The organism is Thalassobacillus sp. CUG 92003 (genome assembly GCF_013618635.1).
GTDB lineage: Bacteria > Bacillota > Bacilli > Bacillales > Halobacillaceae > CUG-92003.
In genome coordinates, this window is the sequence record NZ_JABLSJ010000005.1 from 1 (window position 1) to 115,343 (window position 115,343).

Consider the following 115,343-nt stretch of genomic DNA (forward strand, 5'->3'; position numbering starts at 1 on the left):
TGAGGAAGCTCACCCCATGCCCACGGAAAGCGATCCGTTTTCCCAGCCAGCATCCGCATACACAAAAGTCTCGAAACGGAGTTTCCACAATAATGGGGCTTTAGTTGAATTAGCCCAATATATAAAAAATAAAAAAGCACACCGGTAAGGTGCGCTTATTGAAACATTGTTGTATTCATTTCTTTTATGGCAGCCTTCTCTAATCGACTGACTTGTGCTTGTGAAATCCCAATTTCTTCTGCTACTTCCATTTGAGTTTTTCCTTGAAAAAATCGCTTCGTTAAGATAAGTTTTTCCCGATCGTTTAAACGTTTCATGCCTTCTCGAAGCGACAACTCGTCCAACCAAATCGAATCTTTTTCTCGTTCATCTTTCAACTGATCCACGACAAAAATAGGGTCGCCGCCATCGTTATATATCGGTTCGAATAAAGAGACAGGATCTTGGATCGCGTCCATAGCAAAAACGACGTCTTCATGAGGAACTCCCATTTTATCAGCTATCTCTTGAGGCGCAGGGTCTTTTGATGTTTCGCCAATGATTTTCTCACGCATCTGCAATGCTTTGTATGCCGTATCCCGCAAGGAGCGTGACACTCTGATCGGGTTATTATCCCGTAAATACCGCCGTATTTCCCCTATGATCATCGGGACAGCATAAGTAGAGAACTTTACATTCTGACTAAGATCAAAATTATCGATTGACTTCATTAATCCGATACAACCTACCTGGAAGAGATCATCGCCATACTCCCCCCGGTTGTTGAACCTCTGAATGACACTAAGGACAAGGCGCAGGTTTCCATTAATTAATTCTTCCCTGGCCTCTATTTCACCATCCTGCATACGCTTAAACAACAATCTCATTTCTTTGTTCTTCAGTACAGGGAGTTTGGAAGTATCTACTCCACAGATTTCAACTTTGTGTCTTGTCATTGATCGACCCTCCCAGGAAACTATTACAAACTTCAGTATCTCCTTGGGAAGGAAAAATATGCATAAAGTTGAAAGTGGATTTAAACCATTTTATCGAATTCTTTTTGTAAACGTCTGATTATTTTCTTTTCCAGTCGTGATATATACGACTGAGAAATACCAAGCATATCGGCAACATCTTTCTGGGTTTTCTCATTTTTACCGATTAAACCAAAGCGCAGCTCCATAATCTGTTTTTCCCGGTCATTCAACTGCTCAAGAGCTGCTTTCAATAATTTTTTATCAATTTGCTGCTCAATTCCTCTGGTAGTCAGATCTTCCTCAGTACCTAAAATATCGGATAATAGCAGCTCATTACCATCCCAATCTACATTGAGCGGCTCGTCAAAAGATACTTCCGTTTTTAACTTATTGCTTTTTCTTAAATGCATCAATATTTCATTTTCAATACACCGGGAAGCGTAAGTCGCTAATTTAATTTTTTTCTCTGGGTCAAACGTGTTAACCGCCTTAATTAAACCGATCGTCCCGATACTGATCAGATCTTCAATATTCAACCCTGTATTCTCGAATTTTCGTGCGATATACACGACCAAACGGAGGTTCCTCTCAATCAGCACAGCGCGTGCCGCAGGATCACCTTTTGGCAGCTTTTCTAACAGTTCTTTTTCTTCGTCTCGGGATAGCGGGGGAGGCAATGCTTCACTACCTCCAATATAATAAATTTCCTTCGGCTTAATGCCCAGCTTCAATAAAACGCGATAAAGCCACAGTTTCCCTTTGAATTTCCAGCTTACCATCTGTCCATCCCCTTTCAAGATTTACGCAACTTTGCCTTTTACCATCAGATGGGGGTGAAGTAACACATCATAGGCGCCATCTGTTGTGAGATCAGAAAATTGAATGCCGATTAGCGGATGACGATGTGTGATGCAACCCTGTCCATTGTCCACTACCAGGCCATCTAGCTGAATCACGATCATCAATCGGCTCGGTGAACCTGCTCCCTGATAAGGAATCAACCTCACCTTCTCCTGGAGATCGTTCGGGAGTTTCTCTAAGTCATAATCCTGGCTGAAATCCTGAAGCTCAGTCCATTCTTTTTCTGTTAAAAACGATAAAAATACGGATGGCCCTGCCAAGAAAATCATCCCCCTTGAAACGGGATCAATCAGGTGGTTACCACTATCTACAAATCCTTTAACGTGTATCGTTTGTTGCTTCCACTGCAATTCTGTGGAGTAAATCTGATCATGCTTTAATTTCAAGTATACGGCATGTTCCATCCGCCATTTGGTAGCCCACCAAGAAAGAGGAAAACCTAGTAGTACTAACCCCCAACTGACGGGGTCGCCATAACCACCTGAAAACGTCACGAGATGCCCATGGCTTACGGAAATCGATGAATTGATAAAAAAATGAAGACCTAACAACGTCCCGCCAATAGCAAAAGTTACAAAATAAAATGTTATGAGCTTCATAAGAAATGATGTCAACGAACGGTAGGAAAAGGCGATCAAAATGATGACCACGGACACCATCAATTTACCGGGAAGCGTGTGCACAAAACTATCAGGAGCGTAAATAGCGAGTGGAACCATTAATGAAGCAAAAAATGCAGCTGATATGGTGCGCCATCCTGAAGAATGCGTTTTAGTGAGTAAAGATGTTAAGTGCAGGATCATCCCATCCATCAGAAGATTCAAGCACCAGACAGCGTCAATATATACCATAGCACCGCCTGACCTTTCCTCTACTATTTCATTATGCTCAGTATAAGCTTGTACAGCTGAAAAGTCTGTCAGATTATGAAAGGAGAGCATTCTATTTTTGTTCTCTTCTGTCTAATAAAATGGCAAAAAAAACCGTGCCAGCTTCAAGCTGGCACGGTTGTCATATCGAATTAACGACGGCGGTTCCGGTTACGAAGGAAGGTCGGAATATCCAACGTATCCTCATCTTGAGAACCTTTTTGCTGTTGCGGCTGACTCGACGGCATTTCGCGCCGAGGCTGTTCTTCACGTTCACGAGCAGGTCGCTCTTGTTGAGAACTACCGCCTGTCTGACCCGCGATAGGGCGTTGCTGCGGCTGATTATCCGCAATTTGGGATTCATCAAACCCAGTCGCAATCACGGTTACAACGATTTCATCTTTCAAGTTTTCGTTGATTACAGAACCGAAGATGACATTCACTTCTTGATCAGCAGCGGACGTAACAATATCTGCTGCCTCCTGCACTTCGTATAGACTTAAGTTGGCGCCTCCGGTGATGTTCATGAGGACACCATGAGCTCCGTCTATAGACGTTTCTAATAATGGAGATGAAATAGCCTTTTTAGCTGCTTCCATCGCACGGCTTTCGCCTGTTGCAATTCCGATTCCCATCAAGGCTGACCCTTTGTCCACCATAATCGTCTTCACGTCAGCAAAGTCGACGTTAATCAGTCCAGGCACAGCAATTAAATCGGAAATACCTTGTACACCTTGACGCAATACGTTGTCTGCTTCGCGGAATGCTTCAAGCATCGGTGTGTTTTTATCAACGATTTCAAGCAAGCGGTCGTTCGGAATGACGATCAATGTATCGACGCTGCTCTTCAATCCATCGATGCCGCCGGTCGCTTGTGTAAAACGCTTCCGTCCTTCAAACGTGAAAGGTCGCGTCACAACACCAACCGTCAATGCACCGACTTCTTTGGCCGTTTGTGCAATAACCGGCGCAGCACCCGTGCCGGTGCCGCCCCCCATCCCTGCAGTCACAAATACCATATCGGCTCCTTGCAGCGCCTCTTCTAGCTGTTCTTTGCTTTCTTCGGCAGCTTTCCGTCCGACTTCCGGGTTAGCACCTGCGCCTAAGCCGCGTGTCAATTTGCCGCCGATTTGCATTTTAACTTCAGCTTTTGATAAATTAAGCGCTTGGGCATCAGTGTTGACAGCAATAAACTCGACCCCCTGAACACCATGCTCAATCATGCGGTTAACGGCATTACTGCCACCCCCGCCAACACCAATGACTTTTATTGTCGCTAGTTGATCCATACTCGTATCAAAATCTAACATCTCACGTTCCTCCTATTTTCACAGATTACAAGATTTATTATCTCAGCTTCCGTTTTCGCTACAGAAGACCCCTTTAATTAATCGAAAAAATACTTTAATAGATTGGATAGACCTGATTCTTTCTTCTTCTCGGGTTGTTGTTCATCTTCATCATTCGTTGGCTGTTTTTGGACGCGTTTCTGCTTTTTAGGTAAAGGATCTGCAATTTCACCCGATACTGAAGGCAGTATCTCTTTTCCTTGTATTTTCGCATTATGATGGGAGAATTGCAAGATGCCGACACCGCTTGTGTATTGCGGTTCCCTGACCCCGATGTAGTCCGGAATGGCCAGCCTTACATTGGCGTGTAAAACATCTTGAGCAAGTTCAAGCACACCGGGCATATTCATGGCACCACCGGTCAAAACAAAACCACCCGGTAAATCTTTAATACCCATGCGTTGAATTTCCTGAGCAGCAAATACAAGGATTTCTTCTAACCTAGCCTCAATCATATCAGAGATTTGCAATTGATTGAATGTTTGTTTTTGATTACTTCCAATAATGGTAACATCAAATAGCTCCTGATCATTCGCATCGTCAAAAAAAGCATGTCCGTGCTGAATTTTGATTTCCTCAGCCTCTTGTGTCGATGTTCTCAGCCCGATGGATAAATCCTTTGTTATATTGTCACCGCCCAGGGGTGTCATAGACGTTCCTTTTAAATGCCCGTCAGAAAACACAGATACTGTGGTGGAGCCTCCACCCACATCCACGAGCGCAACTCCAAGGTTTTTCTCATCCTCAGATAACGCGATGGTACCGGCAGAGAGAGGCTGAAGGCAAACATCCAACACTTCCAACCCAGCTCGTTCGACACATTTCAATGTGTTATGTAACACGGTCTTCGCACATGTGATAATAGTCCCTTCCATTTCGAGACGCACACCGATCATGCCGCGCGGATCATTTATTTCATCCTGACCATCCACTACAAATTCACGTGGGATGACATCAATGATCTCCCTTTCCGGCGGGATGGAAACAACTTGTGCAGCATCGATAACACGCGTAATATCTTCATCGCCGATTTCTCGACTTTCACTCGAAACAGCCACCACCCCATGACAGGGCTGTAATTGAATATGGTTTCCGTTAACACCGACCATTACCCGGTCGATTTTCATATCAACCATTCTTTCAGCTTGCTCCACTGCTGTCTTAATCGATTGCACGGTCTGATCGATATCTACAATGGCACCTTTTTTCATGCCTCTCGACTTAGCCGTTCCAACCCCAATAATATTTAATGATTCATTAAAGATTTCACCAATAATAACTTTAATTTTACTAGTACCAATATCCAGGCTTACAAATATTTCATTCTGGTTCACGAGCGTCGCACCTCCTATAAATAAAGGCCTCTGAATAGTTCAAATCATATCGAACATATAGGCAAAATACAATTGATAGTTAACAAAAGTAATCGGATTGATAAATTTTATAATCCGAAAGTATGAGATGGTTCTCAATACAGATGGTTCTTAAGTTGAATTCCACAGTGCCTGACGTTTTCCCTTTTAATTACGGTTATTTTTTTCTAATTTCTTGTTAATCAACCTTTGATCGATCAAATGCCTGCGTATACTCGCAATATTTTGGAAAAGCCTTACCCCGAAAGCGAATATGGCAGCCAAATATAGATCGACTCCTAATTGCACACCTAGAAATGCCAGAGCAGCAGCTAAGGTGATATTAAAAAAGAAACCCGTTAAAAAAATGATCTCATCAAATTTATTCTCTAAATAGGCACGAACTCCGCCAAACAAGGTGTCAAATGCAGCTAAAACTGCGATGGACAAGTAGCTGGCGTATTCCTCAGGCACACGGATATCTGTCAAAAATCCGAGAGATATCCCGATAATAAGAAATAGAATGGGCAACCACATGGCCTCTCACCTAACCCCCTAATTATTTGCTTGCAAAATTCCTAAACGTAAAGGGTCTTCATATTCAGGCAACGTTAATTCCTTTCTCTGGTTCGTCTTAATATCCATGTTCTCAATCGCATACAATTCCTTGGATTGACTGGTCTGAATATAATCAGCTAACTTATTCGGGTTGTCTGATAAGACCTTGATAGATAGAGGCAGAGACGGTAAAGGCCGATTATTTACATAAGTGCTGCCATTAACAAGTCTAATAGCTGTTAAATTGGTGATGCGTTCATTCCCTACAGCTATTTCTGTCGCACCGAACGTATTCAGGTCATTGATCAATCGAGTCAATAACTCGGGCGATAAGGACGGATATTCTTCAACTTCCGGCCCTTCAGTAAATATGACTTCCACAGAAAGTTCAACTCCGCTTCCTGTGGCCTCAGTTAGCCCAACATCTTGTTCCAATTTCTGAATCGATTCTTTTAAAGCACCGATATTCTCCTGATTTGACTTTTCATTGTAATTATCAATAACAGAATCTGCTTCAGAGATTTGAGTCAGCAACTCCTGCTGCCTATCCTGCTGTTCCTGTAACGCTTCTCTTATCTCCCACTGATCCCGTGTCTCCCTGACTTCAGGCTCCCCTGCCATCGACTGAAATTGAATGGCGACCATAAAGCCCACGATTAAAAAGACGAGAGATATAAACCATTTTGTCGACGCGCTCATCCGATCACCCTTCAGTTGCTAATCTCGGTTCCATTGTAATCGCTCGCTGTTTTTGCATGGTTACTTCAACGTTGTCATTGACAAGCTTCTCTACCACGCCATTGGTAAGATTCAAGCTGGATTCAAGGACGTCCGGTTCTCCTATTGCCTTGATCACAAATGGAGCTGGATGCTGAACGCCATCGACCGATATAACCGGACCTATACATGAAATGTAGCTATCACTGAAATAACGTTGTCCATTTATTGAGACGGCCTTGGCACCTGAACTTAGTAATTCATTAATTACTTTTTGGACATGTGCTTCATGTACAATGTAGTTGTTTGCGTTTTCTTCATCCGGAATATACTCAGCATCATGAAGGGTGACCTCGACTCCGGGGCCTTCAACAGGAAGTTCACCTGTCAACATTTGCAATTTCTTTTTTCTATCGACAAGATCAGCGACAACGTCCTCAGAGTTGGCTAAGTCATTCTCGATTTGTTGAATTTGTTCACGTTTTTGATTTAATTCATCTCGTAACTGTTTGTTTCGTTCCTCAATACTGAGGAGCTGCTGTTGGTAGTAATACTCTTTTTCCCATTGGCTCTCATTCAGCGTGACCACTTCCGGGTCAGATTTAGTCTGCTGATAGCTGAATGAAACTAAGAAGCCCGATACGAGTAAAACCAGAGCCAAAATAATAGACCTACCCTTGACTCTCATCATTATTCTCCTCTGAAGATTCCGTATTTTGATAAGGTTCTAAATAAGCTCCTACATCAAGATGGATAATGCCCTTATCCTCAGTATCAAGTTGAGCTACGATGGAAGGGTAAGCCTTCATTTTCTCCGCAAAGTCCCTTATGGATCCTTGCACTTCATACCCATCATTCATATACAACTTGATTTGATAAGGGTTATCTTCAGTCGGATCCCAATGGATTTCAGAGATTAATTGTGTAACACTTCTTGGCAAATCCTGCAATTCTTCAGTCATCTGATCGAGGTACGTTTGCTTAGAAAAACCTGCAATCAGGGGAGCATCCCCACTCGGTGAAGATAGTTTTTCAGACGTCAGACTTGTCCCATTATCAAGTATAGGATGAAAAGCACCATCTGATTTCACATACCCTACCCTGTGCCTTTCTTCAACATTGACCTCAATGGTTGAGGGAAGGCTGCGTGCAACATCGGCCTTAGCAATCTGGGGGTGTCCCTCAACTTTTTCAGCTACATCATCCAGGTCAACCTGCCAGATATTGGTCGCGTTCGTGATGCCTGTTTCACCTTTCAGCTCGTCTGCTTCCGTATGAACATTACCTGATATGTTCACTTGACCGACATGGCTTAAGGGGGATTGAAGATAGACCACAACCACCACTAGCAAGAAGAGCACACTTAAATAAAAGACCAGTCGTCTATTTGATTTTTTTCGTCTAGCCTGCTTAAGTTTCGGTATGCGTTCCTCTATGGAAACAATTTTTTCATCGTCCATATACGACTGCGCCCCCACATCTGTAAAATATCAGGTAGAGAATAGTGGTTTTGATCTCCAAACCAACTATGATTCTGATATAAATTATATCATACTCCCAGCCTGCTGACGTGAGGTTGTTTAACTCGTTTAAGATATTATGTTTTCCAAAAAACACGCTCTCCGTTTACTAAACGTGAGGCACTCAACGAGAATACCCAAAACCTGCATAAGATAAACAATTTTTCAACTATAGTTTATCATGTTTGGCCATTTTTGTGAGCAAATGTGATAAAAAGGAACAATTTTCAACAAACACACACTTAGAGACTTGGGAGGGCCGTTATAGCTCCACCATGTTGTTTTGAACACACAAAAAAACGCACTCCATTAAAGGAGTACGGTAGATGAAACCCACTTGTGACGGTCTTCCTATATTTTATCTTACCGTGTGGCGGCTGATATTCAACAATATACCCAATGAAGCTAATGTGAGGGTCAGGGAAGAACCCCCGTAACTGATTAGTGGAAGTGTAATGCCCGTAACAGGGATGAGACCCGTTACGACACTGACATTAATCATGACTTGGATCGTTATCATCCCCACTATACCTAGTGCCAGCAACGTCCCATATAAATCGGGCGCGTGTATAGCGGTTCGTATGCCTCTCCAACATAATAAAAAGAATAATATGAGGACGCAGGCGCCTCCGATGAACCCTAGTTCTTCAGCGAGTACGGCAAAAATAAAGTCTGTTTGCGGTTCCGGCAAGTAAAAGAACTTTTGCATGCTTTCACCTAAGCCCATCCCCAAAAGGCCGCCTGGCCCAATCGCATAGAGGGATTGGATAATTTGAAAGCCACTGCCTAACGGGTCTTCCCATGGGTTAAGAAAAGCGGTAATACGTTTAATCCGATAAGGGGCGGAAATGATGAGTGCCGCAAAACCTAGTAATCCTGCCAACCCGATCCAGCTGAAATGCAGCAGACGGGCACCAGCTACAAGGACCATGGTCATGGAGGTCCCAACCAGTACAACGCCTGTCCCTAAGTCAGGCTGAAGCATGATGATGATAAAGGGTACGAACACAATGGTCAGAACAGGTAAGAACCCTTTTTGAAAAGATTGTATATTTTTTTGGTAGAGCGATAAATATCGAGCTAAAAACAAGATCAGGCCTAGCTTCATGAACTCAGAGGGTTGAATACTGAACACACCTACGCCTATCCAACTTCTAGCGCCCCCTCTTACCATCCCGACACCAGGAACAAGGACGAGAACCAAAAAAATCGCACACACGATTACGATCCATTTGGCATGTTTTTGCCACACATGGTATGAGACATTCGTAAACACATACATACCAATCAATCCAAACACCGCAAAAAGTATTTGGCGTTTTGCGTAATACAATGGATCGTCGAACTTATATTCGGACCAGATACTTGAGGAACTATAGACCATTACGACGCCAAGAATCAATATCATCAATATGGTTCCCACCATAATCCAATCTGGGTGCCGAGCTTTCTCTGTCATTAAAAAAGCCCCTCCTCCGTTATCCACAGAAATAAGGGCTTTTGCTGTGTCCAGCCCTCATTATAGGCTATGCACAGCTTGGACAAACATGTCTCCTCTTTGTTCGAATGTTCGATATTGATCCCAACTTGCGCAGGCTGGTGATAACAAAATCACATCTTTTTCACGTGAATGTTGATAGGCTACCGGCACAGCTTTAGATACATCGTCGGCAAACAAAATCCGGGGAACACCAGCCTTTTTACCAGCTTCAGCAAGTTTTTCGGCGGTTTGTCCGAAAAGGACCATAGCCTTAACATTATTAAGATAAGGGACAAGTTCGTCGAACGTATTGCCTCGGTCCAATCCGCCTGCCAATAAAATGATCGGTTGATTAAAAGACGTCAATGCTTTGGACGTAGCTAAAATATTGGTCGCCTTTGAATCATTGTAAAACATCCGATCATCTTTCTGCTTAATCAATTGCAAGCGGTGGTCAACTCCACTGAAGGAAGACAGAACGTGCTTGATTGCTTTGTTACTTGCTCCTTCTAACTTTGCCGTGACCACAGCAGCTATTATATTCTCCAAGTTATGTGCACCGACTAACGCGATGCCTTCACGGGAAACGACAGGCTCATCTTTAACATACACATATTCTTCGTCCAACCAACCACCATCAACACGATCGGTTGTCGAAAAAGGTACGAGAGTGGCTTCAGCTTCTTGAACTAAATCCACGACGACCGGTTGATCGGCGTTATAAACCAAATAATCCTTTTTTGTTTGGTTAGAGAAAATGGCGGCTTTCGCTTTCTGGTAATTTTCCAATGTTTTATGGTAATCCAAATGGGCTTCATATACATTCAATAATACGGAAATACGGGGCCTAAACGAACTTATTCCTAGCAGTTGGAAGGACGACATCTCGATGATCATCGTCGTATCCTGGGTGGTACTGCGCGCAACTTCGCAGGATACCTTGCCTATATTCCCGGCAATTTCCGCTAAGGCTCCGCTTGCTTGTAGCATCTCGTGGATTAATGTCGTCGTTGTTGTTTTTCCATTCGATCCTGTAATGGCTACAATCGAACCTTCATGTATAAGTCCTGCAAGTTCGACTTCAGTAATCACCGGGATGCCTTTATTCATCGCTTCTTGTACCATTTCATTGTCATAAGGGATACCCGGGTTTTTTACGACTAACCCCATATGTTCGAGAGCAGAAATGGGATGAGATCCTAATATGAATTCTGCTCCCTTTTGACGCAGATCAGCTACATTCTGGTCATTCTCTTCTGCCTGCAGGTCATTAATGACGACTGAAACACCACTATCTAACAACAAGTGAGCAGCTGCTGTACCACTTTTAGCCAAACCTAGTACGAGCACATTTTGGTATGGGAAATGCAGCAAATGTTTCATGTTAACAACACCTCTATACAAAGCCCCAGCACAGCGAATAATAGGCCTGCTGTCCAGAAAGTGGTAACCACGCGCCATTCGGACCAGCCTTTCAATTCATAATGATGATGAAGAGGACTCATTCTAAATACGCGCTTTCCGGTTGTTTTATACGATATGACTTGAATAATGACTGACAATGTTTCTATGACAAACATGCCACCAATAATAACGAGAAGAATTTCGAGCTTCGTCAATATAGCTATAATGGCGATACCGCCCCCCAGGGCGAGCGAACCCGTATCTCCCATAAACACTTTGGCTGGGTGGGCATTAAATACAAGAAAGCCTAACAAAGCACCGACGACAGCTATAGCGAATATGGCCACTTCCATCACTTCTGCATTTTGCCACGCGAGTATGCCATAAGCGCCAAATGCAATGGCAGCTGTTCCTGCTAACAACCCATCAAGTCCGTCTGTGAGGTTCACTGCATTAGAGCCACCTACCAGCATAAGGAGAATGAGCAAACCATACCCCCGGCCTAGATCGATTCCTACATTCGTTGCGGGCAACTCGATGACCGTAGAAAATTGATGCCGGTCTAATACAAGATAGACAACAAGTGCAATTAGAATTTGACCAAGCATTTTTTGTTTTGATGTCAGACCCAGATTACGTTTCAAGGCCACTTTGATGAAATCATCCAAGAACCCTAGCACCCCATAACTGATGAGCACAAACAACACTAAAAATATTTCAACCCCAGGCTCTGTTGGATTGAAAAACATGACGACGATCAACGTTGAAAGTGTAATGGATACGATGACCATCAACCCGCCCATCGTGGGCGTCCCTGATTTCTTCTGATGAGATTTAGGACCTTCCTCTCGAATACTCTGGCCAAATTTCAACCTTCTTAAAAACGGGATCATGACAGGTGAAATGAGGACGGTCATAAAAAATGCCAGAGCCATTGTTATTAAGAGTATATAATCGTTCATGAAAGCTTCCTCCTTGTGTTACAAACCGTCCTGTAATGTTATTTATTCGACCAGTCCTTCGATGATCTCCTCAAGCTTCATACCGCGTGAAGCCTTGACTAAAATAACCGTATCGTTATCAAGATATCGCTCCAGGTTTTGGGTTAGTACTTCTTTATCGTCAAAATGACGCGTCATGATTTTTCGATTTAAGGCTGTAAGCTCATCCGTGATTTCCTTAGCGTCTTCTCCTATGGTAAATACAGCCTCAAACTCTTCACCAATTGAAGCGGCCACAGAACGATGCAAAGGTTTTGAATGGCTTCCAAGTTCATACATATCCCCGAGCACAAGCACCATTTTCTTTTTCTCCTGGCGTTCAGCCAAAGAAGCGATCACGGCTTTCATAGACGTAGGGGATGCATTATAAGCATCGTTGATAATGAGCGATCCATTTTTACCGGAAATACGTTCAAAACGCATCCCCGTAATTTCGATATTTTTGAGCCCCTGCTCAATTAAGTCAGGACTCATCTTCATAGCTTTCGCCAATGTTATAACAAAACTGGCGTTTTTAATATTATGATTTCCGGAAAGCGGGATGAAATACCCTTTATCACCTATTTTAAAATGACTGCCCTGATTTAAAGGGGAGCGTTCAGTAATGACCACATCCGACTCTGGTGTCGTACCGCAACGTATCGTATGAACATTTTGACCGGTCTCATGAAGCAAAGCTTCATCACCGTCCACGATTAAAGTGCCATCCCGGGACATGCCTTCACGTATTTCCAATTTAGCTTGCGCAATCCCTTCGCGTGAACCTAAATTTTCAATATGTGACTCTCCGATATTCGTAATGATACCGTAATCAGGTTCAGCAATTTTTGACAAGGTGCCGATTTCACCAGCATTATTCATACCCATTTCCAATACAGCTACCTCGGTGTCCTCCGGCATAGCTAATAAGGTTAACGGCAGTCCAATATGGTTATTATAGTTTCCGGCCGTTTTATGCACAACAAACGCTTCACTCAATACCGAAGCGGTCATATCTTTCGTTGTTGTTTTCCCATTGGAACCTGTAATCCCGACAACCACAGGCGCAACTTTTGATTTATAAAAATGAGCTGTTTGTTGAAGAGCTTGCACGGTGTCCTCAACAAAAAAAACGGGAAAATCGTTAGGGATTGCGTAAGGCAAGTGTTTATCCTTTTGCCATAATACTGCAACAGCTCCGTTTTGAATCGCCTCTCCAAGATAATCATGCGCATCAAATTGTTCGCCTACAATGGGAACAAATAAACTATTGCGCAACGTTATTCTAGAATCTGTCATAACAGCTGAGAGATGAATGGCATCATCAACTGCACCTCTGGATGTTGGAAATAACGCAGAAAGTTCTTGAACGAGCAGATTCATGGTTTATAACCCCTTCATTTGCTTTATTATTTTTCTTGCCACTTCCCGGTCGTCGAATTCAGTGCGGACTCCGTTTATTTCCTGGTACGTTTCATGACCCTTGCCCGCAATCAACACCATGTCGCCTGCTTTGGAATTTTTCAGGGCAAATTCAATCGCTTTTTCACGATCTGTGATACGGTGATAAGGCTCATTCAAGTTTTCGACCATATCATTGATAATGCTCTCCGGATCTTCAGAGCGCGGGTTATCAGAGGTGAAAATAGCTTCGTCACCTGTGTTGATGGCCACCTCTGCCATGAGGGAGCGTTTCGTTCGGTCTCTATCGCCACCACATCCCACCACTACTCTAACCGAACCGTCACAAAATTCCTTCAGAGTCTTCACAACATTATGAAGGGAATCAGGCGTATGGGAATAATCAATGATGACACCAAAATCCTGACCTTCTTCTACAGGTTCAAAACGTCCTCTGACCCCTTGCGATGTTTCAAGCGCTTTTTTAATATCCAAGAGCGGCACGTCGGACACAAGGGCTGCAGCAGCTGCAGCGAGCATATTATAAACGCTGAATTTTCCAATTAATGGACTGCGCACCATAACTGTTTCGGTTGAAGTGACCAACTCGAAGACGGATCCCTTTTCATGTAAATGAATCCGTTGAGCCCTTACATCAGCCTCTGACTCAATACCATACGTGAGTACGGGCTGGGCTGTTGAACGAATCAACGTCTTTGCATAAGGTGAATCGAGATTTATGATCGCCCTTTTCGGGAGCTTAGGATCATAGGTGTTGCCGAGCTGAGAAAATAACAATGATTTCGCTCGAAAATACTCCTCCATACTCTCATGGTAATCCAAATGATCCTGACTCAAGTTCGTAAACACAGCTATATTAAAGTCACAACCATATACGCGCCCTTGAGTCAATGCATGGGAGGACACTTCCATGATCGCAGTCTGAATGCCCTCTTTTACCATCGTATGGAAACTTTGCTGCAAGAATAACGAATCAGGTGTGGTATTCTTCACCGGGTAAACGTCATCCCCAATTTTCATGTGAATCGTACCGATCAGAGCCGTTTTCTGGTTATAGCGCCTGAAAATCTCATCCAGTAAATATGTAACGGAGGTTTTGCCATTGGTTCCGGTAACACCAATCAGGTTCAGATTTTTCGTCGGCTGCTGATAATAAGCATCTGAAATCAAAGCCATAGCCCGAACGGTATCAGGCACTATGACAACAGGTACATCAATATGCATTGCCTCTTCAGCTACAATGACAGCGGCCCCATTATCACGGGCTTGCATAACAAAATCATGACCATCGAATCGATCGCCACGAATACAAATGAAAAGGTTACCGGGTTGAACAGTTCTGGAGTCCATCGACACTCCGGTAACCTTAATTCCATCCAGTTCTCCAATCACTTTTGCTGTAGGAAAACGTGTGAGTAGTTCTTTGAAAGTCATTTAACTCATCCTAACTATGAACACATTCCTGTACATTATAGCAAAAGTTTGGATAATCTGCGTAGGATAGAAAAAATTTTAATAATTCATTTAATTACCTAAGTGTATCCTGACTGTCGCGCCAGTTTCCACTTTCACTCCCGCCTTTGGTGTCTGCTCTATAATTTCCGTCCCTTCCCCGTTCACTTCCACTTTTAAATCCACCATATACGTTTGCAGTTCTTTTTTTGATAAACCGACGAGATCAGGCACCTCGACAAGCGGTTCTTCCGGCCATGCATACTCTTTTTCAAGACCGTCTTTTCTAGGTTTCACCCCCAGGGCGGGGAGACTGTCCTCCATAATCGCACCTACAATAGGAGAAGCAACAACACCCCCGAATTGAACTGTTCCTTTCGGGTTATCTATCGCTACGTAAACGACAAGCTCCGGGTCGTCCGCCGGGGCAAAGCCCATGAAAGATACAATATAGTTATTGTCCATATACTGCCCATCAGGACCGACCTTTTGAGCGGTTCCTGTTTTTCCTCCGACACGGTAACCTTCTACATAGGCCCCTTTACCTGTCCCTTGTGCGACTACGCTTTCCAGTGCATGTCTTACTTCTTTCGAGGTCTCTTCAGAAATTACGCGATCTTTTAATTCTGGTTTGTTTTCTTCAATCACGTCTCCTGTCACAGGATCAAGCCAAGCATCCAAAATATACGGTTGATATAAATAACCGCCATTGATAGCAGCTGCTACCGCCATGACTTGCTGAATCGGGGTCACAGACACGCCTTGGCCGAATGATGTGGTCGCCTGTTCCACAGGCCCGATTTGTTCAGGTTTAAACATGATGCCCGTGCCTTCTCCTTCCAAATCTATTCCTGTTTTACTACCAAAACCAAAGTCGTCTATGTAAGAAAACAGCTTTTCTTTACCTAATCGTTGCCCTAATTGAACAAATCCCGGGTTGCACGAATTTTGGACGACTTCCAAATAAGATTGACTGCCATGGCCGCCACCTTTCCAACAATGAAGTTTTGCACCATCAACTTTAATGGAGCCGGAATCATGAAAATGGTCATCATTAAGGTCAACCAAGTCTTCTTCCAGTGCTGAAGCAAGTGTAATGATCTTAAAGGTTGAGCCTGGTTCATATGTACTCCATACCGGAAGATTTCGGTTATATACATCCGCAGCGACCTCTTGATATTGAGCAGGATGAAAATCCGGGCGAGATGACATACCGACAACTCTACCGGTGTCGGGCTCAACAGCAATGGCTATAGCAGAATCAGGGTTATATTTTTCAGCTGCGATATCAAGTTCACGTTCGATAATCGTTTGCACACGATGGTCGATGGTAAGTCGTAAATCATCTCCATCTTCCGGAGGTTGATAAACATCTGCGATATCGGGCATCCGTTTCCCCTTCGCGTCTGCAAAAAATGAGAGTTCGCCTTGCTTACCGCTCAACCTCTCATCATAGAATGCCTCTAAGCCCATCAACCCCTGGTTATCAATGCCTGTGAAACCGAGTACATGGGACAAATATTCTCCATTGGGGTAATGACGCTTCGAATCCTTTGCTACATAGACACCATCCATCCCTAATGATTGAATGGACTGGGCTTGTGCTTCTGTAATCTTGCGGCCCTCAGGGTGGATGCGTTCGATTGAAATTTGTTTTGTTACATGCTCGAGCGCCTTGTCCTCGGACATATTCAATATGTCGGCCAAAGCCTTGGCAGTTTGTTCAGGATTCGATACCTGTCTCGGCACGACCATCACAGTTGGTGCTGACTGGTTACCGACTAACACATCACCCGTCACATCCAAAATTGAACCTCGTTCAGGTTCAAACGTGATGTCACGGCTCCAAGAACTTTCTGCTTTTGAAATTAATTCATCGGCCAGCACAAATTGCACGTAGCCCAGCCTCGTAATGATGACAGCAAAAAGAAGCATAGAAATAAGAAAGACAGCGACTAATCGTTTTCTTACCGTTACAAGTGATACACGCTTCATAACTCAGACTCCTTTAGCGTAGAGTTGGCTTGTACCACTATATGTTGGTAAAAAAATGATTAGAACACTGTCTATTTGAACCCCGGGTCATTCAGGTGATTGTTCGGATGCTTCACCTGATTGACCTGATGCGTCATTTTGGTTTTCTGATCCTTGAGAGGATTGGTTTTCATCACTGCTTTGTGAACTGTTCGGCTCGTTGAACTCGACGACCAGATAGTCTTCTTTCTTTAAATTGGCTCCTGGTACGACATTCTGCTTAAACGCATAGCCGTTCCCCATTGTCTCAACCTTCAAATCCAATAAATCGCCAAGCTTATAAATATCCCGCTTAGACCAGCCACTGACATCTGGCATGGTTGGTTGATCGGTTACGATAAACACCCGGTCGTGGGGCAGGATTTCTTCACCAGGCTTAGGGTAGACATCCGTTACGTCGCCCCCATCACCTATGGTCGTCACATGCTCGAACGTGTCGTTCAGCTGTTGTTTTGCACTGTTGAGATCCTCGCTCGTGACATCTGGCATGGTAACAGTCGACACATCGGGCTCGGCTTTTTCTTCTTGCGGTTTGATATTCAAATAGTGAAGGCTGTTTTCCATAACTGTTTTCACTATATAAGAGACCGGCGCCGCGCCTGTTTCCGTATTTTCCAATTCAGGTTGTTTGACCGAAACATACATGAGCAGCTCAGGATCTTCTTTAGGTGCCATTCCCATAAACGAAAATCTATAATTCTCTCTCCCGGACATATAACCGCCTGAGTCAGAGTCAGGAAGCTGTGATGTCCCTGTTTTTCCAGCCAGAGCATAGTCGTTCAGCTTGTACATCGTACCTGTGGCATCCTCCGCAGTAACGACTTTACCCATGAGCTCTCGCATTTTCTTGGCCGTGTCTTCAGATATCGGACTCGATATCTTTTCAGGCTTATTTTCAGAAATCATTTCCCCATTCTCACTTGACGTGACCTTCGATAGCACATACGGCTTCATCATATCACCGTCGTTGGCGATTGAAGTCGCCGCGGTCATGAGCTGAATTGGGGTGACAGTCGTCCCTTGACCAAAGGATGTGGTCATCTTTTCACTGAGGTAGTTGTACAAAATATTGCCTGAGGCTTCATTTGGTAAATCGATGCCTGTTTTCTTACCAAAGTTAAAATCATTCAAATAGCCACGGAACGTCTCAGTTCCAAGCTTTTCGTTAACAAGTTTCATAGCAGCTACGTTAGACGAATATTGGAAACCAGTGTCAAAATCAATTTGCCCCCAGCCTTCAGGTTTATGATCGTAAATTGGCCTTAGGTTATCGTCATACTTATAACTTCCCGATTCAAACAACTCATCTCCATTATACACCCCTTCTTCTATGGCAGAGGCCCAGGTGAACATTTTCATCGTTGATCCTGGTTCAAAGGTATTTGATACAACATTGTTATACCAGTTTTCAATATCCCCTATGTTGTTAGGGTTGTAGCTGGGCCGGTTGCTCATGGCTAGAACTTCGCCCGTGTCAGGATTCATCACCCCTGCTGTTATGCTCTCAGGATTGTACTCCTCATTCACTTGCGTCATGGCGTCCTCTAAAAATGTTTGAATTTTTTGATCGATGGTCAAATGGACATTTTCTCCATCATCAGGCTTTTGAATGGTTTCTTCAGGATTGAGCAGTTTAGAGCCATACTTATCACGTTGATAAGAGATTTGCCCTTTTGTTTCTTTCAAATGCTTTTCCATTTGTTGTTCAACCCCCGAAACACCTTCGATCTTTCCGCCGTTGTTGCGGGCAAACCCTAATAGATGGGAAGCAAATGTGCCATTGGGATAATACCGTTTGGCTTCTTGGGAAAATGTGATACCAGGTAATTCTTTTGCTTTAATGTCCTTCATGACATCTTGAGAGAGATTCCTCCCCGTTGAGCCGAATTCGACTTGGAATTGACCATTTTCTTTCCCTGATTTCATTTTCTGCTCAAGTTCCCCGGCAGTTGTATCTAATATAGAGGCCAGTTCTTCTGCAGTTTGATCAATATCCTTCACGTGATTCGGTTCATCAGGATCTCTGGAGTATTCAGGATCGACAATGGCCTGCATACGATAGGTGGGGCGATCATAAGCAAGAACCATTCCATTCTTATCATAGATTTTCCCGCGCGTTGCATCAATCTCATATGAACTCGTTCGAGCTTTGTCAGCCCATTCGTTGAGATCAACCCCTTGCACTTCTCCTGTTGTTTGCAGGTAAAGAAAGCGTCCAGTTATAAAAAGAAAAATCAGCGCGAATATGACGGTCAGCCATATGGCGCTGCGGCTTGTGTTTCGACTTTTCATAGGGAAATCACCAATCCTATTTAATTTCCAATCGCGTTGGCCTGCTTCACCTGAGCATTTTGTATTTTCAATCCATTTTCTTTGGCAATGCGCAGTATACGATCAGGGTTGGATAATTCTTTTTCTTCATATTGCAACGTTTCATTCTGAGCCTGTTGCGCTTCAATTTTCTGCTCGAGCTTTTGCACATCACGATTCAACGTGTCCGTAGCTGATGTAAATTGGACCATAAGTACTGAAGCTGCAATGACGATCGAGGTGCTCACAGCATAGAGTAATTTCTCACCAGGTGTAATCCACCTCTTCTTGTGTACCTTGACCTTGACTTTCTGTTCATCTTGCTGCGTTGAATGCTGATTAGTCTGTGAAATATCTTTTACTTTTTCTATGCTCATGTTTGCTTCCACCCTTCCGTAAATTGAAATTCTTCAGACCATGGTTTGGTTTTTTCAACAATTCTAAGTTTGGCAGAGCGTGCTCTCCGGTTACTTGCTAATTCGTCTTCGTTTGGAAGAATTGGTTTGCGCGTCATCAATTGAAACGGAGGCTGTTTTTCTTCCGGAATCATCGGAATATTTTTAGGTAACGGCGGCGTGGTGCTCCACCGTTTAAATGTCTGTTTGCACAGCCTGTCTTCTAATGAGTGAAACGTTATGACAGCTATTCTTCCACCTAGATCAACAATTCGTGCCGCTTGGTGCAGCGTCTCGTTAAATGCACTTAATTCATCGTTGACCGCGATTCGAATAGCTTGAAACACGCGTTTAGCAGGGTGGCCCCCTTTACGTCTGGCGGGAGCTGGAATAGCTTCTTTAATCAGATCAACGAGTTCCCCTGTTTCAGTAATGGTGTGTGAATCTCTAGCACTTTCAATCTTGCGGGCAATTTGTTTTGAAAATTTTTCTTCACCATATTTGTAAAATATTTGCACAAGACGTTCGTACGGCCATTCGTTGACAACGTTCCATGCTGTTTGCTCCTCTTTTTGATTCATTCGCATGTCTAAAGGGGCGTTATGCTGATAACTAAAACCGCGTTCCTTCACGTCCAACTGGGGGCTGGAAACCCCTAAATCGTAAAGAATACCATCAACCGACTCGATTCCCAGTTCTGCTACTTTTTCCTCTAACTCGCGAAAATTGGCATGAACAAAAATGATGCGGTCCTGATAAGGTTCCAAACGTTCTTTTGCAGCAGCAATGGCCATCTCATCCTGATCAAAAGCGATAAGTCTCCCTTGCTCACTCAAACACTTTACAATCTCACTGGCGTGGCCCCCGCCACCTAGGGTGCAATCTATATATGTACCATCAGGTTTAATATCCAATCCTTCAATTGTTTCTTGTTTCAAGACACTAAAATGTTCAAACATCAGCTCACCCGCTTTTTCTAAATATCAAAATCAAGCATATTTTCCGCTATCTCAGCAAAGGATTCCTCAGATTCCTCGAAATAGGTCTCCCATTCTTCCTTAGCCCAGAACTCGATTCGTCCAGAAACGCCAATTACAACGCACTCCTTATCCAATGCCGCGTATTTGCGAAGGGGACTGGGAATGTTGATTCTTCCTTGCTTATCAACTTCACATTCAACAGCTCCGGAGAAAAAGAAGCGAGTAAAGGCACGGGCATCTTTCTTAGTGAGGGGGAGTTTTTTCAACTTTTCTTCTAAAATTTTCCATTCGTTCATAGGGTAGGCAAACAAGCATTGATCTAATCCACGTGTCAATACGAAGTTATCCCCCAGCCCTTCACGGAACTTAGAGGGGACAATTATGCGGCCTTTGCTATCAATGTTGTGTTGAAATTCGCCCATGAACATAGAGTCTTTCCCCACTTTCTAAATCCACCTTACCACATTCCCCCACTTTTCACCACTGTATTTTTAAGTATTCGCTCCACCATAAAAAAATCCTGCCCGAGAGGACAGGATTTAAAAATTTATTTTTTCTTTTAGCACGATTAAATCTCATCTGAAAAATGAGGGGCTCCCATCGCTGGCGTCGAACTCCACATAGTTGAACATGACCTTGTTGAACTATGCCATTCAGTGCTGTTATGTTCGCAGCCATCTCAGGTGGAGGAAAGTGGGTGGTTACACATATATGACATGATGCCCTGGTATCGAGAGATCGTGACGTTGAATGTTAGAAAATAGGTTTAAACCGTAAGCATTGATCCAGGGAAGCACATTCCACTTACGTTCTTGCCTCCCCTTTCCAGGGTGGAGAAGCAGCTCCAAATAATCAAAGTTTTCAATATCAGCGGCATATTGTTCGTCAATACGTCGTTCCATCCTCTGCCGCAAATACGCAATGTCCTGATAGATGTAAGCTAAGTTCTTATCAGCCACCTGACCTAAATCATCGCCCATCTCACGTGCTTGATAACGAAGTGGTTCGTGAATACGGTCAATCTCTTGTTTAGCCTGATTTATCATCTGTTCAATTGGAGGGGATGACTGGGAAGAAAGCCAACTCATTTTATGACGGCCCACCCCAAATTCGATTGCATCCTCTATTTGGATGTGGTATTCATCCAATAAACGTTCGGCCTTCCGGTCAATTAACGTAAATGATTGTCTTAGTACAACCGGCGGCATCTTCCGGTCAATCGCGTTAAAAGCAGGCTTTAACACGGACCAATAACTGATCTCTCCGGGTCCTCCGACAAATGCAAGCGTCGGAAATAAACACTCCTGCATCAAAGGCCGTGTGACCACGTTGTTACTAAGCTTTGTCGGGTCATGATAAGCAATTTCAAGCATTTGTTCAAACGTCATCGTGACCTCATCTTGTTTCCCTTTGACACGGTCCTCTTCTTGCTTCAAAAGCACCCTTTCCCCTTCCATATGGTAGAACAAATGAAGATCAGAAGGACGACATTCCAAAGAGACAGGGTAGCCCGCCTGCTGATTCGCTTGCACAGCACGGTGGACCCCGTAACCGATTTCATCGGACTGTCTGATCAGCTCAGAGAAATATTCCGTTTCAAGCTCACGTATAGAGGGGTGATGCGAATCCATCAACACAATGCCTTCATGATGAAACATGCGAAAGACAAGGCGAGCAAAAAAATCCGCAAATCCTTTTGAGTGGTCGATATCATGTGACAATTGGCGGTATAAATCCTTTGTGTATTCCGTTTCATTCAATGTTCCGAACATACGAGCAAGCCACTGCTTTGTTTCATTTTGGTCCAGATTCAAATCAGATACAGCTACCCGTTCGTTCACTTTTTGAGCCGTTTGCAGTTTTCTCATCTGCTTTTGCTCTGGAATAAACACATGGTTGATTTCAGCGAAATCGTGATCCTCCCCGGCTATCCAAAAAACCGGGATAACCGGCTTGTTCAATTTCTCTTCCTGTCGTTTTGCTAATTGAAGAATGGAAATGATTTTATGGACGGTATACAAGGGGCCCGTTAACAAACCGGCTTGCTGCCCGCCAATTACCACTGTACTTTCTTCATGCTTTAATCGTTCTATGTTTTCAGTTGTGGAACGAGGCGCGCCCCAGTTTTGATTCAATTCAAGCAACGTATCAGCTAACTTTTCTCGTTGGAAGGAACGCTGCATGAGTTCATGATGTCGAGCATGATACGTATTTTGATCAAATGGGTTATAGTTGAATTTTTCTTCAATGGTGGCAAAATGTTCCTGATAATCTCTCACCAGTGGATCATCAGGTTTTATATCTATGGAATCGATTCGCATCTGAACTTCTCCTTTACCGCTCTATGTTAAGTGAAATGAGTCTTTATGTATTGTAACGAAAACAATCCAAATGTTCACCCATTCTGTTTCACTCCAACATGCGTGATGCAATTGCATAAACGACCGATACCATATATAGCATGCCGAATACAAGGAAGTTCAAACGCCAAAATCCTCGTAGAGCTCTTCTTAACAACAATTCTTCATGCCTGTTGTACTGCGTAATGATGGTGATGGCTAATAACAAGAGTAGAGCAAGGAATATGAAACCGATAAAAGAACGGTCAAACTGAACGATCAAAATAGCATCGAATGCCAAAATAAATACAAAGGTCATAATGTTAGCTGTCTGGTGGATGGCTTTCCACTTGTGACGATAGAGTTTTCGCAGAATAAATAGAATGACCAGCATGATCGGAATCGGCAAAGTAACGAGGGCTGCATACAAATAAGATATAACATCACTCATGCTTTACCCCCCTTTTCAATTTGTAGAGCGTGAATAGCGTGATGAACAAAACGGTTCAACTCATTGGATTGACCGCTTCCTGTCTGCTCAATAAGATAGCCCGTAATAGCATCAATCTCAGTCGGTCTGGCACGCATTACATCCATCAGCATGGAAGAAGTATTACCTGCTGTCTTCCGTACAATATTTTGAATCAACGCCCACTGAGTGTCTGCATCCATATGTAAAATCGCGCACGCCTCCAAGCAAAGCTGACGAGCCATGTTATTGATATACGGATTACTGATCACCTCGCCATTTTTCACATTAAAAAGGGCTGTAAGAGGGTTGATAACCGCATTTACAATCAACTTCTCTTTCAACACCTCATCCTTCCGACCCGAGGCATAAATAGGGAAATCTGGGTTACTAAGCGATGTCACTAACGTAATTTCAAACTGCTTCTCTTCTTCATAAGCAATTTTAATATTGCCTTGGCCTGTATGATGCACAGTAACATTGTTTTTCCTTATGGCACCGTGGTTGACTACCCCCGTTAAACTAGCTCCTTTAATCATCGTAAGTTGCCTGAGATGCCCCAGCCCATTTTGAAGAAAAACCAGGGGAGCAGTCATTTGTAGACGTGATAGGGTAGCGATGACTTCTGGAATGTCCGGTTGTTTTACACATACGAATATGACATCTTGATCAGCTTTTATATTGTTCAACTGCTCGCTCTTAACTCGAGTTGCCGATTCCTCTGAGTTCAGCCTTACCCCATGGCACATCAGGTCTTCCTGCTGTTCAAGTCGACGTACGAAAACCGTGACCTCATGTGACACGCCCAAGTACGCTGCCATTAACAGGCCCGTCGCTCCTCCACCTATAATCCCTATTTTCATCGAATCCCTCATTCCTCAATCATTACACTGATATTGTAGCAAAAAAAATGGAAAATAGGGCGATTGTTTTCATTATGAAAATGTTTATATTATAATAAAACCAGATAAGATTCTGAAGGGGGAATGGATTGTGGTCGAAACAATGAAAGTCCAACGCTTATTAGTCAATTATAAAACATTGGAGGAATTCAAGCGGTTTAAAGAATACGGCAACCAGGAACTATCGATGCTTGAAGACTTGCAAAATAATATCGTTGAAAATGACAGCGAGTCACCCTTTTTTGGCATTTACTATGGAAACGCTTTAATCGCGCGCATGAGCCTTTATAGAGTGAGAGCCAGATACGATCAATATTTTGAACCACCGCAGGATTATCATGAATTATGGAAGCTTGAAGTCTTGCCCGATTTTCGTAATCAAGGCTATGGAGAAGCTCTCGTTAATTTTGCTAAACAATTTAATTTACCTATTAAAACAAATCCTCGTATAAAATCCCATGGTTTTTGGGAAAAAATGGGCTTTCAAAAGGCGCAGTATGATATGAGCCGTGATTTAGGTGAAAATCCATTGATCTGGCTGCCTGAAGGCGTCGATGAACAACATTCAGAAGCTTAAACATCAAAAACGTTGCTTTCCCATAAAGGGAGCAACGTTTCTTTATTATCGGTTAAGCGTTGTCTTTCGTTGGTCGACCCAGGTCATCAACTTTCGGACTTCTTCCCATGCAGCTTTCATTTGTTTAACTTGGTCTTCAAGTTGAGCTTTTTCTTCTTGGAGATTTTTTATATGGTTCTCCATCTTTTCAAGATCTTTCTCCTCTTCCTGGCTTGTTTTCATCCGTTCTAATAAGAATATCGCATCATCGAGTGAAAACGCCCCATGTAACCCTGATGAAAGCGACTCGACTAATTCTCCTCGTGAAGCGTTACTATTCTTACGGTCTTTTTTAGCCTGTGCAATCGCATCCTGATAGTCTTTACGTACTGTAGCGTTCCACCTGAACCCACAAGCTGCAGGTGTGCGGGAAAGCTTATCTGCTACTTCTTTGAACCCTTCCAGCTGGGTTTTTCCTTGTCTGATATGACGCAATATAGTTTCAGCAAGTAATAAATCTTCATCCTCTTTCCAAGCATCTTGTCTCAGCGTCTCCATAAGATCCCTCCTCTATGGTTTGCTCTATATTTATGCAAACAATGAGGTTGATAGAATATCAATTAGTGATCTTTTCGAGATGAAACGAATCGTTCAACTGCTTGCTTATGTTCTTTACTCTCCCAGAGATTAGCACAAGCTCTCACGTCTTCATCCATTTGAGCTGACAGAGGAAGAATCGAAAGTTTTCGTAAATACTGGCGTTTTAATACCTTCAATTGTTCCAATGATTTTGATGTGAATGGGGCTGCCAACCCTTCAATATGATGAAGCTCCTCTGAAGCCAGAATTCTATGGAGCCACCCGATCCGTAACGTTTTGTCAGCCTGATACATGTCAGCCTCCGCTAACCATAGGAATGCATCATCCGCAGCGATCTTTTCATATAACAAGGCGCCCCCGCCCCATCCAGGCGTAATGCCCAATTGACCTTGAACAAACCCATACGAAGAAGAACGAACACCGAAACGGAAATCACAAGCTGTAGCTAACTCACACCCTCCTCCTCTCGCCTGGCCATTCAAGACGGCAATAGTAGGAACCGGGAAGGAAGCAATTTTATACAATACTTCTTTCATTTGATACAAAAGACCAAACGCTTCATCGCTTGATAAATCCCCATGCAAATCAGATAAGTCTCCGCCTGTAGAAAAGGCCTGGGTTCCTGCACCAGTGATGATGAGACACTTTATATTATTTAACATATTCGCTTCATCAATCGCCAAGTGAAGGTCTTGGGTCATCTTGGTGGAGATAGCATTCATTTTCTCAGGGCGGTTCAATTTTATTACAGCATAGTGTTCATGAACACTTAACATTATTTGAGATTGCGTCATATTATCTATCCTTTTTTATAGGGTCTCTAAAGATTCAGTTACGATTTCATCAAGCCATCGTTAATAGGTGCACTCATCTTTACGATATTAGAGTAGTTTCGTCATGAATCCAGCTCAAACCAGCTCATATGCCTCTGATGAGACGCCATTTCTTTCACATAAGGGACGTTCCAGATCTTCCTCAGCAATTGTACTGCTTTATATGATAGATCACCATCAACGTATAACCTGTTATACGATTTCACATACCTAAAAAAAGAAGCCTGAACGGATCAGACTTCTTGTTGGAATGCTTACTGCTCAACAACTTGCTTTCCATTATATTGTCCACAAGATTTGCAAACATGGTGCGGTTTTGCGTACTCACCGCAATTCTGACATTCCACCATATTCGGGACGTGAAGCTTTTTGTGGGTGCGACGTTGGTTCTTTACTTTCTTCGACGTTCTGCGCTTTGGTACTGCCATGTTTTACACCTCCTTTTTAGATTACGAGCGAAAATCTCTATCTGGATTTTCCTATTCGTTGTCTTCTTCATTTAATAATGATTGCAATTTAGCCATTCGAGGATCAATTTGGTCATCTTCAGGTTCTTCATCCATCACTTGCCAGCCTTCTCCTTCATCAGGAGTTTGCTCGTAAGCCTGCTCATCACCTGAGAACACCCGAATTGGAACCTCCAATAGTACATTCTCCTTGATATATGGCTTTAAGTCAAGGACTTCGCCGTCTACCGGATGAACTTCTGAATCATCTTCAGCCGTGTAATAAGGAGACGTCGAAAAGACATCAACAACATCCATACTGAATGGGTAGGTAACATCTACTAACGTCCGCGCACAAGGCAGAATCATCGTCCCAGTAATGGAATAATGAAATGTGATTTCTTCACCGTGCATGGTCGCTTGCCCGTTAATATGCACAGGCTCGATTCGTCGGATGTCATTATTCATGTCTTCTAATTCCTGAACATCCACATCATCTTCAAATTCATAAGGCTCCTGTCCAGCTTGGATGAGCCTTTGCAAAGGAAATTTCATCAGTATCACCTCATGGCAACAAAAAATATTGTAAAAGGAAATCACGCATTTGTCAATGTTTTTTCTTTACACCTTTCTGCTTAGCATTAGTCACTATATTTAAATTAATTTAACACAAAATGGGTTGTCTATGCCAATTATTGGCTCATCATGATAGTATAGACGCAGAGGACTTTTGACGAGGTGGTATAATCATGAAAGCATGCGGATTAATCGTGGAGTACAACCCATTCCATAATGGTCATCTATATCATATGGAGAAATCCCGAGAAAAAACGAAATCTGATGTAGTGGTTGCTGTTATGAGCGGCCAATTTCTTCAACGAGGTGAACCGGCTATCGTTGATAAATGGACCAGAACGAAACTGGCCCTCGAACATCATGCTGACCTTATCGTTGAACTACCCTACGCTTATGCCGTGCAGCATAGTGATTACTTCAGCAAGGGGGCCGTGCTTACCCTCAATGCTCTAGGGGTCGATACCATTTGTTTCGGCAGCGAATCAGGTAATATCGCACCTTTTTTGGAAGGATATACGACATATGAAACAAACAAGCACATTTTCAATGACAACTTAAAGAACTATTTGAGCGAAGGGTTGTCCTTTCCTGAAGCTGCTCGACATGCGTATGAAACAATTGGACTGACTTCAGGGGAACTCGACTTATCCCAACCCAACAACATACTGGGATTCAGTTACGTCAAACAAATGCTGAATTATGCCCCTTCCATCCAACCGGCTACCATCCAACGGTTGAATAGCCAGTACCATGACCAGGAAATCACAGGTAGCATTGCGAGTGCTACGAGTATACGTCACGAACTGTTCGAGCAAGGCGACATCACCGAGCAGGCTGCCCGTTCTTTCCCTGCTAATACGAAACATGCCCTTTACCATTATCATCGTAAACATGGTGTCTGGCATCAATGGGAGAATTATTTTGCTCTCCTTCAATATCGGATCCTGACGAGCACACTTAACGAACTGCAAGCTGTCCACGGAGTCGAAGAAGGGCTGGAATATCGTTTGATGAAAATGGCCAAATCAGCTCGCAGCTTTGATGAATTCATTGAAAACCTTAAAACGAAACGTTATACGCGCACGCGCCTGCAGCGTATATTCGTCCATATTCTCACCAATACATTGAAGAGAGATATCGAACCAAGATTAGCTTCAAATGAAATAGGTTATGTCCGCGTGCTTGGCATGTCGAAAACCGGACAGGCTTACTTGAACAAGCAGAAAAAACAAATGGACGTTCCCTTAATTACTCAGCTGCAACAATTGGACCATACGTTGTTATCACTTGAAGAACGCGCCTCACTGGCTTACTACAGTGTGCTTAGTAACGGGAATCGGATCTCCGCAATGAAACAAGAACTGCAACCGCCAATAAGAATGAAACCATAGATCCACTATAAAGGGAGCTGCATCGCAATGCAGCTCCCTTACTTCATGACTTCGGTTCTAAATTATTCAAATACTCAAGGGCTTCATCAAAGGTGTCCACCGGTACAATTTTCATATCTGTATCCAAGTCTTCAGCAGCTTGTTTGGCCGTTTGATAATTCGAATTGTCCGCACCATTTTCATTTGGAGCAAAAAAGATGTCCACGCCTGTATTATGGGCCGCTACTACTTTTTTGTCGATTCCCCCGATCCGGCCGACTTCTCCTTCATAGGAAATCTCACCTGTACCGGCTATGTGATACCCTTTCGTAATGTCTTCTTCTGTTAATTGATCGTACATTTCTAAAGAGAACATTAAACCTGCGCTTGGTCCGCCAATTTCTCCGCTTTTTACATTAACTTGCGGGCTGACTTCAACCGAACGATCTGTAACGAGCGTGATGCCGATCCCTACTTTGTCTGGTTGATCCGGAAAAGCTGCCAGTTCAACTTCTCGAGTTAGATTCTCGTCATTTCGCCTGATGGTCAGCTCTACAGAACGGCCTTCCTCCATATCGGACACATAGTCGATTAAATCCTGTGATTCTGAAATTTCCTGATCATCGACTTTAACGATTCGGTCCCCTGCTTGTAAATGTTGAGCTGCCGGCATACCATCTAATACATTCATAACAAAAACGCCATTATATTCAATGTTAATGTCTTTCTTAGCTTTTTTATACGCTACAACTTTAGCCGCTTCTTGGGAAGACTCCATCAACTGAAGTTGAGCGCTATGATATTCCTCTTCTGTTACGTCCTCCGGTCGAACTTGATCGATAGGATATAGTTGATGATAAGGTCTGATTTTAGCGAGTGCCCAGCCAATTGGTGTAGCCTGCCCGCCCCTGATGGTCACTAAATGCATGTCTCCTTCACTCTCGTAACCATCTTGGATCTCTATGATAGGGTTCAATCCTTCCGCGCTACCTGGCTTGTATATGTAATAGGGAAGCTGATAGGCTCCTAAAAAAGCAGCTATGAGTATGGTAATGATGCCTGTGATGACGATTCGTTTGTTAAACTTCATGTTAGGACCCCTTCCAATCAACCATTTGCTTCTTAATGTCATTTATTGCTGATTCTGCCGCTTTTTCACCCGCTTCTACAATATTTTGAATATGGGTAAAAGCCCGGGAGCTGTAAGTAGCAACATCCGGTTGGATCTTGATATCTGCTGTGACCCCCATATAACTGATCAATTCATCTTGCATGATATCGATACTTTGAATAATGACATCATAGATTGAATTAATATTCGGATCTGCTTCGAAATGAGCGCAATCCACTGCTATCACTAAATCGGCCCCCATATCTTTTGCAATAGAAACAGGAACACGATCGATAACCCCGCCATCGATATACAGTCGGTTGTCAATGCGTTCAGGTACAAAAATCCCTGGTATCGCAATGCTAGCCCGAATCGCTGAACTTGCCTCACCTGTTGTAAACACTTTTTTATCACCGGCATACAGATCTGTTGCGATAATGGCAGTCGGTATATCAAAATCTTCTATATGCTTATTGAATGTAAATACACGGATATATTCTTTAATGCGTTTGCCTTGAATAAACCCCATTTTGGGAACCGTAAAATCAAGGTAGTATTTCCGTTTGAATGTCGTGGCTAACTTGTATAAGTCCTCCACTTTTTGCCCTGCAGCGTAAAACGAACCGACTAAAGCCCCCATACTGCTGCCGGCTATCATATCAATGGGAATATTATTTTCTTGCAATACTTTCAACACTCCTAGATGAGCGAACCCTCTAGCCCCTCCGGATCCAAGTGCAAGACCAATTTTTGGACGTGACAAAGCAATCTCTCCTTACGTGAGACAGTTAACTTTATTTTTATGGCATAAACAGAATGGTTATGCGCGTATATTGCTAAAAAGGCTTGTCTCCAAATTGTAAAACTGGATCCTATCTTGGAGTCGGTTGAAACATATCCCCATTTTACTATTTATATATGGAGAAGTACAGAAAACAAATACCAGCCAAAAGATAAGAAGAAACGTCGCGAACCATTCGTAGTAGGGAAGGATCACGGAGTGGGGGGAGGTTGTTATGAGTCCCTATATCAAAACGGTATTATTGTCTTCATTCGCGTTATCAATCGCTGTATTTTTAATCATGCAACCTAGCGTAGCACTTAGCGCCAGTACGGATGGACTCGATTTGTGGTGGAAGGTCGTCTTCCCGTCATTACTTCCTTTTTTCATTACAGCTGAACTCATGGTGAGTTTTGGTGTAGTGAAATGGATAGGCACTCTGTTTGAACCGTTCATGCGTCCTTTATTCCGTGTTCCAGGAACTGCAGGGTTTGTCTGGACCATGGGAATGGCCAGCGGGTTTCCTGTGGGGGCCAAGCTCACCGTGACGCTTCGTAATCAAGGCGTCTTGACAAAAACCGAAGCTGAACGGCTCGTTTGCTTCAGTAATGCCTCAAACCCTTTATTTATTTTTGGCGTTATTGCTGTCGGATTCTTCCACGACGAATCCCTCGGCTTATTATTAGCGGCCTCTCACTATGGGGGGAACCTTCTCGTAGCGTTTCTCATGAGGTTTTACCGTTATAACGATCCTCACGTTAGAACAATCCGCCATAAAGGAGCAATTTTAAAAGAAGCGTTTAAGAATATGCATGCCTCTCGAATTGAAGATCGTCGTCCCTTAGGAAAAATTCTCGGTGATGCGGTAACGACATCTGTACAAACCTTACTCATGATAGGTGGTTTCATCATTCTATTTTCGGTCATTAACCGTATGCTCGAATCCAGCGGCTTCTACCTTATCATCATCAAAAGCTTTGAAACAACTTTTAGTCATGTTTCAATCAATGAGAACCTCTTTCTCGGGTTATTTTCAGGTATTCTCGAAATTACGACAGGATCACAGATGGTTTCAGAAACTGAGGCGCTCCTCATCGTCAAACTTGTAGTTGTCGCTTTTGTTTTAGGGTTTAATGGTTTTTCGATCCAAGCGCAAGTCGCCAGTATTCTGGCTAATTCAGACATTAGTTATTTCCCTTACTTCATTTCAAGGATTTTACACGGGACATTCGCAGCAGTGCTCATTGCTTTACTTTATCACCCTTTATACGGCTCGCATAAACCTAGTACACTCCCTGCTATTCACGCAATATCTCAAGACAGCAGCGTGTTTTTTGCTAATCTAGGTGATTTCCTCGGAGCATGGGGACCAGGTATGACTATCACGTTCCTGTTTATATCATGCATGGTCCGTTACAAACGCATGATTCATCCTTCCAACCGTTAATCTCCAATCCTTGAGCGTATTAGGCGAATGGAACAATGGCTATCAAAAGATAAAAAATAGGGCTGGCGAGTCTATGCTCGCCAGCCCTATATCGTAGTTAGCTCGTATAAAAAACACCATTAAGCGAACTTTCTCTTTAAAGCTTCTTCTACAGGAGCGGGGACCAGATCTGAAACAGGTGCATGGTACTTGGCCACTTCTTTTACAATGCTGGAGCTTAAAAAAGAATACTGGTTGTTTGTCATCATAAATAATGTTTCTACCTCTTGATTAAGCTTTCGATTCATTGAAGTGATCTGCATTTCGTATTCGAAATCACTCACTGCCCGCAGCCCTCTTATGATAGCCTTAGCATTTTTCTCTTTTGCATAATCCATCAGAAGACCGGAGGATACATCTACGGAAACATTCGGCAAATCCTTTGTTGATTCCTCAATTAATTGAAACCGTTCTTCTACAGAAAATAAGGTGGATTTATTACGGTTATTAAATACCGCCACAATGACATGGTCAAACACCTCGGCCCCTCGTTGAATAATATCAAGGTGGCCATTTGTCAATGGGTCGAAGCTGCCGGGACAGACTGCCAGGCGACTCATCATGATTCACCTTCCTTATACATAGCAATTCCGATATTCGTGCCATAAATCTCTGACTTGAATTGACTCAAGATGCCTACTCTTTCAGGTAAATGTTCGCCCGCATCATGTTCACACACGATGACTCCTCCTGGGTTGAGCAAATCGTTCTCCAAGATAGCTTGGAGCAAATCTTCATAGGACACTTTACGATACGGAGGGTCTAAAAATATGTAATCAAATGCCAACTCGCGTTTACCTGCGGCTTTAATGGCACGAAAGGCGTCGGTACGGAATACTTCTGAACAATTTTCTAAAGATAGGGCGTTAAGATTGTAATGAATGGTTTGGACAGCTTTCGGATGAGCATCTACAAACACACACTTAGTGGCGCCGCGGCTTAATGCTTCGATGCCAAGGCCGCCACTGCCGGCAAACAAATCCAACACCTGCTCTCCTTCAAAATAGGGACCCAGTACTTGGAATAATGCTTCTTTTGCTTTATCGGTTGTTGGCCGAGTCCCGTTGCCAGGCACCGGTTTTAACTGCCGTCCTTTGTGATTTCCTGCAATAACCCTCACATTTGGCACCTCGCTTTCATTCTTCTTCATTATCCTATCACATATACTCAGATGCTAACAATTTAATACAATTACATACGATGGCAGCTGTATAAAATGGCTGGATGCTGACCATAATAGAGCATGAAGCAGGAGATTACCTGTTTCTGAAAACGGAGAAGGCTTACTTCCCCATAAGCGCTTCCTCCGGTTTCTCCTCTCCCTTTGCTTTTTTGTTTTTGTTCATTGCAAAAACAAAAAGGAAGGGCTGCCCTTACCGGGCAGCCCTATTTTTATGTCCAGAAAATTATTGCTACCTATCTAATACGAATGTGTGATGATTCATGTACCACATCTAGATGTAACAATTCCTTCACAAATGCTTCCTTCATATACAATTCTGATGAAACAGTCTCAATAATCACTTTTCCGGTTTTAATCTCCTCTTGATTCTTTACATAAGCTTTTCTCCCCGTGAAAAGACGCAGGTCTTGTTCATTAGTTGATACCACAAAAGCATCACGGTTGTTCAATGCAATGAGTTCAAATCCTGCTGCTTGTGCCAACCCAGCTACTGGATAAAGCCGTTCACCCTCTTTTTCAATGACCCTCCACTCTAGAGGGCCGTCATTGTGCCAAAACACGGCTTTTGGTTCTGTGAAAAACAAGGGGACTGCTTGTCGCTTTGATGCATTCAGTTCAAAAAATGAAGTCGGTTTTCCATAGACCTCACTAAGTAAACGATCCATCTCTGCGGCTAAATGATCTGAGGAAGAGCCTTCAAGCAGTTCTTGTTGCATCCAATCTAACTGACTCTCACTGAACCTCTCCCTTACCATCGCTAAAAGATCCGAATTCTGGTCAACCTTTTGATCAAGGGGGGCAAATAATTGCACGATAAAATCGATTACCCATTCATCCTGCTTACCTCCCCATTTTGTATTTAGATTTCGTTCCAGTAATTTATTTTCTATCGACTGAGGCTGTAAATTTGGAACGCGAAAAAACGATTGCCCGTCCGTTCTATTTAATTGATTCCCAACAAATATAACCGCGGGGTCGTAGGATTCAGCCAAGTGGTAAAGTTCTTGTTCAATATCTGTGGACAACTGCTGCTTCTTAGGGTAAAACACCTGTAAACCGTCGCTCTCCCAATGAGCGAGATCCTCTTTCTCCAGTCTAAGGATGGGAGAGCGGCTCAGGTTTTCCTTCTCCCAACTGTAATAATCGACCAAATCTTCATTGAGATGAACAGACTCGGTTCCAGGTGCTACCCAGCTACCTTTTGTCGACGTATAATCACGGAGGGAGATCGCAGCATCGGGAAAGACCTCCTTATTATTGTGAGTAAGCATTGTTTCCCAGTTGTTGAGGCGTCCTCCTTCTGGTTTAACCAGTTCATACTGAATCGTGAAGGACTGTTGTCTGTTATTCCATACCTTGGTAGTGTGATCTGATTCATTTAGAAGACACGATTGATTTTTTTGATAGTTACACGTAAAATCTGTCGCGCTCTCTGGGATTTCTACCTCGTATATATCATGTTGCAAGTGCTGATAATGTAACGTGACATTCGCTTTGTCTTCAGTGATGTCCAGGCTAACTTCCACACTCACCGGCGCACCGTCAGACTTATTACTTTGTATAACTCCGTGCGAAATACTCCACTGATACAGGAGCAAAAGCAGAGATAATCCCGCCATGAATATTAGAACAACAAAGGCTTTTCGCATTCCTCAGTCGCACTCCTTTTTGACTATACGATACACCCAGTTTAACAAAGACCTTTTCAAAGAAGCGAATAAATTGTCGAAAATACTTAAAATTCACAGAATGGCTCATCCGTGCTACAGTAATACATGAAATCAATTGGCGAAAGGATTTTATTATGATTCAGAAATTCATTGAACTAGGCGAAGGGTATGCGGATATTTATGAGTTGATTGAACTGGGCAAGCATATGCCTGAACGTGTTAAATACATCATGGCATTCCACACCGTTAAAAATGATCGCCACGTGACCTCACTGGCCTTGATTTTACATCCAGCTGGCGAGGACAAGTTCCAGCCCATTTACATGTGCACAGAAGGTGTTCCCAACCCAAACGAACAGCCAAATAAACGCTATGATTTATTCCAGGAGATGGCAAACGCGTTAAAACAAGACATAATAGAAATCGGTATCAAGTCCTCCGACCAATTCGCTGAAAAGGAATTATTTTTTCAGCATTTAATCGGCATTCTTCGCATGAATCGCTACATTCCACCATTGTCCTGATCAAAAACAAGCAACGGCCTGAAATGCTGTTGCTTGTTTTACATTTTTTATGACATTTTATTTTCAACTGAGCAGGAATTATTTGAATTCATCGAGAAATGGAAAAGGATAGCGATTTTTCTTTATGATCTGATAACCTCTGTTATGACACGAATACCACCCAGGGATTTAACAGAACTTTCTTTACACGTGACGTTTTCACCCGAATTATAAGTATGGAGGAGAGAACACCGATGACAAAACCTAAATGGGCTCAATCAAATAAGAAAATATTTCAAATTATAGTTGGCGTCATTATTATCATAGCCTTAGGGGCGGGTGTCCAAATCTATACCGCAGACAGTGAAAAACCACTAAGTTACGATGAGGAATTACAGCAAATTACCGACATGAGTGAAGTTCCCGACTTCGATCTTCCACCCAGCTGGACGTCTGTTGATCAAAAAGAGGAGATTGATCAATTTTTCTACGACCGGGTTAAGGGACTGAAGCGGGCTAAACAGAATGGAATGGTCATAAGTCCAAACCAAGCTTTTGAGGTAAAAGATGAAGACGCCACATTTTTTGTTCATGATATGTGGTACACGCCAAGAGGTGTTCATTACATATACAGTGTCGATTTAGCTATTTTTGACGAAGAAAGAAGTTTAAGAAACCTCCCCCCTCTAGTGGCCAATATAAATATAAAAGATGATGGTGACGAAATTAAAACGCAGGATTTATACGCTCACAATATGTATTCCCCTCGAGAAGGGCGCATTGTTTATCAGGGAAGAATGTATAACATTACGACGAGTTCCCCGATCAGGAAACCAAGTGAACAATTTTCACCAGACAGCAACCCGATGGACCAATTTTACAGACAAATGGATAAAGAGTTGGAAACAACCTTCAGTTTAAGGCTTGAAGGGACAAGCCATAATCTTACAAACGAAGGCGACACAACGACTGAAAGTGCTCCCTTACACTATACCTATTCCCCCGAAAAAGACAAAGTCCATACGGTTGATGTCAACCAAACCATCGAGGATGACGACGTGAAGATCAAACTTAAATCAATTGATATTGGCACAGTTGAAAATAAAATAAGCTTTGAATTGGCAAAGGGATCCGATTCGCTCAATGCTCATATGGATACCATGATCAAGAGCGACAAAGGAGAAGAACGACGCGTCAATATGCTCAACAAAGATGACAAACAAACCAATGTCTATTACGCCAATTTCGAACCTTTTAATGAAATGCCGCGGCAATTGGAAATTCAATTGAAGACAGTGGCTGTCATAAGTGATGAGTCCCTATCATTTGAACTAGCGGCAGACGATATTAAAGAACAAAGTGAGGAAGAGATGGTTTATGAAAATCAAACCAGCGAACTGCTAACCTCATGGCACAACACAGATGTAAATTTACAATTTCTTAGATATGAAGAGTACGGCAACCTTGATGTTCAATTAGAATTTCGCAAAAAAGGCAACCCGGAAAAGTGGCTTGTTGGGACGACGGGAACTGCAAACGGCCCGGATCCCTCCAACCCGTTATACGTGGAAGCGGTGAATGAAAAGAAGGAAACATTCCAAAGCTTAAATTATAATGGGTATAGTGAAGGGTTTAACTTTAATTTCGGCCATGAAGTCGTCAAAAACTCAGAAAACATTACATTTAAAATTAATAATCTCATGTTCAGGCACAAGGTGAACGAAACGGTTACGGTATCAACTTCCAACTAAAAGGACGAGACTGGGACATAAGTAAAAGAGAAGTTTTAAAAAACGAACATTAAAAATGGATATGAATTCAATGATGTTCATGAGCGTAGTCAAAACACGTAGACTCCTATGGGAACAGCGCGAGCCGAAGATCCCGCAGGAAAGCGTTCTTTGCTTTCCGAGGAAGCTGAGGCCGTGCCCATGGAAAGCGAAGTGTTTTGACGGAGCGGTCATTAAACACCTCTCAATACAGAAATTCCGAACGTTTCACTGAAATCGTTCGGAATTTCTGTATTTCATTTAGTTTTGTCCCAACCTCGTCTGTTTCGTCAGATTCCCATTTTATAATCATATTGTTTCGCTTTATCTGGCTTTGCATTCTCAAAATCTGTCGTAATGAAAGGCTTCTGTGAAGGTTCAACACGGGACACAAACGAAAAGCCTTCCAACTGTTCCATAACTTCGCTATGTTCAGATTGATCAACATATAACAGCGCATATTTAAGTTTCTTTGAAGCGTATATGAGATGCCCCTGTTTTTTGATTTGCCGTAAATTTTTCATGTGTTGGAAATATACAATAATACCTTGACGCTTAACCCTCATAGGATGTCTGCCTCACTTTTCTCATTTTTATTCAGTCTAGCAAATTGAAGCGTAACCGACAACTATGACCATTTCAATACATTAACATCACGCTCATAATCAGTTATGATAAAAGTTGGTAACCCATCCCTGCTAAGGAGGAATCAACATGACCGATTTAGAGCAAGCATGGAACATCTTCACTCAGATGCTCCAAACTTCACCTCTACTTGACTCATTTCAAATAAAATCGATCACCGGCTTACCCTTTGTTTATTTAACCACCAAACCTGATGTCGGAAAAGCTGATGTTGATGAACAACTTAAAAAAGCCGCAGCACGATCCATGCGCGGAAAACGCCTGACCCTTGCGATGCAATTTGTCCGCAAAAATCAGACGTCCTATATTTATCGTATTCGTTTCCTCGTACCTCAGCGCAAAATGTTTTGCTGTGGGAATTTATGTGATGACTGTATTCGCTTTACACCTTGATCTGAACGAAGTGACTACGAACAGCCGCAGCTTCCTCCACTGCCACAACCGCCAGCTCCGCCGCCACCTGTACCTGTGTCCATCAAGGCGGCCCCACTCCGGGGAACCTTTATTTCGGTGCTCACACTATGAGCGACGTGATGGCTGATGTCGTCCAATAACTTCTGCACCTCGCGTTCAGCTTTTTTAAATTGGGCCACTTTTTCATTCATATCCATTTCACGCTTCTCGGAACGGACCCTCTTCATAATGTCATTGTAATCAGGATGATATCGCCCAAATCGTTGGACATCTTCATATTGATCTTTTGTATCATTGAACCTGCGGATCAGTTTCTGTGCCTCTTCATCCTCTTCCATTTCTCGCTTAGCTATGCGATAATCCTGCATGACATCTGAACCCATGACCATTTGGCCGATGCCTTCAGAGTTATCTATTAAGTCTACGATTTCCATCGTTGCTAACATAAATCCACCTCCACCACTATCATACCAAAATTAAGGAGATATTAAAATTAGCCACGCGTATTTATCTGACCAGACTAATAATATGGATAGGACGGTGGTTGCACGAACCGTTGTCTGGCTTTTTTCTGCTGCATGTCATTTATAATATTTTGAAAGTTATTAAGCGCTCCATTTATATCTTCAACATGCTTGGAAACATTTTTCCAGTCAATATCTTGAAGCAGCTTCGTGAATTGTTTCATCCATTCACTATTTTTTTGGGAAGAGGCATCCTTCGTCTTTTCTTTAGAATCCCCTTTGAATTCGTCCCAAAAGGAATCGTCTTCACCTAGCAGTAACCACTTTTCATAATAGGTTTGCAACGATTGATGCTGCTTTCTTATATGAGCTTTCAGCTTAGGGTGCTTCATCACAAACTGCTTGAATTCCATAACCGTAGGATGCAGCTGTTTCTCCGCCATACACATACACCTCTCTTGTTAACTACTCATTAGCCTATGAAGAATATGTGTGAAAGGTTCAGGGTATCGTCAAAAAATTCTGGGTGTAATAATCACGATGAACCCCTACACCAAGATGCGTGTACGCTCCGTCCAATAAAGCTTCACGGTGGCCCTCACTGTTCAACCACCCATTGACGGCCGCTGCAGCATCAATGTATTGGGCTGCAATGTTCTCTCCTGCTCTGACATAGTGTACATCTCCTTTTTCAAGGCGTTCTTTTAATCCATCGCCATTTTGGGAATGATGAGAGAAATAATTTTCACTTTTCATGTCTTTGCTGTGAGCATAAGCGACATTTGCAGCCAACTTACTCCATTCTAGTTTTGATTTACTATGACGTTCTCTTATTTTATTTGTGATCGTCATAATTTGCTGTTCATTGCCTGCTTGCACAGTCTTCCATTCTTCTTCCGACATAAACGGCGGCTCATGCAATTCACCACGGTAGGTGACACGATAAGGTTGAAGTATCAGCAGCACTTCAGGGCTCATGACTCTGATAGAGGAGAGCTTTCGTGTGACGGTATCAAAATAAAGTTGAGCATATGTCTCATCATCCAGTTTCACTAGGGGTCTTTGAGCAAGATCGACTTCAGTTAATTCAAATGTATAAGTTCCTTCTGTCTCAAGCGTTAATGTCTCAGAAAATGGAGCGACATCACTAACTTCATCGTAAGGTTGTCCAATGGAATAATCAGACATATGATTGATATCCCCCGTTCCCACCCAGGTAACGACCTTCCCTTCAGCAATGCCAAACTGAAGGTAGGTAGTGGGCTGCTCATAAACCCACCACGTATAACCATACGCGCTCTTATCTTTTCTATCAGGTTCTCCCATCGTATCCATCAGCTCACGCGACGTTTTTCCCATCCATCCTTCTTGAGAAGCAGGTTCTTCCTTCTCTTTCGTTTCCGGTTCATCAGTTTCAGCTTCAATTGTTTCGTCTTCACTATCAGGCTCAAGCTTGTCTACTCCCTGCTCACTTGGCATGTGTACAGAACTGAACGAAAGGTTCTGCACCCCTATCCAACCAGCGACAGACACTAATAGAATCAAAGTGAAAATCACTAACTTTTTCATGTTTTTTCTCCCTTTGTTTTACGATCTACTTTTATTATAAAGCCTCCCCATTGAAATTATGAATGAAGGCAACCTGAAAACTTGATTATTTGTATGTTTGATATGTGAGAAGGGTCTCTTTTTTCTGACTATCCTAACTATAATTGTATAACGCATCATATGATCACCTTATTCACAGCCAATAATTTAAAAGGCAGGGCTTTAATGAACCAAAGCCTCTGCCTTATTATCTTTAATGTAATTCAGGACGCTCTGAGATGTCCTGTAATGCGACACCTGCTGCATGATCGGAAAGTTTTTCAATTGATAAGTCACCAAGAGAGAGAATGCCGATCAGTTTTTCTTTTTCTACCACAGGCAGTCGTCTGATTTGGTGCTCAGCCATGACATCACTTGCTTCCTGTAGTGAAGACTCTTGAGATATATGATATAGTTTGTCACTCATCACTTCTTGAATAGAAGTCGTCTCAGGTTTTTTCGCAGCATATCCGCGAATGGCGAGATCACGATCTGTGACCATACCGAATAACTTATGGTTCTCATCACAAACCGGAATAGCCCCTACATTCCGTTCTTTCATCAATTTAGCCGCATCAAATAATGAATCTTCTTTTTGACAACAAGCTACATCCTTGGTCATAATTTCCTTAACCGTTTTCATAGCTAAATCCTCCTTTGATAATAAACATCACGCTTTAGTGTGCCCAGTCTTACATATTTATTACATGCACACAGAGACAAGTTATAGTATAATGAATGAGCATAATGGTAGTCATTAATATTATTCTCGACCCATGTTTTCAGGGCAAAAGAATTGCATCCTGGCAATATTCATACTAATATAGTTTTAAAGACCAACATGCGAGGTGGAAGAAATGAAGTTAGAAAATACTGGAATTGAGGGCTTGGTACTCGAATATAGCCCATTGACCCATCTGATGGAAAAGAACGGATTTATGCTTGGCGGATCTTGGGATTATGAACGGGTTACATATGATTATAAAATCAACTCTCCTGAGAAGAATATCACCTATTATTTGCGGATCCAAGGTTATGCGATCGAAGGGGATGTTGATCGTAAAACGGCTGTCATTGAATTACTGCCGCCTTTGATTGGCAAACATTATTACCCTCACGGAGTCGAATATGGAGAGCAAGAAGAGTTTTCAAGCAGTATCCTAGATAAAGCTTACAATTTACTTTCGAATTTAAAGGAAGAAATATCACATTATCATCAATCATAATATGATTGATTGTGGTAGCAGCTGCCTATACTTAAAATAGAGGCAGCTGTTTTTTTCCAATTTAAAATAGGTTTTACTAGGAAAGGAGATACAAAAACAAATTGTTCCGTTACCTTACGAAACGTCAATGGGTATTAATATTACTGGGTATTTTATTAGTCGTAGCAGGTTATTATATCTTACCAGTCTCAGTTCCTTTGATTGTAGCATTTGTCACCGCTTTATTTTTGAATCCTTCCGTCCGATGGTTTCAATTTCGTTTTCGTATCAATCGTAAAATGGCCGTCACGATTGTTTTTCTGCTGTTTCTTATTTTTATTTCCATCATTGGCAGTTATGCTGTCACACGTGCTGTAAGTCAAATTGTCCAAATCGCAGATAACGTGCCTACATATGTGAACCAAGTGAATGGCATAATTGCAGATTGGGAAGAAAGCATGGACCGGTACGCGCAGAACCTTCCAGAAGAAGTCGTCAATAATTTAACAGAAGGCATTAAACGTAATGTAAGAGCCATGACTGATTCGATTACGGCCAACTTCCAATTGGACCGGATGGCCTCGGCTGCGGCAAAGATTCCCGAATATCTCGTGAGTATCCTTGTATATTTAATTGCGTTATTTTTATTTATGTTAGAATTACCACGGTTGAAAGAGAAAGCATACCAACATTTCACAGAGGATACGGCCGAAAAAGTTAAATTTATGAACGCGCGTTTATCCTATGTCGTATTCGGCTTTTTAAAAGCTCAATTCTTTGTCAGTCTGATTATACTATTCGTGAGCTTTATTGGCTTGATATGGATTGCACCTGAAGTTGCGATATTGATGTCAATTATCATTTGGCTCATCGATTTTATTCCTATTATCGGTTCAATTATTATTCTTGGCCCCTGGGCACTGTTCGATTTATTATCCGGGAACATTGTGAGCGGAACAAAACTTGCTATTTTAGCTTTTGTCCTGCTGGCTATCAGAAGGACTGTCGAACCCAAAGTCATGGGACGGCACATCGGCTTGTCCCCGTTAGCAACTCTAATTGCTATGTATTTAGGGTTACAACTTATCGGCGTAATCGGTTTTATTTTAGGTCCTCTTCTGTTAATTGCATTTAATTCTGCCAAGGAAGCAGGCATTATCAAATTGAATTACAAAATATAAAACAGCACTGGGACAAAACACAAAACTTCCGAACGATTTCCACAAAATCGTTCGGAAGTTTTATGTTTTAAGGAAGTTGCAATGACCGCACCGTCAAAACATTCCGCTTTCCTGTGAAATCTTCGGCTCACGCTGTACCCACATGTGTCTCCATGGTTTGGACGCTCATGATCATCATAGATCTTTAATGTTTCTCATGTTCGCTTCTTGACATTGACACCTATCAATTAATTTATGTCCTTGCCTCTCTAATTTGTCGCTTATAGATAAAAATGTCCTGATCTGCGTCGTGAAAGCTGAACTGATTATGTTCCAAAACCCTTTGAGACGGAATATTATCCCGATCACACTCTGCCCTTACTTCCGTGACGTTGTTTAATTCAAACGCCCATTGACAGAGGGCGGAAACAGCTTCTGTAGCATATCCCTTCCCCCTCTCTTCCGGTACGATAGAGTAACCAATTTCAAGTGCACCCTCCTCTGATGGCGCCCCCTTGAACCCAGCATCCCCAATGACATACGAATGATTCCGGTCAAATATGGCCCACGGTCCAAACCCAAGATGGGACTTGTTATGGTGCAACTCTTCTAAATAAAGCGGCATCAAAGCTTTTAATCCCGAATGAGGCCATTCATTCGTCCGCTGCAAATCGAGCTGTTTAAAAAATTCTAACGGATGGTTGATGATGAGCCGACCCATCCATTCTTCAAATGGTCGTAACAACAAATGGGATGTTTTTAATAGCAATGCTTCAATTCCTTTCATGATTTCTTGTGGCACTATTCATTCTAAAGGAAACGACAGTTTATAATAACCTTCTGCTCTATAATTTTAGAAATTGAGCTTTTCACATTCCAGCCACTAAATTGAATAACTACTTTAATATAACGATATGTTATACTATCTCTCTACCCTTCAGAACTAAAAAAACGTATTTCACCACAGAAATACGTTTCAAGCCTTCCACGTCATGTACCTAGAATCGCTTTTAACATGCTCGTGGTCGTGCCTCCGTCATAAATGATGTATAAGAGTAAATAAACAGCAACACCAGTAATGGCGGTAAAAAACCAGATAATGCTTGTAACGGGACCGATTTTTCTATGTTTTCCAATATTACGCTTAAACGCTAACGTTAATGATATGATACCGAATACAGCTCCAACCGTTGCAAGGAAAATGTGAAAAAGTAAGAAAATCGTGTAATAAATCTTAATTTCATCCGGTCCGCCAAAACTCGTATTACCTATGAAAATTGTGCGGCTGATATAGATAATAAAGAAGGTTAGCGCACTGATCGATGCACCGACCATTACTTTTTTATGTGCCGCCGGACGTGCCAAACTTATAAGTATCCACCCTACAGCAACCAATAGGGCGCTTAAGACTATGAAAAATGTGCTGAGTGTTGGTAATAAGGGCATTCGTCTCTCTCCTCTTCATCTTTCCCTTTTGCTTTAAAATACAGAGAAAGCTTTCCTGTTTACCGATCCAGGAAAGCTTTCCACTGGAAGTTACGTTTCATTTGAGGCACTCGAAGGCATCGGGTCCACAACATCTCCTTCTTGCTGAAACCATTCAAAGAAAATGCGTGCAATGATAGCTCCAAAAATGACCTCTTGGGTGATTTTCATAACGATACCGCCGAGTTGCTGATCTTCAACCAGAGGTATAGGAGTAAAGAACTGAGGTCCACTCAGGCTATTGGACAAACCATTCAATACATCAGCAGGCACACATAAGCTGAGTGCTTGAATCCAAGCCCCCGATTGGCTGTAAGTCTCATATATCGGAGCGCCAGCAAAGATTATTAAGCCACACGCCGGTGTAATCAATACACCGTTGGCAAATATATAACCTATTTTCAAAATGGGACTCATCGTCTGCATACTTTTCAAGGGGGTAAAGACTGGCCACCACATACAAAAGGCCGTGAACAGGATGACTGTAGTGATGACGGCATGAGCAATTTCGTCCGATTTAGCAAAATCGAAGATGGCAGGCATATGGTATATCGAGAACAACCCATTAAACAGTAGAATAGCGATTAACGGTTTTGTCAGTAATCGCAACAAAGGAGCAATACCATTTAAGCTAAAAAGCTTTTGCCACATCCAAACGGGTAACCCTCGAATCACTAATAAAGGGAATAATAAAAAATACAAAGCCATTTGTGACATGTGAGCCGTAAACATAATGTGTGACAACAAATCGACCGGTGAACCTTTTATAACGTATAAAAGCAACATACTTGAGTAAAACATAGTCTGTTGTTTCGGTGTTGGGGCTGGTTCATTCGTAAACCGATAGCGTCCAGGGCCCGTGAGATAGTAATAAGCTGCTGATAAGAGAACAATGAACAGCAAGTAGTATGGACTCCATAAAGCCCGGAAACCAAACATATATAATTCAAGCCACATAAAAGGATCCACTCCATTAGTAAGTATGTTCTTCATCCATTCTATCTAATTTTAAACAAAATATCGAGTTGTTCCAATCCCTAGAGCCCACAATTCAAAATATCGACATAATTTGTTCACAATGACATTGGCCAACAGAACCACTAAAAAAGAAGAGGCCGGCAATAAAGCGCGACCTCTTCCTTAAAGTTTACCACCAAATAATGGTCGTGAAGGTGATGATGGTGAGTATACCTATGGAAATGCCACCAAACATCATGACTGACACCATCGAATGACCTTTATTTTTCATGTGCATGAAATAGTAAAGTTGGAAAAGCACCTGAACAATAGCTAGAATGATCAAAATCGGGATTACAAAAAATGACGTTACTTCTGCTAAAACAAGTCCGAATGCTACCAGGGTAAACATGATCATTAAGGCAAACGTGATGACTTGTTGTTTCATTTCTTCTTTACTGTGTTTTTTCTTGAAATCTACCGGCTTATTAGCGGAATTGGTGTTATTGGCCATACGTTAACCCACCTTTCCCATAAGATATACAACAGTAAAGATGAACACCCAAACAACGTCAATAAAGTGCCAGTATAAGCTTGCAACGTAAAATTTAGGTGCATTGTATAAATTTAAACCACGCTTAGCATTTCGCAACATCAAAGACGTAATCCAAAGGAGTCCAAACAATACGTGACCTCCGTGGAATCCAACTAATGTATAAAAGGCTGAACCCATGGCAGATGATTGAAAGGTGAATTCATATTCGTGAATATAGTGAGTGAATTCATATATTTCAAACCCGAGGAAACCTAAACCTAAGAATACGGTAATGGCGAGCCACGTCTGCATTTTTTTAAAGTCATTGTTCTTCATATGGTACATCGCGTATACACTTGTGAGCGAGCTTGTCAGAAGCAGCATGGTCATAATAAACACAAGCTCAAGACCAAACATCTCGCTTCTTGTAGGGTCTTGGGCATTCGATTCATTTAACGCGAGGTAGGTCCCGAACAAGCTTGCGAACAACACTGTTTCTCCACCAAGAAAGAACCAAAAACCTAAAAACTTATTTTGACCCTCATGGGTGGCTTTTTCCGGTTCATGCGGCATTTCTTTTGGATTTAACACGTCATCATGACTCATGGTTGCCACCACCTTCCTCTAGTTCTTCTTTATGGACATGGTAGCCCAAATCATCTTTTAATGAACGGGTCAACATACTTCCTAAGGTAATCCCCATCCCGATAAAGACTAAGGCCAGCCAACCTTTATGATCAACCTGATAAATAAAGCCAAACCCGGCTATAAACAAGCCTAGCGACATAAGAAACGGAAGGAATGAACCGTTCGGCATGTGAATGTCTCCAAGAGGTTCTGCCGGCGTCATACCTGTTTTACCGTCCTGCTTCTCAATCCATAAAGGATCAAGTCCTCTTACTAGCGGTGTTTGCTTGAAATTATAGAAAGGGGGCGGCGAAGGTATGGACCACTCGAGTGTTCTTCCATCCCACGGATCTCCACTGACCTTCTTCTCTTTCATGGCTGTATAGATAACGTTATAAACAAAAATGAGTGTGCCGATGGCCATTAGGAAAGCACCAACCGTACTAATTAAGTTCCCTAAATCAAGGCCTTGTCCTTCTTGATAGGTCCAATAACGACGCGGCATCCCCATTAATCCAAGAAAATGTTGAATGAAGAAAGTTAAATGAAATCCGATGAAAAACGGCCAGAAAGCCAGTTTTCCTAACTTTTCATTCAATACTTTACCGAACATCTTCGGCCACCAGTAGTGGAGTGCTGCAAAGAATCCGAATACAACACCGCCTACAATGACATAGTGGAAGTGCGCAACTACAAAGTAAGTATCATGGTATTGATAGTCAGCGGCAGCTGCTGCAAGCATAACCCCAGTCATACCACCAATGGTGAACGTAGGAATAAATGCAATTGACCAAAGCATAGCTGATGTCATGCGGATTTTTCCGCCCCACATCGTAAAGAGCCAGTTGAAAATTTTGATGCCTGTCGGTACTGCAATAGCCATTGTTGAAACAGCAAAAATGGAATTGGCTACTGGTCCAAGACCTGTGGTGAACATGTGGTGGGCCCATACCATAAAGCCAAGGAAGCCAATTAATACTGTCGCAAATACCATTGCAGAATACCCGAATAATCGTTTCGTGGAAAAAGTGGAGAAAATATCACTGAAAGCTCCAAACACCGGAAGAATTAAGATATACACTTCCGGGTGGCCAAATATCCAGAATAAATGCTCCCAAATGATAGCGTTTCCTCCTAAACCGACGTCAAAAAACGCCGATCCGAACATGCGGTCAAACATTAATAGAAACAGACCAACCGTCAATGCCGGGAAAGCAAATAAGATAAGGTTACTTGTGACAAAGGAAGCCCAGGTGAAAAGCGGCATCCGCATATAACTCATACCTGGAGCTCTCATATTAACGATGGTGACCAGAAAATTGATACCACCTATCAGGGTCCCTGCACCAGAGATTTGTAAACCTATTACATAATAATCGACACCGTGGCCCGGGGATGTGGCTGAAAGTGGAGCATAAGCTGTCCACCCAGCATCCGGTGCGCCTCCCAGAAACCACGAGCAGTTAAGTATTAGACCTCCAGCTAAAAAGAGCCAAAATCCAAGTGAGTTCAAAAATGGAAAGGCTACGTCCCGCGCCCCAATTTGCAGCGGAACGACAGCATTCATTAAAGCAAATATCAACGGCATTGCAGCCAGGAAAATCATTGTTGTTCCATGCATGGTGATCATTTCGTTATATAAACCCGCACTGATGAAATCGCTGTTGGGTTGCATCAGTTGAATGCGGATAAGCATGGCTTCAAGTCCGCCGATCAAGAAAAATATACCACCGGAAACCAAGTAGAGTTGAGCTATCTTTTTATGGTCAACAGTGGTTAAATAATCCCATATCGCAGCGCCTAACCCACGCTTCTGCGCTAAAGCTGTACTCACGCTTTTACCCCCTTATTCATATCAGTTCTGTTCTGCTGATTCTGGTGTCACATCGGTATGATCCAACTGTAACAAATACTCAGCTATTTTTTCTGCTTCATCTTCATTTACTAAATTGGAAGGCATCTGATTTCCTGGTTTTATTTCATCAGGATGAACAATCCAATCCACTAAATTTTCTTTAGTCGGATCAAGGATCCCTGCAATTTTTGAACGATTGGCGAAATTCGTCATATTTGGTCCGACTCCTGCTGGAGCAGAACCGATCGCATGGCAACTCATGCAATTGTTATTAAATAATTCCTGACCTTCTCTGGCAACGTCGCTTTCAGGTTGAGCCTCAGGGTCGACGTTTTTCATATCCTCAACCCACTGATCGAACTCTTCCTGGCTGACAGCGATAACGCGAAAATCCATCAAGGAGTGCGATGGGCCGCATAATTCAGCACACTGACCTAAGTATTCGCCTTCTTCATAGGCTTCTAAAGACATCGTGTTCTGGTTATCCCCTGGGTTGGTGTCCATCTTACCTGCAATTGAAGGCACCCAGAAGGAATGGATGACATCCGTGGATTTCATCGTTAAATGAACACGTTTGTCTTTCGGGATATAAAGATCCTGGCTTGTCGATATCTCTTGTCCCTTATAGTTGAAATGCCACCAGTACTGATTCCCGGTAACCTCAATGTTTATGGCACCTTCTTCTTCAGAACCCGAGTTATCAGCTAAATCAAACGTAGCTTGCACCGTCGGTACAGCTAAAACGAGTAAAAGAATTATTGGAATGACCGTCCAAATAATCTCCAGGGCTTTATTGCCCTCTGTTTGTTTAGGTATGTAATCTTCCTGGCCTTTTTTCTGCCTGTAACGGATGATAACAAATGTATAGATGGCCATGACAATTACGAAGACAAACAGCATGATAGCGATACTGATGAGCATAAGATCAAACAGTAATTCTGATCCATAACCTTCTGGTTTCAGGGCGCTGATATTATCAACGCCGCACCCAGAAAGGATTAAGGAAAGAGCACCAAATAAAAACAGCATTCGGAATTTTCCCATCCAACCTTTCATGTGTGATACCTCTCTTTCTATTTGTTCTTTCTTTCATATATTTAGAACCAGTTTCTTCAAAGCAGAAGATGCTGATTACATCAATGTTGGAAATGATAACGGCAACGTCACCACTACCATGGTCACAAACATAACAGTCAAGTAGTTAAGCGAATAAACAAACATCCATGTTGCCCACTTGATATCATCCTTCATAAAGAAGCCAGCTATACCAAGAGCAAGCCATCCTATCGACAACAAGCCTGCCACAATCAAAAAGACTGTACCCAGCGATGCTAAATAGATGGGCAATGGCAATAAACAAGCCACATAAATGACAATTTGACGTTTCGTAATGTCGAAACCGTGGACGACTGGCAGCATAGGTACACCTGCCGCCTTGTATTCATCCTTTTTTTTCATGGCTAAAGCCAGGAAATGAGGTGTCTGCCAAATGAACATAATTAAAAACAGAATGAAGGCTTCTAACTGTAAGGCAGGTGCTACTGCAGCCCACCCAATTAAAGGCGGTACAGCACCGGAAAAACTTCCGATAACGGTGTTAATGGTATATTTACGCTTAGACCACATGGTATAAAGAAACACATAGACAAACCAACCGAATGCACCCAATAATGCAGCCTGTGGCGTTGTGAATAACAATGTGATAAATCCTGAAGCTGAGACCACTATCCCCATAATTAAAATGTGAGATAACGCTATACTTCCAGTGACTGTAGGTCTATTTTGAGTACGGCTCATAATATGGTCAATGTCACGATCGTACCAATTATTCAAGATACAGCCTCCGGCTATAATCAAAGCAGTTCCCAACATTGTCAATATGAAAACTGGCCAAACATCAACAAAATTCACGGCAGAAAAGTGAACTGCCAGCCAAAATCCTGCAAAAGCTGTCATTAAATTGGAATTAATAATACCTACTTTAATCAAACTCTTTATATCAGCAAAAAGTGATGAATGGTTCACATGGGAATGATTTATTGCTTGTGAAGAAGCAGATTCGACTGTTCTAGGGTTATCCATCGTAATATCTTCCTCCTTCTCCCCCGTTCATTACCAGTTACCTGGAAAATGTTCTGCCTTAAGAGGGGGCGTTGGTTTCCCTTTAACGCGATGGAAAAACCGTTAAGACATCAACGTTATTGTATCATGTTATTTCTTTTCTATCTATTTAAACAATAGAATTTTATTGAAATGTGACAACTTTATGAAACATATTCACGATGCATAACAAAGAATGTCGAATCCAACTCGTAATTATAAGAATATAGTATTCGCTGTTTATAGAAGTTCCACCAATTTTGAGAACCCCTATATAGTTCTAGCAAACAATTTTCACCATTGCAAGGCTTTTTTACATACTCGAACTAGACAACAACAGCGACCTCCCACTTACAGAAGGCAATATGCTCATTGTTAGCTTAAACCTTATCACTTATACAGAACATCGCCGACGCAATGTATAGAAAGAAAACAACAGGAAAAGGGTAACTTGACCAGAGGTTCAAGTCACCCTTTGTTCGGCAGCCCTTGTCCATTACAAAGCAGAGCTTTTCGCTTATTCAAATTCCAATAATAAATCTCCCACAAAAATCGCATCATTATTCTTCACATAAATATCTTTGATTTGGCCGTCAAACGGAGCTTGAACGGTTGTTTCCATTTTCATTGCTTCCGTAATCATAATATGATCACCTTTGTTCACTTTTTCGCCTTTTTCTGCGATCACGTTAACGACAGTACCCGGCATACTGGCTGCAATATGCTTGTCGTTTGATTTGTCCGCCTTAGGACGTTCTTCTGTAATAGCTTTGATGCTTTGGTCTTTAATGACAACTTCCCGTGGTTGACCGTTCAATTCAAAATATACGGTCCTCATCCCATTCGGTTGAGCTTCTCCAATCGATATCAATTTAACAATTAACGTCTTCCCTTGTTCGATTTCCACTTCAATCTCTTCACCCAGTCTCATGCCGTAAAAAAAGGTAGGGGTATCAAGCACTGACATGTCCCCATATTGATCAAAGAACTTATTGTAGTCCATAAACACCTTTGGGTATAACGCATAGCTGATCAAATCAAAGCTTGTGACCTGTCTTCCGAGAGAGTGGAACAATTTTTCTTTCAAAGCTGTAAAGTCAATCGGATCGAGTAGCTCTCCCGGTCTGGTTTCAATCGGCTCTCTTCCTTTGAGAACAATCTGTTGTAATTGTGATGGGAAACCTTGATACGGTTGTCCTAAATAACCTTGGAAGAATTCCACGACACTATCCGGAAATGCAAGCGAATCGCCTTTATCATATACATCATCGACTGTTAAATCATTTTGAACCATAAATAGCGCCATGTCTCCTACCACTTTTGAAGAAGGGGTAACCTTGACTACATCACCAAACATATCATTCACCCGGCGATACATCAGCTTAACGTCATCCCATCTATCTTCCAGACCAACTGCTCTAGCTTGCTGTTGTAAATTACTGTACTGTCCTCCCGGCATTTCATGGTGATACACTTCAGTATGAGGGGCCATCATGCCGCTCTCGAAATCACTATAATATTTGCGGATATCCTCCCAATAATGTCCCAGTTGTTCATAGGCCGTAATATCAAGATCAGGCTTCCGGTCACTCCCTTCTAGAGCGTAATAGAGCGTGTTCGCACTCGGTTGCGATGTAAGCCCGGCCATCGAGCCCGTTGCTACATCGACAGCATCCACTCCAGCTTCTACAGCGCGGGCGTAAGTATAGATACCATTGCCGCTCGTATCATGTGTATGAAGATGGATCGGGATATCAATTGTATCTTTTAACGTGGAAATTAATTGATAGGCAGCTTCAGGCTTCAATAAACCAGCCATATCTTTGATCCCAAGGATATGGGCGCCTGCTTCCTGCAATTCATTGGCTACTTTTTTATAATATTCCAAATCATATTTCGGCCGTGAAGCATCCAAAATATCGCCCGTATAACAAACAGAAGCTTCCGCAACTTTATTGTTTTCCCGGACAGCGTTTATAGTCAATTTCATGCCTTCCACCCAGTTCAAACTGTCAAATATACGGAAGACATCAATGCCTGCATTAGCACTCTTTTCCACAAATTCACGGATCAGGTTATCGGGATAATTTTTGTATCCGACAGCATTTGAAGCTCGAAGGAGCATTTGAAATAGCACGTTCGGCATTTTTTCTCTTAAATTCAACAAACGCTGCCAGGGGTCTTCTTGAAGAAAACGATACGACACATCATACGTCGCCCCGCCCCACATCTCTACTGAAAATAAATGGGGTAAAAGACGAGCAGTCGGTTCGGCGATATTTTCCAGATCCTTGCTTCGAACCCTTGTGGCCAGCAGGGATTGATGAGCATCACGGAACGTCGTATCTGTCAACAAGACTTCATTTTGGGATTTCAACCATTCTGCTAACCCTTCTGGCCCTCGCTCGTCCAGCACCTGTTTAGAACCCGGCTTTATTGAGTCCCCGTATTTTACCTCAGGCATTCTAGGCTTATAGAACGCGGGCTTCTTCTTATTGCCAATGCCTTCGAACCCGTTAACGGTTCGTTCGGCGATATAAGTGAGCATTTTTGTTCCACGATCTTTCCTTTTTGGAAAGACGAATAATTCCGGCGAACCATCGATGAACGTAGTGTTATACTCACCTGAAAGGAATTTCTTATGCTGAATAACATTCTCCAGGAAAGGAATGTTCGTTTTGATTCCTCTAATCCGGAATTCTTTCAAATTCCGGACCATCTTGTGAGCGGCTTGTTCAAAGCTCAAAGCCCACGTAGATACTTTAACTAATAACGAGTCATAGTAAGGCGAAATGACGGCCCCTTGAAACCCGTTCCCGGCATCTAAGCGGACACCGAATCCACCGCCTGAACGGTATGCCATGATTTTCCCGGTATCAGGCATGAAGTTATTTAAAGGATCTTCGGTGGTCACGCGCGACTGAATCGCATAACCGTGTGTATGTATATGGTCTTGCAGCGGAATACCGATTTGTGATTCATGTAAATTATATCCTTCCGCCACTAGGATTTGAGTTTGAACAATATCAAACCCTGTAATCATCTCGGTAATCGTGTGTTCCACTTGGACCCTTGGATTTACTTCAATAAAATAAAATTCTTCTCCCGTTACAAGGAATTCGACGGTTCCAGCGTTTACGTATGACACATTGTTCATAAGCTGCACCGCCGCATCACACATTTCCTCACGCAGTTTAACGGACAAAGCAACACTCGGTGCAATTTCGACTACCTTTTGATGCCTTCTTTGGACGGAACAATCTCGCTCATATAAATGGACAATGTTGCCATCAAAATCTCCCATGACTTGAACTTCAATATGTTTAGGTTCTTCAATCAGTTTCTCAACATAAACGTCCTCGCTGCCAAAAGCCGCCTTAGCTTCGGACCGCGCCCGTTCATAACCTTCATCAACATTTTCTTTACTGCGGACAATTCTCATGCCTCGACCGCCACCGCCCATAGCTGCTTTGATCATCAGCGGATAGCCGTGTTGGTCCCCGAACGAGCGTACTTCCTCCACCCCCGAAACAGGTCCATCAGTTCCTGGAATAACAGGGATGTTCGCCTGTACAGCTTGATCACGAGCCTTTACCTTATCCCCGAACATATCCAGGTGGCTGCTTGTCGGACCGATAAACACAATCCCTTCTTCTTCACAACGCTTGGCAAAGTGAATATTTTCGGAAAGAAAGCCATAACCTGGATGAATAGCATCTACTTCAACGCTTTTAGCAATTTCAATGATCCCTTCAATGTCTAAATAAGCATCAATGGGTTTTTTCCCTTCACCAACAAGGTAGGCTTCATCCGCCTTATAACGGTGGAATGAACCATTGTCTTCCTGGGAATAAATTGCTACTGTGCGTATATTGAGTTCAGTGCAGGCACGAAATACTCTAATGGCTATTTCCCCACGATTAGCGACTAGAACTTTACCGATTTGATTTAATTCTGCCATACTCTCTCTCCTTCTCTATTTCTCTGTACTTGATTAAACGAGTGAGAAGAGGGCTGTTTTTCCCGCGTCTTCTGCTCCTCTTTCACATGGACACTTCTAGCAATGTTATTAAGAATTCCCATGGAGGTCATCAATATAATTAACGACGAACCCCCATAACTGACAAAAGGCAAAGTGACTCCGGTAATTGGGAGCATCCCGCTCATAGCCCCCAAATTGATAAACGATTGGATCGCGATCATACTTGAAATACCAAGGGCGAGTAATGACCCGAAGGCATTATCACATTGTTTTGATATAAATAAACCGCGGAGAACAATCGTCGAAAGCAATCCAATGACAATCGCCACACCTAAAAAACCCAGCTCTTCAGCTATTACGGCCATAATAAAATCAGTATGCGGTTCAGGAAGATACCCTAATTTTTGCACACTATGACCTAACCCTTCGCCGGTCAACCCCCCAGTACCTATTGCAACATAGGATTGAATCAGGTGATAACCGCTATCATCCGGGGCGTTAAAGGGCTGGAACGCACCCGAGAAACGTGACAACCGCTCATCGGTCACCAATTGTGTAGCTGATAGTACGAGGACGGATACCGTAATCGAAACAAGTACGATAATATGACGCAGTCGAATTCCTGAACTGGTCACCACCATGCTTGCAATAAACCCTATAATCGCAGCTGTCCCGATATCTGGTTGTAAAACGATCATTCCTAATATAAGACTTGTCAAAATTAAAGGTGGGACGACAGCTTGCGAAAAGTTCTCGATATATTTCTGTTTTCGGGCATAGACCGACGCTAAGTATATGATCAGCCCCAACTTCACAAACTCTGCAGGTTGAAAGTTCATAAATCCGAGGTCATACCATGACTGGGCATTGTTGACTTCTATACCAAACACAAACAGACCAGCTAATGAAAGGAGCATCAAGAGTACAATCAATTTCGTCAGCCTTTGTAAATGGCGATAGGGAATAATCGCAAACAAAACCATAGAAAAAAGGCCAAGTCCTCCCCATAAAAACTGCTTATGGAGAAAATGGTCACTGGGAAGGTCCAGAGCCACAGGGGCATAAACCATACTCGCGCTATAAATCATAACAGTTCCGAAAGCAAGTAATGCTAGCGGCGTGAAGAATAGGGTAAAATCAAATGTTTTTATTTTTTGTAACATAGCGGTCCATCCTTTTATGTATTGTTCGCTTCGTGCTTGTTTTTTTCCTGCAATATGACATAAAAAAAGATTGTGTCATATTCATGTTCAATTATATCATTCGGATGAGCCTTGTGATTTAATAGTACAAAAAAACTCAAATTACAACACTTGCTGTCGCAATTTGAGCTTGTTTTATGTTTACGATTTTTGTGCTGCTTCATGCAACACATTAAGCTGCTGTTCAAGATTGTCCAATAAGCGCTTCCCCTCATCTTCTGTGATAAGGTCAAGGCGAACTGCAAAATGTATTTCCCGAGACAATCCGAACATTTGTGTATCTAGCACCTCTTCGTACAAAGGGCATTGCGGCATCGTCAGGTTCTCCATTTGAACCTTTATTAATTTCAGGATTTTATCTGCGTCAGCCTTTAGAAGGGCGTAGGCTTTTTCGCGATGATCCACAGCCAAGTCAGACAACATTAATAAATCCCCTCCATTTACAGACTTTCTTTCTACAATATTATCGTTTAGTAAGAAAAAATGCAACAAATGAATGGGTTTTTTTACTTTAAAATATTGATAAATCATACCGGTTAGACATCATTTCTAGCAACTTCAATCCCACTACGCTGTTCCCTTTTTCGTCAAGAGCGGGCCCATATACAGCGATGCCCCCAAACTTATTCAAAGACCCCACGACCGCTCCGGATACGCCGCTCTTGGCGGGTATTCCGACTTTGATTGCAAAAGCTCCGGATGCGTCATACATACCGCACGTCACCATGAATGTCTTACATATTCGTGCGAAATGTTTAGAAATGATTTGTCTGTTCGAATCAAGATCACGGCCTTCATTTGCAAACAGCGCTCCGATCCTGGCCAATTGTTTAACATTGACTTCAATCGCACACTGCTTCGTGTAAGCATCAAGGGTTTCTTCCACACTTCCATCCACGACTTGATGCTGCTTCATATAGTAAAGGAGAGCGCGGTTTAAGAAGGCGGTTTCAAATTCTGAAGAAGCCACCTCTTCACTGTGACGGATGCTATGATCATCCGTCATCTCATGAATGAAACTCAATAATCTTCCTACTTTCTCATCGGGTGTGACCCCGTGAATCATATTTGTCACAGCTAATGCTCCGGCATTGATCATTGGATTAAGCGGCTTAGAAGGATTATGTTGTTCCAAGCGATAGATCGAATGGAAGGGATCCCCACTTGGTTCCATCCCGACGCGCTCAAATACATAATCTTCCCCGTTGTCCATTAAAGCCAAAGCGAGTGCGATAACCTTCGAAATGCTTTGCAACGTGAAACAATCCTCATCACGACCCTCACTGACAGTGGTACCGTCATGATAGTGTATGGCGACCGCCAAATCTTCAGGATGTTTCTTTGCCAAAGCAGGAATATAGTCAGCAACGTGACCGTCGTGTGCAAAGGGGCGAACAATTTCCAGCCATTCCGTTAAAACTTCTTTGGAGATCTTATCTGACATTTTCAACTGCCTCCTAATGAAATCGCCTGTGTTTTCTGCTATTCTAAAAAGGTGATATACCTAAAATTAAAGGTGGTTGATAACATGATTATCCAAATAGAAGGGAACGTAAAATATCCGATCACGCTTGATCCTACGGTATGGATCTTTGATGATAGAAAGCGCTCCTTCCAGGAAGTGTTCGAGCCTGAATTAGCTGAAGCAGAAGCTGAACAGGAAGATGAAGTAACCAAGCGATCTAAACGATGGAATCGCGAGGTCTATCAACAGAAGCTGAATCCTCCTGTTAATAAAAGTATTTCCCGTTTTGAAAAAGAAAAAATCCTAAAAGGGACATTCCTCATGCCTTTATCTCCCTTCATTCAGACGAGTGAACCTGACAGAAATGCTCAAACAGCAACGCTAATTACTGAAAATGGGGAGTACGAGCTTCCTGCTGATGACTTGAAACAGGCGCTCCTCCTTTTTTCTGAAGAAGGAAAACCTTTGAAGGATAAAGGACCCGTCCACCTTTATTTTGAAGACGGATCCAATCGAGAGAGCCCGATTAAAGGCATCACGAAAATCATCTTTTCTTGAATTCGGCTGCTCACAATTCCGCCAACCTAAACGGTTGGCTTTTTTCTTGTATAGTTTGTGCCAAATCGCTCACCCTAATAAAAAAAGCAGGTGAACGATTCAATGAAACCTATCTTAATCAGTTTAATGGTGACAGGGATTGTCTTGATAAGCGGCTGTCAAACAAACGATGAGGAAAACTTATTAGAGGACCGCAAGGATGATGGATACGTCTACGTAGATGACAGCACCCCTGAAAACCAGACTAAAGATATCAATTCCCAAGAAGCTGCAAGACATTTAGCTAAATTAGCCTCCGGAGTCAAAGGCGTTCATGACGCAACAGCAGTCGTATTAGGCGGTTTCGTGGTAGTGGGGATAGATGTTGATAAAGATGTTGACCGAGGCAAAGTAGGGGTCACTAAATACTCTGTTGCTGAAGCTTTAAAACATGATCCATATGGAAAACAAGCCGTCGTCGTTGCTGATGCAGATGGCACAGAACGCATAAAAAGAGTACGCGAAAAAGCATCAGAGGGCCACCCTATACAAGCATTGACCGACGAACTAAGCGATATAGTAGGTAGATACATGCCTGAAGGACCGGCACCGGAAAATCAAGCAGACACCCCTGATTCCAATAAAGGGGAAATGTCAGATAAAGAAAAGAATGAATTGGAAGAAATCGAAAAGAAACAATCCAAAGAAGATTAAAAAAACAGCTAAATCCTGTTCAGGATTTAGCTGTTTGGTTTTCCCGGTTACTTCGTTCGAGTATTTCACGTTCTTTCTCTGTCAGTTCATTATAATATTGCACGCCAAACTGAGAACCTTCATATACCATCTTTGAATTTTCATGCTGATCTAACTCCGGTTTGCCTGCTTCTTCTATGGGCATATCCTCATGATCAGGCTGTGTCCAGTTATCCTGTAAACGTTTCGCCTTCTCTTTAAGCTGATTTCGACGTTCTTCATCTTTAAGGACATAAGCGACTGTACCACCAGCTACAGCGCCTACTGCTGAAAATATCCAACGCTTTCTCACACAATCACCCTTTCTATTTCTTCTACATTACCCTACCCCTTCGTTTAAAGTTTCAAACACCAATTTTACGTGCAACATACTCCATAAGCCTGGGGTTACTGCTTGTTCGACCCAAATATGATATAATTTAAACAAATCAGATAGAATAAATGAGGTGACTGACTTATGAGAGTGAAGTGCGTACTTTGTGATGAAGTCAATCAAATTGATAGCTATTGTTTGCAAGCGAAGCGCCTGCGAAATCGCCGCATTCACACGTATATGTGCCAAAGCTGCCATGACAGAATTGAGAAAAAAACCCATGAACGTTTAAATACAGGCAATTTTCGTTTCAATCGCGAGCGTAAAAGAGAGCATCACTTGTTATAACATTAAACTATATTCAACAAGCGGGTCGAACTTATGTAAAGAGTTCGACCCGCTTGTTATTTTACTCACTATTCATAATTGGGGTAATGCTCCGGATTCTCCTTCATCTGGTTCACGAAGAGCTCCACCGTTTCCCGCGGAAACCGGTACGAGTTGTGATGACCATTAATGACGCACGTCACTTCATAATAGTCTGGCTGGTGTAACACATTGAGCTCGTCCACATGATGATCTTCAATTAAAACCTGGTGGAATAAAGAGGCTGTGTCCGCAGCCGAACGATCCGTCGGGCGATGATCGGAAACGATCTTAATCGTCAGCCAATTGTAGATTGCATCTTGAAGCGTTCCCATGCCTTTCCCCCCTCTCTTATTTACGTTCTTCTTTCCCTTCCCCCTCTTTCTTTATATAGTCTATACCTGTAAATACCAAGAATGACAGATGAAACAAATAAACTCTCGGCAATTGGAAGGTTCAACCCTAATATCAGCGTTAAAATAAATGTCCCGATAATGAGGACACCATATACTACCGCTGCTTTCAATGGAGGCAGCTTTCTGGAAAAACCAAGCTTATATGTAATAATCGCGAGAATGACGATTGTGATATAGAGAAGGAAAAATCCTCGAAAAAGCATGCCTACCTCACTTTCATCATTCAAGTTGACCTCATCCCCCAACCCTTGAAAAAATAAATCAGCTACTGGCCATAAGTCACTTGGTACAGTCACGATGTTACCTTCGTTCATGATGATCCCCCTTGTCACGCGTTCATTTATTCTTATATCATACTAGACAATAACATGATGAGCCAATATGTATCCTCATCAGTCATCATTTCAAAGTATACCGATATCAGCTATACTGAACAAGAGAATGAAACAGAGGTGAACGCTATGGAAAAATTTCAATGGAACAAAGTCATTCTTGCAACTCTTGCTATTATCTGTTTTATCTCAGTAGGATTTGCATTAGGTGAGGATAAACGATGGCTCGCTCTATTTTTCTTATTACTTGGTTTTGCAACGATGGGCTATGGCTTCAGTTTAAAAAGAAAAAATAAATAATACATTCAAGTCCAAACTTTTTGCAGCTAATCGTTTTATTTCGTGAATAGGCGCCTTTCCATCTGGCTGAACTGCACAAGTGGAGGGCGCTTTTTTACATGCTGTTATTGGCGCTTTGATAAAGAATCGCTCCCTCTAAAACGACGACGGACAAAAAATGGCTGCCGGAATTTACCCGACAGCCTGTATAAGAGGTACATCCACATTTAATCATTTGAAATGGATATACGTATCGATAATTTCCTGATGAATAGCACTTTGGCTTGTTAAAACTGTGTTTTTCTCCAACATGTTCAAAGGCTTACCGTCCCCGGTGGTCGTCTTGCCGCCTACCTCATCTACAAGAATAATACCCGCTGCAATATCCCAAGGCATTAAACTCATCGTTAAATAACCATCGACCATCCCTTCAGCTACGTACGCAAATTCAAGAGCAGCTGAACCATATGAACGTGTGCCCCTCACCTTTTGAACTAACTGCTGCATCGCTTCATGGTGAATAAGACGATTTGGCGTGGCCCAGAACGCATTCATGGCTAGAATGGATTTCTCTAGATCGCCTCCACTTTTTAGAGCAGGAAGGCGGGTGCCATTCTTATAAGCCCCTTGCGTTTTCATCCCTACATACAAATCATCTTCCATAACATTATAAATTAAGCCAAGCTCTCCTATGCCATCTTCATAGATTCCAATCGAAATCGTGAAATTGCACTTTTGATGAACGAAATTCATCGTCCCATCAATCGGGTCCACGAACCATAGAACTCCTGCTAAAGACGCAATTTCATCACCAAAACCCTCTTCACCAAACACGTAGTGATCAGGATAGCGGCTTCTGATCTTTTCAGTAAAGAATTGCTCTGTCTGCTCATCCAAATCGGTGACCAGATCCTTTGCATCCGATTTTGTCGTGACTTGCCTCGGTTGATCGATTGATTCGCGAATGTGTGCTCCCGCTTCTAGAATCCATTGTTTAGCTTGCGCTAGCATCTGTTCTCTCTCTTGATTATTCATAAAACGTACCCCTTCTTTACGAGTTCATCCTTTATAGTATCAAAAATTCGTTGTTAACGCTTGCCAAGAAGATGAAAAACGAGCAACAATCGCAGTTGCCCGCTTTCTTAAGACCATTCCAATAATTGCTCACGAAGTTCTGATAATCTCTGTTTACTTGCCTCAATCGCTTCCTGATCTTCTGCTTTTATTGCATCAAATAACGTAACGAGTTCATAATCGATTTCAAGTTTCAATACCGGGAGCTTTTCTTCAGCTTCTCTCCGTTTTAAAGCCTCCATGACATGTTTCACGCCCTTCTCCCCTTTCACACTTTGTATATTTATATGTGAGTGCTGCTGTTAACGTTTGTTATTTTGTTACCTTTTATATAACCTTTCTCCCCTTGATTCAAACCCTGCAGAACAGAATATTTAGCTTGATAAATGAGATATGATACACTTTTGTAAAAGTCTTTGTTAACCGTTTGTTGTTTGAAATTTTTCCATTGGGCTGCGGAGAAAGACACGCATTTCCTCCCCGTATGGAGACGCTTAAGAAACTGAAACGACGCGATTTAACAGAACCTTGTAAAAAGTGAGGAGTTAGATGTCATGACCCGATTCGAAGGCTTCAACCAACAAGATTTTAATGTGTTCAACCTAGAGGGATTAGAGGAGCGGATGGAAGCCATCCAAAATCAGATTCAACCAAAATTCCAGGCTATAGGGGAAACACTGTCCTCAGACCTTTCCGCAATGGCTAATAATGAATTGTATGTTCATATTGCCAAACATGCTCGCCGCTCTGTCAATCCTCCTGATGATACGTGGTTAGCAATCGCCCATGATAAGCGCGGCTACAAAAAACACCCACATTTCCAGGTGGGTCTGTTTGATGACCATGTATTCTTATGGCTTGCTTTCATATATGAAATGCCGAACAAAAGTGAGGTGGCTAAAGCATTTCTTGCTGATAAAGACACCATCACAGCCGATATGCCTGATGATTTTGTCGTTTCTCTTGACCATACTACCAAAGCTGCCACAAACATTAAGGATGCTGATTTAGAATCATCCCTTCTGCGGTTTCGCGATGTTAAAAAAGGCGAGTTTTTATTGGGGCGCCAGATCCCCTCAGATGATCCCGTTTTAAAAGATGGTGAGGCATTCCTGCAATACGCTAAAGAAACTTTTGAATACCTATTCCCATGGTATCGTAAAGCATTTTTATAAGGTTCTGTTAAAGTTTGTTGTTGATATTTGATATGGATATTTATCTCGAAACGGAGTCTTTCGCGAAAGACTCCGTTTCGAGATAACTGGTGTTCGTTGCCGTATTAAGCGTCAGGGGTGGTTGGGAAGCTACTCGCTTTCCTGTGGGGATGGCGGCAAGCCTTCTCGGACTTCGTCCTGTGGGGTCTTGCCTACTTCCTTCTCCGCTAATTAATTGGGTATTTGCCTTCTGGATAGAATCCCTGCCGTATTTTACCTATCCAGCTGCGGCGTCTAGCGGCTAGTGAGACTTCCCTCGCTTCTGTACGATAAGTCAACATCGAATCACGTCGTTCTTCGTGTTTCCTTTATCTCCTCCAGCTCAGTCCAGTCCATACGCCGCTGATCAAGACGCCTCCGCTTTCAGGTGGGAGTCTCGCAGCTTCCCAACCACCCCATTCGATATATAAAAGAAACGAACCCCTACCCCAGAAAGATTGTCTTCCACGATTTCTGTTTTATAAACGTAAAGCGCTTTATAGCAAGCTTTCATACTCAGAGTGGATGCCGTGGATGTTTATATTCCTGCGCGTTCCTTGCGTATAAAAAGCTGCTTATTGCGAAAGTGATTTCGAGAAACATATAAGGCAAGGGTCGTTGGGGAAGGGTGAGACTCCCGCGGGAGAAGGAGCTAGGCGAGACCCCGCAAGGCTTGCCTGAGGAGGCTCGCCAGTTCCCCCGTAGGAAAGCTAATCCTTCCCCAACGGCCCTAAACCCAAACAAACATCTCGAAACTAAGCTTCCACAATAGTGGGGCTTTAGTTGAATTAGCCCAATATATATAAAATGAAGAACTCCCATGAAATTGGAAGTTCTTTTGTTAGTAATATCAACACTAAACTTTACAGAGCCTTTTATAAAAATAACCTGTAATAAAAGAATGAATCGCTGTATATTCATCCCTTCCATTTAACAGGACCTACAAGAAAAAAAAACCCAGAGCCCTCGCAGGCAACTGGGATTTTTTCATATATACATAATTGGCTCTTAAAGTTTTATTTTTTGGCCATCTTCGGATGCTCTGGCCTTTTTGACCGCATGATAGCACGAGTATCCGGATTCTTTCTCAAATTGACCGCACAATGTTTTTTCTTCACTTTTAGAAGGGACGATTTGCTTGAACCTTGAGTAAGCAAGCAACAGCTCTTCCCTATTTACAGAACTCTCATAAGCTTGTTCAACTAAAGAATAAAAGTTGATGACGTCGATAATCTCCTGCTTATTCCAGTACACTTCGTCGATCGGATACGTGTAATTCATCTTATCACCCCTTTTTACTGCTGCCACTTTTTAGTTATGTCTGACGCTTCTTGATCGATACGCGCAAACAATTCACTCACAGACGGCACATCATTTATTCGGCCAGTAATTTGTCCAGCCCATCCGAAACCTGCTTCCGGATGGCCATCATAAATATATTTTTTATTTGCGCTTCCACTAATATACGTTTTTAATCCTTCATATCCCGGAGCATCTTTCTCAAGGGCTATGATTTGTTCAGTCCAGTTATTTGTCAGTGCCCGGGCAGGTGCCTGCAAAGAACGCTTTATGACAGTTGTGGCCTTTTCATCTGCGTCTAACAATGCTTGTTTATAGGTTTGATGGGCGTGAACACATTCCTTCGTTGCAATGAACCTCGTCCCCATCTCAACGCCCTCTGCCCCGAGAGCAAGAGCTGCCATCAACCCGCGGCCATCTCCCACGCCTCCAGAAGCTATGACAGGTATATCAACCGCATCAACTACTTGCGGTGTGAGCACAAAAGTCCCTACATCATCTCGCCCGATATGACCTCCGCCTTCTTGGCCTACCACCATGACCGCATCAGCACCTAGTTCTTCAGCCTTTTCAGCCTGCCTTCTTGCTGCCACCAGTACTAACGTTTTTATACCCGTGCCTCGGACACTATCAAGCACAGGCTTTGGATTGCCACCGGTCACTGATATGACGGGGACCTTTTCTTTAACGGCAATCTCCACCATATGGTCGAACTTCCTGCCGTGTTGCCCAATGGCGAAATTGACCCCGAATGGCCGATCGGTTAATTGTCTGACCTGCTTTATTTCAGTTTCAAGCTGGTCAGGACCATCCATGCTCATCGCAGTGATTTGGCCAAGTCCGCCTGCATTTGAAACAGCTGAGGCGAGTTCTGAATAAGCTAAATAGGCAAGACCGCCTTGAATGATCGGATATGTAATATTCAATAATTCTGTTACACGTGTGTTGAAATGCATACACTTCAGCTCCCTCATCATTATTTGTATTTATTTTACCATGAATCCTGCTGATCATAATAACTAGCCAGTTATTCTCCCGTTTGCTATAATTCAAATGCTTAAGATACTGAATAGAATGAGGTGTTAAATTTGGATCAACATCGTACGCCGCTGTTTACAGGGGTGCTGGAACATACCTCAAAGCAACCGCTCCAATTTCATATTCCCGGGCATAAACAAGGCAAGGGAATGGACGAAGAATTCAAGACATTTATCGGGGAGAGCGCACTTTCGATTGATTTAATAAATATAGAACCCTTAGATGATCTTCACAACCCCCGAGGAATCTTGAAAGAAGCACAGGAGTTAGCAGCTGATGCCTTTGGGGCTGATTTCACATTCTTCTCTGTGCAAGGAACAAGCGGGGCGATTATGACTATGGTTCTTAGTGTTTGCTGCCCGGGGGATAAGATAGTTGTTCCCCGCAATGTTCATAAGTCTGTAACCTCAGCTATCATCTTTGCGGGGGCCACCCCCATTTTCATTCATCCTGAGCTTGATCATCAACATGGTATCTCCCATGGCATTACGCCAGAAGCAGTTGCAAACGCCTGTGAAGCTCACCCTGATGCAAAAGCTGTACTCGTCATCAACCCAACCTATTTCGGCATCGCAGCAGATTTAAAACAAATCGTAACCATTGCCCATCAATATGCGATTCCTGTCCTTGTTGATGAAGCTCACGGCGTTCATATCCATTTTCACGAAGATTTACCTCTTTCAGCTATGCAAGCGGGAGCAGACATGGCAGCAACAAGCGTCCATAAACTTGGGGGTTCTCTTACCCAAAGCTCAGTCTTAAATTTAAACGAAGGACTCGTTAACCGAGAGCGCGTGCAATCCGTTATTTCGATGATTACGACCACGTCTACCTCATACTTGCTTCTTTCTTCATTGGACACAGCAAGACGGCAGTTAGCCCTTGAAGGAAGAGCGCAAATCGGACACACCATTCATATGGCCGACCATGCTCGCAAGGAGATCAACCGTATCCCTCGCCTATTTTGCGCAGGCAGCGAAATATTGAGTAACGGAGCTACGTTCGATTGGGACCCAACCAAATTAATCATCTCAGTCAAAGAACTTGGCATTTCCGGACACGATGCAGAACTCTGGTTAAGACACCATCATCGTATTGAAGTAGAACTATCCGATTTATATAATATCCTGTGTTTGATCACGCCGGCCGACAGAGAATCAGACGTCAAACGCTTGATTCACGCCTTAAAAGAAATGGAGGAGAAGCACTCTCCGGAAACGTGTGTATACAACATGGCTGTCGAGGTGCCTGAGATTCCTGTCTTAGCGCTCACCCCACGGGATGCTTTTTATGCTGATACGGAAATTGTCGGTTATCACCAAGCCATCGGAAGAATAAGCGCCGAGTTCATCATGATATACCCACCAGGCATCCCCGTTTTTTTACCGGGCGAAATTATTACTCAGGAGAATCTTGATTATATCGATAAAAACTTAGCTGCCGGTCTCCCTGTTCAAGGTCCAGAGGATGAATCGTTACAAACCTTACGTGTCATCAAAGAACACCGGGCTTTTCAATAAGATCAACCCCCAGTAAACCAAAAAGGTCTGACCCGATTTCCTGGAACACTCGCAGGAATCCGGGTCAGACCTTTATTTGAATTCACCTTACTATTTATTTTTTTCGGAATCGCAAGTCGGGCATTTACTGTAAAGAGTCGACACTTTTTCATTTTCGTAATGTTCAATTACTCTTTGGCAATCCTGGCATACAATGGTCCCCATACTTTTCCAACTCCCTTGTAATTAATGTAATCGCTTTCGATATACCTTTATTTTAATGTGTCACATTAGAAAAATCAACCCCAATTAGTATGACACAATCAAAAATATGTTATTTTAGATGTATGCGAGACTTCTTATATCATTCTTAATAACAAGTCTATGCTTTCCATTGACGAATATAATCCTGATAAGGAGGTGGCACGGCCGTGGAGAAACAAGCTGTATTATATGTTAATAAGAGTAAAATAGAAGATTCTCTTGAGGTGACACTTCAACGTTTGCTGCAGGACTATGAGTCAGTTAAAAAGAAAACCGGGGACCAACTAGGATGGGCTTTTGAACATCGAGCATTCCCTTATACGATTGAACGTATATCGCATGACGATCACGAAGGACTGCTCTTACAAGGGAAAAATAAAGATTACCATCAGATCGAGCTCGTTACATCAACTCCTTCCACTCAGCAACCGCTTGTCTACATTAATTTGCATGAGAAGGCCACGCACGGAGATTTATCAAAGGCAATCGAATTAGCAAAATTTATTGCCGAAAGAATCTGTTCGAAACTCCAATTATTTAATGGCAGAGTGATGACGTATCAACCCGTTAAAAAATGAAAGAGGTTGGAACAAAACGAAACAAAACACAAAAATCCCGAACGATTTCAGCGAAACGTTCGGAATTTTTGTGTTTTGTGTTTAGGGAGGTGTTCCATGACCGCTCTGTCAAAACACGCCGCTTTCCACGGGCACGGCCTATGCTTCCTCGAAAAGCAACGGACGCTTTTCTGAGGAATCTTCGGCTCGCGCTGTTCCCATAGTCTACGTGTTTTGTACGCTCATGAACATCACCTCTGATTCACTTATGTCTTCATCTCTTTTATTCTTCAGATTGGCCTGGAACACGGATTGTATCTGGATCAATCAAGCCATACCCTTTTTCTTTAAGGCCTTTGATAATATCGTCTAAGGCGTTGGCTGTCCACTCACGATCATGCATGAGCAAATTGGCGCCATTATTAAGCAATGAGGTATTCACCATAATATCCGCAAGATCGGATGCGTTGGTATATTTTTCGTTCCAATCGTATCCATAGGTCCAATTCATTACCAACATTCCCTCTTCCTTGGCCAATTGCTTAGAGTAATCAGTGTTCTGCCCAAACGGCGCCCGGAAGAAATCAGGTCGCTCGCCGATGATTTTTTCTATCTTGTCATTAAGACCCACTATTTCCTCGCTTTGTTCTTTTTTAGATAAATCAGGTAATGAAGCATGAGTGTTCGTGTGATTTCCTATGGGAAAGCCCATGTCATGAATCTGTTTTAACTTTTTCTTATCTTCATCACTGTCGATGAAATGACCATTGACAAAAAATATGGCAGGTGCTTTTTGTTTTTTTAATATTTTCGCCATTTCTACCGCATACTGATCGGGTGCATCATCAATTGTCAGCAACACTACCTTGCTTTCCGCATCGTTAATTGGTTCAAAATTCCAAGCGTCTGTCAGTTTATACATCGGTGAGTCAGGTTTTTGGTCTGCTTCATCATCTTCTGATTCTGATGCTTCCTCTGACTCTTCTTCTTCTTTTTCTTTTTCTTGTGTTTCGTCTTCTTTACCTGACTCTGTCTCTTCGTTGGTTATTTCTTGAGACGCTTCTTCTTGTTCAGGTTCTTCTGTGTTATTGTTGCCTGAAGTTTCCTGTTGTCCGCAAGCAGCCAGCAAAAGAAGCGTCGTCACCAATACAATCAATCGTTTCATTACATTGCCCCCATTTGTTATGTATTTCCATTCATCATTATAGTAACTTTTTCGACGGATTTCACTATTAATTTGATTTGATTTATACTATAATGTGAAATCGTGACTTAACGACTAGGAGTGAACAGGTTTCTTATGCTGAATTCTCTTAAGCACTTCAAATTTTTTGGTGGTCGCACACTAAAAACGGGTGTATCCGTATTTATTACGGCTCTTATTTGCGGGTATTTTAATTTACCTGTTATATTTGCAGTCATAACAGCTATTGTGACGATTGAACATACAGCTGCTGACTCAATTAAAAAAGCCTTTGTTCGTTTTCCTGCCTCAGTTATTGGTGCTCTGTTGGCCACCTTTTGCTATGGAATGTTCGGGAAAGGGGCATTGACGTTTGCGTTAGCCGCCACTCTAACGATTGCGATTTGTCACAAATTAAAGCTGGATGATGGAATCTTAGTTGCTACAATAACCGCTATTGCTATGATTCCCGATTTTCAAGATCACTATGTTGTTTCATTCTTTTCTCGTTTGGGTACTACATCTATTGGAATCATAATTTCGACAATAGTCAACTTTTTCCTGTTGCCTCCTGACTATTCAGACCAGATTTACAAAAATATTAATGAATTGTATAATCAGGCCGCTGATTTATTAGACCAGATCATTGCAGAAGTAAGTAATCCATCAAAAATCAGCAAAAGGGGAATTCAGCGTTACTACCGTCAATTAACTGCAAAATTAGAAAAAACATACCAGCTTTCTCAATTTCAGCGGGAAGAATGGAAGTACCACAAACATACGAAAGACGAGATGAAAGCATTCCAATTTGCCCAGAAAAAATTAGAAGCTTTTCAGCAAATTATTTACCACTTAGGAAATATGCAGTATGTTGACGTACAAAAAGGGGATTTTAAAGAACATGAAGTCATTTTACTGAAAGAAATACAAAGTTCATTTCAAATGGTTTTAAAAGACCCAACCCACTCCATATCTGAGAACCAATTTGCCAAAATCCAGGAATTAGACGAACTATTTTGGAAGTGGAAGGAAGAACATGTGGAAGAAACGACAAAATATCGTCACCACCTCCCTTCACAAACCATTTTATTGTATGAGCTGCTTTGTATGCACGATGTTCTTGAAGAGCTAGAACGAATGTCCAAATCAAGATACCAAACAGTATATCAGTGCTACATTCAATAAAAGCCCAGTTTATATGCCGCACTATTGCTGCTAACATGTGATTAATTATACAGAAAGGATGATGATAGTGAAGCAAGTAACTAAGGTATTTTATATATCAGTAGTCGTAGCATTTCTATTCATAATTTGGGGTGTCATTCCAGAAGATACCTTACCTACTTGGAACTTAAGCAATGTGACGGGTCAAGTTCAATCGTTTCTAACTGAAAAATTTGGCTGGTTCTATCTCTTATCAGCTACTGGATTTTTAGGATTCGCCATTTTCCTTGTTTTTTCCAAATACGGGAACATTAAATTAGGTAAACCGGATGATGAACCGGAATACCCATACATTACGTGGTTTGCCATGCTATTTAGTGCAGGTATGGGTATCGGGCTCGTTTTCTGGGGAACCGCGGAACCCATTCAACACTTCCATTCCCCGCCATTTGGTGACTCCACAACTGATGAAGCGGCGAAAGTAGCAATGCGGTACAGTTTTTTCCATTGGGGCTTACACCCTTGGGCCATTTACGCTGTTATCGCTTTGGCACTGGCCTATTTCAAATTCCGTAAAAATGCACCAGGTGTGGTAAGTGCTGCCTTGACGCCTCTGATTGGTGAAGAACGTGTGAAGGGGCCAATTGGAACAGGAATTGATTTCATTGCAGTCTTCGCTACAATTTTTGGTGTTGCTACTTCCTTAGGACTGGGCGCCTTACAAATTTCAGGCGGCCTCGCATTTATTGTTCCTGGGCTTGACGATTCCTTCCTTCTTCAATTAAGTATCATTGGAATTGTGACTGTATTATTTATGATTTCAGCCATGACAGGCTTGAATAAAGGGATCAAATATCTGAGTAATACAAATATCGTGCTGGCAATAGGCTTGATGTTGTTCTTGCTCTTTGCTGGTCCGACAAATTTCATTATGGACTTGTTCACAACTACATTCGGTTCTTATGTTGGTAACTTACCTGACATGAGTTTCCGTTTAACGCCGTTCTCTGACGATAGTTCCTGGGTACAAGGTTGGACTATTTTCTACTGGGCCTGGTGGATTTCCTGGGCGCCATTTGTCGGAACATTTATTGCCCGTGTTTCTAAGGGCCGTACTATCCGCGAATTCATTTTGGGCGTATTGCTCGTCCCTACCATTTTCGGAGGTCTTTGGTTCTCGGTATTCGGTGGAACAGCCATCAGTCTAGAATATTTTGATGGTGTCGATATATTCAGCGATGTCAATAATATCGGTGAAGAAGTAGCGCTATTTTCGATGCTGCAGCATGTACCATTAGGGATTATCATGTCCATTATCGGCTTGACACTGATCAGTACCTTCTTTATCACGTCTGCTGACTCCGCAACCTTTGTGCTTGGTATGCAAACAACAGGCGGCAGTCTTAACCCAAGAAATCAGGTTAAATTTGTTTGGGGGATTATTCAGGCGGGTACTGCATCCGTACTCCTATGGCAAGGTGGTTTAGGAGCGTTACAAACCGCGGCGATCATATCAGCCTTTCCATTTACGTTTATCATGATTGCCATGTGTTTCTCGCTTTATAAAGCCTTCAAAGACGAGTCAAAAACCATCAATTTAAAAAAGAAACGCAATTAACAGACTAAATTTCGGTTGAAAAATATGAATCATAGTCTGCTTCACAAGAGACCAAATCGCATATGCGACTTGGTCTCTTTTTTAATGTTTTTTACGAATAGCTTTCTTCTCTATATTACAAATTGAATAAAAGATAACAACTATATTAACCAACACTACACTCTTTTTGCATTGTATTAACAGTTATTTAACATCGGCCATCAGCGCTGATGTCTCTGTTAGACTTTGGGTAACGAAAACGTCGGAAAGGATGAACAGGTGATGACCAGAGCCCTTATTCCGGTATTAATCTTGTCATTAATCTTACCGGGTTGTTTAGCAGAGCAAAAAGAAGTTGATGTCATCAGTTTTCATCCCTCGGGTTATGAGGTTAAAGTTTATACGCCAAAAGAAAACAAAAAGGAAGGTAAAGAGTACTTAAATGCGTTGGTAGAATGGAAAAACAAATCTAATCAATCAGACCCAGTTAAATTGATCCAAAAGACGTCATATACGAACAATCTCCCCAAGACCGTGCAAGATTACCCAGCAATGCTCATTCAAAAAAATGGCGAAACCATAGAGCTGATTTCAGGTAAAACAACCCGACATGACATATTAGAACAAATCCAACACCATATGGAGCAATCCTAATCCCTCGATCGCAAACAAAGCTATGCAATGACTGGACTGAGCTGGAGGAGATAAAGGAAACACGAAGAACAGCGGGATTTGATGTTGACTTAATAGATCATTTTCGTAATTAAAATAATGCCATTTATAGTTATCAAATTAGAGCTAATATAAAAAGCACCGTAATATAAGCTTCATATTACGGTGCTTTTTATTATTTTATGATAGTCGCTTCTCTTCTTACTTGGTAATGTGAATAGGCGTACCCATTGCGACCTCTGCAGCTTCCATCGTGATCTCTCCTAGAGTCGGATGAGCATGGATGGTTAAAGCAAGATCTTCTGCCGTCATGCCTGTTTCAATCGCTAATCCTAACTCGGCAATCATATCACTTGCATTAGGGCCCGCTATCTGAGCTCCAATGACAAGCCCATCATCTTTTCGAGTGATCAATTTCATGAAACCGTCGCTGTCATTTAGCGATAAAGCTCGGCCGTTAGCTCCGAACGGGAACTTAGAAGCGTTGACTTCATAACCTGCATCTTTTGCACCCTGTTCAGAGTAACCAACAGAGGCCAACTCAGGATCAGAAAAGACGACCTCAGGGATGCCGAGATAATCGATGACTGATTTCTCCCCTGCAATGACCTCTGCTGCCACTTTTCCTTCATAGGACGCTTTATGCGCAAGAGGAGGACCAGGGATAATGTCACCGATCGCATAAAGGGAATCAACATTTGTTTTGCATTGCTCGTCTACTTGAATGACACCTTTATCATCCATCTCAACACCGAGTTCTTCTAAACCTATTTCATCGGTGTTCGCACGGCGTCCCACTGTAACTAGCACGTAATCAGCTTCAATGGTTTTCTCTTCACCTTTCACTTCATACGTGACGGTCACGCCGTCTTTCGTTTCTTCAACACCTTGCGCCATCGCATTGGTAATGACTTCTACACCATGTTTCTTCAAGCGGCGCTTCACCAGGGTGGTCATCTGTTTTTCAAAGCTGCCAAGAATATCTTTTGTACCTTCCAAAATCGTTACTTCCGTATCAAAATTAGCATAAGCTTGCCCTAACTCGGTACCGATATAACCGCCACCGATGACAACCATCTTCTTAGGAACCTCTTCTAAGGCAAGAGCTCCTGTGGAATCAATTACGCGATCAGAGTATTTGAAATTAGGCAATTCGATCGGCCGGGAGCCAGTAGCTATAATACAATTATTGAACGTGTAAGTCTGAGAATTTTTATCATCCATAATCCGTACAGTGTTCTTATCGACGAAATAAACTTCGCCTTTGACAATATCGACACTATTACCCTTGAGAAGTCCTTCGACACCGCCAGTCAATTTTTCAACGACAGATCCTTTCCATTTTTGCACCTTGGAAAAGTCAACGGTGGTATTCTCAGAGGTGATGCCCATATCTTCGGCACCTTTAGCGTGTTCAAATCGGTGGCCTGCTTGAATAAGGGCTTTAGAAGGAACACAGCCGACATTCAAGCATACACCGCCTAAATTGCCTTTATCTACAATCGTTACATTTTGTCCGGTTTGTGCGGCACGGATTGCGGCTACGTAGCCGCCTGGCCCGGCACCAACTACTAACGTATCAAGTTCAATTGGAAAATCTCCTACTACCATACTTTACGCCTCCATCATAATTAGTTGTGGATCGTTCAGTAAACGCTTGATGTTATTCATAGCATGCTGAGCGGTGGCACCGTCAATTATTCGATGATCAAAGCTTAGCGAAATAGCTAGTACAGGTGCTACAACCACTTCCCCATCTTGTACTACTGGTTTTTCACCAATGCGACCAATACCGAGGATAGCAACTTCCGGTTGATTGATCACCGGTGTGAACCATTGACCGCCGGCAGAACCGATGTTTGTAATCGTTGTGGATCCGCCTTTCATCTCATCAGAAGAGAGCTTTCCGTCTCTTGCTTTCACAGCCAGTTCATTAATTTCACTGGAAATCGTAAAGATTGATTTGCGGTCCGCTTCTTTTACTACGGGTACAAGCAGTCCTTTGTCGGTGTCAGCCGCAATACCAATATTATAATAATGTTTCTGGATGATTTCATCCTTTTCATTGTCCACAGCTGTATTCAACACTGGATATTTTTTCAGTGTAGATACGAGTGCTTTAACGACATATGGCAAATAAGTCAGTTTAATATCTTGTTCAGCTGCAACGCCTTTGAATTTCTTGCGATGGGCGACAAGCTCCGTAACGTCCACTTCATCCATAAGTGTTACGTGAGGAGAGGTTTGCTTGGAGTTCACCATCGCTTTAGCAATTGCTTTGCGGATGCCGCTCATTTTCTCACGTGTTTCAGGGAACAGTTCGCCAGAAGCAGGCTGCTTCGCTTCTGATGTTTCTTCTGCGGCAGATGTTGCTTCTTCACTTGATTCAGCATCAGTCGCTGGAGCCTGACCACCTTCTAGATACTGGTCCACGTCTTCTTTTTGAATACGACCATTTTTTCCAGATCCAGTAACTTTTCGAATATCCACCTCGTGATCTCGAGCATACTTCCGTACGGATGGCATAGCGATGACGCGTTTGTCTTCATCTACATCCTGATCAGCCGATTCTTCCTGAGGTGCAGTGTCCTCTTTCGACTCTGCGGGTTGTTTTTCTTCTTTATCCTCTGATTTCGTTTCTTCTTCTTTCGCAGCAGATTCTTCACTGGAACTTTCTTCGGATCCACCTTCATCTTCATAACCTTCAGCGTCGATCGAAATGATAACGTCACCAACGATCGCAGTCTCACCTTCATCCACATGAACTTCTTTAATTGTACCCTCGACGGGGGAAGGGATTTCTACCACTGCTTTATCGTTTTGAACCTCGCACATGACGTCGTCTTCTTTGATCTCTTCGCCGGCTTTGACGAACCATTTTGCAATTTCGCCTTCATGGATACCTTCACCGATATCCGGCAGCTTAAATTCGTAGGCCACGGGTATTACCTCCTATTATAAGTAAGTTCATTTAGAAGTTGATGACATTGTTCACTTTTTCGACAATGTCATTATGGTTCGGCAACCATACTTCTTCTGCTTGGGAAAATGGATAAACTGTATCAGGTGCTGTGACACGAAGCACGGGTGCTTCAAGATGAAGGATAGCTTTTTCTTGAATTTCAGCTACGACACTGCTGGCAATTCCTGCTACCTTCTGTGCCTCTTGAATCATGACGGCACGGTTGGTCTTTTTAACGGATTCTACGATTATATCGTAGTCTACAGGACTAATCGTACGTAGATCGATCACTTCAGCACTAATGCCGTTTTCTTCTAATTCTTCAGCTGCCTTAAGGGCCGAGTGGACCATCGCGCCATATGCAATCAAGGTCACGTCATTGCCTTCTCGTTTTACATCAGCTTTGTCCAACTCCACGGTATAGTCCTCTTCAGGAACTTCCCCTTTAAATGAACGATATAACTTCATGTGTTCCATAAACAATACAGGATCGTTATTTCGGATTGACTGAATCAACAATCCTTTTGCGTCATATGGAGTGGAAGGAATGACCACTCTGATGCCCGGTTGGGCGGTCATAAGGCCTTCTAAACTATCAGCATGAAGTTCAGGTGTGTGTACGCCGCCACCAAACGGTGTACGGATGGTAATCGGCATTTGCTGAGTTCCGCCTGAACGATAACGAAGCCGCGACATTTGCCCGTTCACAGCATCCATAGCTTCATAAATGAACCCGATAAACTGAATTTCCGGGACGGGGCGGAATCCTTGCAGGGCAAGGCCGATGGAAAGGCCGCCAATCCCCGACTCAGCTAAAGGTGTGTCGAATACTCGGTCTTCACCATACTCATCCTGCAAGCCTTCAGTCGCACGGAACACTCCGCCATTTTGACCGACGTCTTCGCCGAAGATCAGCACATTTTCATCATTTTTTAATTCCGTACGCATTGCATCCGTGATGGCTTGAATCATTGTCATTTGTGCCATGATTTACTTCGACTCCTTCTCTTCGTATTCTTCCATTTGCTCCTTCAAATTAGATGGAAGTTCTTCGTGCATAATTGAAATTAAATCTGTCACTTTCTGTTTCGGTGTGTTGTCTGCTTCTTTGATCGCAGCCTTAATTTCTTCTTTCGCCTTTTCTACGACTTCGTTTTCTTCATCTTCTGACCATAAGTCTTTATTTTCAAGATATTTTCGGAAACGAACAATTGGATCTTTCTTCTCCCATTCGTCATCCATTTCATCTGTACGATAACGCGTTGGATCATCACCAGCCATCGTGTGCGGACCGTAACGGTACGTCATCGTTTCAATTAAAGTCGGGCCTTCTCCATTAATGGCACGATTTCTAGCCTCTTGAGTAGCAGCATAAACGGCAAGCACGTCCATGCCATCAACCTGAATGCCTTCGATGCCTGCTGCTACTGCTTTTTGGGCGATTGTTTCCGCTGCAGACTGTTTGTCAACAGGTACTGAAATAGCGAATTGGTTGTTTTGTACAACGAAGACAGTTTGAGCTGCATACGCTCCGGCAAAGTTGAGACCTTCATAAAAATCACCCTGGGAGGCACCGCCATCCCCTGTATAAGTAATTGCGATCGCTTCTTTCCCTCGTTTTTTCAACCCTAGTCCTACTCCAGCTGCTTGCGTGATTTGAGCTCCAATGATGATTTGCGGACTAAGGGCATTTACACCTTCAGGCATTTGATTTCCTTTATAATGACCTTTTGAAAATAAGAAAGCTTGATAAAGCGGAAGACCATGCCATATGAGTTGTGGAACATCACGATAAGCAGGGAGAATGAAATCCTCCTGAGCTAATGCATAGTGACTTCCTAATTGCGAAGCTTCCTGTCCTGCCGTAGGCGCGTAGAATCCCAGTCGACCTTGGCGATTTAATGCAATGGAACGTTGATCCAGTATACGCGTATAGACCATCCGTCTCATAATTTCTTTCAAATCTTCATCTGAAAGATCAGGCATAGCGTTCTCATTCACGATTTCGCCTTCTTCGTTCATAATTTGGAACGTTTGAAACTGTTCTTCAATTTGTTCTAAAGTGCGTTTCAAAATGGTTCACCTCTTCCTTTCTGTTTAAAGAAATATTCGCTTACATTAGCTTCCCCAAAAGTCGATAAAATCAGTACGAGATTCTCTTATTCGTTTTACCCTTTTGATTATAAGCTTAATCATGTGCAACCTGTTAAACTGTTACAGTCAGGACACACTTATCATTGATACAATTTTAACCGTGATTAAAGTTTAGCTTATGACAACCTAATACGTCAAACAGTTTGTCCTACTAATTGTAACGTTGGTAATATCACAAACAGAGTGAAACGTACTACTGACACAGCCCGTTCTTCAACATGTATTCCCAGCTGTAACAGTGCCTAAATAAATTCTGTACCATTACATTACAAAATGACCCTACACAATTCCTGTTAATTCAACAATTAATACCTTTCTACATCGAAACTCTATTACAATAAAGCTCACTATAAAATCAGACACGCCCGGGTGCTAGCACCCGGGCGTGTCTGATTGCGATTTATACTTTAATACATGATACTCAACATACTGTTAATGACTTTTGTCTCAAAGTCAGTTATTCTTGACTGTCTTCGCTGTTTTCACTGTTACCTTCATTTGATTTTTCTTCATTATTTTCAGCTTTGGAACTTTGCTTATCTGATTCGTCATAGCTTACATCAAGATTTGATGCTTTGTAAAATTCTTTCTTCAATTCATTATATTCTTGCGTATATTGGTTAAACTCTTTGTTTGCTTCTATGACTTGCTGATAACTTTGATTAATGTCTTCGATTTGTGCTTGAAGATCTTCCTCTTTTAAATCCTCATTCTGGAGCATTTCATATAGTTCTGCATCTAAATCCAATGCCTCTGAATAAGCCGAGTGGAGATTCTGGTACGCATCATACCGGTTTTGCATAGCCTCGTATAACTCGTTTGCTTTATCTTTTGCTTCAGCATTCTCGTCATCAATATCTTCAATGAGAGGTTCGATCTTATCAAATTCTTCTTTAGCAGCATCGATGCTTTCTTTCTCCAGTTCCAGCTTTTCTTTACGTTCCTCTACAATAGCTGCAGCTTCCTGGGATAAAGATTTGATCTTTTCGAACTCATCCATGCTTAGATCAATAATTTGATTATACAGTTCTTTCTCTTCCTTTTCTAAATTGACTAATGGCTGCTGTTGTTCCCTGAACTTATCTTCAAGCGAAACAGCTTCTTCTAAATGATCATAGATTTCTTCCTGAGCAGATGGCCCCATACACCCTGACATCATGACAAGCACCACGGACACAGCCATTAATAGCTTACTTAAACGCACGCCAATTTTCCCCCTTATAACTTCTTGATGCCTATTTTTATTCAAATCATCATAATTTCAATAGTATAATAAATAAAATTAAAAGAAAAGGACAATTTTTGATAAGAATTTCCATCGGACCACAGTTTTCATACTCTAAAACAGTTGAATATGTTAAACTAATCACCGGATAATGAGGTAGGCAGAAAGGATGTTTTTGATGATAACCATGGATGATATTGTACGTGAAGGTCATCCCGCCTTGAGAAAAACGACTGACGAGGTGTCCATCCCCCCTCAACAAGAGGATAAACAAATTCTTGAAGAGATGCTCGAATATTTGCGAAACAGCCAGGACGATGAAATTTGCGATCGTTATGGTTTAAGACCGGGTGTTGGGTTGGCCGCACCGCAAATAAACGTGCTAAAACGGATGCTAGCCGTTCATTTCACCGATCAAAACGATCGATTGTATAGTTACGGCCTGTTCAACCCGAAAATCATCAGTCACTCAGTGGAAAGATCGTATTTAACAAGCGGGGAAGGCTGTTTATCAGTGGACCGTGAAGTTCCAGGGTATGTGCCTCGCCATCGGAGGATAACGATCAAAGCCATTGATTTAGAAGGACAGGAAGTCAAACTACGGTTAAAGGATTTTGCCGCTATTGTCTTTCAACACGAGATTGATCACTTGAACGGTGTGATGTTTTACGATCACATTAACCAGGATAATCCCTTTAAAGAGCCTGAGAACGCTAAACCGATTGATCGATAGTGAAACAATTGGAGGCATCGCAGGTTACCCTTTTTAGGACCTCGTCAACTCGGAAAGGTTTAAAGCCCTTCGCAACCGGCTAAGGCGCTTTAAACCTGCTCTATTACACTCCAATCATTTTAACAGGCCAATATCGTAGATTGCTTTCACCAGTCCCCCCTCGTTAACATCCGCTGTTACATGGTCGGCAATTGCTTTAATTTCCGGCATGGCATTCCCCATGGCTATTCCCGTGCCAACCTGTTCAATCATTTCCCGATCATTCAAGCCGTCCCCGAAACCGTATGTTTGTTCAGTTGACATGCCAGCTGCTTCAATCATCTTATCGATGCCCTCCGCTTTTGAACCTCCACGTGGCAAAACATCAACCGAAAACTGGTGCCAGCGGATAAAGTCAAAGGCATGATGAGTTTGGCGATAGGAATCGATTTCATCCCCCTCACAAAACAACAATGCTTGATAGATTTTTTCCTGCTCGAAGAAAGCCGCTTCAACTTCTGGATAATCAATATGTAAGCTGGACAGGCTTTCGCTGATATGGTCACTTGTAGATACGGATGCTTTCATGTGCTCATGGCTCATAAACACCATGGGGTGATCGTTGATTTTTGCTTCCTGATACATTTGAGCTAAATGTGGGGTTGATAGTGGATTCTCGTAAACCACTTTCCCTTCAAACACCACGTATTGCCCATTAAAACTGACGAAAGATTCAATTCCTAATGCTTGTCTTATTTCTTCAAACATAAAAGGTGCCCTGCCCGTTGCAATCGCGCAATAAACCCCTGAATCTTGCAACTGTTGGATCGCTTCAATTGTCTGTTGAGGTAATTTTTTTTGATGATCTAAAAGGGTACCGTCTATATCAAAAAATGCAATTTTTTGTGTCAATGTATGCCTCCTTGTGTAACTGCTACTTTCATTTTAGTAGATGTTGATAACTTAAATATCATAACACATTTGAGCAGGTCCGCGGTTATTTCCCACCTGCAAAATGTAAGTCCCTCCACTATTTTCAAGAATTGTGTTAGTTCGAGGAGGGAGATGGATATACTAGTAGTGTAGCAATGTGTGACGGACGGTTTGGAAATTTCACTAACGGTAAATATAATTTTGTAAACCTAATTGTTTCATTATTTTTAAAAGAGTATTATACTAAAGATAACAGGGATTGAGTCGGTATAACGTTTTTGTTGCTTTTTTTCCAAATTGAAAGGAGATGTGCTCAATGTTGAAGCGTCTCAGGAAAAAGCTCAGAAAACGTTGGAAAGATATTATGAAGCGCAAAACATACGCCTGATAAGTTCCGGATGCGGCGTTTCTTCACTATTGTACGACAGTCATTCATTACATCTGATCAATAAACATGCTAAGATATTTTTAGGACAAAAATGTGGAAATTATATGTAGTAAGGAGAGATAGAGATATGATTTATAAAGTGTTGTACCAGGAACTCCCAAATGAAGTTCCGGTACGTGAACGTACGAAATCAATGTACGTCGAGGCAGAAAGCGAACGAAGTGTACGGGAAAAGTTAGCAAATTCAGGTATTAATATTGAATTTATTCAGGTGTTGGATGAGGACCACCTGAATTATGAACAACAATCAGAAGATTTCAAAGTGGAGAACGTATAACCCATGAAATTTGTTAAAAATGACCAATCAGCCGTATTTGCGCTGGGCGGGTTAGGTGAAATCGGTAAAAACACGTATGGAGTCCAATTCCAGGATGAGATCATCTTAATTGATGCCGGCATTAAATTTCCGGAAGATGAACTGCTCGGCATCGATTACGTTATCCCGGATTACACTTATCTCGTCCAGAATCAGGACAAAATTAAGGGTTTATTCATAACCCACGGTCACGAGGATCATATCGGCGGCATTCCTTATCTGCTGCGCGAATTAAATGTCCCGATTTACGCCGGAAAGTTTGCTACGGCTTTGATTACGAACAAATTGGATGAGCATGGATTGTTGCGTAATGCTAAAATTCATACCATTCAGGAAGATGAAGTAATTAAATTCCGCAAAACTTCCGTAAGCTTTTTCCGTACCTCACACAGTATTCCAGATTCGTTTGGAGTTGTAGTAAAAACACCACCAGGCAACATTGTGCATACTGGTGACTTTAAATTTGATTTTACCCCTGTTGGCGAACCAGCTGATTTAGCTAAAATGGCTGAAATCGGTAAAGAAGGTGTCTTAGCATTATTATCAGATAGTACAAATAGTGAAGTACCCGGTTTTACAAAATCGGAACGTGTCGTAGAGCAAAGCATCCAGGATATTTTCTATCGCGTAAAAGGACGATTAATTTTTGCTACATTCGCTTCTAATATCTATCGTCTCCAACAAGTTGTTGAGACTTCGGTCCAACACAACCGTAAAGTCGCTGTCTTTGGACGTAGTATGGAGAATTCCATTAAAATCGGTCAAGAGCTCGGTTATATCAGAGCTCCAAAAGAAACATTCATTGGAGCCCATCAAATCAATCAATTTCCAGCTCACGAAGTAACCATATTATGCACAGGTTCTCAAGGTGAACCAATGGCCGCTTTATCCAGAATTGCGAATGGAACGCACCGTCAAATTCAAATCATCCCGGATGACACGGTTGTATTTTCCTCTTCACCAATCCCTGGTAATACAATCAGTGTATCTCGAACCATCAATATGCTTTACCGCGCCGGAGCGAATGTCATTCACGGACCGCTCAATGACATTCACACATCTGGCCATGGCAGCCAAGAAGAAATGAAGCTGATGCTTCGTTTGATTAAACCTAAATACTTCATGCCGATTCATGGTGAGTACCGCATGTTGAAAGAACATGCTAATTTAGGTCATGAATGTGCTGTAGATCCAAATAACAGCTTTGTTATGGATATAGGCGATGTATTAGCACTTGGAAAAGATGAAGCTTCTATCGCAGGCAAAATTCCATCAGGTTCTGTGTACGTTGATGGCAGCGGTATAGGTGACATTGGAAACATCGTGCTGCGTGACCGTCGCATTCTTTCTGAGGAAGGTCTCGTCATTGTCGTCGTGAGCATTAATATGAAAGAGTTCAAAATTGCATCAGGTCCCGACATCATTTCCAGAGGCTTTGTTTATATGAGAGAATCAGAGGATTTGATCAAAGAAGCTCAGAAATTGGTCAGTACGCACGTTGAGAAAGTCATGGAACGCCGTACAACCCAATGGTCGGAAATTAAGAACGAAATTACCGATACAATTGCACCTTTCCTATTCGAGAAAACGAAACGCCGTCCCATGATATTACCGATCATTATGGAAATTTAAAGAACAAAGGCTTATGCGCCCCGGCTGCTCCGACACGCATAAGCAAAACACCAGGAGGAAGGTGGTCTTTTCCTTCCGCAGGGCGGGTTGCTTATGTCGCGAGGAGAGCCGGACATGGCCTATGAGGTAAGTGTTATCCATAGGGCCCAAATTTTATAGTTTCCTAAGCAATAAAAAAGCGAGGTTCGCTCCTGATGGGCGAACCTCGCTTTTTTTTATGTGCTCGATAATAGTCCAGGGTTGAATTTTCAAATGAGCCCTGGACTCTTGCTTAATCTTCTTCTACAACAAGATTTTTCTCGAAGCGAGATATATCTTTATCCGCTCCAATCACAATTAACACATCGCTCTGCTCAATCTCTTCTGTTGCCAGCGGGGAGACAATAACGTCCCGGTCACGTTTAATGGCCACCACGTTACAACCGTAGTGAGCGCGGATATCCAAATCGACCAGGGTCTTTCCTCCCATTTTACTACCTGCTTTCACTTCAACAACACTATGGTCATCTGAAAGTTCAATGTAATCAAGAATATTATTGGAGATGATATTATGGGCGATTCGTTTCCCCATATCGCGTTCAGGATGGACGACGTGGTCAGCTCCGATTTTATTCAACACTTTCTCATGATAATCATTTTGAGCTTTAACGGTTATTGTCTTTATTCCTAGTTCTTTAAGCATCAGTGCAGTCAAAATACTTGCCTGGATGTTATCCCCGATCGCGACAATGACATGATCGATATTGCGCACACCTAATTCTTTTAATACGTTCTCATCAGTTGAGTCCGCTATAACAGCATGAGCGGCAATTTCTTTATATTCATTCACTTTGTCTTCGTCAAGATCAATCGCAAGGACCTCCATCCCTTCCTTACTTAATTCTCGACAGATGCTTCCTCCAAAACGACCTAAACCGATGACAGCAAATTCTTTTTTCATTATTTTCCCTCACTAACAAATACGACATTATATCGATAGTTTACCATAAAGTAGCATCAGACACGATTTATTTCTGATTCTGCTGGCTGCTGCCCCTACACGGCTTACATTCGCTTCACTACTTTTTCCCCTTCACGTAATCAGCATCAAATAAAAACATCCTCATTAATAAGAAGAGTGATGGCACGAGCAAACAGAAACCCGCTATAAACGCAATGATTAACGCTATAGCCATTGGCTCGCTGGTCAAACCATCTGAAATGGTAATATAAGGCTTCAGTATATACGGCAAATGCGAAGCCCCATACCCAAAGAAGGCAAAGAAAAATTGAAACATCACAGAGATAAAAGCCCATCCGTAATATTTTCCATAGTACACAAGAAACAACGCGATCATAAAGAAACCGACAGACAAACCAAATACCCACCATAACTCAATCATGTTCTGGAAATGTTCCCGGTTGTGCTGACTCATGGCTATGAAAGTCGTCAAACTTGCTATGATCGTAGGCGAACTCCAAAAAAGGGCGTATTTTTTTATCAACTGAAGGGCAGGCTCATCGTCCGCCCTGGCAGCGTAATAGGTCAGGAATGTCGCACTGATATACAAGACGGAAACAACAGCTAGAACCACCACACTCCACGAGTATGGACTTGTGAGCAGCTCACCATAGAGTAAATGAACGCCGTTGCCCGTTTCCTCAATGAAGCCTCCTTCAGATATCGTCATGGCTGTTGATAAAGAAGCTGGTATGAGCAGACCTGTGCCCCCATAAAGAAACATGTAAAGCATACTATGCTTCGATCCATAGTTTTCGAACGCATAAAAGGAACCTCTGATGGCGATCAGCACGATAGCAATGCTTCCCGGGATCAATAATGTCTGGCCATAATAGTAAGCAGTATCAGGGAAAAACCCGATTAAACCCACAAAGAAAAAGACAAAAAATACATTCGTCACTTCCCAAACAGGTGAAAGATAGCGTGAGATCAACTGATTAATAATATGATCCTGCTTTGTCAGTTTTGCATAATAGGCAAAGAAGCCTGCGCCGAAATCAATGGATGCCACAATAAGATATCCGTACAAAAACAACCAGAGGACAGTGATGCCAATGTATTCAAAACTCATGTTCGACCACCATCCTTCCCGGTAATTTCAGGATAACGTTGTTCGAGTTCAACTTCAGCAGGGTTTCCTTTGAATATTTTTTTGATCACAAGAATACATCCTGTAGCCAACACTGCGTATAAAGTCAAAAATAGGAGGAGCATCCAACCGACGTGGGGAGAGGTCGTCGCCCCTTCTGCGACTTTCATGTAACCTCGCAGAATCCAAGGCTGCCGGCCCACTTCTGCGAAGATCCAGCCAAATTCGATTGCCAGCATAGCGAATGGCCCATTGAGCACAAGCAGCCATAGCAATAATTTATTATTTTCATTCCATTTCTTCATACTCATGAATATCAGATAAAGTAACGATACACCTAAGGCATAAAAACCTAAGGTCACCATCAAATCAAACATGTAATGAATCCATAATGGAGGTGACTCATCTTCAGGTATTTGATCCAAACCGGTAACCTCAGCATTGAAATCCCCGTGAGCAAGAAAACTCAAGGCTTTCGGAATTCTCAAGGCGTTCTCTACTTCTCCTTCATCATTTAACGTGCCGAACACGATCAAATCAGCACCGCGCTCAGTTTCAAAGTGCCATTCTCCAGCTGCTAATTTTTCCGGCTGGTGTTCAGCCAAAAATTTTGCAGATAAGTCGCCGGCAACGGCTGTAAGGATAGCGAAAATAAATACGGATACTGCTGTTAATTTCATTGCTTTCTTTTGATAAGGTGTAATCGCCTTTTTGAGCATATAAAATGCAGTAATGGCAGCCAGTATTGCTGCAGACGCTAAATACGAAGAAGCCACCACATGGAATACTTTTGTCGGGGTCGCAGGATTGAACATCGCTGCTAGAGGCTCAATGGCTGTTATGGTCCTCCCCTCCAACTCAAATCCTTGAGGCGTATTCATAAACGAGTTGACAGTCGTAATAAAGAAGGCTGACATCGTTGATCCGATCACAACAGGAATCGACAACAACCAGTGATAAATTGGATTTTTAAAACGATCCCACGTATAAAGGTAAGCACCAAGAAAAATAGCTTCAAAAAAGAAAGCGAATGTTTCTAAAAATAATGGTAAACTGATCACATTGCCGGCAATTTGCATAAAGCTTGGCCACAATAAGGATAGTTGCAACCCTATTGCCGTTCCGGTTACCACACCTACTGCCACCGTAATGACAAACCCGCGCGTCCATCTTCGAGCCAACAAGGTATAATGTGGGTCTTTCTTTTTTATTCCCATGAATTCAGCAAGTGAAATCATCACCGGTACGCCTACACCAATCGTGGCAAATATGATATGGAACGCCAAGGTCAAAGCCGTTAACATTCTGCTTAAAATGACACTGTCTAGCTCCACGTGAGCACCCCCCTTTTTTTCTATATTAAGCTGCCCGATCCATTGTCTAGTATAAAGCATAAGAAGGTAATTTATTTATGAGTCGATGAAGATATTGTGACATCTTTCACATTGTTAAGCTTAGTTTAATCATAGTATACAAGGAAAATGTTGTCTAAGCATCTGATAACGTTATATCAAAAATAGTGCTGTAACTTCAAACCACTAATAGAACGCCTGAACGTTTACACTCTAATTCTTTGAGATTGATCGGGACGATCACAAAAATAAGCAGCCCAAGTTATGGACTGCTTAAACCTGCTCGTTTGCACTGTGACCTTACATAGCATCCAGCATTTGAAACTGAGCCTTCACTAATTCGAAATATTCACCTTGCTGTGCCATTAATTCATCATGCGAGCCCTGCTCTAGAATGTTGCCATTTTCGAGCACAAATATATTGTCAGATTCACGGATAGTGGATAGGCGATGCGCTATGATAATGGCTGTGCGCCCCTTCAATAAACGTTTAAGTGCAGACTGAATTTCCACTTCCGTTTCAGTATCAATACTGGCTGTGGCTTCATCCAGAATGAGTATCTTGGGATCGGCTAACAATGCCCGAGCAAAAGATAATAACTGACGTTCGCCTGCCGATAAGATATTTCCACGTTCCTCGACTTCCGTATGATAGCCACTGTGGAGGCGTTGAATAAACCCATCGGCTCCCACTACTTTAGCTGCTTCAATGACTTCCTCATCGCTCGCCTCAGGGTTGCCAAATTTTATATTCTCTAGAATTGTGCCTGAGAAGATGAATGTATCCTGAAGGACCACACTGATTTGTTGGCGGATGCTGTCAATTTTGACATCACGCAAATCTGTTTCATCTACCTTCACTGACCCTTTGGTTGGATCATAAAACCTGCTGATTAAGTTAGCGATCGTCGACTTACCAGATCCTGTATGCCCTACAAGGGCAACTGTCTGACCTGGTTTCATTACTAAGGAGATATCATGAAGAGCCACACGATCATCATCATAAGAAAACTGCACGTGATCAAATTCGATGCGACCTTTGATATCGTCGAGTTCAACAGCATCGTCTTTCTCAACAACGTTTGGACGTTCATCTAAGAATTCAAAGATTCGTTCTGACGCTGCCATTGCCATAAGCAGCTGATTATACATTTGACCTAATCGGGATATCGGCTCCCAGAACATGCCTAAGTAAAACGCAAAGGAGACGAATGTCCCGATTTCGATGCCGCCATTTTCTGGCCCTTGGATAATGAGTATAGCACCGTATGAAATCAAAATAGCCGTACCGATGGCATTGCTCATTTCAACAAACGGGCGGAACATTGCACTTTTTCGCGTGGCATTACGCCACGAGCTGAAATTGTCTGTGTTCACTCCGTCAAAATACTCCGTGTTCTCTCGTTCTTGCGAAAAAGATTGGGTGATCCGAATACCTTGGATGCTTTCATTCAAATGGGAGTTGAGTCTCGATTGTTGAATCCGAACATACTGCCAGGAGCGGCGAATATTACGCCTCAAACGCGTCGATATATAAAACATGATCGGCAAGATAATCATAATCGCCAAAGCCAGCTTTGGACTAAAGGCAAATAAAATGACCATTATACCCGAAAGTAAAACGACATCCATTAATAAATTAATGATTCCATTCGTAAATAGTTCCTGTAGTGAATTGATGTCATTCATGATTCTGACTAAAATTGAACCGGCCGATTTGGAATCAAAGAATCGGTGTGATAAGCGCTGTACGTGCGAAAACAAATGTTTCCTCAAATCAAAAATGACATTTTGCCCGAGGATATTGATATATTTTATGCGAAACAAATTCCCGATATAGCTTAGCACGTACAAAATCGAAATACCTACTACCAGTTGCACGAGCATCGGAACATCCTGGTTCTCAATCGCGATGTCAATTCCCACTTTTCCGATTAAAATGGGAACAATTAATCGGACCAACGTGGATACGAGCATTGCAATAATGGCAATCGGTAACAGTTTTTTAGTGTAGGGTTTTAAATATTGCAGCATTCGCATCATCTGCGACCAATTGAAAGGTTTTTCAATCGCTTGGTCCTGTGTATAGTGAAAGCGATTCAAATGCTTATTGGTTTGCGGTTCATGTTTAGGTTTACGCGCCATATTATCCCCCCTTTTCGTTACTTGGCTGTGTTCATGATGTGTTCTTTATCCTGATACTGAATATCGTATATACGCTGATAAGGCCCGCCGTTGTTTAGAAGCTCCTCATGTCGGCCGCGTTCCTTCACTTCTCCTTCTTCAAGCACCAATATTTCATCTGCGTGTTTGAGGGAAGAGATACGATGGGCAATGATAAAGGTCGTGCGCCCGTCCATGACTTCTTTTAATGCTTTTTGAATCTTAAACTCTGTTTCCATATCCACGGCCGAAGTTGCATCATCGAGAATCAAGATGCTTGGATCAATCAAGATGGCTCTGGCAATGGCAATACGCTGCTTTTGACCACCTGAGAGTCCCATTCCGCGTTCCCCGAGCATCGTATCATAACCCTCAGGCATCGATAGAATGAAGTCATGAGCATCAGCTCGTTTGGCGGCTGAAATGACATCCTCAAGAGACGCATCCGGATTTCCATAAGCTATGTTTTCTTTAATCGTAGTAGAGAATAAGAAAGACTCTTGCAAAACAAATCCTATATTTTTTCGCAAGGTTTTCAGCGAATAATCATGTACAGGAGATTGGTCGACAAGGACTTCGCCTTCCTCTGGCTCGTAAAATCGTGTAATTAACTGTGTGATGCTAGTTTTACCTGATCCTGTGGCTCCAATCAGCCCAATCACAGTGCCCGGAGGGGCATCAAAATTAATATGCTTCAGTGCAGCATCATCATCTTTCGTATACGTGAGCTTGACATCATTGAAGGTCACGTGCCCTTGAAGCTGCTTACCAACGATGGCTTCATCTTTTTCCTGAATATCTTCTGAGGCTTCTAAAATTTCTAATAACCGTTCCCCAGAAGCTTTCGATTGTGAAAATTGGTTGATGACGAAACCAAGATTCATCAATGGCCCTAGAATGTACCACACCAAACTGAAGAACGCCACCAATTCCCCTAAAGACAAGGAACCGTTGATGACAAGATAACCTCCGTAAGCTAATAAAACAACGACACAAACGTTACCGATAAATTCCATAAGCGGAAAATATTTTGCCCATATATTAGCTGTCCCGATGTAGTTTTGTCGGTAGTTATCATTATGATCGACAAACCTGCCGATTTCGAAATTCTCACGTGATAATGATTTAACAGTATTCATGCCGCTGATATTTTCCTGCACCCGGGTGTTTAATCGCCCGAACGATTCTCTGATGCCTCTGAAAGCAGGGTGTACGCGTTTGTCAAACTGGTAGACAACGACACCCAGAAAAGGCATAGCAGCCATCGTAATGAGGGCTAACGGAATGGAATAATAGAACATGACACTTAAACTGATCAAAATCAACAACACGATTCTTAAAAACTCTGAAAATCCAAAAGATAAGAAGAAACGGAAAGCTTCTACATCCGCTGTTAAACGCGACATCAAATCGCCTGTTTTCGCATTATCATAATATTTGAACGGAAGACGTTGAAGCTTCTGATATAAACCATCCCTTAAGGTATAAACGGACTTAATACCGAATAAATCCCCTAAAAACTGGTTGAAATATGTTGCAACTCCTTTCACAGCCATAATAAGTATGAATCCAACTGCTAAATACGGAATTAAACCGTACCGTTCTTCAGCTACAACATCATCTATCGTTTTCTGGATGATGACCGGGTAGACAACCGTAATCCCGGTAACAAATAACAAGGCGAATAATGACCACAAAAAATAATGTTTAAACGGCCAATAATAGTGCTTGAGCTTTTTAAACGTATCCACTCTGTCTCCCTCCTTTGGAAAAATTAACGTAATTATAAATATATCGGGTATCGAAATAAATATCTACCCATTTGCATTACTTTTTTTTAAATTTTGGCTAATTATAAGGCTCTGTTTAAGTTTAGTGTTGATATTACTAAAAAAAAGAACTTCCAATTTTATGGGTGTTCTTCATTTTTAATATATTGGCTAATTCAACTAAAGCCCCATTATTGTGGAAACTCCGTTTCGAGACTTTTGTGTATGCGGATGCTGGCTGGGAAAACGGATCGCTTTCCGTGGGCATGGGGTGAGCTTCCTCAGGCTACGCCTTGCGGGATCTCACCGCTCATGTTATTCCCACAGGCGTCTCACCGTTTTCCCATCCACCATACACTCATAAGGTGCTCGAAACGACCTTCCGTAACAGGAAGCTTTGACTGAAAAAGCTTTCATACGCATGATTATATGTGCTATCGGTTCCCTATAGGCAGATTCGCAACCAAGTGATGTCGAGAAGCCTATATGACAAGGGCCGTTGGGGAAGGGGGAGACTCTCCCGCAGGAAAGCGAATCCTTCCCCAGCGGCCCTACACGCCCACAAACATCTCGAAATCGAGTCTTACAGAATTCTGCCCTTCAGCGAAAGACTCCGTTTCGAGATAAATATCCACTTTAAATATCAACAACAAACTTTAACACAGCCAATTATAAAAAAGATGCCTTTAAAGAAGAACCGTAGTTTCTTCAAAGGCATCCTAAAGACAAAATCGATTTATTTTTCGTTTTTACCTAACACTCTATTGACTCTTTTACGCAGCATTTTCATACCGCCTCCGCCTGCCTGAAAATGGCGGAGATTCCCCTCTGAATCGAATACGTAGTAAGCAGGAACATATTGGTTTTCAAAAGCATCCGTCAACTTATGTTGATTATCAACGAAAATCGGCTGGCTGATGCCATGCTCGTCTGCTACTTCTTTAATTTGATCTAAATCTAGATCTTTCTCAGAGCGCGGCATATGCACGGCGACCACATTTAAATCGTTACTGTATTCATCTCTGAACTCATTAACATTTGGCATGGCTTCCTTGCATAAGCCACAGCTTACTGACCAAAAATGGATCAAGGTAGGCTTGTCTCCTGTTAAATCCTCTTTTGAAAGTCCATTGGAGTTCAGCCATTCTGTTTCGCCTTGTAATTCTGGCATTGGAGCTCGTAATTTCATAGTGCGTTTCCTCCTTCATACATGATTGGCCTGGATTGAAAAGGGCCTAACACGGTATGTTAGGCCCTTCTGGCACTTTAAAGTATACGTTGATTAAAGTGTTTCTTGTCCTGGCTTCCAGTTTGCAGGGCAAAGTCCGCCAGTTTGAAGAGCTTGCAATACGCGTAATGTTTCATCGACATCACGACCGATATTATTGTGGTTAACCACTTGATATTGCAATTCACCTTCAGGACTGATGATGAACAAACCGCGAAGCGCAACGCCTTCCTCTTCTACTAAAACACCATAGTCTTTAGAAACTTGATGATTCGTATCAGCGGCCAGCGCATATTCCAAGTCGCCTAGCCCATTATCCTCGCGAGATGTGTTGATCCATGCAAGGTGAGTATGAATGGTATCAGTTGAAACACCGACTACTTCTGCATCCAAATCGTCAAATTCATCAAAACGATCGGAAAGTGAAGTGATTTCAGTCGGGCATACAAATGTAAAGTCCATCGGATAAAAGAATAGGACTGTCCATTTATCATTCTTCATGTTTTCTTCTAGAGAAACTTTTCCGAATTCTTTGTTTGAAAGTACCGCATCCATTTCAAAGCGAGGTGCTTGTTTTGCTACCATGCGTTCTGCCATGAAAATCCCTCCAAAAAATAGTGTTAGATTTATTATTAACCTGTCCGGTTAAACACGTTTACCATTATAACCACAGTTCCTGATTAAAGTCAATGTTACGTAATAATGAATTTAATTTGCTGCCCAACCGCTCAACTCCAGATTTCCTTATTCAGTATTACCCGCGTACATTCTCATTAAACACGAATAATTAAGAGATGTAAAATGATTTGAATTTAATCCTCACGGGTAAACCCATACTACTTGTTGAAACAATCACTATCAATTGCAACCTCTAATTGTTTCAGCTATCCTAATATTCGACACTATTTACATAACAGAAAGGGGACCCCTATGAATTTATTTGAAGAAGGTTTTGAGTTGAATCTTGCAGAATTAACGAGTTTACTGATCAGTGTCGGGCTAAAGATACTTGTTCTAATCATTGCATTCATGATCATCGGTCCAATTGGGAAACGTCTGATTACCGCTTCGCTTAACCGAATGGGGGAACGACGTAAACTCCCTGAAGGAAGAACAAAAACATTGGAAAAACTATCCATTAACATCTTCTCTTATGTATTAATGTTTCTATTCATTGTCATGCTTCTTGATTTGATCGGCTTGCCTGTTATGCCGTTACTCGCTGGTGCTGGTATTCTAGGTTTAGCACTTGCGTTTGGTGCGCAGGGACTTGTCTCTGACATCGTGACAGGATTTTTTATTTTGCTGGAACGTCAGATTGATGTAGATGATTATGTGACGGCTGCTGACTTTGGGGGTATTGTTGAGGAGGTTGGTCTACGAACAAGCAGAATCCGCGCTTTTGACGGCACACTGCACTTCATACCGAACCGCAATATTTCCAGTGTCAGCAACCATTCCAGGGGCAATATGCGAGCACTTGTCGATATCGGGATTGCTTATGACGAGAACATCGATGAAGCAATGGAAGTCCTTAAAAAAGTAGCTGATGATTTCACTGAAGATGAACGTTTTAAGGAAGGACCAGATGTATTAGGGGTTCAAAGTCTCGGCTCATCCGATGTGGTGATCAGGGTGCTCGGTAAAACTGAAAACATGGCGCAATGGGCCGTGGAACGAGATTTACGAAAAGCGATGAAACAAGCTCTTGATGAAGCAGGCATCGAGATTCCTTTCCCTCATCACGTTTATATGGAAAAGAAATACGAAACGCAATAAACCTGTTAAACGAGGTTGGGACAAAACTAAATAAAATACAAAAATTCCGAACGCTTTCCTGAACGTTCGGAATTTCTGTATTTTAGAGAGTTGTTTAATGACCGCTCCGTCAAAACACTTCGCTTTCCATGGGCACGGCCTCAGCTTCCTCGGAAAGCAAAGAACGCTTTCCTGCGGGATCTTCGGCTCGCGCTGTTCCCATAGGAGTCTACGTGTTTTGACTACGCTCATGAACATTATTGAATTCATATCCATTTTCAATGTTCGTTTTTTAAAACTTCTCTTTTACTTATGTCCCACTCTCATTTAGTAAGGCGCTCTATAACATTTTCTAAGGTGGAGAGGGAATATTCCGGGTAAAACTTATGCCCCAAACTCTTTTAATGAGCTTCATTCCATGCTTCCACTTTTTTAATTTGGCTATTTTCCATATCGACAATTTTGAACATCAGATCATTGTGGCTGACAACGGTCCCTTCACTTGCATCGATGTCATGCATGAAAATCCAGCCTGAGATCGTATCCACATCCTCATTTCTCAATGAGATATCAAAAAATTCATTGACGTCTTGAATGGCAATTTTTCCTTCCAATAGGAAATGACCATTTTTTAAGCGTTTAATCGACCTCTCTTCCTCGTGATCGAATTCATCTCTAATTTCTCCTACGATTTCCTCGAGGATGTCTTCGATCGTGACAAGTCCTGACGTCCCACCGTATTCATCGATCAGAATCGCCATGTGTGTTCTTTCTTTCTGCATCCGCACTAATAAGTCATGAACCGGAACATTTTCAAACACTTTCATAACAGGCCGAATAAACGACCTCACACTTCCGCTAGGCTCGATATCATCATAAAAGAATTCTTTCATATGAATGACTCCAAGAACATGATCTTTATCATCATCAACGACCGGATAACGGGTGAACCGTTCTTGTTTCATATAACGGATAATAGCTTGTATTGGCGTATGAACATCGATGACTGACATTTCAGTGCGGGGGATCATCACTTCTTTTGCCGTCCGATTATCAAATTCAAAAATTCTGTCAACATAGGTGTATTCTGAACGGTTGATTTCACCTTTTTGATAGCTGTGCGTCAGAATATGGCGCAATTCCTCTTCAGAATGCACTTCCTCTGTTTCCTTCGCCGTTTGAAAACCAGCTAATCGGACAAAAACATTCGCAGAACCATTCAGCAGCCAAATAAGCGGATACATTAACTTACTATACAGTATTAAGGGACGTGCAAGCAGTAATGTAATGGACTCCGCTTTTTGAATAGCCAATGTCTTTGGAGCGAGTTCCCCTAATACCACGTGTAAAAATGTAATAATGAAAAAGGCCAAACCGAATGAGATCATATGACTGACAGCCTCGGGCAAATTCAATGGTTCCAAAGCTGGATGCAATAAGACTTCTAATGTAGGTTCGCCTAACCAACCTAATCCCAACGCAGTAATCGTAATCCCGAGCTGGCAGGCTGACAAGTAATAATCTAGATTACTTGTAATATCCAGCACTTTTTGGGCTTTCGGATCACCTTCGGATGCTTTAGATTGCATTTTTGTTTTCCGTACTTTGACAATGGCAAATTCACTTGCCACAAAAAAAGCTGTCAGTAGGATGAGTGCGGCCACAGCCAATAATTTTACAGTTATTTCCATAAATACTTTTCTCTCCCCCATTACGTTTCTAAAAAGTCGCCATTAGCCATCTAATAAAATGCCTGAGCAATCGATGACGAAACACACGATTAAGTCTGTCTGGTTGTAATCTAATAAAGGTATTCCCTTAACTTTTGACACTCGAACGTATTTCAAGAAAAAAAGTTAGAGGTCGCCCGTTTATTGTAAACGTTAAACGGGTTCGTATTCATTCAAGCTTAAAGATTTCTAAGTGTGTGGTTCACCACATCAACACCGGTTGAAAGTGCCTGTTCATCAGGCATTAACGTAGCTGTATGGAGACCAGTTTCTGACTCCACCCCTAACCAAAACATGAAACCGGGAATGTCTTTCAGCATGTATCCGAAGTCTTCACCTGTCATCGCTGCAGAAGCTTCTTGATAAAACGCACCCACCTGAGCCGATAAGTCTCTGAATTGTTCTACTAAAGTGGCATCATTATAAACCTGATAATAATTAGAACCATACTCTACTGTAGCTTGACAATCGTGCGCAATTTCAATTCCGTGCGTCACATTTTCGATATGCTGCTTGACTTGCTGCATACTGGTTTGGGACATAGTCCGGATCGTACCTTCTAGCCTGGCATGTTCGGAAATAATATTTTGCACAGTCCCACCTGAAATCTTGCCGACAGTTAACACTGCACTATCTAAAGGGTCGACCCTTCGAGCTACGATCTGTTGCAAGTGGGTCACAAGGTAACTAGCAGCCGTAACCATATCGTGCGTAAGGTGAGGATAGGCTGCATGTCCGCCCTTTCCGGTCAGATCCACAAATAATTCGCTTGTGTTAGCAAATAAGAGGCCCGGTTTTGACGAAACACGCCCAACGGGAAGTTCAGGGGCAATATGAAGAGCGAAGATTATATCTGGTCTCCACTCTTGCATAATGTCACTGTTGAGCATAGGTTCGGCCCCGCCAGGCCCTTCTTCTGCAGGCTGAAAAATAAAGAGTATATCGTCATCAGCCGGTTCGTGAGCGAGCTTAGTCAAAGCTCCGAGGGCAATGGTCATATGAAAGTCGTGGCCGCAAGCGTGCATCTTTCCTTTGTTGTTAGATTGGAAAGAATAATCTGTTTTTTCTTGGATCGGGAGACCATCTATATCTGTCCGATACCCGATTGTCTTCGTTGGCGAACGCCCTTTGACATGGACAAAGATGCCTGTTTTCCATGTTTTAACCGTTAAGGATTCTTGCGGGAGTTCACGAATGCGTTCCATGAGGAAGCGATGGGTTTCATGTTCTTCAAATCCTAATTCAGGTATCTGATGCAAGGCGCGGCGCAGCTCAATTAAATTTAATTCTTTCATTAATTAGCCTCCTTCTCAGTATGAAAAGGCCTTGCTTTTTTAAGCAAGGCCAAATCCGTTTAATTATCCAGTTTACGAAGCTCTTGTTTGATCTCTGTTTTTGATTTCGTCTGGTCGTCAATATCTTTGATTTTCTTGGCGGGCGTACCAGCCACCAACGTGTTAGGCGCAACATCTTCTGTAACGATTGAACCAGCCGCCACCACGGCACCTTCACCAACTGTTACACCTTCTAACACTACCACATTAGCACCAATGACAACGCCGTCTTCGATAACAACCGGCTGGGCAGAAGGTGGTTCAATTACACCTGCTAAAACAGTCCCGGCACCAATGTGGCAATTGTCGCCGACTGTGGCTCGTCCGCCAAGAACCACGTTCATGTCAATCATTGTGCCCTTGCCTACGACTGAACCAATATTAATCATAGCACCGAGCATAATCACGGCACCGTCACCAATTTCCACTTGATCACGAATAACAGCACCTGGTTCAATCCGGGCGTTGACGTTTTTCAAGTCGAGTAAAGGAATCGCAGAATTCCTGCGGTCATTTTCAATAACGTAATCTTCAATCTTGTCTTTGTTTTGCTCCAATATGGGTTGAACGGTCTTCCATTCTCCAAACAACACACCGGAATTCTGCTCGACGAAATCTTGCACCCCGGCACCGAAATCGATGTCTTTCAATTGATTCCCTTTCACGTAAACCTTTACGGGAGTTGACTTTTCACTATTTGAAATAAATGAAATAATTTCATTTGCATCCATCATCTTGATCCTCCTCTTATGTAATATAGAAGCTTTCTATACTGTATCAAAGCAGGTTTCGCATGACAAGAAATTATATATGTTTCCCTCTAGGCAGCAAACGGATTAAGAGCATCGATACAATCGCTAATACGAGGATGCCCCAATAGACGACATGAAGACCTGAGGTTAACGCACTCTGCAATACATGTGTGGCCTCTTCTCCTAAATCATGACGACTTGAAGCCTTTAACAGGATATTGATAGAATCCACCGTGAATTCGTTGTCCAAATCCGATGCTTCAATATCTTCTTGAATGTTAGCATTCAAGATTCCCCCAAGAAGCGCTGCGCCTAATGCGCTCCCCAACGTACGCATGAACATATTAGCTGCTGTGGCAATCCCGCGCATTTGCCAGCTCACTGTACTTTGAATCGATACGATGAATGACGTAGTAGACAAGCCCATTCCAATTCCAATGAAAAAAGAGCCTGCTGCCGCCCACAATGGCCCATGTCCCGGACTTAGTGTTGTAAATACAATACCGCCGAGTACTAGGGAAACGCCACCTATCATAGAAGTAGCCCTGAAGCCGATTCTCAGCAGCAATCGGCCTGCCACCGTAGAAGCAATCGGCCACCCGATGGACATAGCCGTCAAGGTAAATCCTGCGACTGTAGCAGATCGTTCCATGACTCCCTGTACAAATGCAGGGAGATAACTAGATACCCCAATCAGGATCATACCCGTCACCATTGAAGTCACGTTGGCTATGGCAATGGAACGATGCTTCCATATATAGAGTGGCATCATAGGGGATGAGGTGTGAAATTGCCGCAGAACAAAAGCTGTCGTCCCGACACATGCGCAAACAACCAAGCATAGCATAGGCCACGACATCCAGGAAATTCTGGTCCCGCCCTCTACAAGAATCAGCATGAACGTACTCACGCCTAGTATCAGCCAGATAGGACCGATAAAATCAAGTTTATGGTGCTGTTTTATAATATCTTCCTTGAAAAATATAGTAACCCCTGCTAACGCCAACAACCCCAACGGCACATTAAGCCAAAATACATATGGCCAACTTAAGACATCAACAAAAAAACCGCCGAGCGCTGGACCTGAGACTGCAGAGATCCCCCAAACACTTGATAAGTATCCCTGTACCTTCGCCCTTTCTTCTTTGTTATATATATCTCCCACGATGGTCGTAGCAATCGGCATCAGCGCCCCTGCACCTAACCCCTGGACAAGACGGGCCACAATGAGCATGTTCATTGATACAGACAAGGCACAAAGCGCAGCACCTAGCATAAACAACATGATTCCCATCAAGAAAATAGGCTTTCTCCCAAAAACATCAGAGAGCTTACCGAAAATAAGGACTGTTGCAGCATTTGTTAATAGATATGCTGAAAAAACCCAACTGTACAGACTGAACCCGCCTAAGTCTGCAACAATACTAGGCATGGCAGTAGAAACAATTGTAGCCTCGATGGCTGCTAAAAACATGGCAAGCATGATGGAAGCCAGAATTAGCGGCCGATTCAAATGTTTTACATCTTCAGAAGACTGGCCATCCATTCACCTTTCTCCTTTAGTTGTATATCATGACGTGTCGAGAGTAAGTGAAGGTCTCATGAGCTTGCTAACGTCAGATATCAATTCGTGGCCTGAGTGGTATACATTTCTTTGTTCAATTGTTTCAACATTGCTCTTCTTGTCAATATACCATCAAAATAACCCGTTTTATCCGTTACACAAATAAAAGGATGATCTATCACTTTTTTAAGTCCATCCAGGACTGATGCGTCCGGGCTTAAGCACGGCACATTTGTATTCATAACCTCGCTGACCTGTAAGGCAGATAGTCGATCAAGTTCAAATTGTTCCACACCTAATGTTTCTTCAAGAATCATGCTTTTACTGATGATACCTTGGAATATATTGGACGTATCAACTACAGGCACTGAAGAATAACCCGTTTTCACGAGTACAAGTAAAGCGTGATCCAACGGGTTCCCTACTTGCACATGAACTACTTTATCAGAAGGAAACATCAATTCACTAACTGTCATTTTAGCTAACTTTTCACGTTGTAAACTAATCATGGTGACCACTCCTTTTCTAACTTGTCACCGTAAAGGTTTAAATGAAAACCAACGTTATTTTAACACAAAACCGATCGATTCACTATTAACAAACCTCCTCATATACAAATATTGGATTAGAATAGGAGGGACTGAAGGTATTACTTTTATCTTTTGAGCTGAAACGATATAATAATCACAAAATCAACTGGGGCTGATGAAAATAATGACCCATACGTTCACAAAAAAAGAAGAAATAGCTAATGCTATTACACATGGCATAGGTGCCTTACTAAGCCTCGTTGCTCTTGTAATTTTAATTGTTTTCACAAGCTTACACGGTAACATCTGGCATATCGTATCGGTCAGCATTTATGGTACGACCATGCTGGTGATGTTTGTTTCGTCTACGTTAGTCCACAGTTTTCCAGCTGGTAAACTGAAGGATCTCTTTGAGATATTCGATCATTCGGCAATCTATTTATTTATTGCCGGGACTTACACACCTATCTTGCTCGTTTCCATACGGAGTCCGCTTTCCTGGACTTTATTTGGTGTGGTATGGGGAATTGCCGTAGTAGGAATTATCTTCAAAGTTTTTTTCGTTAAACGATTTGTCGTCCTCTCCACCTTATTTTATGTGTTGATGGGCTGGCTAGTCGTATTAGCCTGGGGGCCCATAACAGCCCAAATCAGTTCAACCGGCGTGACTTATTTGGTGATTGGCGGCCTTTTCTATACGGTCGGAGCCATCTTTTATGTGTGGCGGAGCTTTCCCTTTCATCATATGGTATGGCATTTATTTGTACTTGGAGGCTCTCTCCTCCATTTTTGTTTCATCTTTTTTCACGTTATATAAAAGACTACACGAAAAAAAGCATGGTCTTTCTAATGAAAGATCCATGCCTTAATTCACATTGGCCAAGCCCAGTTAAAACGGGAATTTATTCAACCATTGGCCGCCATCAAGGGTTACGACTTCACCGTTCATGTATGACGCCTTCTCCGATAATATAAAACTCGCCAATTCAGCTATTTCTTCAGGTTCACCCAACCGTTGCAGCGGTACCGAGTTTAACGTGCGTTCTGTGGCTTCTTCTGATTGAAATAGTTTGTCCGCTCCCCCTGTCCTGTTGATGGGACCGGGGGCAATGGCATTTGCCCGTATGCCATATTTCGTTCCCCATTCAACTGCTAACGTTCGGGTCATCGCAAGCACGCCCGCTTTAGCGGATGCCGAATGAATCACGCCAGCCCCCGCATTCCAAGCATATGTCGCTACCATATTTAATATGGAGCCTTTCTTATTTTGTGAGATCCAATAATTGCCTACAGCATGACTGCAATAGAATGTTCCATTTAACACAATATCAATTACAGATTTCCAACCGTTTGCTGTCAGTTTTTCTGCAGGCGATATAAAATTTCCGGCAGCATTGTTCACTAACGCATCAATTTGTCCGAACGCCTGATCTGTTTCTTTTACCATCCGTTCGACGTCTTCTATATTTCGTACGTCCATGACAATCGTCAAGATGCGACTCTCATCAAAGCCTTCACCTATCTCTGATTTAGCTTTGCTCAGTCGTTCCTGATTTCGGCCCGTAATGACCACAGAAGCACCTTCTTGAACAAATTGCTTTGCCATGTATTTTCCCATTCCACTCGAACCACCTGTAACAATTACAACTTTATTTTCCATCATTATAACCTCCTTCACTCCCTATTACATTCAAGATAGAAAAATGAATTCCTGTTCATTTTAAATAAATTGTCATAACTCTTCCTTATTTCTATCATCGGAGCGTATTCCTAACGTGATATAATGTTGAATTAATAGACGGCAAGAAAGGATATTCTTATGAAGAAAATGTCGAGACGAAGTTTCCTGAAAAAAATCTTTGGCAGCTTCCTCACCTTCATCGGATTAAGTGGAGGTACTTACTATTACGCTCGTTACATTGAACCGGATCTTTTGACGGTTCAAGATACAGTCATTAGCAAAGCTAACATTCCCGACTCTTTTGAAGGGTTTAAAATTATTCAATTTTCCGATACACACCTCGGATTTCATTATAATTTAGATCAGCTAAAGAAATTAGCTGAAAAAATCAATCAACTGGAACCTGATCTCATCTTGTTTACAGGGGATCTTGTCGATGAACCACAATCGTATAACTGGCAAAACGCGCGACTCGTCTCAATTCTCAGTCTACTACATGCACCTCACGGGAAATACTGGATCTATGGCAACCATGATCACGGAGGATATGGCACACAAAAAGTGAAGGCTGTGATGCAAGAGAGCGGTTTTAAATTGCTGCAAAATGAACAAACATCGATAGCACGTAACGGTGAAGAAATCACGTTGGCAGGGCTGGATGATGTCATGCTCGGTCAGCCCGATATCGAACAAGCACTGCGCGAGAGCAATGAGGAACGATTTCATCTGCTAATGGTTCATGAACCTGATTACGCTGACAAAGTCCAAAGGTATCCTGTCGATGTTCAACTTTCTGGACACAGCCATGGCGGGCAAATACAGATTCCCTTACTTGGATACCTCATCACCCCTCCTTATGCGGAAAAATACGTGGAGGGGCACTATACTGTTGGCGATTATCCGTTGAATTTATATGTTACACGCGGTATCGGAACTACACGGCTCCCTTATCGACTGCTCTGTCGACCAGAAATCAATATCTATCAACTAAGCAAAGGGGGCGCATAATGTGCTTACAATTTTGTGACGCTCTACGATCTTTCCCCATGCCTGCACACTTTCATGTTAAAATAAGCTTGAGGATTAACGATGATGGAGGAAACACCCCACTATGACACGTCAATTTTTTTTAGGTACGGTAGTATTGCTGATCGCATTCTTATCGGCCTGCGGTTCCAAGATTGATAGCAACATGTCAAGAGAGGTTCATTCATTAAAAGCTACCAATCAAAGCGACGAACCCATAAACATTAAAGAGCATATACAAGGCGAATACGTTATTGCTGATTTTATCTTCACGAATTGCAACACAGTCTGCCCGCCTATGACAGGAAATATGTCACGGTTGCAGCAACTGATCAAAGACGAAAATCTCGATGCGAAACTCGTTTCGTTCAGTGTGGACCCTGAACGCGATACGCCAAAACAGCTAAAGCAATTTGCTGAGCCCTATCAGCCGGATTACGAGATGTGGGATTTTGTGACGGGGTATTCGTTTAAAGACATAAAAGAATTTTCGATTAAGTCATTCCAATCACCTTTAGAAAAAGATGAAACATCTGATCAGATGTTTCATGGAACAAGTTTTTACTTGATTAACCCTGAAGGAGAGGTCATCAAACGTTACAATGGACAAGAAGCTGAAGAAATGCAGAACATTGTAGATGATTTGAATCAAGTGCAATAATACGCCGGTTAAAATTCCGAGTTCCTTGGCCATATTGTTGGGAGACCGTTCCCTGTCTCGTGGTAAAAGACATTCAACACACATTCAATTTTCAGTACAGCTTTTGATCACATAAACGACGCAATTTAAAGGGGGGATAACAGTGAAAGAAAAACAGACCGTAACGAACCAGGAGCTGGCCGAATCCTTGTTCATAGTCAATCGGCACGCCAAAACCGCACTTGAGCCCAAACATCTATATGATTTAAAGAAATACACCATCCAAAAACTCCTCCGAGAAAGTCGCGCAAAAAAAATCGGCTTGCATTATTCTGAACACCCTAAGAAGAGTCAGCAGCACTCTACGCTTCTAATCCAGGTGGGCAACTATTATTTTCATGTCCCAGCCGATAAAAAAGATTTCCAGCAAGTTAAACACTTAGGAAAAGTCGATCAAAATTTCCGCAATCCAAAACCGAAACTATCGTTGTCACGTGCAAAAAAAACTCTCTACCACTATTTAAACTGGAAAGCACCTCAATCTACTTATAACAATTATTATAGTCAGCCTTCCATGTTGGGACGCATGAATGTATCACCGTGGAATAACCGTGGGAAGCGGACAAGATAGCGCGTAATAGTCACAAAATAGTGAAAGCAGACAAGGCCCCTCCTATCTTAAATAAGGAGCCTTGTCTGTTACAGAATCGTGTCGTCAACCATCTTCACCAATTCCTCGATATCTGGTTTTGAAACTTGACCATCAGCACCCACCTTTTTTCCTTTATGAATCAAATCTTCCGTAATAAGCGATGAAAAAATTATAACAGGTAAGGCTTGTAACGAAGGGGTGTTTTTGATGCGGTACGTTAAATGATGCCCATCCATTTGAGGCATCTCAATATCTGTTATGATAAGTTGATACTCATCTACAATGTCTCCCCCTTTATCAAGGCAGGCATGTAAATGGTCTAAAGCCTGCTTCCCGTCCGTTTTTATGTCTAAGTGTAGATAACCTGCCTCTTGCAACGTTTCTTTCAGCAAGGAACGCAGGAACTCAGAATCTTCCGCAATTAAGATGCGTTTCAGTGAACGTTCCCGATCCTCGTCAGCCTGGATATTTCCGATTTGCAGCCGCGACCCTGGATGAATGGCAGCTATTATGTGTTCAAAATCAAGTAACAGGACCAATTCTTCCTCTGTCCTAATAACCCCTGTCGTACGTGCAGCTACCCCCTGGTACATATCATCAGGTTTTTTTATGTCTTCCCATTTAAAACGGCGGATTCGATTGACGTAATCGACGTGGAAAATAACTTTCATTTGATTAAATTCTGTTAATATAAATTTACGTTGCGTTTCTGATCTATTCTCTTCATGCCGGTTTAACACCCGAGCCATATCGATTACCGGAATCACTTCTCCTCTCACATCGATAACCCCTTCAACAGAAGCATGGGTATGGGGGATCGTTGTTACCGGTCTAACATTCAATATTTCTTTTACTTTTATCACATTGATACCAAGACAATGATCAGCTACTCCAAATTCAACTATTTCCAGTTCATTTGTACCACTCTCAAGTAAAATGCCTTCACTGCTATCCATACCAAAGTTTCCTCATTTCTCTTAACAATTATTGTTTTTCCCGATGACTCGCTTTATTATATATCGGCAAGTTTTCGTAAACATTAAAAAAAGCTTGCCTCAAACAGTGCCCCGGGCAGACAGGCTCTTGGAAGCCATGGCGCGGTTGTTTGAAACAAGCCATTACATTAGTCATTACGAATAATGATATACACGATCAACCCGACTATCGGAAAAACAATCGTAGCAATCAATACAATCAAGGCATATTCTGGGCTTTTACCGCTACGTTTGGCATCTCGATAAGCCCATATGCTCGTGATAATATTCAATAAAAACAGAATAAATCCGCCTAAAAGAAAAATAAAAATCCATTCCATTTGCATCACCTCTTATTAGGATTCTACGCAAATGGAAGGCTACACGTTTCACTTATGTTGAATACCTGATTTTGCATGTTTAGAGCTCTTAAACATGAAGCGTTGTATGAAATGCCAGAATATATAACACGCACCAGATATCGCAATGGCCATTAAGTTTATAGGCCAAAAATGTTCGCGTTCACTTCCTGATTGAGCTTCAAGAAACCCGTCCATTACCAATAAAAACACAAGTACGACTAAACTTGTCAAAACGTAATTAAGCAACATGGACCACTCCATATGCATAAACCAACGGATTACAGGCTTCCCTATCCAAAGCAAACAAAGCATGAGCACTAGAATCAGAGTAAACTGAACATATACAGGCTCAACTCCAATAATACGTAAATAATCGTGATTCAGCCAGCTCATATTTGACTTTAACACACTGAAATCAACCAAATCACCCATATTAACACCACCTTTACCTACCATTATGGCAAGAGGGCGGATCGTTTAAACTTACAGATTTCGTTTACTTATTGACCCTCATCTCTGGTATAATCACCCCCATAAGGGAGGAAGACAGGATGAGATGGATCATTTCAGTTATAGCAGGAGCGGCCCTATGGGGAACCATCGGGTGGTATGTTCGGGGTTTAGAAGCCAAAGGATTTTCACCTATGGAAATCGTGACGTTACGCGTCACATTTGCCTGGTTCTTCTTGAGCCTTTATATCACCAGTCGGGATCGCTCTGCATTAAAGATAAAGCAATTGAAGCATGTGGTTTTTTTTATTGGGACAGGCATTGGCAGCATCGTGTTTTTTAATTATTGCTTATTTGCCAGCATGTCAATCACCACGATCCCTGTCGCCACCTCCTTATTGTACACAGGACCTGCTTTTGTCCTCATTTTCTCAGCTATACTCTTCAAAGAATCATTAACGGTAAGAAAAATATTAGCGTTGGCCCTGACATTAACTGGTGTTACATTTGCTGTTGGCGCTTTTCCTCCATCGAGTATCAGTTATTCATTTAAAGGGGTTTTGCTTGGCTTGGGTGCTGGATTGGGGTATGGTTTTTACAGCATTTTTTCTAAATATGCTCAGAATCATTATTCGACATTTACCATTACCTTCTATACATTCTTAATAGCTGCCGTTTCGTTGTTGCCTTTTTTCCCATTTGCAGAAAAATGGTCCGTCATCATCAGCAGTGATAGCTTAATGTATGCACTCGGCTTAGGTATCCTACCTACTGCTCTGGCTTATATCCTTTATACGAACGGTCTTGAAAAAATGGAAGCATCCTCTGCCTCCATTTTGAGTACCATTGAGCCTGTGGTGGCTACGATGATTGGAATGTTTATTTTTAATGAGGCCTTTTCGATCTGGCAAGCTGTAGGAATGGCGTTCATCATCAGTGCTGTCATTCTAATTGCCCGCCGACGTCGGCCCCAGATCAACAACGTCCCACAGGAAGCCTCATGTTAATAGATCAAGCCAGATTTTGAGGGCAGTTCCTAAAATTAACAGAGCCAATATCATTTGCAACGCTTTAGTCGGGACCCGCTTCCCGACATGCACACCTAAAGGCGAGGCAATCAAGCTTGCTATGATCATAATGGCAGCCGGCATGTATAGAATCTGACCGGTTAAGACTTTACCCGTTGTCGACCCGATTGAGGAGATAAACGTAATCGCTAAAGAAGAAGCTATGGTCATGCGAGTGGGAATTTTTAATACTAGCAGCATAATAGGAACCAATATGAATGCCCCGGCAGCCCCTACTATACCTGCGCCGACTCCAACTAATAAGGCAGCTATAGACGCTATCCACTTATTAAACGTTACAGCCTCAAGCGATTGGTCGTCACTCCCCTTTTTAGGTATGACCATCATTACTGCAGCTATCAAGGCCATAACACCATAAACCAAATTGACACCACTATCTGACATGAATTGTGATCCATATCCTCCAATAAAACTGCCAATCAAAATATTGATACCCATATATAGGATTAACGACTTATTCAAGTACCCGCCTTTTCGGTAAGCCCATACTCCGCCGATCGTTGCGAAAAGAACTTGGATAGCACTAATGCCTGAAACTTGATGTGCCGTAAATGCAGTCATACCTACGATGGAAGGAATATAGAGCAACATCGGGTACTTAATAATGGACCCGCCAATCCCGACCATCCCTGATACAAATGATCCGGCAAAACCGATAAGAAATATGATGAGTATGAAAAAAATGTCATAGTCCATCTATTATCACCTTCTCTACAACGAGCACCCGGACATGGGTGCTCTTTAATTAAATTGCTCTTTATAAAATAGGGGAACCCATAAATGTATAAGTCCCCCCAATAGGTCAAGGGGCGGAAAACAGACGCTTCCTCACCCCTATTCAATAAGTGGAAAATAATTTTATGATCGATCAACAACAACGTAAAATCAGATTGATTTTTACCATCATGTTATTCATGGATGGCGCATCGGTTTGGTCCCAATTCCATATCGTTTTTTTCCTGATGATCCGGGACAAATTTGCCCATGTTTGTTTGTCGGATTTTATCGTAAGCATTGGGCTGCTGAGGTAAATTTTCTGTCAGCATTCGCCTGAATTCTCGTTCATCCTCTAATTGTAATCCCGGGTTTTTCTCATATAGTTTTCCTAAGGGGGCTGATACCTCCCCGCCTGTCTTTAATTCTTTAACAAACGCATAGTGAGCTGGCAATACGAGCAATTCTTCAGGTAGCCGTATAAATCGTTGAAATAACGTCTCTTGTAAATCAACCGCCCACGCATCTGCTTTCCCTGCCAAATCAGGCCGACCAATAGATGCAACAAAAAGAATATCCCCCGTTAGCAAATAGGCCTCATCTATAATGAGAGACGTACTGCCAGGTGTATGACCAGGTGAATAAATGGGTTGGACATTGACAGTGGCGGATCCTACTTGGATTTGACTCCTCTCCTCAAGTGCTTCAAACCTATATGTTACATCTGTGGCATCACCAGGTGGGAGGTAATACGTACCATTTACTTCATCAGCTAAACTCTTCCCGCCAGAAATGTGATCAGCATGAAGATGGGTATCAATAATGTGGGTGATTTGAACATTTCTCTCTTCTGCAAACTTTTGATAAACGTCTATCATACGACTAGGATCAATAACTGCTGCTTCACCTTCTGAGGAAATAAAATAGGAGAGGCACCCTTTTCCAAGTCGTACGAATTGAAACAACTCTCCTCCTCCCTTCAAGTCAGCAATTTTAACCGGCTCTAAATGTTCACTCCAGGCTTTCATGCCACCTTCCAGAGAGAAGACATTTGTGAAACCAGCATCATCAAGCAGCTCCCCTACCAGTTGAGATGAACCGCCCTTAGCACAAACGACTATAACCTCTTGATTTTTTGAAATCTTCTCTTCTATGGCGCTGACATCGTCCAGCAAATTAAAATAAGGCTCGTTCATAATCTGAACATGCTCACCTTCGATCTTCCAATCTTCGAATTCCTCTGTATTTCTGACATCTAAAATAAACGTATCTGATTTGTTTATGATTTTTTTAGCCAATGCATCGGAATCTATTATTTCTACAGCCATCATTACACTCCTTCCAACTACATTATTGCGTGCCTTGTTCTATTGGACCGTTCCAATCTGACATGCCTGGCACAACATTTTTTACTTGAGCATAGCCATGATAAGCCAATTTTTGTGCAGCTAAATCACTCCGGCTTCCTGTACGGCATATAACACAAACCTCATATTCTTTAGATACTTCATCCAAACGATCTTCTAGTTCACCCAGGGGTATATTTACCGCGCCAGGGATGTGTCCAAATGCGAACTCCGCATGTTCTCTTACATCAATAAGCACAACATGATCATCATTCGTCACTCTCGTGCTAAGGTCGTCTAAGCTAAGTCTATCCTGGTGAGCTACGGAGTCAGAGGGTTCAGATTCATCCCCTTTTCTAATGTAATGCTTGAGGACATCACCTTCTTCAATCGTTCCTAAATAAAGGTGACCGGTGGTATCAGCCCATGCTTTAAGATCAGCCGTAGACCCTCTATCTGTAGCAAGCACCTCGATTACGTGGCCATGACCAATGCTGTTTAATGCTTTCTTGGTTTTAACAATCGGCATGGGACACGCCATCCCTTTCGTGTCTAACGTGTCATTCACATTAATTTCCATCACGCTGCCTCCTTCATTGTCTGCTTTAACCTTTTTGAATCCAGAATTTAAACACGCCGCCATCCTCATCACTGTCTATTAAGTCATGACCGCTTGATTTAGCCCAGGCGGTAAGATCACTTTTGGCTCCATTATCTGTGGCGTGAATTTCGAGCACTTCTCCTGCACGCAATTCCTTCATCGCCTTTTTCGTTTTGACAAGCGGCATGGGACATGCAACACCTTTTGCATCAAGTACTTTTGCTATATTCATAGTAGTTCTCCTTTCCATTATATACGGTACGGGGTATTAATTTTATTAAAAAAAAAGTAAAAATTAAATGAACAAATTAACATTACCATCTTCCGCTTCTCCTAAATAAGCAGCTACACCACCATATTCAATACCGTCAAGCAACTCTCTTTCTTGTAATCCTAGTAAATCCATCGTCATGGTACAGGCTACTAGATTGACTTCTTGCTCTAAAGCCATGTCTATCAATTCCGGTAAGGGGACTGCATTATGCTTTTTAATGACGTCTTTAATCATCTTTGGACCAAATCCTGCAAAATTCATCTTTGAAATTCCCATTTTGTCAGCGCCTCTCGGCATCATTTTTGCGAACGCTCGTTCCAGTACATTTTTTTTGAGATGCATCTTTTCACTTTTTCGTAAGGCGTTAAGCCCCCAGAAAGTGTGAAAGATTGTAACATCATGATCATAAGCTGCTGCTCCATTCGCAATGATATAAGCAGCCATTGCTTTGTCATATTCCCCGCTGAATAAAATAATATTGGTTTTTTTCGTATCTGTCATATGAACATCCTTTCCACCTAAAAACACATACCCACACTGGTATATTTGCAATAAAAAATTTTTTAGCGGCTTTTTATAAGTAAATCGACCGCTTCATTTATATACTTCTCAGACTCTTGGGTATCATCAAACTCTCGGACACAATCAGCAAGGTTGGAACCGACGATTAAACCAATCGTTCGATCCAGGGCACTTCGTGATGCTGAAAGCTGCATAATTAATTCCTTGCATTCGCTGTTACCTTCCATCATTTTCAATATGCCCCGCACCTGACCTTCAATCCGTTTAACTCTGTTTTTCATATCATTTGTATAATTCATCTTCCTCCTCCCTCCTTTCTTGCAGATTTAGACTTTGCAAATTGCTACACCATACATAATATACCCCTACGGGTATGATGTCAACCATACTGAAACATGAAGAGAGGAGTAAAGACGAACGGTCAGATTGAAATAATGTTTAAACCATCAGGAAGCAGCTTCAATACAATGGATCAACCTTTCTTCAATATCACGGGCAATCTCTAATACTACGTCATCTCCAACTAGACCGATTAATTCTGTCGGCTTAGGCATTCCAATTTTCGTTTGATCCCCTTCTTCATAGACCACGATTTTACACGGTAAAAAATATCCGACTAAACGATTCTGATTTAAAACACGTTGCGCTTCTTTCGGATTACACACCTCTAAAATGCGATATTCCGGTTCAAATTCCAGCCCTTTTTTATGAAGCGTATCTTTTGCATCAAAATCCCATAAAACGCCGAAGTGTGCTTCAGACAAGCTTGCTTCTAAACTGGAAACCGCTTCTCCAACGCTTTGGTGCGTCTCCACTGTGTAATTGAACATAAATAGCCTCCTTAAATAGTAACTGTATACTATATACCCACTAAGGTATAAATGTAATCCCATTAAACTAAATTTAAACTTATTCATATCATCTTCACATTAAAGACTTAAACTTAAGTTGGCTAACATTTAGGAGATGGAAATATGCCTATAACCAGCTACATTTTCATTCGGTTCCTCTCATTCCTGTGTAGTATTTTATGTTTTTGGTGGATAGAAACTGGGCTTAAGCAACGAAAGATAAACACGGTTCGAATGTTTTTCTCATTATTGATGACCTTCTATCTGACATTCTTTTTCAGTAAGTTTTTATTTAAATTACCAACACTATTACATTCTCCAATGACCGTCATTGCTTATCCAAGCGGCACATTAGAATTTTATCTGGGCATTATAGCAATGGCAGGTCATTATCTATGGACCAATCACACCTCTAACGGAGGTGCAGAACTAAATTGGTCCATAATTCGATTGTTCTCAGCGGCCCTGTTCTCTTATTACTTCCTTGTCTACCTTATGAATGAACATTCATATGGAGATCAACTTACTTTCTGGTATTTGATTTACTTTAGCTCTATCGTCAATAACGGCACAAGTCGCCTTACTTTGTTAGCTGCTTTTGCCTATTCCTTAGGGTTAAGCATGACAGAGAGATTCAGCGACATCATGAGGATACCGATTCATCCTGTATTCTACATTATTATCACACTTTTCATGCTGATTTTGGTCTTATCACACGGGAAGGGTGCACTATGGAAACAGAAATTACATTCTTAATCGCTTTCGGAGCAGGTATCATTTCCTTTTTGTCTCCTTGTACCTTACCAGTTTTTCCAGCTTATCTATCATATATTACAGGGGTGAGTGTTAAAGAATTACAGCAACGTTCATCCCTAAAGGTTAGACGAAAGCTCCTGATTCACTCTATTTTCTTTCTCTTTGGACTTTCGTCAATTTTTATAAGCCTTGGTCTTGGTGCTTCTCTTATCGGAAGCTGGATTCAAGACCTTCTTACTGGAATTTCTGGTAAGTTCATACAGCGGATAGCTGGTATTTTTATCATAGCTATGGGCCTGATTATTGCTGGCTTTCTGAATTTTAAATGGATGATGAAAGATAAACGTATAGGCATACAACCTAAGCCGTCTATAGGTTATCTGGGTACAACCTTTGTAGGGATGGGGTTTGCCGCAGGATGGACTCCTTGTATAGGACCAATTTTCGCTTCAATTCTAGCGTTAGCCGCAAGTGAACCAACTCAAGGATTCATTTATACACTTTTATATGTCCTTGGGTTTGCTCTCCCTTTTTTAACGTTTACTTTTTTTATTGGTTCTACCCGTTTCATAGTAAAACATAGCGAATTCATCATGAAAACAGGAGGTATGCTTATTATCGTAATGGGTTTATTGCTTTACACAGGACAATTGACGCGTTTATCAAATGTCATATTGCGTTTGGTGCAAGACACATGGTTAGCAAAAATAGGAGAAATAATCGTCTTTTAAGGAGGATTCATGTGAAAAAAATAGTCATCCTAGTTGTAATGACAGGAATGTTTGGATGGGCTATCTACGATATGATGGAGCAGAATAACCAATCCGACTCGACCAGAGAAACGACAGTTGAGAGTAACGAACCACAGAATAGCACTAGCGAAATTAAAAAAGGTAGCCCTGCACCGGAATTCAGGTTAAAACGATTAAATGGGGAAACAGTATCTTTATCTGATTACGAAGGGGAAAAGATCATGATAAATTTCTGGGCTACTTGGTGCCCTCCCTGTCGAGCTGAAATGCCTGATATGGAAAAGCTCTACAAAGAAACTGACATAGAAATTCTTGCTGTTAATTTGACGGGGACTGAAGACTCGCGTGGTGACGTGAACCAATTTGTAAATGAGCTTGAATTATCCTTTCCAATATTATTGGATCAAGATTCCTCAATAATGGCAAAATACAAAGTCAGTCCAGTGCCGACCTCCATTTTTGTTGACGAAAACGGCACAATTCAATCTGTTATGTTAGGCGCTATGAATTACGATATGATGATTAAAAGGTATGAAGAATTATAAGGAACGAGGCGTTAACCATGAACACAAACGTATTAATAATTGAAGATGATGTTAACATTTCCAATTTGATTAAGTTGTATTTGGAACGAGAAGAGTACGAGGTTTTACAAGCGTATGATGGAGAGGTAGCCAAACGAATTTACTTAGATTACGCCCCATGTTTAATTATACTTGACCTCATGTTGCCATCCTTAAGTGGTGAATCATTTTGTAAATGGGTAAAGCGTGATAACTCAATAGAGGATCCAGCTATCATTATCATTTCTGCCAAAACAAGTATCGAGCAAAAAATTAATGGATTGCGAATTGGCGCGGACGATTATATAACCAAACCTTTCAGCCCAGAAGAAATGGTGACTCATGTGGAAGCTGTTCTACGTCGCACAGGCCATTTTTGTCATAAAATAGCTATGGAAGGTTTAGTGGTTAAACCTCGGAAAGGCGAAGTCATTTTGTATGGGGAACACCTGCAGTTAACTTCCTATGAATTCAACCTGCTCTATGAATTGATGAAACACCCTGACCAAATATTTACACGCGACCAACTCCTTGAACACATTCATCCATACAACGAAAGCGAAATTTTTCCACGAACGATAGATGCACATATAAAAAATTTACGCAGGAAGATAGAAATTGATCCTAGAATACCGAAAAGAATTATTACGGTTCGGGGGATGGGGTATAAATTTGCTGCTCCAAAAAATTAAACAGGCTGTAACGTCTAAGGTATGGCTTAAGTTAACTATTATTAATATTGTCATTCTTACTATATTAGTCATTTGCAGTGGACTTTTAATTTATCAAACTGCTTGCTTTTTAGTGGGCGGTATAAACGATGTTGATCGTTCAAGACAGCTAATATTCAATAGTGATTTATTATATTTCTTTTGGATGTTCAGTGGAGCTGCAATTATCATGGGTAGTTTATTATTTTATAAAGCGACTCGAAAATTGATGGAACCGATAGAGCAGATAAAACAATCCATCAAAGAAATGGAAAATGGTCAATATCCCTACGTCATCCAAAACTTCTCTGAAGATGAAGTCGGCCAACTTGTCACACACTTCAACCACCTCACTCTGAAACTACAGGAAAATGAAGACATGCGATATCGTATGCTAAGTGATATGTCGCATGAGATTCGAACGCCGCTCTCTAATTTAAAGGGGTATTTGGAAGCACTTAATAAAGGGGTTATAACAGGGGATTCAACTCTTTATTCATTGCTGTCTGACGAAGCAGAGCGCATCACAGCATTGTTTAGTCAAATTGATTCAATTAAAGAGTGGGACAATACACGTGAACGCTCTCTTAAACCAAGAAAATACGCTGCGATTGATGAATTAATCATCCATGTGAGCCGATTGTTCACGATGGAATTTCAACAAGCAAATATTCAATTTGAAGTCAAAACAGATCCTGGTAACCTCCTTATTAACCAAGAAGGAATTAAGCAAGTCATTACGAACTTATTGAGCAATGCCCTCCAGTATTATCAAGGGAATGAAATTGTTAAATTAAGGGGGGAAAATAATTCTGACTATTACCTTATTTCTGTTCAGGGGCCAGGTGACTCTATTCCTGAATCGGAACATGAAAAAATCTTTGAACGATTTTATCGTACCGATCCTTCAAGAACTCGCAAAACGGGTGGCTCAGGGTTAGGGCTGGCAATAAGTAAAGATATCGTTGCCCAACATAATGGTACGCTTAAGCTAAAAAGTAATGGGCACATCCACACCTTCATAGTGGCGATACCGCATGAGAGCACACATGAAACGAGGTAAATATAAAGCGGCAGCCAAACCATAATCAAATGGTCCAGCTGCCGTTTTATATGTTATGCTCAGTTTATCGTTTTGTTTTCACGCGCGTTTTGTACTTGCTTTTCGTCCAATTCGGCCTCTATCTTTTCCATTTCTCGTTTATCTTTTAATATTTCTTGTTTGTTTTGCAAAACTAATTCTTCAAAGGATGGTAAAGGTTGTCTCATCATTAGCGCTCCTTTCTACATGTTACAGAAAATATTATAACAAACAAAAATCACAAATAAATCGAAATTGTTTGAACATTTTATAACAATTCATTCACAGGAGGGAGATTCATGGAACATTTAATCAACGCTAACGTAAAAGACCTGCAAATATCAGGCATCAGGCGTTTTTTTAATATGGTAAATGAGTATGAAGATGTCGTATCGCTTACGATTGGACAGCCTGATTTTTCAACACCTGAGCATGTAAAGCAAGCGGGGATAGACGCTATAAGACAAAACCAAACAACTTATACGCATAACGCGGGCATTTTTAGCTTGCGTCAGGCGATCGCTGACCGTGCTCAAGCTAAATTAAATGTGAGCTATCAACCGGAAGAAGTCATAGTAACGGTTGGAGCATCCCAAGCAATTGATGTGACTCTCCGAACGATCATCCAACCTGGGGATGAAATCATTCTACCGGCTCCCGTCTACCCTGGTTATGAGCCTTTGATCAAACTGGCCGGGGGAGTACCAGTCCATGTTGATACGACAGAAAGTCATTTTAAGTTAAACGCTGAAGCGCTCTCTCATGCTATTACGAGCAAAACAAAAGCCATTATCATGCCCTACCCGTCCAATCCGACAGGGGTCACACTCTCGTCAGATGAATTGTCAGAGATCGCTTCTCTATTGAGGAACCAAGAAATATTTCTATTAGCTGATGAAATTTACAGTGAATTGGTTTATGACCAGCCTCATGTTTCGTTAGCTCAATTTCCTGACATGAAGGACAAAGTCATTGTGATTAACGGCGTGTCCAAATCCCATGCTATGACGGGGTGGAGAATCGGTTATTTGCTCGCCCCCCATTGGTTAACCCGCCACATTTTAAAAGTCCACCAATACAACGTTTCCTGTGCTTCATCTATCAGTCAATATGCTGCATTGGAAGCCATCCAAAATGGTGAGGATGATCCGATAAAAATGAGAGAGATATATAAACAGAGGCGTGATTATGTACTAGAAAGGCTGCAAACGATGGGTATCACTTACACGACACCTGGTGGGGCCTTTTACGTCTTCCCTTTTCTACAGGTCTTAGGAAAGACGTCAACTGAGCTAGCCGTGGATCTCGTGGATCAGGCAGGCGTGGCGCTTGTTCCAGGGGACGCCTTTACAGAATACGGCCAAGGGTATATGCGTCTCTCCTATGCCTATGACATGAACACACTCCAACAAGCCCTCGACCGGCTCGAAGCATACATTTAGTTGTACCTTAGTTGTACCTGGTACCGAAAAGAGATTCCCAAAAGAGCCGGTCGTGCCATAATGGCACGCCCGGCTCTTTTGAAACATGCGTTTTTGTACCAGGTACGCCATACGCAATACATAAAAACAAACTGCACGTTTATCACAGCGTGCAGTTTGTTTAGGAGGTCTTATCAGCATATTTATGTAGCTGGTTGTTTTTTCTTTCGCAGTCATATCGATTCAATAAATCATCAAGTTCTTGGCTGATGCGCAATGATTCTGGACTTGTGAATCCTTCGATTAAGGCAACCTCTGTCATTCTATTACGTAAATGTTCTATTTTTATCAATAAATCATCAAGCCTATCGACTCTTGTCACCAGGGTCCCCCCTTAACGGATGCGGTTCTCATTAATTTTACCACACTGTATTTTTCTGTAAACAAAACCTTTTATCTGATTTCACAAAATTCAGTAATTAAATAAGATAGCTTAATGAACAACAAAGTTGATTATCTCAAATTATTGATCTGAAAGTAAACCCTATCGCAAAACAGTTAATTATTCAACAAAAACTCCTATAATTAGACATGAATATGGGTCAATTCTCGTTTAATATTCTACACGTATCGGTTCCAATTTTCACTGCCTATGATAAAATAAGAAAAGAATATTCATCGAACGCGTGAACAGAAAGGGAGAGTTTTAGTGACTGAGAAAGCCAAAAATGAATGGATAGACTGGATCAAGGCGATTGCAATAGCCGTCATTCTT

At 42.1% G+C, this 115,343-nt stretch carries 122 protein-coding genes (1 of these 122 running past the window's edge); 34 read left to right on the forward strand and 88 right to left on the reverse strand.

Features of this window, described 5'->3' with window-relative positions:
* Positions 1 to 155: 155 nt before the first annotated feature.
* The 22 genes from sigG to HOP45_RS08860 all read right to left on the reverse strand — a co-directional run bounded on the left by sigG (position 156) and on the right by HOP45_RS08860 (position 24,310).
* Positions 156 to 935 carry an RNA polymerase sporulation sigma factor SigG gene (gene sigG / locus HOP45_RS08755; RefSeq protein ID WP_181348905.1) on the reverse strand — a complete coding sequence of 260 codons (780 nt, stop codon included), beginning with the start codon at positions 933 to 935 and terminating at the stop codon, positions 156 to 158.
* 80 nt (positions 936 to 1,015) lie between these two features.
* Positions 1,016 to 1,735, reverse strand: coding sequence for an RNA polymerase sporulation sigma factor SigE (sigE, locus tag HOP45_RS08760; RefSeq protein ID WP_181348906.1), 720 nt, complete (start codon positions 1,733 to 1,735; stop codon positions 1,016 to 1,018).
* A 21-nt stretch (positions 1,736 to 1,756) separates the two neighbouring features.
* Complete coding sequence (spoIIGA, locus tag HOP45_RS08765) at positions 1,757 to 2,758, reverse strand: sigma-E processing peptidase SpoIIGA (RefSeq protein WP_181348907.1); 1,002 nt, start codon at positions 2,756 to 2,758, stop codon at positions 1,757 to 1,759.
* 80 nt (positions 2,759 to 2,838) lie between these two features.
* Positions 2,839 to 3,996: a cell division protein FtsZ gene (gene ftsZ, locus HOP45_RS08770; RefSeq protein WP_181348908.1), complete on the reverse strand. Its 1,158-nt coding sequence runs from the start codon at positions 3,994 to 3,996 to the stop codon at positions 2,839 to 2,841.
* A gap of 77 nt (positions 3,997 to 4,073) precedes the next feature.
* Entirely contained in the window at positions 4,074 to 5,369 is a 1,296-nt protein-coding gene (ftsA, locus tag HOP45_RS08775; RefSeq protein ID WP_181348909.1) for a cell division protein FtsA, read from the reverse strand.
* Positions 5,370 to 5,555: 186 nt separating this feature from the next.
* Positions 5,556 to 5,924: a small basic family protein gene (locus HOP45_RS08780; protein WP_181348910.1), complete on the reverse strand. Its 369-nt coding sequence runs from the start codon at positions 5,922 to 5,924 to the stop codon at positions 5,556 to 5,558.
* Between the two features lie 18 nt (positions 5,925 to 5,942).
* The gene (locus HOP45_RS08785; RefSeq protein WP_181348911.1) at positions 5,943 to 6,644 is read right to left on the reverse strand and encodes a DUF881 domain-containing protein; all 702 of its coding nucleotides are present in this window, start codon (positions 6,642 to 6,644) and stop codon (positions 5,943 to 5,945) included.
* Positions 6,645 to 6,648: 4 nt separating this feature from the next.
* The gene (locus HOP45_RS08790) at positions 6,649 to 7,350 is read right to left on the reverse strand and encodes a DUF881 domain-containing protein (RefSeq protein WP_181348912.1); all 702 of its coding nucleotides are present in this window, start codon (positions 7,348 to 7,350) and stop codon (positions 6,649 to 6,651) included.
* Entirely contained in the window at positions 7,334 to 8,122 is a 789-nt protein-coding gene (locus HOP45_RS08795; RefSeq protein WP_181348913.1) for a cell division protein FtsQ/DivIB, read from the reverse strand. Before HOP45_RS08795 ends, HOP45_RS08790 begins: the two co-directional genes overlap by 17 nt.
* Positions 8,123 to 8,540: 418 nt before the next feature.
* On the reverse strand, positions 8,541 to 9,641 hold the full coding sequence (gene spoVE, locus HOP45_RS08800; RefSeq protein ID WP_181348914.1) for a stage V sporulation protein E: 1,101 nt from the start codon (positions 9,639 to 9,641) through the stop codon (positions 8,541 to 8,543).
* 60 nt (positions 9,642 to 9,701) lie between these two features.
* Complete coding sequence (murD, locus tag HOP45_RS08805; protein ID WP_181348915.1) at positions 9,702 to 11,045, reverse strand: UDP-N-acetylmuramoyl-L-alanine--D-glutamate ligase; 1,344 nt, start codon at positions 11,043 to 11,045, stop codon at positions 9,702 to 9,704.
* Positions 11,042 to 12,028 carry a phospho-N-acetylmuramoyl-pentapeptide-transferase gene (gene mraY, locus HOP45_RS08810; RefSeq protein WP_181348916.1) on the reverse strand — a complete coding sequence of 329 codons (987 nt, stop codon included), beginning with the start codon at positions 12,026 to 12,028 and terminating at the stop codon, positions 11,042 to 11,044. Before mraY ends, murD begins: the two co-directional genes overlap by 4 nt.
* 42 nt (positions 12,029 to 12,070) lie before the next feature.
* Entirely contained in the window at positions 12,071 to 13,429 is a 1,359-nt protein-coding gene (locus tag HOP45_RS08815) for a UDP-N-acetylmuramoyl-tripeptide--D-alanyl-D-alanine ligase (protein WP_181348917.1), read from the reverse strand.
* Positions 13,430 to 13,432: 3 nt separating this feature from the next.
* Positions 13,433 to 14,902 (reverse strand): UDP-N-acetylmuramoyl-L-alanyl-D-glutamate--2,6-diaminopimelate ligase, encoded by a 1,470-nt coding sequence (locus HOP45_RS08820; protein WP_181348918.1) that lies wholly within the window; start codon positions 14,900 to 14,902, stop codon positions 13,433 to 13,435.
* Positions 14,903 to 14,992: 90 nt separating this feature from the next.
* The gene (locus HOP45_RS08825; RefSeq protein ID WP_181348919.1) at positions 14,993 to 16,915 is read right to left on the reverse strand and encodes a stage V sporulation protein D; all 1,923 of its coding nucleotides are present in this window, start codon (positions 16,913 to 16,915) and stop codon (positions 14,993 to 14,995) included.
* A gap of 87 nt (positions 16,916 to 17,002) precedes the next feature.
* Entirely contained in the window at positions 17,003 to 19,246 is a 2,244-nt protein-coding gene (locus tag HOP45_RS08830; protein WP_181348920.1) for a penicillin-binding protein, read from the reverse strand.
* Between the two features lie 20 nt (positions 19,247 to 19,266).
* Positions 19,267 to 19,641, reverse strand: a complete 375-nt coding sequence (gene ftsL / locus HOP45_RS08835) for a cell division protein FtsL (protein WP_181348921.1) — start codon at positions 19,639 to 19,641, stop codon at positions 19,267 to 19,269.
* Positions 19,638 to 20,618, reverse strand: coding sequence for a 16S rRNA (cytosine(1402)-N(4))-methyltransferase RsmH (gene rsmH / locus HOP45_RS08840; RefSeq protein WP_181348922.1), 981 nt, complete (start codon positions 20,616 to 20,618; stop codon positions 19,638 to 19,640). The genes ftsL and rsmH overlap by 4 nt, the downstream gene beginning before the upstream one ends.
* A 17-nt stretch (positions 20,619 to 20,635) precedes the next feature.
* On the reverse strand, positions 20,636 to 21,067 hold the full coding sequence (gene mraZ, locus HOP45_RS08845) for a division/cell wall cluster transcriptional repressor MraZ (protein ID WP_181349193.1): 432 nt from the start codon (positions 21,065 to 21,067) through the stop codon (positions 20,636 to 20,638).
* A gap of 273 nt (positions 21,068 to 21,340) precedes the next feature.
* Positions 21,341 to 22,960 carry a bacillithiol biosynthesis cysteine-adding enzyme BshC gene (gene bshC / locus HOP45_RS08850; RefSeq protein ID WP_181348923.1) on the reverse strand — a complete coding sequence of 540 codons (1,620 nt, stop codon included), beginning with the start codon at positions 22,958 to 22,960 and terminating at the stop codon, positions 21,341 to 21,343.
* 88 nt (positions 22,961 to 23,048) lie between these two features.
* On the reverse strand, positions 23,049 to 23,429 hold the full coding sequence (locus HOP45_RS08855; RefSeq protein WP_181348924.1) for a DUF3397 domain-containing protein: 381 nt from the start codon (positions 23,427 to 23,429) through the stop codon (positions 23,049 to 23,051).
* A complete protein-coding gene (locus tag HOP45_RS08860) occupies positions 23,426 to 24,310 on the reverse strand; it encodes a 2-dehydropantoate 2-reductase (RefSeq protein ID WP_181348925.1) in 885 nt (294 codons plus the stop codon). Before HOP45_RS08860 ends, HOP45_RS08855 begins: the two co-directional genes overlap by 4 nt.
* 142 nt (positions 24,311 to 24,452) lie before the next feature.
* On the opposite strand from HOP45_RS08860, the gene HOP45_RS08865 reads away from it, so the two are divergent.
* Positions 24,453 to 24,926: an N-acetyltransferase gene (locus HOP45_RS08865; RefSeq protein ID WP_181349194.1), complete on the forward strand. Its 474-nt coding sequence runs from the start codon at positions 24,453 to 24,455 to the stop codon at positions 24,924 to 24,926.
* A gap of 45 nt (positions 24,927 to 24,971) precedes the next feature.
* On the opposite strand, the gene HOP45_RS08870 is transcribed toward HOP45_RS08865, so the two are convergent.
* The 4 genes from HOP45_RS08870 to HOP45_RS08885 form a co-directional block, all read right to left on the reverse strand.
* Positions 24,972 to 25,463: an RsfA family transcriptional regulator gene (locus tag HOP45_RS08870; protein ID WP_181348926.1), complete on the reverse strand. Its 492-nt coding sequence runs from the start codon at positions 25,461 to 25,463 to the stop codon at positions 24,972 to 24,974.
* Between the two features lie 62 nt (positions 25,464 to 25,525).
* Entirely contained in the window at positions 25,526 to 26,299 is a 774-nt protein-coding gene (locus HOP45_RS08875; protein ID WP_181348927.1) for an enoyl-CoA hydratase/isomerase family protein, read from the reverse strand.
* Positions 26,300 to 26,592: 293 nt separating this feature from the next.
* Positions 26,593 to 26,766, reverse strand: a complete 174-nt coding sequence (gene rpmF / locus HOP45_RS08880) for a 50S ribosomal protein L32 (protein WP_181348928.1) — start codon at positions 26,764 to 26,766, stop codon at positions 26,593 to 26,595.
* A 51-nt stretch (positions 26,767 to 26,817) separates the two neighbouring features.
* Positions 26,818 to 27,339, reverse strand: a complete 522-nt coding sequence (locus HOP45_RS08885) for a YceD family protein (RefSeq protein WP_181348929.1) — start codon at positions 27,337 to 27,339, stop codon at positions 26,818 to 26,820.
* A 194-nt stretch (positions 27,340 to 27,533) separates the two neighbouring features.
* On the opposite strand from HOP45_RS08885, the gene HOP45_RS08890 reads away from it, so the two are divergent.
* A complete protein-coding gene (locus tag HOP45_RS08890; RefSeq protein ID WP_181348930.1) occupies positions 27,534 to 28,751 on the forward strand; it encodes a nucleotidyltransferase in 1,218 nt (405 codons plus the stop codon).
* 43 nt (positions 28,752 to 28,794) lie between these two features.
* Here HOP45_RS08890 and HOP45_RS08895 read toward each other — a convergent pair whose 3' ends face one another.
* Both HOP45_RS08895 and HOP45_RS08900 read right to left on the reverse strand, forming a co-directional pair.
* On the reverse strand, positions 28,795 to 29,820 hold the full coding sequence (locus HOP45_RS08895) for a SepM family pheromone-processing serine protease (protein ID WP_181348931.1): 1,026 nt from the start codon (positions 29,818 to 29,820) through the stop codon (positions 28,795 to 28,797).
* Position 29,821: 1 nt separating this feature from the next.
* Complete coding sequence (locus HOP45_RS08900; RefSeq protein ID WP_181348932.1) at positions 29,822 to 30,604, reverse strand: patatin-like phospholipase family protein; 783 nt, start codon at positions 30,602 to 30,604, stop codon at positions 29,822 to 29,824.
* A 253-nt stretch (positions 30,605 to 30,857) separates the two neighbouring features.
* Here HOP45_RS08900 and ylbJ point away from each other — a divergent pair, with 253 nt between their 5' ends.
* Entirely contained in the window at positions 30,858 to 32,069 is a 1,212-nt protein-coding gene (gene ylbJ / locus HOP45_RS08905) for a sporulation integral membrane protein YlbJ (RefSeq protein ID WP_181348933.1), read from the forward strand.
* A 119-nt stretch (positions 32,070 to 32,188) separates the two neighbouring features.
* Here the strand turns inward: ylbJ and coaD are convergent, their stop codons facing one another.
* The 3 genes from coaD to HOP45_RS08920 form a co-directional block, all read right to left on the reverse strand.
* Positions 32,189 to 32,668 (reverse strand): pantetheine-phosphate adenylyltransferase, encoded by a 480-nt coding sequence (gene coaD / locus HOP45_RS08910; RefSeq protein ID WP_181349195.1) that lies wholly within the window; start codon positions 32,666 to 32,668, stop codon positions 32,189 to 32,191.
* Positions 32,668 to 33,258 carry a 16S rRNA (guanine(966)-N(2))-methyltransferase RsmD gene (gene rsmD, locus HOP45_RS08915; protein WP_181348934.1) on the reverse strand — a complete coding sequence of 197 codons (591 nt, stop codon included), beginning with the start codon at positions 33,256 to 33,258 and terminating at the stop codon, positions 32,668 to 32,670. The genes coaD and rsmD overlap by 1 nt, the downstream gene beginning before the upstream one ends.
* Before the next feature lie 266 nt (positions 33,259 to 33,524).
* A complete protein-coding gene (locus tag HOP45_RS08920; protein WP_181348935.1) occupies positions 33,525 to 34,940 on the reverse strand; it encodes a hypothetical protein in 1,416 nt (471 codons plus the stop codon).
* Positions 34,941 to 35,095: 155 nt separating this feature from the next.
* On the opposite strand from HOP45_RS08920, the gene HOP45_RS08925 reads away from it, so the two are divergent.
* Both HOP45_RS08925 and HOP45_RS08930 read left to right on the forward strand, forming a co-directional pair.
* Complete coding sequence (locus tag HOP45_RS08925; protein ID WP_181348936.1) at positions 35,096 to 35,485, forward strand: DUF7147 family protein; 390 nt, start codon at positions 35,096 to 35,098, stop codon at positions 35,483 to 35,485.
* 233 nt (positions 35,486 to 35,718) lie between these two features.
* A complete protein-coding gene (locus HOP45_RS08930) occupies positions 35,719 to 37,215 on the forward strand; it encodes a hypothetical protein (protein WP_181348937.1) in 1,497 nt (498 codons plus the stop codon).
* Positions 37,216 to 37,523: 308 nt separating this feature from the next.
* Here HOP45_RS08930 and HOP45_RS08935 read toward each other — a convergent pair whose 3' ends face one another.
* Positions 37,524 to 37,799 (reverse strand): YlbG family protein, encoded by a 276-nt coding sequence (locus HOP45_RS08935; protein WP_181348938.1) that lies wholly within the window; start codon positions 37,797 to 37,799, stop codon positions 37,524 to 37,526.
* Between the two features lie 148 nt (positions 37,800 to 37,947).
* Here HOP45_RS08935 and HOP45_RS08940 point away from each other — a divergent pair, with 148 nt between their 5' ends.
* Positions 37,948 to 38,271, forward strand: a complete 324-nt coding sequence (locus HOP45_RS08940) for a hypothetical protein (RefSeq protein ID WP_181348939.1) — start codon at positions 37,948 to 37,950, stop codon at positions 38,269 to 38,271.
* A 14-nt stretch (positions 38,272 to 38,285) separates the two neighbouring features.
* Here HOP45_RS08940 and HOP45_RS08945 read toward each other — a convergent pair whose 3' ends face one another.
* From HOP45_RS08945 to HOP45_RS08960, 4 genes are all read right to left on the reverse strand, one after another.
* Positions 38,286 to 38,738, reverse strand: coding sequence for a YlbF/YmcA family competence regulator (locus tag HOP45_RS08945; protein WP_181348940.1), 453 nt, complete (start codon positions 38,736 to 38,738; stop codon positions 38,286 to 38,288).
* A 74-nt stretch (positions 38,739 to 38,812) separates the two neighbouring features.
* Positions 38,813 to 39,199 (reverse strand): spore coat protein YlbD, encoded by a 387-nt coding sequence (gene ylbD / locus HOP45_RS08950; protein ID WP_181348941.1) that lies wholly within the window; start codon positions 39,197 to 39,199, stop codon positions 38,813 to 38,815.
* Positions 39,200 to 39,257: 58 nt separating this feature from the next.
* Positions 39,258 to 40,325, reverse strand: a complete 1,068-nt coding sequence (locus tag HOP45_RS08955; protein ID WP_181348942.1) for a CAP domain-containing protein — start codon at positions 40,323 to 40,325, stop codon at positions 39,258 to 39,260.
* A gap of 232 nt (positions 40,326 to 40,557) precedes the next feature.
* Positions 40,558 to 40,986: a CBS domain-containing protein gene (locus tag HOP45_RS08960; protein WP_181348943.1), complete on the reverse strand. Its 429-nt coding sequence runs from the start codon at positions 40,984 to 40,986 to the stop codon at positions 40,558 to 40,560.
* A gap of 214 nt (positions 40,987 to 41,200) precedes the next feature.
* On the opposite strand from HOP45_RS08960, the gene HOP45_RS08965 reads away from it, so the two are divergent.
* Both HOP45_RS08965 and ytvI read left to right on the forward strand, forming a co-directional pair.
* Positions 41,201 to 41,569: a YugN family protein gene (locus tag HOP45_RS08965; protein ID WP_181348944.1), complete on the forward strand. Its 369-nt coding sequence runs from the start codon at positions 41,201 to 41,203 to the stop codon at positions 41,567 to 41,569.
* 101 nt (positions 41,570 to 41,670) lie between these two features.
* Positions 41,671 to 42,729 carry a sporulation integral membrane protein YtvI gene (ytvI, locus tag HOP45_RS08970; protein ID WP_181348945.1) on the forward strand — a complete coding sequence of 353 codons (1,059 nt, stop codon included), beginning with the start codon at positions 41,671 to 41,673 and terminating at the stop codon, positions 42,727 to 42,729.
* A 232-nt stretch (positions 42,730 to 42,961) separates the two neighbouring features.
* Here ytvI and HOP45_RS08975 read toward each other — a convergent pair whose 3' ends face one another.
* The 12 genes from HOP45_RS08975 to glsA form a co-directional block, all read right to left on the reverse strand.
* Complete coding sequence (locus HOP45_RS08975; RefSeq protein WP_219914564.1) at positions 42,962 to 43,510, reverse strand: GNAT family N-acetyltransferase; 549 nt, start codon at positions 43,508 to 43,510, stop codon at positions 42,962 to 42,964.
* A 188-nt stretch (positions 43,511 to 43,698) separates the two neighbouring features.
* Complete coding sequence (locus HOP45_RS08980) at positions 43,699 to 44,154, reverse strand: DUF420 domain-containing protein (RefSeq protein WP_181348946.1); 456 nt, start codon at positions 44,152 to 44,154, stop codon at positions 43,699 to 43,701.
* A 90-nt stretch (positions 44,155 to 44,244) separates the two neighbouring features.
* The gene (gene ctaG, locus HOP45_RS08985; protein WP_181348947.1) at positions 44,245 to 45,150 is read right to left on the reverse strand and encodes a cytochrome c oxidase assembly factor CtaG; all 906 of its coding nucleotides are present in this window, start codon (positions 45,148 to 45,150) and stop codon (positions 44,245 to 44,247) included.
* A 190-nt stretch (positions 45,151 to 45,340) separates the two neighbouring features.
* On the reverse strand, positions 45,341 to 45,664 hold the full coding sequence (ctaF, locus tag HOP45_RS08990) for a cytochrome c oxidase subunit IVB (RefSeq protein ID WP_181348948.1): 324 nt from the start codon (positions 45,662 to 45,664) through the stop codon (positions 45,341 to 45,343).
* Positions 45,665 to 45,667: 3 nt separating this feature from the next.
* Positions 45,668 to 46,291: a cytochrome (ubi)quinol oxidase subunit III gene (locus tag HOP45_RS08995; protein WP_181348949.1), complete on the reverse strand. Its 624-nt coding sequence runs from the start codon at positions 46,289 to 46,291 to the stop codon at positions 45,668 to 45,670.
* Positions 46,281 to 48,146 (reverse strand): cytochrome c oxidase subunit I, encoded by a 1,866-nt coding sequence (gene ctaD / locus HOP45_RS09000; RefSeq protein WP_181348950.1) that lies wholly within the window; start codon positions 48,144 to 48,146, stop codon positions 46,281 to 46,283. The genes HOP45_RS08995 and ctaD overlap by 11 nt, the downstream gene beginning before the upstream one ends.
* Positions 48,147 to 48,167: 21 nt before the next feature.
* On the reverse strand, positions 48,168 to 49,223 hold the full coding sequence (coxB, locus tag HOP45_RS09005; protein ID WP_181348951.1) for a cytochrome c oxidase subunit II: 1,056 nt from the start codon (positions 49,221 to 49,223) through the stop codon (positions 48,168 to 48,170).
* 75 nt (positions 49,224 to 49,298) lie between these two features.
* A complete protein-coding gene (cyoE, locus tag HOP45_RS09010; RefSeq protein WP_181348952.1) occupies positions 49,299 to 50,249 on the reverse strand; it encodes a heme o synthase in 951 nt (316 codons plus the stop codon).
* A gap of 535 nt (positions 50,250 to 50,784) precedes the next feature.
* The gene (pyc, locus tag HOP45_RS09015) at positions 50,785 to 54,228 is read right to left on the reverse strand and encodes a pyruvate carboxylase (protein ID WP_181348953.1); all 3,444 of its coding nucleotides are present in this window, start codon (positions 54,226 to 54,228) and stop codon (positions 50,785 to 50,787) included.
* The gene (gene ftsW, locus HOP45_RS09020) at positions 54,216 to 55,412 is read right to left on the reverse strand and encodes a putative lipid II flippase FtsW (protein ID WP_181348954.1); all 1,197 of its coding nucleotides are present in this window, start codon (positions 55,410 to 55,412) and stop codon (positions 54,216 to 54,218) included. Before ftsW ends, pyc begins: the two co-directional genes overlap by 13 nt.
* Before the next feature lie 180 nt (positions 55,413 to 55,592).
* Entirely contained in the window at positions 55,593 to 55,871 is a 279-nt protein-coding gene (locus HOP45_RS09025) for an Fpa/YlaN family protein (RefSeq protein WP_181349197.1), read from the reverse strand.
* 91 nt (positions 55,872 to 55,962) lie between these two features.
* Entirely contained in the window at positions 55,963 to 56,895 is a 933-nt protein-coding gene (glsA, locus tag HOP45_RS09030; protein WP_181348955.1) for a glutaminase A, read from the reverse strand.
* 84 nt (positions 56,896 to 56,979) lie between these two features.
* Here glsA and HOP45_RS09035 point away from each other — a divergent pair, with 84 nt between their 5' ends.
* A complete protein-coding gene (locus HOP45_RS09035; protein ID WP_181348956.1) occupies positions 56,980 to 57,474 on the forward strand; it encodes a hypothetical protein in 495 nt (164 codons plus the stop codon).
* 102 nt (positions 57,475 to 57,576) lie between these two features.
* On the forward strand, positions 57,577 to 58,167 hold the full coding sequence (locus HOP45_RS09040; RefSeq protein ID WP_181348957.1) for a YhcN/YlaJ family sporulation lipoprotein: 591 nt from the start codon (positions 57,577 to 57,579) through the stop codon (positions 58,165 to 58,167).
* Between the two features lie 19 nt (positions 58,168 to 58,186).
* On the opposite strand, the gene HOP45_RS09045 is transcribed toward HOP45_RS09040, so the two are convergent.
* Positions 58,187 to 58,498, reverse strand: coding sequence for an IS1 family transposase (locus HOP45_RS09045; RefSeq protein WP_181348958.1), 312 nt, complete (start codon positions 58,496 to 58,498; stop codon positions 58,187 to 58,189).
* A gap of 165 nt (positions 58,499 to 58,663) precedes the next feature.
* Here HOP45_RS09045 and HOP45_RS09050 point away from each other — a divergent pair, with 165 nt between their 5' ends.
* Positions 58,664 to 58,867 carry a YlaI family protein gene (locus tag HOP45_RS09050; RefSeq protein WP_181348959.1) on the forward strand — a complete coding sequence of 68 codons (204 nt, stop codon included), beginning with the start codon at positions 58,664 to 58,666 and terminating at the stop codon, positions 58,865 to 58,867.
* Between the two features lie 68 nt (positions 58,868 to 58,935).
* On the opposite strand, the gene HOP45_RS09055 is transcribed toward HOP45_RS09050, so the two are convergent.
* Positions 58,936 to 59,220 carry a hypothetical protein gene (locus tag HOP45_RS09055; RefSeq protein ID WP_181348960.1) on the reverse strand — a complete coding sequence of 95 codons (285 nt, stop codon included), beginning with the start codon at positions 59,218 to 59,220 and terminating at the stop codon, positions 58,936 to 58,938.
* Between the two features lie 20 nt (positions 59,221 to 59,240).
* Positions 59,241 to 59,615, reverse strand: coding sequence for a YlaH-like family protein (locus HOP45_RS09060; RefSeq protein WP_181348961.1), 375 nt, complete (start codon positions 59,613 to 59,615; stop codon positions 59,241 to 59,243).
* 57 nt (positions 59,616 to 59,672) lie between these two features.
* Here HOP45_RS09060 and HOP45_RS09065 point away from each other — a divergent pair, with 57 nt between their 5' ends.
* A complete protein-coding gene (locus HOP45_RS09065) occupies positions 59,673 to 59,933 on the forward strand; it encodes a DUF5325 family protein (RefSeq protein WP_255437566.1) in 261 nt (86 codons plus the stop codon).
* Positions 59,934 to 60,143: 210 nt separating this feature from the next.
* Here the strand turns inward: HOP45_RS09065 and HOP45_RS09070 are convergent, their stop codons facing one another.
* The gene (locus HOP45_RS09070) at positions 60,144 to 60,947 is read right to left on the reverse strand and encodes an inositol monophosphatase family protein (RefSeq protein WP_181348962.1); all 804 of its coding nucleotides are present in this window, start codon (positions 60,945 to 60,947) and stop codon (positions 60,144 to 60,146) included.
* Positions 60,948 to 61,054: 107 nt separating this feature from the next.
* Positions 61,055 to 61,240: a hypothetical protein gene (locus HOP45_RS09075; RefSeq protein WP_181348963.1), complete on the reverse strand. Its 186-nt coding sequence runs from the start codon at positions 61,238 to 61,240 to the stop codon at positions 61,055 to 61,057.
* A 300-nt stretch (positions 61,241 to 61,540) separates the two neighbouring features.
* Here HOP45_RS09075 and HOP45_RS09080 point away from each other — a divergent pair, with 300 nt between their 5' ends.
* The gene (locus HOP45_RS09080; RefSeq protein ID WP_181348964.1) at positions 61,541 to 62,161 is read left to right on the forward strand and encodes a YktB family protein; all 621 of its coding nucleotides are present in this window, start codon (positions 61,541 to 61,543) and stop codon (positions 62,159 to 62,161) included.
* Positions 62,162 to 63,187: 1,026 nt separating this feature from the next.
* Here the strand turns inward: HOP45_RS09080 and HOP45_RS09085 are convergent.
* A complete protein-coding gene (locus HOP45_RS09085) occupies positions 63,188 to 63,460 on the reverse strand; it encodes a UPF0223 family protein (protein ID WP_181348965.1) in 273 nt (90 codons plus the stop codon).
* A gap of 14 nt (positions 63,461 to 63,474) precedes the next feature.
* Positions 63,475 to 64,434: an NAD(P)H-dependent flavin oxidoreductase gene (locus tag HOP45_RS09090; protein WP_181348966.1), complete on the reverse strand. Its 960-nt coding sequence runs from the start codon at positions 64,432 to 64,434 to the stop codon at positions 63,475 to 63,477.
* A gap of 132 nt (positions 64,435 to 64,566) precedes the next feature.
* Here HOP45_RS09090 and HOP45_RS09095 point away from each other — a divergent pair, with 132 nt between their 5' ends.
* Entirely contained in the window at positions 64,567 to 66,036 is a 1,470-nt protein-coding gene (locus HOP45_RS09095; RefSeq protein ID WP_181348967.1) for an aminotransferase class I/II-fold pyridoxal phosphate-dependent enzyme, read from the forward strand.
* A 90-nt stretch (positions 66,037 to 66,126) separates the two neighbouring features.
* Here HOP45_RS09095 and HOP45_RS09100 read toward each other — a convergent pair whose 3' ends face one another.
* Positions 66,127 to 66,240: a GapA-binding peptide SR1P gene (locus tag HOP45_RS09100; RefSeq protein WP_181348968.1), complete on the reverse strand. Its 114-nt coding sequence runs from the start codon at positions 66,238 to 66,240 to the stop codon at positions 66,127 to 66,129.
* 206 nt (positions 66,241 to 66,446) lie between these two features.
* Here HOP45_RS09100 and HOP45_RS09105 point away from each other — a divergent pair, with 206 nt between their 5' ends.
* Positions 66,447 to 66,857 (forward strand): DUF1885 family protein, encoded by a 411-nt coding sequence (locus tag HOP45_RS09105; protein ID WP_181348969.1) that lies wholly within the window; start codon positions 66,447 to 66,449, stop codon positions 66,855 to 66,857.
* Between the two features lie 262 nt (positions 66,858 to 67,119).
* Here HOP45_RS09105 and HOP45_RS09110 read toward each other — a convergent pair whose 3' ends face one another.
* Entirely contained in the window at positions 67,120 to 68,001 is an 882-nt protein-coding gene (locus HOP45_RS09110; protein WP_181348970.1) for a polysaccharide deacetylase family protein, read from the reverse strand.
* Between the two features lie 135 nt (positions 68,002 to 68,136).
* On the opposite strand from HOP45_RS09110, the gene HOP45_RS09115 reads away from it, so the two are divergent.
* The 3 genes from HOP45_RS09115 to HOP45_RS09125 all read left to right on the forward strand — a co-directional run bounded on the left by HOP45_RS09115 (position 68,137) and on the right by HOP45_RS09125 (position 71,434).
* The gene (locus HOP45_RS09115; protein WP_181348971.1) at positions 68,137 to 69,204 is read left to right on the forward strand and encodes an FUSC family protein; all 1,068 of its coding nucleotides are present in this window, start codon (positions 68,137 to 68,139) and stop codon (positions 69,202 to 69,204) included.
* 67 nt (positions 69,205 to 69,271) lie between these two features.
* Positions 69,272 to 70,801 carry a glycine betaine uptake BCCT transporter gene (locus HOP45_RS09120; protein ID WP_181348972.1) on the forward strand — a complete coding sequence of 510 codons (1,530 nt, stop codon included), beginning with the start codon at positions 69,272 to 69,274 and terminating at the stop codon, positions 70,799 to 70,801.
* 261 nt (positions 70,802 to 71,062) lie between these two features.
* Positions 71,063 to 71,434 carry a hypothetical protein gene (locus HOP45_RS09125; RefSeq protein WP_181348973.1) on the forward strand — a complete coding sequence of 124 codons (372 nt, stop codon included), beginning with the start codon at positions 71,063 to 71,065 and terminating at the stop codon, positions 71,432 to 71,434.
* Between the two features lie 219 nt (positions 71,435 to 71,653).
* On the opposite strand, the gene lpdA is transcribed toward HOP45_RS09125, so the two are convergent.
* From lpdA to HOP45_RS09150, 5 genes are all read right to left on the reverse strand, one after another.
* Complete coding sequence (gene lpdA, locus HOP45_RS09130) at positions 71,654 to 73,063, reverse strand: dihydrolipoyl dehydrogenase (RefSeq protein WP_181348974.1); 1,410 nt, start codon at positions 73,061 to 73,063, stop codon at positions 71,654 to 71,656.
* A gap of 3 nt (positions 73,064 to 73,066) precedes the next feature.
* Complete coding sequence (locus HOP45_RS09135) at positions 73,067 to 74,392, reverse strand: dihydrolipoamide acetyltransferase family protein (protein ID WP_181348975.1); 1,326 nt, start codon at positions 74,390 to 74,392, stop codon at positions 73,067 to 73,069.
* A 31-nt stretch (positions 74,393 to 74,423) separates the two neighbouring features.
* Entirely contained in the window at positions 74,424 to 75,401 is a 978-nt protein-coding gene (locus tag HOP45_RS09140) for an alpha-ketoacid dehydrogenase subunit beta (protein WP_181348976.1), read from the reverse strand.
* 3 nt (positions 75,402 to 75,404) lie between these two features.
* Positions 75,405 to 76,487 (reverse strand): pyruvate dehydrogenase (acetyl-transferring) E1 component subunit alpha, encoded by a 1,083-nt coding sequence (gene pdhA / locus HOP45_RS09145; RefSeq protein WP_304650469.1) that lies wholly within the window; start codon positions 76,485 to 76,487, stop codon positions 75,405 to 75,407.
* A 538-nt stretch (positions 76,488 to 77,025) separates the two neighbouring features.
* Positions 77,026 to 77,772: a YkyA family protein gene (locus HOP45_RS09150; protein WP_370457990.1), complete on the reverse strand. Its 747-nt coding sequence runs from the start codon at positions 77,770 to 77,772 to the stop codon at positions 77,026 to 77,028.
* A gap of 199 nt (positions 77,773 to 77,971) precedes the next feature.
* Between HOP45_RS09150 and def the strand changes: the two genes are divergently transcribed.
* Positions 77,972 to 78,526 (forward strand): peptide deformylase, encoded by a 555-nt coding sequence (gene def, locus HOP45_RS09155; protein ID WP_181348977.1) that lies wholly within the window; start codon positions 77,972 to 77,974, stop codon positions 78,524 to 78,526.
* A gap of 114 nt (positions 78,527 to 78,640) precedes the next feature.
* Here def and HOP45_RS09160 read toward each other — a convergent pair whose 3' ends face one another.
* Positions 78,641 to 79,417, reverse strand: a complete 777-nt coding sequence (locus HOP45_RS09160; protein WP_181348978.1) for a Cof-type HAD-IIB family hydrolase — start codon at positions 79,415 to 79,417, stop codon at positions 78,641 to 78,643.
* A 536-nt stretch (positions 79,418 to 79,953) separates the two neighbouring features.
* Here HOP45_RS09160 and HOP45_RS09165 point away from each other — a divergent pair.
* On the forward strand, positions 79,954 to 80,163 hold the full coding sequence (locus HOP45_RS09165) for a DNA-dependent RNA polymerase subunit epsilon (protein WP_181348979.1): 210 nt from the start codon (positions 79,954 to 79,956) through the stop codon (positions 80,161 to 80,163).
* A gap of 3 nt (positions 80,164 to 80,166) precedes the next feature.
* Positions 80,167 to 81,834, forward strand: coding sequence for a ribonuclease J1 (rnjA, locus tag HOP45_RS09170; protein ID WP_181348980.1), 1,668 nt, complete (start codon positions 80,167 to 80,169; stop codon positions 81,832 to 81,834).
* 271 nt (positions 81,835 to 82,105) lie between these two features.
* On the opposite strand, the gene HOP45_RS09175 is transcribed toward rnjA, so the two are convergent.
* The 7 genes from HOP45_RS09175 to HOP45_RS09205 all read right to left on the reverse strand — a co-directional run bounded on the left by HOP45_RS09175 (position 82,106) and on the right by HOP45_RS09205 (position 91,033).
* Positions 82,106 to 82,774: a potassium channel family protein gene (locus HOP45_RS09175; RefSeq protein ID WP_181348981.1), complete on the reverse strand. Its 669-nt coding sequence runs from the start codon at positions 82,772 to 82,774 to the stop codon at positions 82,106 to 82,108.
* Between the two features lie 118 nt (positions 82,775 to 82,892).
* Positions 82,893 to 83,906, reverse strand: coding sequence for a cytochrome d ubiquinol oxidase subunit II (locus HOP45_RS09180; RefSeq protein ID WP_181348982.1), 1,014 nt, complete (start codon positions 83,904 to 83,906; stop codon positions 82,893 to 82,895).
* Entirely contained in the window at positions 83,903 to 85,228 is a 1,326-nt protein-coding gene (locus HOP45_RS09185; protein ID WP_255437589.1) for a cytochrome ubiquinol oxidase subunit I, read from the reverse strand. The genes HOP45_RS09180 and HOP45_RS09185 overlap by 4 nt, the downstream gene beginning before the upstream one ends.
* 348 nt (positions 85,229 to 85,576) lie before the next feature.
* Entirely contained in the window at positions 85,577 to 87,421 is a 1,845-nt protein-coding gene (locus HOP45_RS09190; RefSeq protein ID WP_181348984.1) for an ABC transporter ATP-binding protein, read from the reverse strand.
* A 17-nt stretch (positions 87,422 to 87,438) separates the two neighbouring features.
* Positions 87,439 to 89,190: an ABC transporter ATP-binding protein gene (locus tag HOP45_RS09195; protein ID WP_181348985.1), complete on the reverse strand. Its 1,752-nt coding sequence runs from the start codon at positions 89,188 to 89,190 to the stop codon at positions 87,439 to 87,441.
* A gap of 754 nt (positions 89,191 to 89,944) precedes the next feature.
* Positions 89,945 to 90,397: a TlpA family protein disulfide reductase gene (locus HOP45_RS09200; protein WP_181348986.1), complete on the reverse strand. Its 453-nt coding sequence runs from the start codon at positions 90,395 to 90,397 to the stop codon at positions 89,945 to 89,947.
* Positions 90,398 to 90,490: 93 nt separating this feature from the next.
* Complete coding sequence (locus HOP45_RS09205) at positions 90,491 to 91,033, reverse strand: peroxiredoxin (protein WP_181348987.1); 543 nt, start codon at positions 91,031 to 91,033, stop codon at positions 90,491 to 90,493.
* 333 nt (positions 91,034 to 91,366) lie between these two features.
* On the opposite strand from HOP45_RS09205, the gene HOP45_RS09210 reads away from it, so the two are divergent.
* Positions 91,367 to 92,215, forward strand: coding sequence for a mechanosensitive ion channel family protein (locus HOP45_RS09210; protein ID WP_181348988.1), 849 nt, complete (start codon positions 91,367 to 91,369; stop codon positions 92,213 to 92,215).
* Positions 92,216 to 92,595: 380 nt separating this feature from the next.
* Here the strand turns inward: HOP45_RS09210 and HOP45_RS09215 are convergent, their stop codons facing one another.
* The 5 genes from HOP45_RS09215 to cbpB all read right to left on the reverse strand — a co-directional run bounded on the left by HOP45_RS09215 (position 92,596) and on the right by cbpB (position 98,083).
* Positions 92,596 to 93,885, reverse strand: a complete 1,290-nt coding sequence (locus tag HOP45_RS09215; RefSeq protein WP_181348989.1) for a hemolysin family protein — start codon at positions 93,883 to 93,885, stop codon at positions 92,596 to 92,598.
* Between the two features lie 218 nt (positions 93,886 to 94,103).
* On the reverse strand, positions 94,104 to 95,219 hold the full coding sequence (locus HOP45_RS09220) for an N-acetyldiaminopimelate deacetylase (RefSeq protein ID WP_181348990.1): 1,116 nt from the start codon (positions 95,217 to 95,219) through the stop codon (positions 94,104 to 94,106).
* Between the two features lie 59 nt (positions 95,220 to 95,278).
* On the reverse strand, positions 95,279 to 95,998 hold the full coding sequence (gene dapD, locus HOP45_RS09225; RefSeq protein ID WP_181349201.1) for a 2,3,4,5-tetrahydropyridine-2,6-dicarboxylate N-acetyltransferase: 720 nt from the start codon (positions 95,996 to 95,998) through the stop codon (positions 95,279 to 95,281).
* 64 nt (positions 95,999 to 96,062) lie between these two features.
* Positions 96,063 to 97,556, reverse strand: a complete 1,494-nt coding sequence (locus HOP45_RS09230) for an MDR family MFS transporter (protein ID WP_181348991.1) — start codon at positions 97,554 to 97,556, stop codon at positions 96,063 to 96,065.
* 77 nt (positions 97,557 to 97,633) lie between these two features.
* Complete coding sequence (gene cbpB / locus HOP45_RS09235) at positions 97,634 to 98,083, reverse strand: cyclic-di-AMP-binding protein CbpB (RefSeq protein WP_181348992.1); 450 nt, start codon at positions 98,081 to 98,083, stop codon at positions 97,634 to 97,636.
* 205 nt (positions 98,084 to 98,288) lie between these two features.
* Here cbpB and trhA point away from each other — a divergent pair, with 205 nt between their 5' ends.
* Positions 98,289 to 98,921 carry a PAQR family membrane homeostasis protein TrhA gene (gene trhA / locus HOP45_RS09240; RefSeq protein ID WP_255437567.1) on the forward strand — a complete coding sequence of 211 codons (633 nt, stop codon included), beginning with the start codon at positions 98,289 to 98,291 and terminating at the stop codon, positions 98,919 to 98,921.
* 72 nt (positions 98,922 to 98,993) lie between these two features.
* Here trhA and fadH read toward each other — a convergent pair whose 3' ends face one another.
* Entirely contained in the window at positions 98,994 to 99,764 is a 771-nt protein-coding gene (gene fadH / locus HOP45_RS09245) for a 2,4-dienoyl-CoA reductase (RefSeq protein ID WP_181348994.1), read from the reverse strand.
* Positions 99,765 to 99,923: 159 nt separating this feature from the next.
* On the opposite strand from fadH, the gene HOP45_RS09250 reads away from it, so the two are divergent.
* From HOP45_RS09250 to HOP45_RS09260, 3 genes are all read left to right on the forward strand, one after another.
* On the forward strand, positions 99,924 to 100,793 hold the full coding sequence (locus tag HOP45_RS09250; protein ID WP_370457991.1) for a metallophosphoesterase: 870 nt from the start codon (positions 99,924 to 99,926) through the stop codon (positions 100,791 to 100,793).
* Positions 100,794 to 100,896: 103 nt separating this feature from the next.
* Positions 100,897 to 101,472 (forward strand): SCO family protein, encoded by a 576-nt coding sequence (locus HOP45_RS09255; RefSeq protein ID WP_181348995.1) that lies wholly within the window; start codon positions 100,897 to 100,899, stop codon positions 101,470 to 101,472.
* A 142-nt stretch (positions 101,473 to 101,614) separates the two neighbouring features.
* Positions 101,615 to 102,082 (forward strand): YkyB family protein, encoded by a 468-nt coding sequence (locus tag HOP45_RS09260; RefSeq protein WP_181348996.1) that lies wholly within the window; start codon positions 101,615 to 101,617, stop codon positions 102,080 to 102,082.
* A gap of 68 nt (positions 102,083 to 102,150) precedes the next feature.
* Here the strand turns inward: HOP45_RS09260 and HOP45_RS09265 are convergent, their stop codons facing one another.
* The 3 genes from HOP45_RS09265 to HOP45_RS09275 all read right to left on the reverse strand — a co-directional run bounded on the left by HOP45_RS09265 (position 102,151) and on the right by HOP45_RS09275 (position 103,871).
* The gene (locus HOP45_RS09265; RefSeq protein WP_181348997.1) at positions 102,151 to 103,059 is read right to left on the reverse strand and encodes a chemotaxis protein; all 909 of its coding nucleotides are present in this window, start codon (positions 103,057 to 103,059) and stop codon (positions 102,151 to 102,153) included.
* Positions 103,060 to 103,226: 167 nt separating this feature from the next.
* Positions 103,227 to 103,418, reverse strand: coding sequence for a PLDc N-terminal domain-containing protein (locus tag HOP45_RS09270; protein ID WP_181348998.1), 192 nt, complete (start codon positions 103,416 to 103,418; stop codon positions 103,227 to 103,229).
* Between the two features lie 48 nt (positions 103,419 to 103,466).
* Entirely contained in the window at positions 103,467 to 103,871 is a 405-nt protein-coding gene (locus HOP45_RS09275) for a hypothetical protein (RefSeq protein WP_181348999.1), read from the reverse strand.
* A 119-nt stretch (positions 103,872 to 103,990) separates the two neighbouring features.
* Between HOP45_RS09275 and HOP45_RS09280 the strand changes: the two genes are divergently transcribed.
* On the forward strand, positions 103,991 to 104,896 hold the full coding sequence (locus tag HOP45_RS09280; RefSeq protein ID WP_181349000.1) for a DMT family transporter: 906 nt from the start codon (positions 103,991 to 103,993) through the stop codon (positions 104,894 to 104,896).
* Here the strand turns inward: HOP45_RS09280 and HOP45_RS09285 are convergent.
* From HOP45_RS09285 to HOP45_RS09315, 7 genes are all read right to left on the reverse strand, one after another.
* Complete coding sequence (locus HOP45_RS09285; protein ID WP_181349001.1) at positions 104,888 to 105,673, reverse strand: sulfite exporter TauE/SafE family protein; 786 nt, start codon at positions 105,671 to 105,673, stop codon at positions 104,888 to 104,890. The genes HOP45_RS09280 and HOP45_RS09285 overlap by 9 nt on opposite strands.
* 212 nt (positions 105,674 to 105,885) lie before the next feature.
* A complete protein-coding gene (locus tag HOP45_RS09290; protein WP_181349002.1) occupies positions 105,886 to 107,019 on the reverse strand; it encodes an MBL fold metallo-hydrolase in 1,134 nt (377 codons plus the stop codon).
* Between the two features lie 22 nt (positions 107,020 to 107,041).
* Complete coding sequence (locus tag HOP45_RS09295) at positions 107,042 to 107,617, reverse strand: sulfurtransferase TusA family protein (RefSeq protein ID WP_181349003.1); 576 nt, start codon at positions 107,615 to 107,617, stop codon at positions 107,042 to 107,044.
* A 25-nt stretch (positions 107,618 to 107,642) separates the two neighbouring features.
* A complete protein-coding gene (locus tag HOP45_RS09300; RefSeq protein WP_181349004.1) occupies positions 107,643 to 107,870 on the reverse strand; it encodes a sulfurtransferase TusA family protein in 228 nt (75 codons plus the stop codon).
* A gap of 63 nt (positions 107,871 to 107,933) precedes the next feature.
* A complete protein-coding gene (locus HOP45_RS09305; RefSeq protein WP_181349005.1) occupies positions 107,934 to 108,413 on the reverse strand; it encodes a DsrE/DsrF/DrsH-like family protein in 480 nt (159 codons plus the stop codon).
* Between the two features lie 62 nt (positions 108,414 to 108,475).
* The gene (locus HOP45_RS09310; RefSeq protein WP_181349006.1) at positions 108,476 to 108,733 is read right to left on the reverse strand and encodes a metal-sensitive transcriptional regulator; all 258 of its coding nucleotides are present in this window, start codon (positions 108,731 to 108,733) and stop codon (positions 108,476 to 108,478) included.
* Positions 108,734 to 108,880: 147 nt separating this feature from the next.
* Positions 108,881 to 109,264 carry a DUF302 domain-containing protein gene (locus tag HOP45_RS09315; protein ID WP_181349007.1) on the reverse strand — a complete coding sequence of 128 codons (384 nt, stop codon included), beginning with the start codon at positions 109,262 to 109,264 and terminating at the stop codon, positions 108,881 to 108,883.
* A gap of 144 nt (positions 109,265 to 109,408) precedes the next feature.
* On the opposite strand from HOP45_RS09315, the gene HOP45_RS09320 reads away from it, so the two are divergent.
* Genes HOP45_RS09320 through HOP45_RS09340 form a run of 5 tightly spaced genes read left to right on the forward strand, consistent with a single transcriptional unit; the run spans position 109,409 to position 113,129 of the window.
* A complete protein-coding gene (locus HOP45_RS09320; protein WP_181349008.1) occupies positions 109,409 to 110,041 on the forward strand; it encodes a hypothetical protein in 633 nt (210 codons plus the stop codon).
* Positions 110,017 to 110,772, forward strand: coding sequence for a cytochrome c biogenesis CcdA family protein (locus HOP45_RS09325; RefSeq protein ID WP_181349009.1), 756 nt, complete (start codon positions 110,017 to 110,019; stop codon positions 110,770 to 110,772). The genes HOP45_RS09320 and HOP45_RS09325 overlap by 25 nt, the downstream gene beginning before the upstream one ends.
* 11 nt (positions 110,773 to 110,783) lie before the next feature.
* Positions 110,784 to 111,338, forward strand: a complete 555-nt coding sequence (locus HOP45_RS09330) for a redoxin domain-containing protein (protein ID WP_181349010.1) — start codon at positions 110,784 to 110,786, stop codon at positions 111,336 to 111,338.
* Between the two features lie 17 nt (positions 111,339 to 111,355).
* Complete coding sequence (locus tag HOP45_RS09335) at positions 111,356 to 112,048, forward strand: response regulator transcription factor (RefSeq protein ID WP_181349011.1); 693 nt, start codon at positions 111,356 to 111,358, stop codon at positions 112,046 to 112,048.
* Positions 112,029 to 113,129: a sensor histidine kinase gene (locus HOP45_RS09340; RefSeq protein WP_181349012.1), complete on the forward strand. Its 1,101-nt coding sequence runs from the start codon at positions 112,029 to 112,031 to the stop codon at positions 113,127 to 113,129. Before HOP45_RS09335 ends, HOP45_RS09340 begins: the two co-directional genes overlap by 20 nt.
* Positions 113,130 to 113,188: 59 nt before the next feature.
* Here HOP45_RS09340 and HOP45_RS09345 read toward each other — a convergent pair whose 3' ends face one another.
* A complete protein-coding gene (locus HOP45_RS09345; RefSeq protein WP_181349013.1) occupies positions 113,189 to 113,335 on the reverse strand; it encodes an FbpB family small basic protein in 147 nt (48 codons plus the stop codon).
* Between the two features lie 111 nt (positions 113,336 to 113,446).
* Here HOP45_RS09345 and HOP45_RS09350 point away from each other — a divergent pair, with 111 nt between their 5' ends.
* On the forward strand, positions 113,447 to 114,589 hold the full coding sequence (locus HOP45_RS09350; protein ID WP_181349014.1) for an aminotransferase A: 1,143 nt from the start codon (positions 113,447 to 113,449) through the stop codon (positions 114,587 to 114,589).
* Between the two features lie 160 nt (positions 114,590 to 114,749).
* On the opposite strand, the gene HOP45_RS09355 is transcribed toward HOP45_RS09350, so the two are convergent.
* Positions 114,750 to 114,950 (reverse strand): Spo0E family sporulation regulatory protein-aspartic acid phosphatase, encoded by a 201-nt coding sequence (locus HOP45_RS09355; RefSeq protein WP_181349015.1) that lies wholly within the window; start codon positions 114,948 to 114,950, stop codon positions 114,750 to 114,752.
* A 327-nt stretch (positions 114,951 to 115,277) separates the two neighbouring features.
* Between HOP45_RS09355 and lepB the strand changes: the two genes are divergently transcribed.
* Positions 115,278 to 115,343, forward strand: the start of a protein-coding gene (lepB, locus tag HOP45_RS09360; RefSeq protein ID WP_181349016.1) for a signal peptidase I. The gene runs 456 nt beyond the window's last position; the window shows 66 of its 522 coding nt (coding positions 1–66); the start codon lies at positions 115,278 to 115,280; its stop codon lies off the right edge, out of view.

Excerpts from the sequence above, each read along its gene's own strand:
- sigG (WP_181348905.1), bottom strand. The coding sequence starts at position 935 with ATGACAAGACACAAAGTTGAAATCTGTGGAGTAGATACTTCCAAACTC.
- sigE (WP_181348906.1), bottom strand. The coding sequence starts at position 1,735 with ATGGTAAGCTGGAAATTCAAAGGGAAACTGTGGCTTTATCGCGTTTTA.
- spoIIGA (WP_181348907.1), bottom strand. The coding sequence starts at position 2,758 with ATGCTCTCCTTTCATAATCTGACAGACTTTTCAGCTGTACAAGCTTAT.
- ftsZ (WP_181348908.1), bottom strand. The coding sequence starts at position 3,996 with ATGTTAGATTTTGATACGAGTATGGATCAACTAGCGACAATAAAAGTC.
- HOP45_RS08780 (WP_181348910.1), bottom strand. The coding sequence starts at position 5,924 with ATGTGGTTGCCCATTCTATTTCTTATTATCGGGATATCTCTCGGATTT.
- HOP45_RS08785 (WP_181348911.1), bottom strand. The coding sequence starts at position 6,644 with ATGAGCGCGTCGACAAAATGGTTTATATCTCTCGTCTTTTTAATCGTG.
- HOP45_RS08790 (WP_181348912.1), bottom strand. The coding sequence starts at position 7,350 with ATGAGAGTCAAGGGTAGGTCTATTATTTTGGCTCTGGTTTTACTCGTA.
- HOP45_RS08795 (WP_181348913.1), bottom strand. The coding sequence starts at position 8,122 with ATGGACGATGAAAAAATTGTTTCCATAGAGGAACGCATACCGAAACTT.
- spoVE (WP_181348914.1), bottom strand. The coding sequence starts at position 9,641 with ATGACAGAGAAAGCTCGGCACCCAGATTGGATTATGGTGGGAACCATA.
- murD (WP_181348915.1), bottom strand. The coding sequence starts at position 11,045 with ATGAAACATTTGCTGCATTTCCCATACCAAAATGTGCTCGTACTAGGT.
- mraY (WP_181348916.1), bottom strand. The coding sequence starts at position 12,028 with ATGAACGATTATATACTCTTAATAACAATGGCTCTGGCATTTTTTATG.
- HOP45_RS08815 (WP_181348917.1), bottom strand. The coding sequence starts at position 13,429 with ATGAATCTGCTCGTTCAAGAACTTTCTGCGTTATTTCCAACATCCAGA.
- HOP45_RS08820 (WP_181348918.1), bottom strand. The coding sequence starts at position 14,902 with ATGACTTTCAAAGAACTACTCACACGTTTTCCTACAGCAAAAGTGATT.
- HOP45_RS08825 (WP_181348919.1), bottom strand. The coding sequence starts at position 16,915 with ATGAAGCGTGTATCACTTGTAACGGTAAGAAAACGATTAGTCGCTGTC.
- HOP45_RS08830 (WP_181348920.1), bottom strand. The coding sequence starts at position 19,246 with ATGAAAAGTCGAAACACAAGCCGCAGCGCCATATGGCTGACCGTCATA.
- ftsL (WP_181348921.1), bottom strand. The coding sequence starts at position 19,641 with ATGAGCATAGAAAAAGTAAAAGATATTTCACAGACTAATCAGCATTCA.
- rsmH (WP_181348922.1), bottom strand. The coding sequence starts at position 20,618 with ATGTTTGAACATTTTAGTGTCTTGAAACAAGAAACAATTGAAGGATTG.
- mraZ (WP_181349193.1), bottom strand. The coding sequence starts at position 21,067 with ATGTTCATGGGCGAATTTCAACACAACATTGATAGCAAAGGCCGCATA.
- bshC (WP_181348923.1), bottom strand. The coding sequence starts at position 22,960 with ATGCGAATCGATTCCATAGATATAAAACCTGATGATCCACTGGTGAGA.
- HOP45_RS08855 (WP_181348924.1), bottom strand. The coding sequence starts at position 23,429 with ATGAGTGATGTTATATCTTATTTGTATGCAGCCCTCGTTACTTTGCCG.
- HOP45_RS08860 (WP_181348925.1), bottom strand. The coding sequence starts at position 24,310 with ATGAAAATAGGGATTATAGGTGGAGGAGCGACGGGCCTGTTAATGGCA.
- HOP45_RS08865 (WP_181349194.1), top strand. The coding sequence starts at position 24,453 with ATGAAAGTCCAACGCTTATTAGTCAATTATAAAACATTGGAGGAATTC.
- HOP45_RS08870 (WP_181348926.1), bottom strand. The coding sequence starts at position 25,463 with ATGGAGACGCTGAGACAAGATGCTTGGAAAGAGGATGAAGATTTATTA.
- HOP45_RS08875 (WP_181348927.1), bottom strand. The coding sequence starts at position 26,299 with ATGACGCAATCTCAAATAATGTTAAGTGTTCATGAACACTATGCTGTA.
- rpmF (WP_181348928.1), bottom strand. The coding sequence starts at position 26,766 with ATGGCAGTACCAAAGCGCAGAACGTCGAAGAAAGTAAAGAACCAACGT.
- HOP45_RS08885 (WP_181348929.1), bottom strand. The coding sequence starts at position 27,339 with ATGAAATTTCCTTTGCAAAGGCTCATCCAAGCTGGACAGGAGCCTTAT.
- HOP45_RS08890 (WP_181348930.1), top strand. The coding sequence starts at position 27,534 with ATGAAAGCATGCGGATTAATCGTGGAGTACAACCCATTCCATAATGGT.
- HOP45_RS08895 (WP_181348931.1), bottom strand. The coding sequence starts at position 29,820 with ATGAAGTTTAACAAACGAATCGTCATCACAGGCATCATTACCATACTC.
- ylbJ (WP_181348933.1), top strand. The coding sequence starts at position 30,858 with ATGAGTCCCTATATCAAAACGGTATTATTGTCTTCATTCGCGTTATCA.
- coaD (WP_181349195.1), bottom strand. The coding sequence starts at position 32,668 with ATGAGTCGCCTGGCAGTCTGTCCCGGCAGCTTCGACCCATTGACAAAT.
- rsmD (WP_181348934.1), bottom strand. The coding sequence starts at position 33,258 with ATGAAGAAGAATGAAAGCGAGGTGCCAAATGTGAGGGTTATTGCAGGA.
- HOP45_RS08920 (WP_181348935.1), bottom strand. The coding sequence starts at position 34,940 with ATGCGAAAAGCCTTTGTTGTTCTAATATTCATGGCGGGATTATCTCTG.
- HOP45_RS08925 (WP_181348936.1), top strand. The coding sequence starts at position 35,096 with ATGATTCAGAAATTCATTGAACTAGGCGAAGGGTATGCGGATATTTAT.
- HOP45_RS08930 (WP_181348937.1), top strand. The coding sequence starts at position 35,719 with ATGACAAAACCTAAATGGGCTCAATCAAATAAGAAAATATTTCAAATT.
- HOP45_RS08935 (WP_181348938.1), bottom strand. The coding sequence starts at position 37,799 with ATGAGGGTTAAGCGTCAAGGTATTATTGTATATTTCCAACACATGAAA.
- HOP45_RS08940 (WP_181348939.1), top strand. The coding sequence starts at position 37,948 with ATGACCGATTTAGAGCAAGCATGGAACATCTTCACTCAGATGCTCCAA.
- HOP45_RS08945 (WP_181348940.1), bottom strand. The coding sequence starts at position 38,738 with ATGTTAGCAACGATGGAAATCGTAGACTTAATAGATAACTCTGAAGGC.
- ylbD (WP_181348941.1), bottom strand. The coding sequence starts at position 39,199 with ATGGCGGAGAAACAGCTGCATCCTACGGTTATGGAATTCAAGCAGTTT.
- HOP45_RS08955 (WP_181348942.1), bottom strand. The coding sequence starts at position 40,325 with ATGAAAAAGTTAGTGATTTTCACTTTGATTCTATTAGTGTCTGTCGCT.
- HOP45_RS08960 (WP_181348943.1), bottom strand. The coding sequence starts at position 40,986 with ATGAAAACGGTTAAGGAAATTATGACCAAGGATGTAGCTTGTTGTCAA.
- HOP45_RS08965 (WP_181348944.1), top strand. The coding sequence starts at position 41,201 with ATGAAGTTAGAAAATACTGGAATTGAGGGCTTGGTACTCGAATATAGC.
- HOP45_RS08980 (WP_181348946.1), bottom strand. The coding sequence starts at position 44,154 with ATGCCCTTATTACCAACACTCAGCACATTTTTCATAGTCTTAAGCGCC.
- ctaG (WP_181348947.1), bottom strand. The coding sequence starts at position 45,150 with ATGTGGCTTGAATTATATATGTTTGGTTTCCGGGCTTTATGGAGTCCA.
- ctaF (WP_181348948.1), bottom strand. The coding sequence starts at position 45,664 with ATGGCCAATAACACCAATTCCGCTAATAAGCCGGTAGATTTCAAGAAA.
- HOP45_RS08995 (WP_181348949.1), bottom strand. The coding sequence starts at position 46,291 with ATGAGTCATGATGACGTGTTAAATCCAAAAGAAATGCCGCATGAACCG.
- coxB (WP_181348951.1), bottom strand. The coding sequence starts at position 49,223 with ATGAAAGGTTGGATGGGAAAATTCCGAATGCTGTTTTTATTTGGTGCT.
- cyoE (WP_181348952.1), bottom strand. The coding sequence starts at position 50,249 with ATGGATAACCCTAGAACAGTCGAATCTGCTTCTTCACAAGCAATAAAT.
- pyc (WP_181348953.1), bottom strand. The coding sequence starts at position 54,228 with ATGGCAGAATTAAATCAAATCGGTAAAGTTCTAGTCGCTAATCGTGGG.
- ftsW (WP_181348954.1), bottom strand. The coding sequence starts at position 55,412 with ATGTTACAAAAAATAAAAACATTTGATTTTACCCTATTCTTCACGCCG.
- glsA (WP_181348955.1), bottom strand. The coding sequence starts at position 56,895 with ATGTCAGATAAGATCTCCAAAGAAGTTTTAACGGAATGGCTGGAAATT.
- HOP45_RS09035 (WP_181348956.1), top strand. The coding sequence starts at position 56,980 with ATGATTATCCAAATAGAAGGGAACGTAAAATATCCGATCACGCTTGAT.
- HOP45_RS09040 (WP_181348957.1), top strand. The coding sequence starts at position 57,577 with ATGAAACCTATCTTAATCAGTTTAATGGTGACAGGGATTGTCTTGATA.
- HOP45_RS09050 (WP_181348959.1), top strand. The coding sequence starts at position 58,664 with ATGAGAGTGAAGTGCGTACTTTGTGATGAAGTCAATCAAATTGATAGC.
- HOP45_RS09055 (WP_181348960.1), bottom strand. The coding sequence starts at position 59,220 with ATGGGAACGCTTCAAGATGCAATCTACAATTGGCTGACGATTAAGATC.
- HOP45_RS09060 (WP_181348961.1), bottom strand. The coding sequence starts at position 59,615 with ATGAACGAAGGTAACATCGTGACTGTACCAAGTGACTTATGGCCAGTA.
- HOP45_RS09065 (WP_255437566.1), top strand. The coding sequence starts at position 59,673 with ATGAGCCAATATGTATCCTCATCAGTCATCATTTCAAAGTATACCGAT.
- HOP45_RS09070 (WP_181348962.1), bottom strand. The coding sequence starts at position 60,947 with ATGAATAATCAAGAGAGAGAACAGATGCTAGCGCAAGCTAAACAATGG.
- HOP45_RS09080 (WP_181348964.1), top strand. The coding sequence starts at position 61,541 with ATGACCCGATTCGAAGGCTTCAACCAACAAGATTTTAATGTGTTCAAC.
- HOP45_RS09085 (WP_181348965.1), bottom strand. The coding sequence starts at position 63,460 with ATGAATTACACGTATCCGATCGACGAAGTGTACTGGAATAAGCAGGAG.
- HOP45_RS09090 (WP_181348966.1), bottom strand. The coding sequence starts at position 64,434 with ATGCATTTCAACACACGTGTAACAGAATTATTGAATATTACATATCCG.
- HOP45_RS09100 (WP_181348968.1), bottom strand. The coding sequence starts at position 66,240 with ATGGGGACCATTGTATGCCAGGATTGCCAAAGAGTAATTGAACATTAC.
- HOP45_RS09110 (WP_181348970.1), bottom strand. The coding sequence starts at position 68,001 with ATGAAACGATTGATTGTATTGGTGACGACGCTTCTTTTGCTGGCTGCT.
- HOP45_RS09115 (WP_181348971.1), top strand. The coding sequence starts at position 68,137 with ATGCTGAATTCTCTTAAGCACTTCAAATTTTTTGGTGGTCGCACACTA.
- HOP45_RS09125 (WP_181348973.1), top strand. The coding sequence starts at position 71,063 with ATGACCAGAGCCCTTATTCCGGTATTAATCTTGTCATTAATCTTACCG.
- lpdA (WP_181348974.1), bottom strand. The coding sequence starts at position 73,063 with ATGGTAGTAGGAGATTTTCCAATTGAACTTGATACGTTAGTAGTTGGT.
- HOP45_RS09140 (WP_181348976.1), bottom strand. The coding sequence starts at position 75,401 with ATGGCACAAATGACAATGATTCAAGCCATCACGGATGCAATGCGTACG.
- def (WP_181348977.1), top strand. The coding sequence starts at position 77,972 with ATGATAACCATGGATGATATTGTACGTGAAGGTCATCCCGCCTTGAGA.
- HOP45_RS09165 (WP_181348979.1), top strand. The coding sequence starts at position 79,954 with ATGATTTATAAAGTGTTGTACCAGGAACTCCCAAATGAAGTTCCGGTA.
- rnjA (WP_181348980.1), top strand. The coding sequence starts at position 80,167 with ATGAAATTTGTTAAAAATGACCAATCAGCCGTATTTGCGCTGGGCGGG.
- HOP45_RS09175 (WP_181348981.1), bottom strand. The coding sequence starts at position 82,774 with ATGAAAAAAGAATTTGCTGTCATCGGTTTAGGTCGTTTTGGAGGAAGC.
- HOP45_RS09180 (WP_181348982.1), bottom strand. The coding sequence starts at position 83,906 with ATGAGTTTTGAATACATTGGCATCACTGTCCTCTGGTTGTTTTTGTAC.
- HOP45_RS09185 (WP_255437589.1), bottom strand. The coding sequence starts at position 85,228 with ATGTTAACGGCTTTGACCTTGGCGTTCCATATCATATTTGCCACGATT.
- HOP45_RS09190 (WP_181348984.1), bottom strand. The coding sequence starts at position 87,421 with ATGGCGCGTAAACCTAAACATGAACCGCAAACCAATAAGCATTTGAAT.
- HOP45_RS09200 (WP_181348986.1), bottom strand. The coding sequence starts at position 90,397 with ATGAAATTACGAGCTCCAATGCCAGAATTACAAGGCGAAACAGAATGG.
- HOP45_RS09205 (WP_181348987.1), bottom strand. The coding sequence starts at position 91,033 with ATGGCAGAACGCATGGTAGCAAAACAAGCACCTCGCTTTGAAATGGAT.
- HOP45_RS09210 (WP_181348988.1), top strand. The coding sequence starts at position 91,367 with ATGAATTTATTTGAAGAAGGTTTTGAGTTGAATCTTGCAGAATTAACG.
- HOP45_RS09215 (WP_181348989.1), bottom strand. The coding sequence starts at position 93,885 with ATGGAAATAACTGTAAAATTATTGGCTGTGGCCGCACTCATCCTACTG.
- HOP45_RS09220 (WP_181348990.1), bottom strand. The coding sequence starts at position 95,219 with ATGAAAGAATTAAATTTAATTGAGCTGCGCCGCGCCTTGCATCAGATA.
- HOP45_RS09230 (WP_181348991.1), bottom strand. The coding sequence starts at position 97,556 with ATGGATGGCCAGTCTTCTGAAGATGTAAAACATTTGAATCGGCCGCTA.
- cbpB (WP_181348992.1), bottom strand. The coding sequence starts at position 98,083 with ATGATTAGTTTACAACGTGAAAAGTTAGCTAAAATGACAGTTAGTGAA.
- trhA (WP_255437567.1), top strand. The coding sequence starts at position 98,289 with ATGACCCATACGTTCACAAAAAAAGAAGAAATAGCTAATGCTATTACA.
- fadH (WP_181348994.1), bottom strand. The coding sequence starts at position 99,764 with ATGGAAAATAAAGTTGTAATTGTTACAGGTGGTTCGAGTGGAATGGGA.
- HOP45_RS09250 (WP_370457991.1), top strand. The coding sequence starts at position 99,924 with ATGAAGAAAATGTCGAGACGAAGTTTCCTGAAAAAAATCTTTGGCAGC.
- HOP45_RS09255 (WP_181348995.1), top strand. The coding sequence starts at position 100,897 with ATGACACGTCAATTTTTTTTAGGTACGGTAGTATTGCTGATCGCATTC.
- HOP45_RS09265 (WP_181348997.1), bottom strand. The coding sequence starts at position 103,059 with ATGGATAGCAGTGAAGGCATTTTACTTGAGAGTGGTACAAATGAACTG.
- HOP45_RS09270 (WP_181348998.1), bottom strand. The coding sequence starts at position 103,418 with ATGGAATGGATTTTTATTTTTCTTTTAGGCGGATTTATTCTGTTTTTA.
- HOP45_RS09275 (WP_181348999.1), bottom strand. The coding sequence starts at position 103,871 with ATGGGTGATTTGGTTGATTTCAGTGTGTTAAAGTCAAATATGAGCTGG.
- HOP45_RS09280 (WP_181349000.1), top strand. The coding sequence starts at position 103,991 with ATGAGATGGATCATTTCAGTTATAGCAGGAGCGGCCCTATGGGGAACC.
- HOP45_RS09285 (WP_181349001.1), bottom strand. The coding sequence starts at position 105,673 with ATGGACTATGACATTTTTTTCATACTCATCATATTTCTTATCGGTTTT.
- HOP45_RS09290 (WP_181349002.1), bottom strand. The coding sequence starts at position 107,019 with ATGGCTGTAGAAATAATAGATTCCGATGCATTGGCTAAAAAAATCATA.
- HOP45_RS09295 (WP_181349003.1), bottom strand. The coding sequence starts at position 107,617 with ATGGAAATTAATGTGAATGACACGTTAGACACGAAAGGGATGGCGTGT.
- HOP45_RS09300 (WP_181349004.1), bottom strand. The coding sequence starts at position 107,870 with ATGAATATAGCAAAAGTACTTGATGCAAAAGGTGTTGCATGTCCCATG.
- HOP45_RS09305 (WP_181349005.1), bottom strand. The coding sequence starts at position 108,413 with ATGACAGATACGAAAAAAACCAATATTATTTTATTCAGCGGGGAATAT.
- HOP45_RS09310 (WP_181349006.1), bottom strand. The coding sequence starts at position 108,733 with ATGAATTATACAAATGATATGAAAAACAGAGTTAAACGGATTGAAGGT.
- HOP45_RS09315 (WP_181349007.1), bottom strand. The coding sequence starts at position 109,264 with ATGTTCAATTACACAGTGGAGACGCACCAAAGCGTTGGAGAAGCGGTT.
- HOP45_RS09320 (WP_181349008.1), top strand. The coding sequence starts at position 109,409 with ATGCCTATAACCAGCTACATTTTCATTCGGTTCCTCTCATTCCTGTGT.
- HOP45_RS09325 (WP_181349009.1), top strand. The coding sequence starts at position 110,017 with ATGGAAACAGAAATTACATTCTTAATCGCTTTCGGAGCAGGTATCATT.
- HOP45_RS09335 (WP_181349011.1), top strand. The coding sequence starts at position 111,356 with ATGAACACAAACGTATTAATAATTGAAGATGATGTTAACATTTCCAAT.
- HOP45_RS09345 (WP_181349013.1), bottom strand. The coding sequence starts at position 113,335 with ATGAGACAACCTTTACCATCCTTTGAAGAATTAGTTTTGCAAAACAAA.
- HOP45_RS09350 (WP_181349014.1), top strand. The coding sequence starts at position 113,447 with ATGGAACATTTAATCAACGCTAACGTAAAAGACCTGCAAATATCAGGC.